Origin of the sequence: Salinispora mooreana, from assembly GCF_000379065.1 — a bacterium.
GTDB classification, from domain to species: Bacteria; Actinomycetota; Actinomycetes; order Mycobacteriales; family Micromonosporaceae; genus Micromonospora; species Micromonospora mooreana.
Genome location: NZ_KB900614.1, coordinates 4,490,586 through 4,605,928 on the forward strand (window position 1 = coordinate 4,490,586; position 115,343 = coordinate 4,605,928).

Here is a 115,343-nt window from a genome sequence, read left to right on the forward strand (position 1 = left end):
CGGCGGACAGCAGACCGACAACGGTGTCGCCGCCCATCCGGGACGGGCCCGGCGCGGGCTCACTGGCCGGAACCCCAGGTGCGGGGCGGGCGTCGACAGAGTTGTACGGGGATCGCGGCCCCCAGGATTGGTCTGGTCGGGGCCGTCGCCTGCCGCCGTGCCCGTCCGGCCTCGGTCCGACCGCCGGCCACTGTGGTGTCGCATGGCCGGCATGATCGGGAAACGGACCCGGTGGACCCGGGGCGGCCACCGGTGGAACCAGCGGCTGCGCCCGCCGAACGTCCGAGGGCTGCGCCGCGACCGTCCCGGCCCCCGGGCGCCCCGGACTGTGCTGCGTGGGAAGCGGAGGGCTCGGCGTGCCGGACGAGCCGTCAGCCAGGCCGGCCTCGTTGAGGTAGGCCCGCGCCGCGCGGACCGACGCATGGTCGGCCCCGAGCGCGCCCGGACCGGCGGTCAGGATCCGGTTGAAGTTGCGTCGGGCCTCGTGTCGGTTGCCAAGTTCGTCCGCCACGGTCGCCAGCTCGAAGACGAGCGCCAGCAACAGGGGGTCGGCATCCGACCGGAGGCGTTCACCCGCCGCGAGCGCCTCCTCCAACACCCGGCGGGCGGCGCTCGGGTCGCCCGCCTCCCGGTGCAGTCGCGCCAGGAGGTGCGCGGTGTCCAGCACGTCGGGATGATCCAGGCCGTACGGTGGCGGATGGGCCGACTCCACGCTGTCGGTGAGTAGTCGACGCGCGCCGGCCAGGTCACCGACGTGACGCAGAGCGAGAGCCCGCTGTTGCACCGCGGCCAAGGGGGAGGACGAGGGATACGACACGTGGTCATGCTGCCGGCCCGACGTGCCCCGACGCTACTGCAACAGCCCTCCTGTCCGGTATTGCCGCCCGCCGAGTGCCGATGTGCATGATCCATCCGGGCGGTGTACAGTAACTGCTCGTGCGGCCCGCTGGGTAGCCGACAGGTGAGAAGATCACTTCGGTCATCGCGGTAGGCTGGACAACGCAAGTCCGGGTGGCGGAATGGCAGACGCGCTAGCTTGAGGTGCTAGTGCCCGTATAGGGCGTGGGGGTTCAAGTCCCCCCTCGGACACAAACCATTTCCCCACGGTGCGCGCTGAGATTCACTTCAGCGCGCACCGTTTGCGTTTCGGGCTGGTAGTTCAGCCGGAGGCCGAGTTGCCGGTAGACCTTGGCCTTGTCGGCTGGGTCGGCGTCGCGGAGCACGGCGGCGATATCCCCGAGTGCGGTCACCAGGGCGGTGATTTCTGCTCGGGTCAGCCGGTGTGGGGTGGTGCCCGCGAGTGCGTGTAGTTCTGCTTCGGCGCGGGCGCGGTCGGCCTGGGTCTGGGTGATCCAGGCGGTAACTACCGTCGGGTCTGCGCCAGCGTCGAGGGCGGCTCGGTAGCGCTCTAGCTTGTGGCGTGGGAGTGTGGCGTTTTCCGGTACACACAACGCTGCTCAGCTCAGGACGTGCTGGAGGTAGCGTGCTGTCTTGGTGTCGGCAGTGACCAGATCTGCTGGTGTGCCGGTGGCGGCCACTCGGCCACCGGCAGGGCCGGCTCCCGGGCCCAGGTCGATGATCCAATCGGCGCGTGCAGCGAGGTGGAGGTCGTGCTCCGCCACAACCACGGTGTTGCCGGCGTCGATGAGGACGTCGAGGGCTTCGACGAGGCGCTGGACGTCGGCGGGGTGCAGGCCCGTCACCGGCTCGTCCAGGACGACCAAGCCGCGTTTGCGGCCCCGGTTGCCTCGTTGGATCGTGGTAGCTAGTTTGAGGCGCTGTGCTTCGCCGCCGGAGAGGTCGGTCGCGCTCTGGCCGAGGGTGACGTAGCCGAGGCCCACCTGGCGCAGGGCGTGGAGTGTGGCGACCAGGGAGTCGGGGTCGGTGAAGAACTCCGCGGCTTCGTCGACGGTCAGGTCGAGTACCGCGTCGATGGAGAGGCCTTGGTATTCGACGTCCAGGACCTGCTGGGTGAAGCGGCGGCCCGCGCAGGTGGTGCAGGTGACCCAGACGTCTGGCAGGAAGTGCATGTCGACGAGTTTGCGGCCGTGGCCGGAGCAGTCCACGCAGCGGCCACCGGCGGTGTTGAAGGAGAACGTGGAAGCATTCAGCTCGGCTTTGTGGGCGTGGTCTGTGGAGGCGAACAGGGTGCGGATCGCGTCGAAGGCCTTGCTGTAGGTGGCGGGGTTCGACCTCGGGGTGCGGCCGATGGGGTCCTGGTCAACGACGGCCACCCAGGCGACGGGTGCTGTGTCGTCGGCTTCGACGGCGGAGGCGAACGCGTGCAGCAGGCTGCTCTTGCCGCTGCCGCTCGGGCCTGTCAGGCAGGTGAGTCTGCCCTGGGGCACCCGTACTTCCGCGACGTCGACGTTGTGGTTGCTGATGTCGCGGACGGTGAGCCAACGGGCTGGATCGGCGTCTCGGGTCTTGCGTTCGACGCGTTGTTTGCGGCCGGAGAGGTAGGCCGCGGTCGGTGAGGTCTCGTGGTGGGCCGCTTCGGCCGGTGGTGCGGAGATGAGGAGGTGACCACCGTCGCGGCCGGCTCCCGGTCCGATGTCGACGACCCAGTCGCAGGCCTTGACGATTTCCGGGTCGTGTTCGACGAGCAGCACGCTATTGCCGTTGTCCCGCAGCGCCTTCAGCATGTCGAGGACATCTGCCTTGTCTGCGGGGTGCAGGCCGGAGGTGGGTTCGTCCAGGACGAACGTGATGCCTTCAAGCGGAGTGCTGAGCTGGGCTGCGAGGCGTGCGCGTTGCAGCTCGCCGCCGGAGAGGGTCGAGGCCTCGCGGCTCAGTTGCAGGTGGGACAGGCCGGTGCGGTGCAGGACGATCAGGCGGGCGCCCAGTTCGCGCAGCAGCGGGAGGCCGACCGCGCGATCCTGGTCGCCGAGTTCGGCTTCGGCCTGGTGCACCCAGTCGATGAGGTCTGTGCCGGTGAGTGTGATCAGTTCCGGATAGGTGCGACCGCCGACGGTGACGGTGCGGGCCGCCTCGCCGAACCCACTGCCAGCGCATTCCTGGCAGGGCGTCATGCGCATGTACCGCTGGTAGCGCTGCTTGCTCGTTTCGCTGCCCGCGTTGGCGAACACGCGCTCCACCTCGGCGAGGGCGCCGCGTATCGGCTGGCTGCTGCTGTAGGTCCACTCGGTGCCGGTGGCCCGGCTCGGAATGGTGACGCTGGCGTCGATGACCTGCTCACCGGTGCCGTGCAGGACCGCGTGCTGGAAAGTCGCTGGCAGGTCGCGCCAAGGCACGGACAGATCGACGCGGTGCAACTCGGCGAGGGCGGGAATGAACGAGTGCTCGCTGGAGCGCCACTTCGCGAACCAATGCGAACCCCCTGAGAACAGGGGAAGTTCAGGATTGTCGATGATCAGCTCCGCGTCGGCGCGCACGGTACCGCCCGCTCCATGGCACACCGGGCAGGCTCCCTCGGGGCTGAACCTGTCGAAGCTGGTCGAAGCGAGCTCGGCGCCGGTGCGGAGCGCGGGCAGGCGTGAGTAGACCAGGCCCAGGTACGCGTCCATGCCGGTGACGGTGGCCATGGTGGAACGAGGATTGTTGTTGAGTCGGCGCTGGTCCACCGCGAGCGTCGCGCCGAGGCCGGTGATGCGGTCGACCTCGGGCCGGTCGCGCTGGCCGAGGTAGCGCCGCACGAACGGCGAGATGCCCTCGAGGTAGCGCAGTTGTGCCTCGGCGTGCACTGTGTCGACCGCCAGCGAGGTCTTCCCGCTGCCGCTGACGCCGGTGAACGCCACCAGCTTTCCGCGCGGGATTCGCACGCTAATATCGCGCAGGTTGTGGGTCCGGGCACCGGTGACTTCGATCCAGCCGTGGTCGTCGTGACGCCGCACGTCGTTCGCTCCGTTCACTTCGCTACCAAGAACGGGTTGAGCAGGAACGCGACATCGCGCCGCACCCACTCCGAGAGCTCGCCGTCACCGAGGATCGCCCACATGATCAGCGCGCCGTTGTACGTCGTCTGCACCGCCCTGGCAAGACCGTCCACATCGCACTCGACGAGCTCACCCTGCTCAACGGCCCGCTCCAGCAGCGACGCGATGCCCGTACGCATCGACTGGGCGAACCTCACGGCGTGGTAGTGCAGTGCGTCGTCGCTGAGGTCGAGATGCAGGAACGCCACGTGGTTGGCCATCTCCGCGGGGCTGTCCACGTCGCTGCTGAGCGCCGCGATGAATGCGTAGAGGGCTTCGAGCGGCGACTCGTACTTGGCGACGATCTCGGTGAAGCACTCGTCGACCTTGGACGCCTCGTACTCGTTGATCGCGACCAGCAGGTCGTGCTTGGACCCGAACCGCTTGACCAGCGTGGCCGCCGAGATTCCGAGGTCGGATGCCACGTCGTTGAGCGTGACGCGGAGCGGGCCGATGCGGGCCAGCGTGCGGGACGCGCTGACGAAGATCTGCTTGTTGGTGACGGACATCGGTCGTGGGCTCATGGCACGGATAGTACCCGATAAGTGAATTGGCATTTACTAACGCCGCGTCGCGTGATCATCTGACCTCCCGCCGCAGCACTGAGATGACAGAAGCTTCCTCATGGCCGCGCCTCTCCGCTGCCAGAGCCGGCTTGACGGCAGTCGGCCGTTCGAGGAGCCGACGCAACAGCAGTTGCATGCCGGTAGTCGCCCGGATGCGGTTCATCGCGCGGACGCCAGGAGCGAGTACCATCGTGTGAAGAAGTTGTCGTGCGCGACGACCTCCGGCATCGCGAGCGCCTCGCGCCAGATGTCGGCGAGGGTGCGTTCCACCTCGGTGCGCGGCGAAGTGCTGCTCCGGCTCGCCGCGGTGACGCGGGCGGGCAGCTCGTTGCGATCGATCTTGCCGTTGACTGCGTGTGGCAAGTGGTCGAGGAACACGAGAAACCACGGCACGAGCTGCCTGGGCAACGATGCCGACAGATGGGCCCGGATCTCCTCCTCGGCGAGCACCGGGTTCACGTGGGCCCCGAGGTCCTTGCCGCACAACGTCACCGCCGCTTCGGCCACCTCGTCGTGGCTGAGCGGCATGGTGCGGACTTCGCCGGGTTCAATGCAGTGTCCGCCTTTGGTGGCGTGGGGGAGGGTGCGGCTGGCGGTGAGTGCTCCCATTCGAGCGCCGCAACCTGCAGCACCGGGCTGCCGACGTTGTCCAGCACCGGTCCGCGGAAGAGCTCTTCTCCTTCTCTTTCGGCCAGCGGATCACTTTGACCTCGTTGGCATCCATGTTCAGAAGCCTCCCAGGCTGGATGTTCGTCTTGTATCTCTCTCCGGTTCGTTCGATACGCACAGGAGTAGTGATCGTTTGGCGTTACAAGGCTGTGTTCAGTTTTTCGGCACTCGCCGCAAGGGGTGCCGGAGCCGATCCGATGTAGCTGCGCCGCGGTACGAGGAACGTGGCAAGGCCTGCCAGCACGTACATGACCACCGCGGCGACGAAGGCGACGTGGTAGTGGTCGAGCAGCCGCACGGGTGTGTCGTCGGCGGTCACCGGAACGATCGCCGCCGCCATGGTGACCGCCACCGTGAGACCCAGCACCGGGCCCACCTGTTCGGAGGTATTGATCAGGCCGGCCGCGAGCCCCTGCTTTCGTTCCGGCAGCCCGCGCGTCGCCACGATGATCGCGGGAGCCTCGATGAACGCCGCGCCGACGCCGATCAGCAGCAGGGGTGGGAAGATCCACGCCAGGTAGGAGCCGTCGCCGGGCGCGAACACGAACCACAGCGAACCGGCCGCGCCACCTGCTGTGCCCATCAGAAGCAGTGCTCGCGCACCCACCTTCTCCATCAACCACGCCACCCTGGTCGCGATCACCGCCATCACCAGCGTGATCGGCAGGTAGGCCAGGCCGGCGTCCGTGGCTGAGTAGCCGAGCACACGCATCATGTAGAAGGTCACGTAGAACATGACGCCGAGGTTGGCGGCGGTGGACAGCAGGTTGATCACATTGCCCGCCCGAACCCCAGGTTCGGCGAACACCGCCAACGGCACGAGCGGGTCGCTGTGCCTGCGCTCCACGGCCACGAAGGCTGCCAGCAACACCACCGTCGCGGCCGCGCTCATCGTCATCACCAGGGCGCTTGACCCGTGCTCGACCCTCGTCAGCGTGAACACGAGCATCCCGAGCCAGCCGGTGAGCGTGAGCGCACCGAGCACGTCCGGCGACACCCGCTGCTCCGGCCGGGTGCGCGGCAAAAGCGATGCCACGGCGAGTCCGGCCACGAGCCCGATCGGCAGGTTGAGCAAGAAGATCCAGCGCCACCCGAATGCATCGGTCACGAGTCCGCCCACGACCTGGCCGAGCGTCGCCCCCGCGAGACCGGTGAAGCTCCACCACGCGACAGCCCGGTTGCGCCCGGAGCCGGTGGTGCTGACGAGGTTGAGCAGGGCCAGGGCGGTGGGGGAGACCATCGCCGCGCCTACGCCCTGAACAGCCCTGGCCGCGAACAACTCGGTACCGCTCGTCGCAAAGCCGCACCACACCGACGCGGCCACGAACACCCCGAGGCCGACCAGCAGCAACCGCCGCGGTCCGAACAGGTCGCCGAGTCGCCCGGACAGGGCGAGCAGACTGCCGAATGTCAGCATGTAGGCGCTGGCCACCCACTGCGTGTCCGCAGCGTCCATCTTCAGGTCCACCTGGATGACGGGCACTGCGACGCCGAGCACCGTCATATCGAGGATTAGCAGCATCTGGACCAGGCACAGCGTTGCGATGGCAGCGAAAGGTGGCTGGCTTGTCGCCTCTGGCTTCTGGTTCAGTTCGGTCACGTTCGGTCTACCTCCATGGGGTGTGTCGCAGTCCCTACTGAGGGTAAATGAACATGCATTTACTTATCAACTCGGGGCCCCGGAACTGGTCACGACATCTCCGCCAGCCTCGCTCGCAATCGCCCGCACCACAGCCATCCCGCTGGGCAATCGAGCCGTGGACGTGATGTGCAGACCAGCCGTCACCAACAGCCGCTCCACGTGCTCGACAGTCCGCTCCCTTCCGCCGGACCCACCGAACAGCGACATCATGTAGAGATCCATCGAAGCCGCAGCCCGAGCCACGGGTCCGGTCTCACCGGGTGCGGGTGCGGCGAGGTCGAGCACTGCCAGTTCGGCCCCGCCCGCCAGTGCACGTCGGCCCGCCCGCAGGATCGCCACCGCCTGGTCGTCACTCCAGTCGTGCAGCACATGGCACAACACGTACAACGTTCCGCCGACAGGCCACTCCGCGAAGAAGTCGCCCGCGACGACCTCTCCGCCTGGTCGGCGACGCCCGCCTTCTCCAGGTTGGCCAGTGCCCGATCCGCGGTGGCGGGCACGTCGAGCAGCACGCCGCGCCGCCCAGGTTGACGGGTGAGGAACTCCGCCAGAAGCGAGCCGTCGCCGCCGCCGATGGGGTCTGCTGCACCGATTGGTGACAGTTTCAGTCAGGCGGCCTGACTGGCCGGTGGGGTCATGATGGTCTCGTACTCGATAGGGGTTAACCGGGACAGAGAGTGTCGTCGGCGGCGGTGGTAGGTCCGCTCGATCCAGGTCACGATCGCGGTCCTGAGCTGCTGGCGGGTGGTCCAGGTCCGCCGGTCGAGGACGTTGTTCTGCAGCAACCCGAAGAACGATTCCATGGCGGCGTTGTCGCCGGCTTATCCGGCTAATGATCTTGGTCTTGGGTGTTTGGCCGGTTAACGCTTTCAGGTCGGTTCTCGGGTGTTGATTCGGCGGAGTTGTTCTTCGTGGCGTCGTACTCGGGCGGCGATGGCGCCGACGGCGGCGCGTAGGGTGGCCAACTCGTCGGTGATGGCGGTGAGGGTGCCGGTGTTGGTGGCCTGGTGTCGGTGGTGGTCGATGACGGCTCGCAGCGGGGGGTTGCGGTAGAGGGTGGTGCGGGCCAGGCCGGTGTGCGCGGCGACGGCGGTGAAGGTGACCGGCTGCCCGTCGCGGCGCAGGTCGGCGCAGGCCCGCTCGACGCGGTTGAGGTCCTCGGTGTTGCTCATCCGGCTTGCGCCTGGCTGATCAGGGTGTCGAGTCGGGCGATGAGTTTGCGGTGCCGTTCGGCTTCGCTGATCCAGCCGCGCTGTTCGGCGTCGGTGGCCAGCGCCGCGGCGTCGACGCGTTGGGCGGCGAGGATGGGCAGCGAGCTGGTTTCGGTGTGGAAGCTGGGGCAGTGTTCGCAGATGTTGGCGTAGGTGCAGGCGCCCTGGGCCGGAGCTCGCAGGCAGAAGCCGCTAGCCAGGCGGGACTTGACCAGCGGGGTGGTCTTCCAGTTGGCGCCGCTGGTGATATCGGCCAGCGGCAGGCTGGTGCGGCTGGTGGCGGGGGTGCGGGCCTGCTGCTTGGCGAGGGTGAGCGCGCGTTCGTATTCGTCGCGGACGGTGGCGTCGAATAGCCGGCCGTAGCGCAGGCTCATCTCGGCGGAGACGTGACCGAGCAGGGCCATCAGCGCCTGCAGGGACACTCCGGCGTTGACCAGGGCAGTGGCGTAGGTGTGCCGCAGTTGGTGGGAGGTGATGTGCCCGAGACCGGCGGTCTGGGTGGCCCGGTCGAGTTCGGTGCGGAGGGCTTGCTGGCCGAGGCGCCGCCCGTGGTGGGTGAACAGGAACTGCGCCAGGCGGCGGTAGCGGGGGTGCGGCAGTGGCCGGCCTGGCGACCGAATCTCGGTGATGTGGTCGATGAGGTCGAGGATCTCCTCATCGAGCGGGACCATGCGTTCGGTCTCGAGTTTGCCGAGTGGGACTTTGAGCCAGCTGCCCTGGCCGGGGACTTCGTGCACGCAGTTCAGCTCGAGGTCGAGTAGTTCCCCGATGCGTAGTCCGCAGGCCCGTTGCAGCCGCAGGGCGTAGGCGGCAAGTTCGTTGCCGGGGTGCTCGCGCAGCGCGTCGGTGAGCCGCCGGTCGGCGTCGATGGGCAGGTAGCGGGGCAGGGGCTGCGGCAGCTTGGGAATGTCGTCGCGGAACACCAGTTTGCGAGGCGGCGCTTCGGGCCAGCCCCATTCGGTGATGTCGGTCAGGAAGGTCGTCAGGGCCAGCACCCGTCGGGCCCGGTCGGCGACCGTGATGACCTCGCCGGTTTTGGTGTTGCGGGCATCAACGAGGAAGGTCAGGTAAGGCTCGATGTGCTGGCACCGCTGCAGCGACGCGATGCTGGGCAGGTCCGGGTCGATGCCGGTGACGAAGACACCGAAGTGCTTGAGCCGGGTGGCCAGGGCCGACACCGTCTTGGCGACGCAGGTTGCGCGTTTGCGTTCCAGGTAGGCGATCAGCGTCGCCCGGATCGGCGCCGCCACCTCGGACAGCCGTTTGGTCAACGGTATCGGCCCGCCGCAGCGGGGCAGGTCGGCCGCGATGCCCATGTGGAACAGGACTCGCTGGGTGTTGCTCAGCGCGGCGAGGTAGTGCTTGTGGTCGGTGCCGGTGCGGGCCTGGCGATCGCGGCATGCGGTGGCGAACTTGGCCAGATCGTCCACGGTGAGTTGGTTCAGTCTCCGGCCGGTCTGGATCAGCAGGCGGGCCGGCACCTGCGAGCCGGTGGCGAACCGGACCCGTTCGGTGAACCCCAACTCGGCGGCGGCGGTCAGGAACCGGTCCAGGTCGACGCCGATCGGTGACTCCTTGATCTCCCGCCAGATGCTGGACAGCTTGCGCTCCAGCAGATAGTCGTAGCCGGGCCGCAGCCCGCGGTGCAGCATCAGGAACGTGATCAGCGGCCGGGTCGACGAGTTCGCCGACAGCCGAACCTCCAGCGGCTCGCCTGCCCAGTCCTGCGGCCAGGGCCACCGCCGAAAGAACGCCCGGGCCGCACGGTAGTACGCAGCATTCCCGCGGCTTGTGGCTTCCAGATACTCCAGGTAGGCGGCGTTCGCATTGCCATCGCGGTGGCGATGCGCGTTGCCGTCAGCGTCACGGGCGGGCGCGCATGCGGTCACGGGCGGCATCGAATTCGGCTTTCACGTGGGCGGGAGCCAGATGGATATACCGGGCAGTGGTATCGACATGGGCGTGACCGAGTAGGGCCTGCATCACCGCGAGGTCGACGCCAGCCTCGGCCAACGCGGTGCCGAAGGTGTGCCGCAGCGCATGCGGATGACCGCCGGTGATCTCGGAGATGCCGCGGTGGTAGCGGAAGATCGTGCGCAGTCCCGCCGCGGTCAGCGCCCGGCCCCGGTTGGGGCCCTTGGCCACGATGAACAGCCTGCCGCTGGCGGTCTCCGGCCGCTCCGCGAGGAGGTAGACCTGGATCACCGAGGCGACGTCGGTATCCAGCGGCACCCGCCGTTCCCGCTCGCCCTTGCCGACGACCTGCAGCCACCGGCCGCCGATGTCCACATCGACAATGCCCAACGCGAGAACCTCGGCAGAGCGCAGCCCGCAGTAGAGCATCAGTCCGGCGATCGCCCGGTCCCGCCACGTGTGGAAGCTCGCCAGCAGTTCGGCGGCCTGTCCCTGGTCCAGCGGCCGGGGCAGCCGGCGCGGTTGGCGAAGCCGCAGCACCGAGCGGCGCGTCGGCCGGCGCACGGTGTGCGCGAGCATCCCCGTGCGTTCCCCGGACGCCACCCACCGCGCCTCACGTCCTTTCGGCACCGGGTTCGCCGCATCGGGGTTGCGCATGGCCCGGAACGCGAACAGCCCGGAGACCGCCGCCAGCCGGCGGTTGATCGTCGCCGGCGCATACCTGTCCAGCCTGCGCCCGCTCAACGCCACGACGTTCGGACCTGGCCGCCCCGGCACCCGGGCATCGCGACAGGCCCGCAGGAACTTCAACAGCACGTCCGTGTCCACCGCAGTCAACGTCATGTCCTCGCCGGCCAACCAGCGGCAAAACGCCAACAGGTCGTACCCGTAGGCTCGGACCGTCTTCGGTGAATAGTTCCGGTCGCCCAGATACGCCAGATACTCGTCCACCAACGCGAACGCCGCGGCGCCCGACCCCGCCAGCACCCAGCCGTCATCTCGTTCCTCGAGCCGCAGCCCGCCCTCGCTCATGAGACACAGATGTACCGGCAATGACCGCAACCTGCCGGAATCCCCAGAACGTCGGCGTGTCTCTGACCAGGGGAAACTCGAAGATTAGCCGGTTAAGAGGGAGGCGCCGACTCTGCCCATCGATCCGGTCATGTGATGCTGGTGCAGGGCGTGGACGAATTTTCGGCTGCGAAACTGCCTGCGACCCACGGTCGGTGTGCAGCACGCAGCCGGCCACCCGGCCGCGTCGGGCTACGGCGTTGTGCAACGCCCCGGTGGCTCGAGTCCGGCGACGGCGTCGAGGGTTACAACGGTAGTAGCGCTGGCGTGTGGGACGCGTCGATCTGGTGGTCGGTTGCCGTCGTGCTGGTCGTGTTGGCCAGTGTTCTGTGGCTGGGGTTGAACAGCGGTCGACAGCGGAAAGGTCGCTCGCCAGCGCTCGGCCTCGTGCCCCTCTTGGTGGCTCTGTGTGGCACGGCCCTGACAGTCGGGTATTGGTGGTCGATCCCGGTCCTCAACATTCAGGGCGGGGGTTGGGTGTCAGGCGAATCATCGGGTGGTGAGATCGGCAACATCGTCCGTGACGAGCTTTATGACGTACGAGTCCGTCGGGCTGAGCATGAGTGTGGGCTGGGGTCTGTACATCGGGCTCGGGGCGATGGGTCTTCTGTGCCTCGCGTTGCTCTGGGCTTCAACGTTGGGAAGACCTGATGCCGGCCAGGTCTTCCGTTAGTTCCGAGGAGGGGCCGCTGTCGCTCGATTCGTAGTGTCGGTGGCGGCTACGAGCCGGGCCACATCCGGAGCAGGTAGTGCTCAAGGCTAGGGCGGGCGCCTGGTTCGTCGAGTCGTGTCGTGTCCTGGAGGAGCTTCTGTCGAGCGTCGTCGGCTTCCTGTCGACCACGGTGGTGAACGTCTATGGCGTAGGTGCCAGGCCCTGATGGTGGGTCGATGCCGTCGAAAGCGTCGCCGGTGGGAGCACTGAGTACGAGCTGTCCGGTGGGGCTCTGTAGCCGGAACACCGACGTCGGCGACCAGTTGGCACTCGGGTTCGTCGGACCTGGGCTCGTGTCCCAGATCTCGACGGTGACCGTCACCGGTAGCAGGTCTTGGACGACCTTGACGTACAGCTCGTAGCCGGTGCACGCGGCGATGTCGCGAATGGCGCTTGCGATCGCCTCGCCGGCCCCGACCCCTGCGTCGCTGTCGATGTCTCGTAGCGTGAACAGTTGGTAATCTGGCCGGAAGGTCACCGCGCGGACGAGCGCTCTGAAGGGCATCGTTTCCGTCTACTCTGGTCGTGGGAGCACCGGTCCCGGAAGCGAACTTGCCGGGACCGGCGGTAGTTTCGGTCGGATCTTAGCCCGTCAGACTAGTGTCCTGCGCCGGGAATTCGTTGATTAATTGTAGGATTGGTGGGTGGCGCGTAGAGGTCGGCCGGTGGTTGTGGTGACGTTGACCGATGAGGAACGCGCGACGTTGGTGCGTTGGTCACGGCGGGCCAAGTCGTCGCAAGCCCTGGCTCAGCGGTGTCGGATCGTGTTGGGCTGCGCGGAAGGCAAGTCCAATCAGGATGTTGCTGCGGAGTGGGGGATCTGGCCGTAGACGGTGGGCAAGTGGCGTAACCGGTTCGTGGCCCGCCGGTTGGAGGGTCTGGTTGACCAGCCCCGGCCGGGCGCACCACGCACGATCGGTGATGAGCAGGTCGAGCAGGTCGTGGTTGCTACCTGGAGCGCACGCCGACCGACGCCACGCACTGGTCGCGGGCGTCGATGGCGGCCGAGTCTGGGCTGTCGCGCTCGACGGTGGGCCGGATCTGGAAGGCCTTCGGCCTTCAGCCCCACCGGGTAGAGACGTTCAAGCTGTCAAACGACCCGCAGTTCAAGGTCCGCGACGTGGTCGGGTTGTACCTGGACCCGCCGGAGCGTGCGCTGGTGCTGTGCGTGGACGAGAGGTCCCAGATTCAGGCCCTCGACAGATCGGCGCCGGTGCTGCCGATGATGCCCGGCCTACCTGAGCGGCGCACCCACGACCACGTCCGGCACGGCATCACCACCCTGTTCGCCGCGCTCGACGTGGCCACCGGCCAGGTGATCACCTCAGTGCATCGCCGAGACCGGGCTGTGGAATTCAAGAAGTTCCTGGCCAAGCTGGACAACGAAGTCCCCGCCGACCTCGACGTACATCTGGTCTGCGACAACTACAGCACCCACAAACACCCCACTGTGAAGCGTTGGCTCGCCGCGCATCCCCGGTTCCACATGCACGTCACCCCCACCTACTCGTCCTGGCTCAATCGGGTCGAACGGTGGTTCGGGCTGCTGACCGACACGCGACTGCGCCGCGCCACGCACACCTGCCTACGGGCCCTGGAGAACGACCTACGCGCCTGGACCGCAGCATGGAACGACGACCCCAAACCGTTCATCTGGACCAAGACCGCCGACGAGATCCTCGACCGGCTCGCCTTACATCTTCAACGAATTCCCGGCGCAGGACACTAGCGGCTGACCTCGTCCAGACGGCGTCGAAGGAACACTCGTTCGGCTGCGTTGTCGGTCAGCTCCAGCGCCTGCCGGTACTCTGCCGCCGCCTCGGTGTGCCGGCCCAGCCGCCGCAGCAGGTCGGCCCGAGTCGCCGGCAGGTACCGGTAACCGGCGAGCCGGCCGTCGGTGTCCAGCGCCTCGATGGTTGCCAGGGCGGCGGTCGGTCCGTCCGCCATGGACACAGCGACCGCCCGGTTCAGGGCCACCACCGGTGACGTCCAGACCGTCAGCAGCACGTCGTACAGGCCGACGATCTGGCGCCAGTCGGTGTCTTCGTAGGTGGGTGCCTCGGCGTGCAGCGCCGCGATGGCCGCCTGCAGCGCGAAACGGCCGGCCCCGCCGCGCAGTGCGCCCGGGACCAGCGCCGCGCCCTCGGCGATCACGGTCCGGTCCCACCGGCCGCGGTCTTGCTCGGCGAGGAGAAGCAGCCGCCCGTCGGTAGCCGTTCGGGTCGCCCGGCGGGCGTCGGTGAGCAGCAGCAGGGCCAGCAGCCCGCGTACCTCCCGCTCATCAGGCATGAGCGTCCGCAGCATCCGGGCCAGGTCGAACGCCTTCTCCACCAGGTCCACCCGCACCAGCCGGTCGCCGGCCGGGGCGGTGTGCCCGGTGGTGTAGAGCAGGTGCACCACGGTCAGTACCGCGTCCAGCCGGTCCGGCAGCTCCTCGGGAGCCGGCGCGCGGTAGGCGATCCGGGCCGCGGCGATCTTCTTCTTGGCCCGGGTGACCCGGGCCGCCATCGTCGCCTCGGAGATCAAAAACGCATGAGCAATCTCGGCTGTGGTGAGCCCGCAGACCAGCCGGAGCGTGAGCGCGACCTGTGCCTCCCGGGCGAGGGCCGGGTGGCAGCAGGTGAAGAGCAGGCGCAGCCGGTCATCGGTGATGTCCTCCACCGTGGACTCCTCGGGTTCGACCAGCAGCGGCAGCTTGGCGCGCAGGGTGCGCTCGCGGCGGCGGCCGTCGAGGGCCCGCCGCCGTGCGGTCGTCGTCAGCCAAGCGCCGGGGTTGTCCGGGACGCCGTCGTGCAGCCAGGCGTCGAGCGCGATCACGTACGCGTCCTGCACGCACTCCTCGGCGAGGTCGAGGTCGCCGGTGACGCGCACCGTCGCGGCGAGCACGAAAGCCCACTCGCGACGGTGCGTATCGGCGACAGCTCGCGCGATATCCGTCTTGTTCAGCCGTCTACCTCCATGATCGGGCGGAGTTCCACGCCGCCGGTGCCGGCGGGGCAGAGCTTGGCCAACGCGATGGCGTGGTCGAGGTCACGGGCCTCGACCACGTAGTAGGCGCCGAGGGCCTCTTTTGTCTCGACGAACGGGCCGTCGGTGACGACGTCGCCACGGACCGTCGTGGCAGTGCTGGTCGGCTGGAGCGCCTCCCCACCGAGGATCTTGCCCCCTTGTTCAGGCACCTGCCGGGTGAACCGCTCGTGCTCGACCATCGTGGCCTGCCACTGCTCCTCGCTGGCGTTCTCCCACACCTGCTCGGACTCGTAGATCAAGATTAGGTACTTGGCCATGAAATCCTCCTCTAGCTGCTGATTCTGGTCCGACAACCTTCCGACGAATGGCAGGACGCGGTTTTCGACAGCGGCCCGGATCTTTTCCGGACCTGTTCTTACGTCCGTCAGCTGGCGAGGGCGCGGTTCGGCGAAGTGCTGGACACCCCCTGTCACGCCGTGTGCCGTGGCGGTGGTCGCTCACGCCGGACAACCCTATCCGCGGTGTCGCTGGCCGCGCTGCCACAGCTCGGCCAGCCCGCGATGGTACCGGCGGCCGATGCTGCACCGGCGGCCCGACCGGTCCTCGCCATCGCTCGCTGCTGGTGCTCCAGTCCCCGAACTAGTGTGCTGAGTCGTTAATTCGTGGGCGGTATGCGGCGATGGTTTCGAGGATGTCGTCAGCTGTCTTGGTCCAGACGAAGGGCTTGGGGTCGGCGTTCCATGCCTCGATCCAGGCGGTTACGTCGGCTTCCAGGTCGGCGACGCTGCGGTGGGCTGACCGACGGAGTTTGGGGTTGGTCAGTTCGGCGAACCAGCGTTCGACGAGGTTGAGCCACGACGAGTAGGTCGAGGTGAAGTGCAGGTGGAAGCGGGGGTGTGTGAGTAGCCACTGCTGGATGGTGGGCGTCTTGTGGGTGGCGTAGTTGTCCAGGGCGAGATGGAGCGCCAACTCGGGCGGGGTCGCCCGGTCGATGGTGCGCAGGAAACGCAGGAACTCCTGGTGGCGGTGTTTACGCTGCGTCTGGCCGATGACCTTGTCAGTGGCCACGTCGAGCGCGGCCAACAGGCTGGTGGTGCCGTGGCGGACGTAGTCGTGGGTCACCCGGCCCGGCACGGCAGGCATCATCGGCAGCATCGGCGCGGTCCGGTCGAGAGCCTGCATCTGTGACTTTTCGTCCACGGCGAAGACCATGGCGGCCTCCGGCGGGTTCAGACACAACCCGACGATGTCGTGGACCTTGTCCACGAACAGCGGGCCTGGTCGACAGTTTCCCACTGTCGACCAGGTGCGGCTTGAGCCCGAACGCCCGCCAGATCCGTGAGACCGTAGTCTGATTCAGCCCGACCGCCTTGGCCATCGACCGGGTCGACCAGCGGCTGTCCTGATGAGACGGCCTCTTCGAGCGTCTTCGTGATCACCGCCTCGATTTGGGCGTCATTGACCTTCCGCGGCGCACCCGGACACGGTTCGTCGCGTAGCCCGTCCATCCGATCAGCCACGAACCGCTTGCGCCACTTGCCGACCGTCGGCAGCGACACCCCAACCTGACGAGACACCTCGCTGTTGGACAGTCCTTCCGCACACGCCACCACGATCCGCGCCCGCGACGCCAACGCCTGCGCCGTCTTCGGCCGCCGCGCCAGCTCCTGCAACGCCTCTCCTGGGGGTTCACCTGAGGGGGCAGGGACTGGCTCACGTTGACCCACGTCGCCCGGACTCCTGTTGTCGCAGCCCAGGACCACACGTACCCCATTTTCCGACCGGGCGGTAGCCCGTGGTGCCTGTGTTGGCACCGGTTGACCCCGGCGCGGCATCCGCTGGAGGAGGAGCCTCGACGCCGCCTCTGGCAACTGTTGACTATTCCAGCCACCGATCCTGATGTGACGTGCTCGGTGAAGAACGACCGCACCTGCTGTTCGTCCGCGACATCGCCGTCGTGTCAGTTGTCAGTAAAGGCCCTGGTCGTCGCGCGGGCAGCCTGCGGGCACATGAATATTGTTTCCGGCGTTCCTGGTTGCGCTGGGCTAAACCCTGGGTGACCCTATGGGTGCGATGTTCATGTTGTTCGATGTTTCGCTCGCGAGGAGCTGAAAGGCGGCGCCATGAGCCAGACCCCGCGGACGCTTCAGCCAGCACTGTCCGAGCGCCACTTCTTTGAAGCTGAACTGCGTCGGCGGCCCGAACGCGCGAACCTCTCGCGGGTGCGGCTGAGCGTCATGATCCGGTTCGGTGCGGACCTGGTGTGTCGCGTGGAAACGGTCGACCGGCTCCCCTCCTGTGAGTTCGCCGAGGCCTGCGACAAGGCGTTGGCGACCGGGTGCCCCGATGCGTCTGCTACCGCTGCTCGAATATCAACACCTGACGGACGGACATTCGCATCTTCGCCGAGGAGGGGTTGACCCCGTGGTGGACGTGGCAGTGGTGCAGACCAGCGAGCTCGGTGACCGCAGCTACATCGCCCACGACGGGCACGTCGCGATCGTGGTTGATCCGCAGCGTGACCTGGACCGCTTGCAGGCGGTTCTCAACGAGCGCGGGCTGCGCTGCGCGATGGTGCTGGAGACGCACATCCACAACGACTACGTCTCCGGCGGCCTGCAACTGGCGCATCAGCACAACGCGCCGTACGCGGTCAATGCCGCCGACGAGGTGGCGTTCGAGCGGCACGGCGTCGCTGACGGTGACGAACTGTCGGTGGGAGGCATGCGAGTGCGGGTGGTTGCGACCCCGGGACACACCGATACTCACCTGGCCTTCGTGATTAGCGGTGGCCCCGGGCCGGCGGCAGTATTCACCGGCGGCTGCCTGCTCTACGGCAGCGTTGGGCGCACCGACCTGGTCGACCCGGCCCGCACGGAGGAACTGACCCGGGCCCAGTATCGCTCGGCACACCGCCTCGTCGACCTGCTCGACGACGACGCCCGGATCTTTCCGACCCACGGATTCGGCAGCTTCTGCTCCGCCGGATCCAGATCCGGCGGCGAGGACAGCACCGTCGGGCAGGAGAAAACCCGCAACGACGCGTTCACCGCCGCGAACGAGGACACATTCGTGGCGCAGCTGGTCGCCGGTCTCACCGCCTACCCGGCCTACTACGCGTACATGGGTACCCGTAACCGTGCTGGCGCCGGACCTGTCGACCTGTCCGCACCGCAGCAGGTCAGTCCGACCGAACTGCGGGAACGGATCAGCGCCGGGGAGTGGGTGGTCGATCTGCGCGACCGTACCGCGTACGCCGCCGAGCACCTCGTCGGCACCATCAGTATCGCCCTGAGCCAGCAGTTCGCCACGTACCTCGGCTGGCTCATTCCCTGGGGCACGCCGCTCACCCTGATCGGTGAGACCCCGCAGCAGATCACCGACGCGCAACGCCAACTCGTGCGCATCGGCATCGACCGGCCGGACGGCGCTGCCACGGGCAAGCCGCGCGACCTGGCCGACGGCGTGGCCACCCGCAGCTACCGGCGGATCACCTTCGCTGGACTCGCCGCAGCCCAGCAGGCCGGGGAGGCCCTGACCCTGCTGGACGTGCGGCGCGCCGACGAACGCGCCCTTGGCGCGATTCCCGGCTCGGTGCACATCCCGCTGCACTGCCTGCTGGATCGGCTCGGTGACGTTCCACCCGGCCCGCTTGCGGTGCACTGCGTCAGCGGGTTCCGGGCCGGCATCGCCGCCAGCCTGCTCGACCGTGCCGGCCACGACGTCGTCCACATCGACGACGAGTACGCCGTCGCTGTCACCTCCGGTCAGGCCACCGGCTGAACATTCTGACCGACCCATGCCGCCGAGGGAGCGCCACCCCGCCGACGGCCTCACCCACACGGAGGCACCGTCATGACCGCACCGGCCGTTCACCATCGCATCCTCATCGTCGGCGGCGGCAGCGCCGGCATCGATGTCGCCGCCCGGCTCCGCCGGGCGAGAGTCCCCGACATCGGCCTCATCGATCCCGCAGAAACCCACTACTACCAGCCGCTGTGGACCTTGGTCGGTGGCGGATGCGCCAAGGCTAAGGAGAGCGCCCGCCCGCAGGCGTCGGTCATGCCGAAGGGCATCGCCTGGATCAAGGACGCCGCGCACACCATCGACCCGGACCAGCAGACGGTCACCACCGCCGGTGGGATCCGGGTCCGCTACGACCATCTCGTCGTGTGCCCCGGCATCCAACTCGACTGGGACAAGATCCCCGGTATGGCGGCGGCCATGGACACTCCGATGGTATCCAGCAACTACACGTATGCCACGGCGCCGAAGACGTGGGAACTGATCCGAAACCTGCGCTCCGGGACCGCGGTGTTTACCATGCCCGTCGGGCCGATCAAATGTGCCGGCGCCCCACAGAAGATCGCTTACCTGGCCGCGGACCACTGGCGTCGACAAGGCGTTCTCAAGGATATCCGGGTCGTGCTCGTGCTGCCCACCCCAACCATGTTCGGCGTCCAGGTCTTCGCCGATGAACTCGAGCGCGTCGCCGCCCGGTACGGCATCGAGGTCCACAAGAACAGCGAGCTCGTCGAAGTCGACGCCGACAGTCGCCAGGCGGTGATCGCCGATCACAACAACCGCAGTGGACAAACCATCGGCTACGACCTCATGCATGTTGTACCACCGCAGTCAGCCCCCGACTGGCTCAAGCAGACCGCCCTGGCAGACCCCGAAAGCCCAGCCGGCTACGCCCACGTCGACCGGAACACCCTGCAGCACACCCGATATCCGAACGTGTTCGCCCTCGGCGACGCCGGGTCCACTCCGAATTCCAAGACCGGTGCCGCGATCCGCAAACAGGCACCGGTGGTGGCCCGCAATCTCATCGCCACGACCAGGGGCGAGCCGCTGCCGGCGGCATATGACGGGTACGCATCCTGCCCGCTGACCACGGCCCGCAACAAGATGCTGCTCGCCGAGTTCGACTACACCATGCATCCCGCACCCAGCATTCCGTTCCTCGACACCACCCACGAACGCACCGACATGTGGTATCTCAAGCGCTACGGACTGCCGGCCCTCTACTGGAATCTCATGCTTCGCGGCCGTGCCTGAGGCCCACGGGTGGGTGGCTACCCACTGGATGGCCGTCCGGTCAGATCTGCGCCTGTCCCGCTGATGGCAGGACCACCCTGACGATCGCGCCACCGCCCGGGACGTTCTCCGCCCGTACCCGCCCACCGTGGGGGCTGACCACGGCCCGCACGATGGCGAGCCCGATCCCCGCGCCGTCGTTGTCCCGGTCCCGGGCCCTGTCGACCCGGTAGAAGCGTTCGAAGACGTGCGGGAGGTGCTGCGCCGGGATGCCGGGACCGGTGTCGGCCACCGCCAGCTCGACACTTCTGGTACCGCTGATCACCTGCACCGTGACGGTCCCGCCCTCGGGTGTGTGCCGTAGCGCGCTGTCCAGGATGTTGCCGAGCACCTGCCCCATCCGCTGCGGATCGACGTTGACCTGCGGGGAAGGGTGAAGGTCACTGCGCAGCGTCCCGCCCTTGCCGGCGAAGCGGGGCCGCACTGCGGCCACGGCGTCCCGGACCAGGTCCGCCGGGGCCGTCTTGACCGGGTGCAGGTCGAGCTGATGTGTCTCGGCGCGGGAGACCGCGGCGATGTCGTCGGCGAGGCGGTGCAGCCAGGCGGTCTGGGCCCGCAGCACCGACTGAAGGTCCTCGTCGTCGACGGCGACACCGTCCTCAGCCGCTTCGAGGTAGGCCTCGATGGTGGCGAGCGGGGTGCGCAGTTCGTGACCGAGGTCGGCGAGTAGCCGTCGCCGGGTCGTTTCGACGGTCTCCAGGCCTTCCGCCATGGTGTTGAACGAGTCGGTGAGGGTCTTGAGTTCGTTGCCGAGGCCGGGGTCGGCCATGCGGACGTCGTAGTGTCCGTAGGCGAGGCTGGCCGAGGCGTGCGCGAAGTGAGTGACCGGGTTGGCACTCCGCCGTGTCGCGTATGCGCTGGCCGCCAGCGCCGCGACCAGCGCGGCGAGGAGACCGACACCGAGCGCGAGAGCGTTCGCCGAGGCGTACGCCCGCTCAACGTGCCAGCGCGCCTCGGCGCTGACCTCGCCGCCGACCTGCCCGAGGTGCTCGTGGAAGATCCGTGGTCCGGTTCGGCTGACCGACGCCTGCGTCGGCCTGCTGGCTGGGGCTCTCGCGAACCAGACTGCGGAACCGGCGGAGCTGTTCGTCCGGTACGGCGAGGGCCACGCCCAGCGGGTACCTCCGCCGTTGCTGGTCACCACCGGCAAGGGGATGGCACGAAGACTGTGCCTTGCCGACCTCGTGGCCACCGTAGCGTCAACGAAGGTGCGGTGGAGTGGCCGCCGTCCCCATGGCGGCTCATGCGTGCCCTGGTCGCGACCTGGTACACACGCTGGCCGGACCTACCGGCTCCGGTACTGGACGGGCTGCTCGAAGCCCTCGCTGACCCTCCGTCGTACTGGACGCCACCCACGCGCGCTGCACACACCCGCCACTACCTGCCTGACCTTGACCACAAGAAGGGGGAGACAGGCGGGACGGACCTGACACTCGATCCGTACTTGTCGGTGTCGCCAGACGAGGATCTGCTGGTGCACTGGGATACGGACCTGACCGGCGAGCGGCGCCAGGTGCTGGCCAAGCTGGCCGAACTGCTGCCATACCTCGGCCGGGCCGACTCGGTTTGCGAGGCCCGGCTGCTCGAAAGCGCCCCGACGCCAGACGACACGTGGTGGCGCCCGACAGCCAACGGCCTGCAACAGATACGCCTGCTCGCCCCCGCTCGTCCGATCCGCCGGCCGATCCTCGAACTGACCACCGTAGGCATCCGCAAGCAGCGGCGTACCATGCCACCGGAGACGACGTGGCTGAGCTACGCCCGTACCTCCACCCACACGGCAACGGCCCCACCACGACAGCCGATCGGCGGCGTGCACGCGCTTCGGTTCGCCGTACTGCCACGGGCGCCGTTCAAGGCCACCCGCGCAGTGTTGCTCGCCGACGAAGTGCACCGTCAGGTCACACGCAGACTGGACGGTGGCCGTGAGGCCGTGCTCGGCCACGGCGGAGCCGCCACCGATCACCAGCACGCCCACTGGCTGCCGATCCCTGATGGCCATCACCGGGGTGCCACCGTCGGCGCCCTGCTCGTGTGGGTACCCGCGGGGCTGACACCGACCGAGGTAGCGACGATCCTCGGGGTGCGCAGCGTCTCCGGGCGGCGCAGCCGCCGCACCGAGAACGAGTACGAGGTCAAGGGCTTCCCCACCACAGATCTGCTGCTGCAAGCCGCCGGACCGGTAGCACAGGTCGCGCCAGAGCTGTGCGGGCCGGCGCGACGGTGGCGCAGCCTCACCCCATACCTGCCAGTGCGGTACCGCAAACGGGAGGCACTCGACGCGTACCTCACCACCGATGTGCATCGTGAGCTGGGCTACCGAGGACTCGGCGCGGCCGAGGTCACCCAGACCAACCCGGACGAGGGACTGTTCAACCGATGGGCGCTGGAGTTCCGCCGCTACCGCATGACCGAGAATCTCGGCAAAGCGCGCCGGGGGCTCGGCCTGCGGCTGGAGTTCCCCGACGAGGTCGCCGGGCCGCTGCTGCTCGGACAACTCAGCCACTTCGGATACGGAATCTTCGTCCCCGACGACCGCGACGACCAACCATGACAGTCCGCCCTGCCGCGTTCCGTGCCAGCGCACATCCGCAACGGCTACGGCGACTGCCCGCAGCTACTCGTCCCCTGAACCACTGAGCCGGTTGGTGGTCGCCACGACCGCCGCCGCCGATCTGGTCAACACCCTCGCCGTCATCGGCGCCGAGCTGCTGATCCGTTGCAGGACCGGCCGCCGCCTACCGGCCATCACCCGCTACCACGACGGCTCCTGGCTCTCCACGATCGGCACCGCACGGGTACGGGCTATCGACGCCCGGATCGCCCGCAAGACCAGCACCGGCACGCGCACCGGCGACTACCGGTTGATCACCACACTGCTCGACCCCCCACCAGGCCGGAGACCTGATCACGCCGTATCACCAGAGGTGGGAGATCGAGACCGCCTACCACCGACACCGTCACCGACCGGCGCAGCTACCAAGCAACCATCGCCATCAACATCGTCACCGACGAACCTTGACGAGCCGCCTACCTGCCTGACTGAACGGCGTAGCGATTAGTGCACATCGGCACACCAACGGCTCGGCAGCGGTCCAGGTCGTCGGTCCACGGCGCCGACAGATACACCCGCCGGTCGATCAGGGCGGGCCCACCAACGCCGGTGTGACACGTTCGGCTCGACGGCTCGTCCTCGAATGCGATCTCATCGGACCCGCAGCAGCCCGCGTTCGGCCAGGTAGGCGCGTAGCGTCTCGGCGTCCTCGGCAGACAGCAACCGACGGGGGATTACGGTCGCCGGCATCTGACCGACGTACAGGATCCAGAACTCGGGGGTGTCCTTCACCTGATCGACCCCGTCCCAGGCGATGCCGCTGGACTGCGAGCCGCTGCGCATCAGAATGTTGTCGTCAGTGATCTCATAGGAGCCCTCGACAGCGTAGTCACTGGACCGACGCCGGGCGCGCAGCCGGACCCATGGCCAGTACAGCATCGCCAGCAGGCCACCCATGAGCATCGTCAGCCACAGCGGCTGGATCTGGTCGCCCCACCCGAGGCCCCGCGATACGGCGAGGCCGGCCGTCCCCGCCGCTGCCAGCGCCGCGCCGAGGTATAGGTACCTGCGTAGCTGATCAATGGTGAGCGCAGCGGCCACGCGGCTCGGGTAGGCGGGATCGGCCGGGACGTCAAAACGGATGTGCACGCCAGAACGATAGTGCCCCCACAGGCCCGACGGGCAGCTGCGTGTCAGATGCCGTCCCGCATGCCGCTGCCGATGACATCAGCACCGCCTAGACGAGTAGTTCCGATGTCAGGGGTCGATGTCTGGGCATGAAGAGAGGGCATCCATGATCGTGTTGTGACGCAGGACCTGGATACCCTCTTGACCACACTGTACGTCAAAATCGACGACACCATCCGCACGCCCAGATGGCGCGGCAGACCACCACTGCTGACCGACTCCGAGTTGGTCTGCCTGGCCGTGGCGCAGGTCCTGCTCGGCGCCCGCTCAGAAGCGCACTGGATCCGCTACGCCCGCATCCACCTGGCCGGCATGTTCCCGTACCTGTCACAGCGACCGGGCTACAACAAGCGGCTACGCGCCGCGCTGCCGTTGATCAAGAAGGTGATCCGGGACGTGGCCCGGGACAGTGACTTCTGGTTCGACAACCACTGGATCGTCGACTCCACCCCCATCCCGTGCGGCATGTCCCGCCCCACCGTGCAACGCTCGGACCTGGCCGGCTGGGCCGGATACGGCTACTGCGCCTCCCACTCCCGGTTCTTCTGGGGACTACGGCTGTACCTGGTGTGCACCCCGACCGGCATGCCGATCCTGTGGGCCCTGGCCAACCCGAAGATCAGCGAACGCGAGGTCCTCACCGCGATGCTGCAGGTCGAGGCGGGCGTGGTGGCCGAACACGACGGGACCCTGCTGATCAGCGACAAAGGCTTCGCCTCCACGCCGTTCGAGCGGCAGTTGGCCGAACAGGGCATCGCCCTACTCCGACCATCGCGCAAGAAGGAGAAGGCCCGCCACGGCGAGGCGATACTCACGAAGGTCCGCCAGCTCATCGAGTCGGTCAACGACACCCTCAAAGGCCAGCTTGACCTCGAACAACACGGCGGACGGACCTTCGCCGGCGTCGCCGTCCGGGTCGCTCAACGTCTCCTGGCCATGGCCGCCGCGATCTGGCACAACAACACAACCGGCGCACCCGTCACCCGATCACTGATCGCCTACGACCACTGACCGACATTCGGAACAACTCGTCTAGCACGTCAGCGCTAGGCGCATGCGCACCGGCAGGGAGCCCGGCCGTGCCGGTGCGCGTGGCTCTCCGCGGGCTGGTGTCATCGTGGGACCGGGGAATCGGTCTACCGGTCAGCCGCGGCGAGTTGCTGGTTCGGCCGGCCCTACCAGTCGCTGATCGACATGTCCAGCGGTGCCGGTGCGCCCTCGCCGGCCCGACCAGCAGCGCAAGGGCGGTGCGGCGCTGCGTGGTGGGCGTGAGGCCCGCGACCCGAAGCTGTGCCTCCGCAACGATGGGCGTGGTCATCGGGCAGTCAGGGCCATACGCCGAGGTGGATGCTCCGGGCGGAGCCGGAACGTGGGTAAGCGTCTGATACCAGGCCCGGTCCTTGGTCTTCGACATGGTCCCAGCGCTCCTCGGGCAGGCTGACCAGCGAGTGCCCGAGGGATCCCATGGCCAGGCCGCCGCCGGCGAATTCCCAGGCGATGACGGTGGCTTGGCTGGCCAACCAGAGGTGACCGCGGGAGCCGGGGACCTCGGGCGCAGGGTGCAGGAGACGCAGCCGTGCCGCAGTTCGACCCGCTCGTCCTCGACGATGCCGGTGCCGATCACCCGCCGCACGACGCCGTCCCGGATCCCGGCCAGGTCGTGCCGGATCAGCAGCAGCGAGGTGTCCGCGGCGAGCAGCGCGCGGGCGGCAGCGAGCGTCGGCCGCCGGCCAGAACCCGGACAGCACGGTCAACGACGGGCGGGTATCGGCGTCGGCTGTCACGGCATGCGTCGGGGGCCTGTGGTGACGACGACATGGAATTCCTCTCGACTTACCGAAAACGACCGAGGTCTGCACCGGGTCACCGGCGGGCAGTGGAGGGTATTCATGGTCCTGATCGGCTGTGAGCGTGGTACCGGCCTGGGCGGCGGCGTACGGTGCCATTGCCGCCACGCACGGTGCCGGGTGTGCTCGTGGCGCAACGCTATCGACAACGTCGGGCGGCCGCCGAGTGAGTCCGAACGTGGCCAACTCCTGCAGGCCCTGGCCAGCGACGCCATTTTCGTCCGCGCCGGCCAGCGGCATGCTCGTACGGTGTTCAGGACGCGGACCCGGCGGGTGGCGTGGTCGATGACCGCAGGACGCACATTCTGGCGCCGGTCAGCGCAGGGGTGTCGAAGAAGGGGGCCTGGCGGAGTATGGCGAGGTCAGGTGAGGTGGCTCCGGTCGGACGAGATGTGGCACAGTCCGGTGGTGTCCGTGCCCACGATCCTCCTCGCCGAGGACGATCCCGCCATCCGCCGCGCTGTCGAGCAGTCCCTGCTGCTCGAGGGCTACCACGTCGTCGCCACGGGTGACGGCCTTGAGGCGATTGCCGCGATCCGCCGGGACAGCCCGGACTTACTCGTCCTGGATGTGATGATGCCCGGCCTGGACGGCCTCACGGTCTGCCGGGTCCTGCGGGCGCAGGGCGACTGGACCCCGATCCTCGTGCTCACCGCACGAACCCAGGTCTCCGACCGTGTTGCTGGGCTCGACGCCGGCGCGGACGACTACCTCGTCAAGCCCTTCGAGCCGGAGGAACTCCTGGCCAGGCTGCGTGCCCTGCTGCGCCGGGCGGCCCCGAGCATCGGCCCGGACAGCCCTGCCAGCGACGAACTGGCAGCAGCCGGGGTACGGCTCGACCTGGCAGCGCGCCGAGCATGGCGGGGTGGCGAGGAGATCATCCTGTCGCGGACGGAGTTCGACCTGCTCGAACTACTGATACGCAACTGCGGGGTGGTGCTGGACCGCACCACGATTCACGACCGCATCTGGGGCTACGACTTCGGCACTGGTTCGAAGAACCTGAGCGTCTTCATCGGCTACCTGCGGCGCAAGCTGGCCCGCCCGGGCGCACCCGAGATCATTCACACGGTCCGGGGAGTCGGGTACACGCTTCGCGAATCATGAATTTGCATGACATGACCCGACCCAGCTTGCGGCTGACCTTCTCCCTGCTGTTCGCCACGGTCGCGGCGCTGGTCGCCGTCGGTGTCGGCGCGCTGAGCTATGGTCAGGCGTCTGGGTTGATCTGGCAGGAGACCGACGACGACTTCGACCGGGCGGTGGAGGCCGTGGCGGAGCTGACGATCGATGCCGGTGACCTGACGCCGGAGGACCTGGCCGAGCTGGACGACGACTTCGGCGTTGATCTTGGTGACCTCCTCGCTGGATCCGACACGCTCATCGGCCAGATCCTCGGACCCGGAGGGCAGGTCGTTGACGAGGGTTACCCTGAGCCGCTTCCGGTGTCGGACGCGGACCGGGCGGTGGCCGCGGCCGGGGATCCGGGGCACACCCGGAGCAGCGAAGCACAGCTGGATTACACCCGGGTACGAATTATCACGGTCGCGCTCGGCGGAGGGCGTGGAGCTATTCAGGTGGCACAACAGCTCAGCGAGGTGGACGCGCTACTCACGAGCCTCAGGACCAGAATCACGGCGGTCGGCGTCGCGATCTCGCTGGCGGCCGGGGTGTGTGGCTGGTTCGTGACGACTCGGGTGACCCGTGGCCTTGTTCGACTGACCAGGGTGGCGGAGGAGGTAGCCGTCACCGGACGGCTGGATCTTCCCGTGCCTGCGGGCGGGCGAGACGAGGTCGGCCGTCTCGGCACGGCCTTCGACCGGATGCTGGGTCAGCTCGCCCAGTCCAGGGACGCCCAGCAACGACTGGTGCAGGAGGCAGGCCATGAGCTACGCACTCCACTGACCAGCATGCGGACCAACATCGCCCTGCTGCACCGGTTCGACGAACTGCCCCTGGCCGCCCGCGGTCCACTGCTGACCGACCTCACGATGGAGTCCAGGGAGTTGATCAAGCTGGTCAACGAGCTGGTGGAGCTTGCGACGGACACCCGAGAACTGGAGGCGACCGAGCCCGTTGAGCTCGCGGAGATCGCGGGAAGGGTTGCCCAGCGCTTCCGTACCCGATCCAGCCGGGAGATCACGACGCAGGCCGACGCTACCGTCGTCACCGGCCGGCCACAGGCCCTGGAACGAGCACTTACCAACCTTGTCGAGAACGCCACCAAGTTCGATTCCTCCGGGGCCCCGGTGGAGATCGTGATCCACCGGGGCCGGGTCGAGGTGAGAGACCGCGGACCGGGGATACCCGACCTACCCGAAGGGCGGCTCTTCGACCGGTTCTACCGGGCTCCCGAGGCCCAGGGCATGCGAGGCTCAGGGCTGGGCCTGGCGATCGTCCGGGATGTGGTGACCGCTCACGGCGGGACGGTGTTCGCACACAACCGCGACGGTGGGGGCTCCACGATCGGCTTCGAGCTGCCGGAGCGCTGAACCGATCACCTGCGCTCACAAGCCCAACCTCGGCCCTGACGATGCGTGGCCGGTACGTGGCCCCTTTGTGTCGTGGGCCTGCGGACTTTCACGCAGGCGCCGGGGACCGCTTCCTGCCCCCGCCCAGCAGCGAGGGACGTCTGCGGGCAGCAAGGTCCTCGACCCAACCGAACACACACGCCGCGACCAGGACCAGCGAGAACTCCACGCAGATCATGGCCACCAACTCCGGCATGGGCCATCCAGCGAACACGCCGTCCTCACTCAGCCACCACACCAGAGGCAGCAACGGGTAGTGCCAGAGGTAGATGGTCACCGCCCGGGAGTTTATCCGTTCGGCCAGCACACGGAGCGGGGCGACCCGGTCGATCAGCCCGGCGCCCGGCCGGAAGCGCAGCAACACCAAGGCGAACGCGAGTGACAGCAGCGTATTTAGCACCAGGCTGTCATAGAGGCTGAGAGAGCTGAATTCGATCTCTTGCTCGGCCCGGTAGGTCCACCACAAACCTACGGCTGTCAGCCCGGCGGCCAAGAGCATGGTGGCCCAGCCGCTGATGCGGGACAACAGATCGTCGTGGTGAGCGAATCCCAAAAGCCAGCAGGCCAGGTAGACGACGAAGCTGCTCAACAGCCCTTCCGAGCCGGTCAGCATCGAGCTCAGGATCCCCTCACCCCCGATGGCTGACAGGTCGAGGGTAACCACTCCGCACACCGCCACAGCCAGCACCGCCCAGGGACTCTGGCGGAAGATGCGCAGCAGCAGGGGCGAGAGCAGCACAAACCACAGGTACGCGCGCAGGTACCACAGCACGCCGGTGAAACCGCCACCCAGTTCGGACTCGCCGGCGGGTGGGTCACCCACCGGCAGGAGCCAGAAGAGATACCGCCACGTTGGGCGGAACGGCTCATCCGACCCGTGTAGCTCCCACCACATCAACGGCAGGGCGACCGCCGCCACCATCCACAGAGGGGGTAGTAGCCGACGCATCCTGCCCCGAATGACGGTCGTGATTCCCTTCTGGCGGTCGAGGGACGCAGCCATCATCGCTCCACCGAGCGTGAACATGATGCCCATGGATGGAAAGGCCAGCGTCATCCAGGGTGCCCCGGCGGTGTGTAGCACCACCACGCGAAGGATGGCGACGGACCGCAGGAGGTCAAGGTAGCGGTCTCGTCCCACCGCTGGCAGGGTCGAGGAGGCGGCACCGTTTGCCCCCTCATCGCCGGTCGACGGAACGGCGTTTCTCCTGGTATTGAGCAACAGACGTCTTCCTCACACAGTGAATCCACAAAGGTGGTGACGCACCGCCGGACACGGTGAGTGGGAGGTGCGCGGCTTCGGCAGACCTCACGATGGCAGCGCAAGGTGAAGGCACGTCTGGAAAAGGGCAAGAAGCAGTCAAGAACCTGCCAGCGAAACAGCATGGCGTGCGACATCACTACCGGCCCGTCCACCTGCCTGCCACGTGAGGTGGTCGCGTTCGGGAACGCTGGGCTCTGATCGAGCAGTTTCGGCATAGGGCCGCGCTGCAGGCACGGGACCACTGTCACGTTCGTGCAGGTGTGCCGCCACGGCGGTGTGGCGGGGCGGGGCGGAGTCGATGTGCCCCCAGTCGGTCTCTTCGACCGGCCGGGCGTCGGTGTGGAGCGCGGCGATGGCGGCTTGAGCCTGAAACTCGCCCAACCGGTCTCGGGCGAGGGCTGCCTGGAGAACCGGGACACCCTCGGCAATCAGGTGGCTCTACCACCGGCCGCGGTCCTGCTCGGCAAGGGGGACAAGCCTGCCGTCGTGGCCGGTCGTGCCGGGCGCGCTTCGGCCTGCCTGTTCACACGGGCCGGGCGGCGCTGGTACCGCTGCTGCACCCCAGGAACCTGGTCGCGGAAGGTGTGGCGGCAGCCGCGTGTGCGGGTACACCAGACGCCGCACCCGCACCCGCACCACCACCCGGCGCCCGTCGACCGGAACATCGGCCACCGTCCGCCAGTGATAGCCATGCACCCGACCCGATCAGGCCCCGCACCTCGAGCAGACCGCGGCGTCCCGCCTCGTCCGGGCCCGCACCACGATTCGTTCACCCTCCTCGGCCACGTCCTCGATAGCCAGCGGAGATAGCCCCGAGAACACCGCCTGTACAAGCTTGTTGGCGTCCTCCTCATAGGAGTAGACGACGCCGCGGCACCCCTCCGTCACTACCGAATGTGAGACAGAGCCGAATGTGAGACAGGGTAGTTCTGTTTACAGCCCCGCGCAAAACCTCCTTCACCTGGCGGGTCATGCCGAGTCGTGCAGCGGGCGGATCGTCGGTGTGGCAAAGACGAGGTCGTCCCGCTGGACCCGACGGTGGCGGATCAGTAGCTGTCCGTCCTGGCGGACGAGCTCGTCCTCGCAGGTGCACAGAAACTCGACGGCCGTCGGCCCGCCGGGTGGTGTGCGGACGATGATCGCGTAGCTGCTGGCGAGGATGGTCCCGTCGGGTTGGGGCCGGATATCGAGCGTGGTCAGGCAGTGGCGGCGAAGAACGTTGTCAGACAGGAGATTCGCGGCGGCGACACCGGCGCCGGCGGTGATGGCGGCGCGCCCGATCTGCGGGGCGGGTCCGGCATTGGTGATGAAGACGCCGTCGTCGGTGAAGTCGCCGGTCCAGTCCTCGACGCGTCCTTCGTCCATGGCGCGCATGTGCCGGGCGTAGAAGGAGGCGATCTCGGCGTGCAGTTCGGGCGACACCTGCAGGGCACTGGTCACGGCAGCGGCCTCCGCGCTGTGAACAGGGCGACACTGCCCCGGATCTCGACGGCATGGCTTGCGAAGTGTGCGTCGAGTGCGTCGTGCAGCATATCGACGGTGTCGGTCTGGTTGTGGAAGGCACCCATGCGCTGGTAGAGGGCGTTGAAGGCGGAGGACAGCAGGGTGGTGGGGGCACCACCGGTGACAACGGTGCTGCCGAACACCACGCCGCCAGGATTGAGCAGCGGCTTCAGCCTGGCGAAGACCTCCTGCTTGCCGGCTGGCGGCTCGGGCAGGCAGTGCAGCACGTAGTTGATGCCGATCGAGTCGAACGGCGCCTGTGGAATCGACGGTAAGTCCTCGAGCAGATCAGCCTGCACGGTAGCCGGGTTGTAGCGGGCGATGCGCTTAGCGGCGAAGACGAGCGGATCGGGATTGAGGTCGAGGAGCGTAATCGTCGGTTGGGACAGCGGAAAGCGGCACCGGTCGAGGTAGTGCCCGGTGCCGGGACCGATGTCGAGATGCCGTCCGGAGACATGGCGGTTGTAGTGTTCCACCAGCCGTTCCGGGGGGCAACGCCACAACAGTCTGTTGGCGGCCTGGACGGTGACGAGATCGTAGCCGTTGAGACGGCTGGTGCGGTAGAACGCCTGGTTGGCGCCGGGTTCCACGTGAGCGGTCATCAGATGACTCTTCTGGTCGCAGGGCTGTTGACGGTCAAAGAAATCAGTAGCTGCCGAGGCCGCCGCAGACATTGAGTGCCTGCGCGGTTACCGAGGCGGCGGCAGGGCCCGCCAGGTAGGCCACCATGGCGGCAACCTCGTCGGGGGTGCTGTAACGGCCGAGCGGAATCTTGGCTTTGAAGTTTGCCAATACCTCGTCCTCGGAAATGCCTTGCAGTTGTGAATAGGACTGCTGGATCGATAGCGCCATCGGCGTGTCGACGTAGCCGGGGCACACCGCGTTGACGGTGGCACCAGTGGGCGCAAGCTCCTTGGCCAAGGCCTTGGTGAACCCGATGACACCAGCTTTGGCCGCCGAATACGGGGTGCCGAACGGGACCCCCTGCTTTCCTCCGGTAGAGGCGATGTTGATGATGCGACCTGTGGTGCTGCGGATACCCGGACATACGGCCAGCACAGCACGGGTCACCCAGAACACGCTGTTGAGGTTGGTGTCGATGACGTCAAGCCACAGTTCGTCGCTGATAGCCGCGACGGGTCCGCCGCCGCTGCGGCCGGCATTGTTCACCAGCACCTCGATCGGACCTTGCTCAGATGCCACGGTGGCCACGAGGGCGCGGACGGCGGAGCGGTCACGCACATCGTTGACGTACCCGACCAAGCCCGGCTCGTCGCCGAGAGCCCTGTCGAGCCTGGCTTGGTCACGGCCGGTGACGACCACCCTAAACCCGGCAGCGTGCAGTTGTCTCGCGCAGGCGAATCCTATGCCGCTCGTTCCGCCGGTGATCAGTGCCACGCCACCCATGAGTCCTCCGCGCATCGCGACCTTCGTGTGCCGTCACAGTGCCCGGGCCGCTTTGACATTCGATCGAGAGAGGTTCGCGCGGCATCGCGAAGCGGTCTGGACGGGAGCTCGAAGCCCGTTGCCCAGAGTGGCCTGGTGCATCGACGAGTCGTAGTGACGGGCATGTCGGTCCTGGCACCAGGATCGCTGGACACCGACGGGTTCTGGGGGATGATCAGCGAAGGGCGGACCGCGATCCGACGGATAAGCGCGTTCGACCCGTCGCAGTTCCGGTCCCAGGTCGCCGGGGAAATCGACTTCGATCCGGCGGCCATGGGCCTCAGCCATCGCGAGGCGCGACGGCTCGACCGAGCGTCGATGCTGGCTGTCGTGTGCGCCCGCCGGGCCGTTGAGCAAGCCGGCTTGGACCACAGCCTCGACCCTGCTCGGCTGGGCGTGTCCGTCGGTAACGCTGTCGGCTCGGCGACCAGCATCGAGCAGGAGTACGTCGTGCTGTCCGACGGGGGCGCGGAATGGTTCGTCGACCAGACCTATCAGTCGCCGCATCTGTTCGACTACTTCACTCCCGGGTCCATTGCCCGAGAGGTCGCACAGACGGTCGGTGCCGAAGGCCCGGTAGGGGTTGTCTCGGCCGGCTGTACCTCCGGGATCGACTCGCTCGGCCACGCGGCGACCCTCATCGCGGAGGGAAGCGCCGATGTCATGTTGGCTGGTGCCACCGACGCTCCGGTCACCCCCATCGCGGTTGCGTGCTTTGACGCGATCCGCGCTACCACGCCCAACAACGACGATCCGGCGGGTGCGGCACGCCCGTTCGATCGGCGCCGCAACGGATTCGCCATCGCCGAGGGGGCGGCCATGCTGGTGCTCGAAGATCTCGAACACGCGCGCGAACGCGGCATCCCTGTTCTGGGCGAGATCGCGGGCTACGGCACGACCTGCAATGCATACCACATGACTGGACTCACCGCCGAAGGCGACGAGATGACCCGTGCCATCGACCAGGCACTAGCCGAGGCGCGGGTCTCGGCGGAGTCGATCGACTACGTCAATGCCCACGGTTCTGGCACCAGACAGAACGACCTACACGAAACCTCGGCCATCAAACGTAGTCTGGGCCAGTACGCCTACCAAGTCCCGATCAGCTCGATCAAATCCATGGTTGGCCATTCTCTTGGCGCGATCGGATCAATCGAGGTGGCTGCCTGTCTCCTGGCCCTGCAACACTCGCTCATTCCACCTACCGCCAACCTGAAAGAGCCGGATCCGAAGTGCGATCTGGACTATGTCCCGCTGGCCGCCCGGGAAGCGGCCCTGCGCACGGTACTGACCATCGGCAGCGGTTTCGGTGGATTCCAGAGCGCCATGGTGCTGCGAAAGGTTGATCTATGAGCCCCACTGGCTGCGCCGTAACTGGCATCGATGTCATCGCTCCGACCGGACTCACTCTCGATGAGTACTGGGGCCGAACGTGTCGCGGTGAATCAGGGATCCGGGTCATCGACGACTTCGACGGCCGCTACCACAACGCGCTGGCCGGTGTGATTCCTGATTTCGTCGCTCAAAAGCACCTTCCGGGACGGCTGATCACACAGACCGACCGGGTCACCCAGCTCGCCCTCGTCGCTGCGGACCGCGCCCTGATCGACTCTGGTGTCGACCTCGATCAGCGGGACCCGTACGACTGCGCGGTGGTGACCTCGAACGCCACCGGTGGCTTTGAGTTCTCCCATCGGGAAATGCAGCGACTGTGGACCCAGGGCCGGGAGAGTGTAAGCGTCTACCAGTGTTTCGCCTGGTTCTACGCAGTGAACACCGGTCAGATCTCGATCCGACACCGCCTACGGGGCCCGGGTTCCGTGCTGGTGGCCGAGCAGGCAGGTGGCTTGGATGCCCTCGGGCACGCCCGCCGGAACATCCGCCGTGGTCGCTGCTCGATGGTGGTCGCCGGCGGGATGGAATCCTCTTTCGACCCTTGGGGTTGGGTGTCGCATCAAGCCTCGGGCAATCTCACTCCAGCTCGTGATCCCGTCGAGGGCTACCTGCCGTTCTCCCCCGCCGCCAATGGATACGTGCCTGGTGAAGGAGGCGCGATGCTCATCCTGGAGGCCGATGATGCCGTCGAACCGGGGCGCGGCTACGGTCATATCGTCGGCTACGCCTCCGGGTTCAACCCTCGCAACGATCCGGCGTACACCCGACCGCTGCGGCGCGTGATCGAGGCGGCGTTGGCCGAGGCAGAGCTGTCCGCAACCGATGTCGACGTCGTGTTCGCCGACGCTGCCGGCACTCGCGCCGACGACGCGGGCGAGGCACTCGCCCTCGCCGAGACCTTCGGTCCGTACGGGATTCCAGTCGCCGCGCCGAAGAGTGGCACCGGGCGACTGATGGCCGGGGCGGGGGCTGTCGACATCGTGTGTGCACTGCTGGCACTACGCGACAACGTGATTCCACCGGCCGTGCACGTTCAGTCCACTGATCTGCCGATTGATCTGGTGTGTGAAACGGCCCGGAAGACCCCGTTGAACACGGCACTCGTGCTCGCCCGTGGAGCGGGGGGTTTCGTCTCGGCCCTGGTGCTTCGCAAGTGATCCGTGAACTTCATGAGAGAGGCAAGAACATGCTGACGAACGACCAACTCCGGGAGACCATGATCGCCAGCGCCGGGGAGGACGAGTCCATCAACCTCGACGACGAGTTCGCGACCAGGCCCTTCACCGAGCTTGGATTCGATTCGCTGGCATTGCTGGAGACCTGCGCCAACCTGAAGCGCAGTTATGGCATCGAAGTTCCTGACGAACTGCTGTGGGAGTTTTCCACCCCCGAAGAGCTCGTGCGATGGGTCAACGGTACAGAATCGTGAGCGGTGAGTCACCTGTCGTATTCCTGCTACCCGGACAGGGCGCACAACATCCGCGGATGGCCGCCGACCTCTACGGTAGTAGCGAGATCTTCACCGCCACTATGGACGAGGCTTTCACCATCCTCGACGACACGGTGCTTCGCGAGATCTGGCTGCGAGCGGACCCGGGGCCGATGTTCCACGACATCACCCACGCCCAACCCCTGCTGTTGTCGGTGGACTACGCTCTCGCCCGAACAGTCATCGCCGCAGGCGTGCGGCCTGACGCCGTGCTCGGGCACTCCGTCGGTGAGATCGCTGCCGCAGTCGTCGCCGGGGTGTTCGACTTTGCCGACGCCCTCTTGCTGCTGGCCACTTTCGTCCGTACCTACCGCCACGCCCCTGCGGGAGGCATGCTCGCGGTGGCCAGCTCCCCGGAAGTGGTTGATGAACGGCTGACCGGAATCCCCGACGTCGTCATCGGTGCGATCAACGGACCACGGCAGGTGCTGGTCTGTGGTGGTCGAAGTGGCCTGACGGCCGCGCGGCGACGGCTGCTTGCCGATGGTGTCACATGTGCGGAAGTCGCCGCACGGCAACCGTTTCATAGCCCGCTGATGAACGACGTCCCAGCGCAGCTCGACGGCGCGTCGCCCGACCCGTACTCGACCATTCGGCCGCGCGCACCTCGAACGCGCATGTACTCGGGGTACCTTGGTGGACCGTTGGACGCGGCGCACGCGACCGACCTTCAATTCTGGCTGTCGCAACCGTCCAGTCCGGTCTACTTCGGGTCGGCACTACGGGCGGTCCTCGCCGGCGGTCCCTGCACTCTGGTCGAGACCGGACCCGGCCAGTCGCTGTCGACGCTGGCCCGTCGTACACCTGCCGTCGCCCGTGGGGAGAGCCGGTGCCTGGCGGCACTGCCTCCCCGGCGGCTTGCGCCCGGAGCCGACACCACCGCCATGGCGGCCATGCTCGATCAGCTCAGCCACCTGACCACTGATGTGCCGACCCGGAAGGACTGACCGATGAACCCCAACGCCGATCTGAACGAGTTGGCGGCCCGGCTGGCCGGGCCGCTCATCCGGCCCGGTGATCCCGGATACGACCGGGCCCGACGTATCTGGAACGGGACGATCGACCGACGTCCGCTCGCCATCGCGAGACCCACCGGGCCCGCCGATGTCCAGACTGCCGTGAACTGGGTCCGGACCAACGACGTTCCGGTTGCTGTTCGCTGCGGTGGCCACTCCATGGCCGGTCACTCGACCTGCGATGGCGGATTGGTCATCGACCTGCGGCTCATGTCGGCAGTCGTCGTCGACCCCGATGCTGAAACCGCCCGTGCTGAGGGCGGCTGTCTGCTGGGCGCATTCGACACCGCGACCCAGGCGTACATGCTGGCCACTCCCGCTGGTGTGGTCTCCCATACCGGGCTTGGTGGGCTCGTGCTCGGCGGCGGCTTCGGCTGGCTCAGCCGAAAGTACGGTTTGTCGATCGACAATCTCACCTCCGCGCAGCTCATCCTGCCCAACGGTGAGCAGGTCACGGCGAGTTCGACCGAACACCCCGACCTGTTCTGGGGACTGCGTGGTGGCGGCGGCAACTTCGGAGTCGTCACCGAATTCCAGTTCGGGTTGCACAAGGTCGGACCGATCCGCTTCTTCTGCGGCTACTTCACCCTCGACAACGCACGCGATGTGCTACGGGCCTGGCGAGAGCGAATGCCGACAGCGCCGGATGAGCTCACCTGGGTGTTCTATCTTCGGCTGGCGCCGCGACTGCCGGAGATCCCGAAGGAACTGTGGGGCACTCCGGTCCTGTGTGCGATGGCTTGCTGGGTCGGGGACCCCAACGACGGCGAGGCCGCCATCGACGAGATCGTGGCACTGGCACCGTGCCACGGCATCACCAGAGCCACCATGCCCTATCGCGGCGTTCAAGCCTACGCCTTCCCGGGTGCCGTCGTTCCCGAAAGGATCTGTACGAAGAGCGGCTACGCCGCAGCTCTGCCCGATGAGTTGATCGACAAACTCCTCCACTACGGGTCGCGGATCACCTCGCCGTTCAGCCAGCTCGAACTGCTGTACCTCGGCGGCGCTGTCGCCCGGGTCTCCGCGGACGAGACTGCCTATCACAACCGCGACCTACCGTACGTGATCAGCTTCGCAGCGGCCTGGAACGACCCGGCCCGCGACGACACCAACACCACCTGGGCCCGCACCGGCTACGCTGACATCAGCGGATATCTATCCGGCGGCTACGTCAACTTCATGAACCCTGAGGAGGGTGGACGGACCGCCGATGCCTACGGCAAGGCCAAGTACGAACGGCTACGGGAAATCAAGGCCCGCTATGACCCGGACAATCTCTTCCGCCTCAACCCCAACATTCTCCCCGCCGCCACCACCAGCTCGGCAGCGGTAAGGTGACGATTCCCGCCGGACATTCGGCAGCAGTGTGCGACTTCCCCGTCGTGCAGCCGGACCGGCTTGCGGTGGAACCGCTCTTCGCCGACCTACGATCCCGCACACCGATCGTCCGGGTCCGGTTGCCGTTCGGTGGAACGGCGTGGCTACTTACCCGCTATCGTGACATCAGGGCCGTGCTCGCCTCAGCACAGTGCTGTCGCGCCGCCACGACCGACCCGGACACCCCGCGCATTCTGCCCCGTGCTGGCGGCGAGGGGCTGCTGATGTCGCTGGACGCGCCCGAACACACCCGCCTGCGAGGGCTGGTGACCGCGTGGTTCACCACGCGACGGGTCGAATCCCTGCGGCCGGCCACCGAACAGGCGGCGCGTCAGCTGATTGCCGACATGCGCGGTACTGGTCGTGCCGACCTTGTCGAACAGTTCTCCCAGAAGCTGTCGGCGACAGTAATCGGCGACCTACTCGGTGTGCCACGCAGCGATCGAGAGACCTTCCAGAGGTGGAGCGAAGCCCTGCTCTCCTCCACCTCATATACACAGACCCAGGTACAGCAAGCCACCGCCGAACTCAACAACTATTTCGGCTACCTCATCGATCAGCGCGACAGTCACCCCTCAGACGATCTCGTCGGGACTCTGGTCCGGAACATGCAGGCCGGGAAACTCTCCCGCCGTGAAGTCCTCGCGCTCGTCACCGATCTACTCGTCGCCGGATTCGAAACCACTGCCGGGCAGCTCACGAACTCCGTGTACACGCTGTCCACCATCCCCGGTGCCTGGGCATGGCTTGCCGCCGATCGCACCCGCATCCCCGCCGCGGTCGAGGAACTGCTGCGTGCCCTCCCACTGGGTGCCGGGGGATTTCGCGCCCGGGTCACCACCGCACCGATCACTCTGGGCGGTGACACCGACCGCCCGACCACCATCCCCGCCGGTCACGTGATTATCGCCCCGACCATCGCAGCCAACACCGACCCCGAAGCATTCGACGAACCGCTCACGATCCGCCTTGACCGGCCGCGTAACCAACATCTCGCCTTCGGCCACGGTGCTCACCGCTGCCTCGGTGCTCCGCTGGCCCGGATGGAACTCACCACCGCGCTCGATGAACTGATTGAGGCATTCCCCTCCCTGACTCTTGCCGCTCCCGAAACAGATCTGCAGTGGAAGTCAGGCCTGCAAATCCGTGGCCCCCGTGCCCTTCCTGTCACCTGGTGACACTCTCCCGCAACACAGACCGCTCGCAGAAAGGCACGTAACCATATGGGATTGACGATCAGACTTCGTGACCGTGTCAGCCTTGGCGAGGTCGCCCGGGCGGCCCTCAATCGGCTACCGGTCGAGCTCGATGAACACTGCTGGCACCGGGTGGCCAAGTCGCGCGCGCTACTGGACAAGTTCGTCGCCGACGGCCGCATCATCTATGGGGTGACCACCAGTGTCGGCGGTTTTGCCCACCGCCTGGTGTCCGCCGAGGACGCCCAGCAACTGCAGGAAAACTTGATCAACGCTGTGGCGACCAACGTGGGGACCTATCTTGACGAGGACACCACCCGGGCGATCATGATCGCCCGGGTGGTGTCGCTGTCCTTGGGTAACTCGGCTATCCAGCCCGAAAACCTCCAGACCTACCTCGCCATGATCAACGCCGATGTGCTGCCCTGCATCCCGGAGAAGGGCTCGCTCGGTACCAGCGGCGACCTCGGCCCATTAGCCTGCATCGCGTTGGTCAGCATCGGCCAGTGGAAGGCGTACTACCGCGGTGAAGTCCTCGACGGCGCTACAGCTCTGCAGCGGGCTGGGATTGCCCCGGCACGGCTGAGCTACAAGGAGGGGCTTGCCATGATCAACGGCACTGCCGGGATGGTGGGGATCGCGCTACTCACCCACCAGTCCGCCTGCCGTCTGGTGGAGCTTTACCACGTGATATCTGCTCTGTCGATCGAGGGGCTGGCCGGCATCGTCGACCCATTCCACCCCCAGGTGCACACGGTCAAACCTCATCGCGGGCAGGCTCGCGCCGCCGACCGCATCCACCGCGCCTTGCGCGACTCCACCCTGGCGCGGTCCGAACGAAGCGTCGAGGCCGCCCTGGCCGCACGACGCGACAACGGCCCGACGGGTACCCACGACACGATGGCGATCGAAGATGCGTACTCGATCCGCTGTACACCCCAGATCCTCGGCCCGATCGCCGACAGTCTGGATTGGATCGGTAACACCATCGAGAATGAGCTCAACGCCACCAGCGACAATCCGATCGTGCTTCCCGATGTAGCGGACATATTTCACAACGGTCATTTCCATGGTCAGTACATCGCAATGGCCATGGACCACCTTGCCATCGCGATGACGACTCTGGTAAATCTGGCCAACCGTCGCGTCGACCGGTTTCTCGACCAGTCCAACAGTAACGGCCTTCCACCTTTTCTGTGTCGGGAGAATCCTGGGCTACGACTGGGGCTGATGGGCGGGCAGTTCATGACCGCCTCGGTGACCGCCGAGACGCGTACCCTCGCCGTGCCGGTCTCCACCCAATCCCTGACCACTACCGCCGATTTTCAGGACATCGTCTCCTTCGGTTTCGTGGCGGCTCGTCGTGCGCGAGAAGTTCTGCGTAACACCGCCTACGTCATAGCGTTTGAGTTGTTGTGTGCCTGTCAGGCCGCGGATATCCGTGGTGCCGAGGGCCTGAGCTCCTGGACACGGCCGCTGTACGAGCGAGTGCGGACGGTGACCCCTTACCTGGATCGCGATCTGCCCCTCACCGAGCATGTCGAGGCACTGGCCGACTTCCTGCTCAGCGAAGAAGCCGCAGATTTCGTCGGCCCGCCCAGCAGCCCCGAGGCGTCTTCCCAAGCCCTCATCACCGACCGTGTCTGACCGGCAGGACGTGCTCGACATTGTGGAGCAATGGCGGCACGCCGAACTGGCCGGAGACTCCGCCGAACTGGCGAAGTTACTGGCTGACAACTTCGTCGGTATCGGCCCCCTAGGGTGGGTGCGCACCAAAGCGCAGTGGCTGAGCAAGTATCGCAGCGGTACGGTTCGGAACGACGCGTTCGAGTTGTTCGACGTCCGGACCTTGGCGCTGGGATCAAGCACTCTGGTGGTTGCTCGTCAGACGCAGCGTGGCGTCAACGGCACCACGGACACCTCCGGCGAGTACCGGTTCTCGCTGACGGTGTCCGAGGGCCGAATCTGCTCGATCCATGTTACCCGCATCATCCCAGCGCCATAGTGGCTTCCCGGCCACGTAACGCGAACCGCTGCACCTTGCCGTTCGGTGCCTTCGGCAGTGACTCGGTCATCTCGAAGTAGTGTGGAACGTGGTCGGGTTGCAACCGCTGTGCGCACCAGCGTCGCAGCTCGTTGACAAGCTCACCGGTGCCGGGTTCCGGGCGAGTAGGTACGACAAATGCCTTGATCCGGTTCATGGTGCCCGTCGCCATTGCGACGACGGCGACCTCGCTGACCGTCGGGTGCGCCACCAACTCGGACTCGATCACATGGGCCGACACCCACATGCCACCGATCTTCATTAGATCATCTAGCCGTCCGAGGTACCGGTATCGGCCGTCAGTGACAGTGAAGCAGTCACCGGTGCGGAACCACTGACCGTGGAACGCCTTCCGGGTCGCATCCTGGTTTCTCCAGTAGCGGTCGAACGTGCTCGGGCCGCGCACCCACAGTTCCCCAGCATCCTCGGGTGCCCCAGGATGCGATCGCAGATCTAGCTCGTAGCCGGGGACCGCGTGTCCCACCGAGCCGGCGACCACGTCTCCCGGCCTGTTGCTGCAGTAGACGTGCAGCATCTCGGTCGACCCGATCCCGTCAAGGATCTCGACTCCGAAGCTTTCGCGCCACCGGTGCCAAATCGGTGCCGCCAGTGGCTCGGCCGCTGACACGCACAGCCGTAACGAACCGAGATCTGCCGTTGGGCCGGCATGCCGGAGCACCGCGTTATACAGCGCCGGCACCGAGAACAGGACTGTCGGATGAAACCGCTCGATGGTACGCAGGATGCCGTCCGGTCCCGGCCTACCGCGCAGGTAGACCACCGATGCGCCGTGCCACAGTGGGAACAGCAGGCCGCCGCCCAGCCCGTAGGCGTGGAACAGCTTCGCGGTGGAGAAGAACACGTCATCTGCCGTCGTACCCAGCACCTGCCTGGCATACCCGTCACAACTACCGGCGACGTCACGGTGTAGATGCACCACTGCCTTGGGCTGTCCGGTGGAGCCGGAACTGTAGAGCCAGAACGCCGTGTCTTCGCCGTCAATCTCTGCCGGTGTGATCTGGCTCGCGAGCCCATCAGGCAGGTCGGCTACAAGTTCGGCACCCGAGACCACCGGGCAGTCGGCGGTCGCACCGTCGCGGTCGGTAACCCAGGCGCGGGCGCGACTGTGGGCAAGCGCGTAGTCGGCCATGTCAGCCCAGGGGTTGAGCATGACCGGAACGACACCGATCCGTACAGCCCCCAGTACTGCGGCAACGCATTCGGCAGAATCGTCCAACTCAACGATGACGCGGTCCTCCCGCCTCAAGTCGAGCGACCGCAGCCGCGCCGCCGCTGTCTGGATCATCCGTAGCAAGCTGCTGTAGCTGACCGGTCCGCCATCGGCATAGATCGCGATGCGGCTGCCTCGCCCGGCATCGACAACCCGATCGACGACAGTTACCAACGGCGCGACGTTCTCTAGAGTCGAATCCACCTCACTAGTAGCCGATAGGCGCTTCGAGACGGGTTCGAAGATCCGTCGAGGCGCCTTTGCTGACTACAAACTCAGCCGGAGGGTCATGCCCAGATGCAGCATGCGCACGGTGGCAACGAACCCGGCCCGGACTCCGGTGCCGAACAGCGTCCGAAGGCCGGCGATGTCATGGCGGATGGTCTTGACGCTGAGGTTGGTGAACGCCGCCAATTCCTCGTCGAGATTCCGGCGACGAGCCCGTGCAGTACACGCAGGCGCCGCGACGGTGACGAGGTACGCACGACGTCGCGCCGCCACGCTGTCGGAGCTGGTACGCGCCGAGACACCTCCGATACCGGCTTCGACACCATGGCGCCGCCGCGGTCGGTGTAGATGGTGTACGGCTCGAACCCGTTACGGCTGATCGCCTCGGCCAGGGCATCGCGGGCTACGACCGCGTCTTCCCCGCCGCGACGAGCCAGCCGGGGACGAAGCGCTCTGCCGGCGCCACTCGCTGCCCTACCAGAACGGAACGGATGGTATCCACGACGCCAACGTCCTGCTGTGGAGGAGCCGGGGTAGTCACCATGCGCACTTTTTGAGTACCGAATGAGCGAACCCCGGCTCGACCAACCAAGGTCACCTACAACATCTAAAGTATGCCTGAGCAGGATTGGCGCCGGCGTCGACAGCAGCGACGCCCCCGGCGCGTCCGGTGCATCCCAGACAGGCCAGACCGTCACTCACCGCACAGAACTCGTTGCGCGGAATGGCTCATTTCCGGTCGCGTTGGGCGGGTAGCACCAGCACGACCACCGCCACGGCAATCATGATCACGGCGATCACGGAGAACGCGCGGCTATTCGCGTCGATCTGAGCAGCCGGGCCGGTGCGGTCCGTGGTCGCGACAGTGACCAGAGCCGCCAGTCCCAGCGCACCGCCCACCTGTTTGGTGGTGTTCATGAGCCCTGACGCCGCGCCTGCGTCCGACGTCGGCACACCGGAGGTGACCGCGGTGGTGAGCGGAGTGTTCAGCAGTCCACTGCCGATGCTGAACACGACGGCTGGGCCGAGGATCCCCGCGAGGTAGCTGCTCTGCACCGTCAGTTGGGACTGCCACCAGAACCCCAAAGCCGCCAGCAACGCCCCCACCATAATGAGGATCCGCCCGTCAACGTGACGCATCAGCCACGGTGTCGCGAGGGCACCTACCACGACCGTCACCACCGTGTGCGGTAAGAACGCCAGCCCGGTCTGCACGGGGCTGTAGGCGAGCGCGTTCTGCATGGACAGCGTGAGGAAGAACCACATCGGGTTGAGACAGGCTCCCGCCAGTAGCATGGCCACGTTGCCCACCGACAGCGACCGAATAGTGAACAGCCGCAGCGGGATCAACGGCGATGCCGCCCAGCGCGCCTCGATCGCGACGAACACCGCCAACAGCACCGAGCCAATCACAAGGCCCGCAACCGCCGACCGCGAGGACCACCCAGCGTCTGCCGCCTCGGCCATTCCGAACGCCAGCCCTCCCAACCCGGCTGTGGCCAGCACCGCCCCGGCCACATCCGGTCGTGGACCTGCCGCCTCGGTACGGTCGGCAACCACATGACGCACCGTGAGGATCGCCACCACCACCCCGATCGGCACGTTGATCAACAACGTCGACCGCCACGACAGGTACTCCGTTAGCACGCCGCCTGCCAGATTGCCTGCCGTGCCTCCGGCGACACCGACGGCGGTCCAGGTCGCCAACGCCCGCGTCCGCACCCGCCCTTCCGGGAAGGTCGCGGTCAGAATCGTCAGCGTCGCCGGTGCCAGCACCGCAGCCCCCAGCCCCTGCACGGCCCGCGCGGCAACCAGCGCCGTCGCTGAATTGGCTAGGCCTCCGACGAGACTCGCGCCGGCGAACAGCGCCAACCCGATCAGAAAGATCCGGCGGCGGCCACACCAGTCGGCCAGCCGTCCGCCAAGCAGGAGAAACCCGGCGAAGGTCAACGCGTAGGCGTTTACCACCCACTGCTGACTGGTTTCGTCGAACCCCAGCGCATCGCGGATCGACGGTAGCGCGACGTTCACCACCGAAATGTCGAGTACCACCATGAACTGTGCGCAGCACGCCACTGCCAGCACGATCTTCGCTGATACCCCACTGAGACCGGCATCGACGTCACCGGGAACCTTATGCTGCGCCATGCCCACTCCGTAATGATACAGATGTATCATGGAGAAGGCTACCACAGCGAAATCGATAGCGGACGCAACGAAAGGGGCCCCAGTGCCCAAAACCGCCGACTACACGCTGCGACGAACACAAATCGCCGATGCCCTCGTCCGCCTGGCCGGCCGAGAGGGACTGCACGCCGTGACGATGCGGTCAGTAGCCGCGGAGGCGGGCGTGTCACTCCGGCTGGTGCAGTACTACTTCCAGAACAAGGAACACCTGCTGATCGGTGCGCTGCGGCACCTGGAACGGCAGAGTCACCATCGTTGGGAGCAACGCCTGTCCGGGCTGCCCGACCCGCCACCGCCGCGAGCGGTCGTCGAAGCATTTCTGCTCGAAGCCCTGCCCACCGACGACCCCAGCCGCGTCTTCCATCTGGTCGGCACGTCGTACGCCGTCCTGGCGATGACTGACCCCCAGGTCGCTGAGCAGCCCTTCATCCGTGGTGTTGACCGCCTGGAACAACAACTCACCGACACCCTGACCCGCGCGCGCACCGCCGGTACCCTGGCCCCCGATGCGGACCCAGCCCTCGAAGCGACCCGGCTGATCGCCCTGACCAATGGTCTCGGCACCAGCCTCCTGGTCGGCCAACGCACATCGGAAGAAGCCACCGCGGTGCTGCGATATCACCTCAACCGCCTCTTCGTCGAAGAAACAGATATTGAAGGGATATGACAAACGCCAAGCATGGTAATGTGAAATTGCACACAGGGATACTCGCCGGGCTCGGACCGGCAGCGGACCCGCCGTCGCAGCAGTCCTGCGCAACACCGTGATGGATTTCACCATGGCAATGGTGTGACCAGCATTGGCGGGGCAACCCGCCCCGCCAACCACTGCCCAAGCCGCGACCTCATCACCACCGCGATCAGCAGCTAACTCGCTGCGCACTGGCCCTGGGCGAGCATCAGGGCATGCCATTCTAGCGCGCACCCGGAGACGGCGTCCGGAACTGGCCGTCATGCCGCGAACAGGGTTGCGGAAAAGTAGTCGAAGCAGGACAGTCAGTGAGGGCGCTAGAAGCGATCTTTCGGGCCGTAGGGGGTTCGGGCAATGTTGTACGATGAGGGTCTGGCGGCGCAGCCAGGGAGGCTGACCGTCCAGTTGCTGGGACCTGTGCGACTCGGAGCGCGGCAGGCAGATATCATACTTCCACCCAAAGTTCGCCAGGTATTGGCCGTGCTCGCCCTGCGGTCGGGGTCAGTGGTCACTCACAACACCTTAATCACCGAACTGTGGGGGGAGAACCCGCCACGCAGTGCGACAACCACAATGCAGACCTATATCTACCAACTTCGCCAAGCTGTCAACCAACTTGGTGACGACGGCCAGGAATTCGATGCACTGAGAACCGTTTCCCCCGGATATGCGCTAAAGGGCGAATCTATTGAAATAGATATAGATCGTTTTCGTGCATTGATAAAGAGGGCGAGGGTGCACCTGCATGACAGCCCTGAACTCACGATCTCACTGACCCGGCAGGCCTTACAGCTGGTTAGAGGTGATCCCCTGATGGACATCACCCTTGGACAGGCCCTTATCGGCAGCGCCGTGCGGCTGCGCGAAGAAATCATGAACACGCGGCAGCTGGTGATCGATGCTGAGATTCGGCTTGAGAGATACAGTGAGGTAATCGGCGAGCTTTACGAGCTGTGCACTCGGTACCCATTGCGGGAATGGTTCTACTATCACCTGATAGATGTGTTGACTCGGACGGGGCGGCGGGCTGAGGCGCTGGCGATCTACGCGGACCTAAGCCGCCGCCTGCGCAGCGAGCTGGGGGTCGATCCGTCGCAGCCGCTCAAGAGGCTCTACCTACAGATTCTCAACGGCGACGAGAGATCAGAACTCACCGTCTTCCGGTAGACACGGTCTCACGGCGAGTGGATCACCGCAGGGTCCTCGCCACGGATGACGAGGTCAACCAGTTCCGGGCGCTGAGCCCGGACCCGGGCCTGGTTGATGTACCCCTTGTCGGTGATCTCCCCGGAGGCCAGTTCCGGGGGCGTTGGTGCGATCACGACCCGGGCGATCCGTTGTGAGTTCCCACAATCTGCTGCGGCTGCGGAGAGCGCTGCCCTTAGTTTGTCCTTGGTGGATGATGTTAGCGAACAATCGCCTTCGAGCCAGAGTATCGCCGAGACCGCGTCGGTGTCATGGCCACACAGCACGACATGACGGATCAGACCGTCACCGGCCGCGAGCAGCTTTGACCGCACTCTGGCCGTGTTGACGAAGGTGCCCGAGGACAGCTTGAAGTTTTCGGCGAGCCGGCCGTCGAAATGTAGTCCGGCACCGGCGTCGTGAGCATCAACCAGGGTGGCGGCATCCCCGGTGCGCAGCCACCCAGCGTCGTCCACTGCCGGTATCTCGCCGTTGAGGGTGAGGTACCGGTCGGCCACGTTCGGGCCGCGCACGTACATTTCGGTTGTGGGGGCAGCGGTGTCAGGTCGGCGTAGAGCCACCTCGATTCCGGGAAGTGGTACACCAATGTTTCCCGGGTCGTTGGTTGGGAAGTACGCGGAAGTGCAGGCGGGACTCGTCTCGGTCATTCCCCATGAGGAGGTGAAAAAGGTCGTCGAGTCATAGCGGCCGGCCATCTCCTGTAACCGCTTCCACACCCCCGGGTCCATCGCGGCACCCGCACAACAAAGCAATCGGACGTGACCGAAGAACCGTCGCGCCGCCGCTGGATCGCGTTCCAGGTGGTCAGCCAGACGGGAGTAACCCAGGGGTACGTTTAAATATAGGTTAGGGCGAGCGTCATTGAGATTTCGGACGGTTTGGCCGATTGTGTCCGGAGTGCCGCTGTCCAGCCAATAGGTACCACCATTGGCTAGGACGAGATTCAGATTATGATTCGCGCCGAAAGTGTGGCTCCACGGTAGCCAGTCGAGCATGATCGGAGGCTCGAGGGTGAGGAACGGCCAGACCTGGCGAAGCTGCTGCTGATTGGCTGACAACATGGCGTGCGTGTTGACAACCCCCTTCGGCGTTCCCGTTGAACCGGAGGTGAAGAGAATCTTCGAGATCATTTCTCCACGCAGGTTGCGCCGTGCCTCGTCCACCGCAGGTGTAGGCGGAGCGGCGAATTGCGGGAGGGGGGTCATACCTTCGACCTGAGTGACGGTAAGACATATGCGGGCGCCGATCGCCTGTACGGCGGGTAGATATTCTGCGGAATCAGCGAACACGACCTCGGGGCGAACGATCGAGGCCAAGGTCAGCAACTGGGACAGGTTGGCGGCCTTGATCGAATATGCAGGGCTGATCGGCACCACCGGCAGTCCGATCGACTGGGCCGCCAGGCTTACGACCAGATGACCCACGCTCGGGCCCGACACAATAGCTACTGCGCCGGTGACCCCGCTGTCCAACAGACCTTGCGCGAGCCCGTCCACCATATCGCCTATCTCGCCCCACGTGTACCGCCGCCAGCCGGTTCCATTCGGCACCACAAGGAGCGGCCGGTTCGGATGACTTCGGCGGCCGTCATTGAAGGAGTGCACGATGCTGACCGGGTGCGAGGCCAGGGGCTGCTCCGAACGCAGGACAAGCACATCTCCATCGTCAGTTGACAAGGAACGGATACATGGCGACGGCAGAAGGGCTTGGTAGTCCATTTCACAAGCGTTCCCCGCTCTGATCGAGAAAGTTTCCAAATATCTTCGAGTGAGCGTGGAGTTGGTCGGTGCAGCAGACCCCGGTCGATCATGCCCGCTCGCTGCTCAGTTCGGCGGCTATTGCCGTGGCTCTCGGTAGCCTGTGGGCGGTCATCTACTGGTGCAGCACGATCCCGTCGCGTCTGACGTATAGCTGGCGACGGCGTACCGCGTTGCCCGCGTCGTTCAGCTCGTAGCCCTCCAGCCACACCCAGCCGTCGTAGGGTCGGCCGATCAAGGCCCCGGATCACCCGAACCGTGATCGGGCGAACGAACTGTGGAGAGGCACGTCGGTCCAGGCGGATCGCGTCCCCCGCCCCCGGCCTGTGACCGGGCGCCGCCGGACTAGTAGTGCTTTGTCAGGTTGGGGTGAGGGTGACGTGGCGGTGCCAGCCGGTCCAGGAGCGGCCTTCGAAGTGGTCGAGGCCGAGGGCGGTGTTGAGCTCGCGGTAGTCGTGTTCGATGCGCCAGCGGCTTTTGGCGAGGCGGACCAGTTCGGCAAGCGGTGTGTCGGCGGGGAGGTCGGACAGCCAGTAGTCGCTGGGTTCGTCCTGGCCGGGGGGCCATTGCACGAGTAGCCAGCATTCGGGCAGGACCCCGTCGTCGCCGCGGTGGGGTCCGCGTCGGACGGCCCGGCCGGCGGGACGCACCCGCAGGGCGAAGAAGTGCCCGGATAGTTCACCGGCGGGCTGGTCCGGGTCGCGGTCGGGTGTGGGTAGCCGGGCGCGCCAGCGCACTAGCGTCGTGGCGTCGGCGCCGTGGGTGAGGGCGAGGTGTTTCAGGCTGCGGGCCGGGTGGGGGTAGCGCGGTGTGGGGTGTGGGCCGACACCGGCGTAGGGGACCTGCACCGGTTGGGCGTCGCCGGGTTGCGCGGTGGTCGACGACGTGGTGGCCACGATGTAGGCGATGCCGCGTTCGGTCAGGCCCTGGCGGAACTCGGCGACCTGGCCGTAGCCGGCCAGCCGCCAGTTCAGCACCGCCGACGCCGTGTCGGTCGCCGCGTGAACCGTGACGGCGATCTGGCAGTTGGCGACCTTTCCCAGGGTGCCGGAGTACTGCCGAGCCACGCATGCCGACGCCTTGCCGTCCTTTGGGATCCCACTGTCGTCGACCATTCACCTGCGGCGTTACCACGTCGACCGCAGCCGTCGCCGCACACCAGCGACGTACCACGTGGACGAGGAGACTCTCCGGGCTGAAGTCACCTGGCAGATGTATCAGGCGCCGCGCACCGAACCGTCCGGTCCAGGAACTGTCGGATCTGACTATTCTTCCATTGGGCGATCCCGATACCGGACGCGTCGCCGAGTTGTCCCAACCATCGCAGAATTGGTAGTACGACCGTAGCGTCATGGAAGTCCAGGTGCTTTGCCCCGGGTGCTGTCAATTCGTGGAACTCGGCCTGTGCGGTGTCCCGTGCGACATCGTTGCTGCCAGAGTTCAACTCACTGTAGATCATCAGGTACGGAACGCTGAGTGGGTCGTGAGGGCGTTCACCGTAGAGTCCTCCGTCGATGTTGATGGCTACGGTGCACCGGTCGTCGATCTTGCTGAGCTCGCTGGCGACCGCCCCACCCAGAGATAGCCCCATCGTGGCGATCGGCCGTCCTGACCCCAGTTCGCCGGTGGGATACCCGGGAATAGTGGCCAGGATGGTGGGAAGCCGGTCAAGCACATGCTGTGAGTCTTCGGTACGTCGGGCAACGACGGTAGCCGTGCCGGTGCTCAACCGGTAGAGCTCCGCAGAGATTCGGGCGCGCTCGGATCGGGTCAGCTTACCCCGCAGCTCGCGGTTGATCTCCTGGGCCCGTCTGGCTGTGGCCGGGGCGACAGCCGCGTCTGCCTCCTCCAGCTCGGCACGCTGATCGATGTGCCTGACACTCACCACGACATAGCCGTGGCTTGCCAACGATTCCATCAGGAGCGAGTTCTCCGCGGTGATGGACACGAGCCCGGGCTGGTAGAGGACTACCGGTGCGGTAGTAGCGTGTCGATCGGCCTGGGCGCCACGAATCGCATGCGTCCGTACCTGCTTCAGGTAGCCGGCGAGGCGCCGTAGCCCGGAGGGAATCCCGGGAGCTTCGTGGAATTCGGACCACAGGGCTTCACCTTCCGAATGTCGTTGAGCCAGGTTTGCCTCCGCCGGGTACCACATGGTGACGAAGAGTCGCCTGCGTCCCATGCGTGGTGCCGTCCTGACGTCACGTTCCTCCGTTGTCGTGATCACGCCGACCCCGAACGGGCCGTCGGGCAGCGGGAGGCGTGGAATGGGAAAGCCAACTACCAACGCGGCAGACGTTATCGACAACAACAGGGCGACCAGCCCGCCACCGATGTGTACGCCAACGGGTAGTTCTGTGACGACAGCGACGCAAAGCCAGGCGACGGCGAGGTAGGCCGGCGCCATCTGCCACCGGGCGCGGTTGTTGACCAGGCGGAGGATGCTGAGTGCGGTCACCGCGACGATCGCCGGCAGCGTCACGCTCGTCGGAGCGGCAAAGAGGATCAGCGTTGTGGTGAGGGCGGTAGCAGTCAGAATGGCGCGTTCGACAAAGGTCCACATCATCGATTCCCCCTGTACGACAAGCCCGAGACGCGGGCGACACCGAGGTAGCCACATACGAAGTCGGCGAGTTCCTCGGCGAACTCGTCGGCATCGGTGGGAAGGTCCCAGCCGGACATCCCCTCTGGGTGAAGCAGACGTCCCAGAAACATCATGTTGAAGAAGTACGCAGCCATGCTGGCCGCTCGGGTCAAGTCCGAGTGGCGTATCTCGTCGGCGTGACTCTGTAGCAGTGAGCGAATGCCGGACACGGCAGCTTCCTCCTGGCGCCGCCAGTGCTCGTCGAGCAGGTCCGGGTGCAAACGAGACTGGAGGTAGGCAGGTCGCATGACATGGCGCAGGTCGTCGGATTGACGCCACGCCGCGCGGCCGACGTGGACGAGTGCCTCGCGCAGCGAGGTGCGGCTGCTCGGCTCGGGGTTGTCCCGGGAGAAGTCGTCCCACCATTGTGTCACTCGGCGCAGGTACAGGGCGACGAGGATGGCGACCGCGGCGTTCTGATTGTCGAAACGCTGGTAGATCGACGCCACGGACACGCCGGCCCGGTTGGCGATCTGCGCGACGCTGATCTCGTCGAAGTTCTCTTCATGAAGCAGTTCGTCCAGCGCGGCGATGAGCCTGTCCCGGGTCTCGCGGGAGCGCCGCTGCGTGGCGGGTTTGGTGCCGGGCGGCGCACCGTCCACAGAACTAAACATGACTCAGGTTTACCTTATCTCTGGACGAATCTCAACCGACTCGCCTAGCCAGTAGTTCGAGGTTGCGGTGGAAGCCGGGTGCTCGGCGTGTACCACCCGAAGCCGGCTCGCGAGAGCGAGATCCGCGGCCTCTCGTGCCGCCCCGGCCGCCGCAGTAGGCCGCCAGTAGTAGTAGCTCGACCGGGGCGCCCCGACTACTTGACACAACCCCTTCACGCCGTGGCGCTGCTGATGGTTGGCGACGAACCGGGGAGCGGTGCGCCCGCGCGTGCTTCGACGTCGAGATCCGCAAGGTCGTCTGCTCGACGAACGCGATCGAGAGCGGGATCGCCCGAACCCGCCGGGCCGTGCGGGCCCGCGGGCGCGCCGTCACCCTCGTCGCTGGTGTGGCAGCCGCATCAGATGGTCGCCTCGACGCACCGACTCCCTGCGAAGTCAACCAATTGCCGTAGCGCGGCGAGGTTCGTCAGCCAGACCCACCACCAGAGGCGCCACCGCATCGTCGGTCATCTCGCAGGGCCGTGGCTCGTCCTGTGTGAACGCGTTGAGGTCGGAGTGACCACTGAGATTGAACGACGCTCCGCAATCGGTGGCGGGCCGAAGCGGCCGGCTTGGCCGCCAGTTTGGTCTGGCGGGCGAGGCCGTGAGGCGGCGGTGGCACGTGCCGCGCTGTGGCATGCCGTATGGCGCTTCCGCTATATCGAACATCGCACATGCTCAGCTAGTATCTATCTATATCAATGGATGGCGGTGTCGCCACAACCCAGGAGTGTGAGATGGTCAGAAGACAACTGTTGCGCGCGTTCGGCGCCCTGCTGGCGGCGATGCTGGCAGCGGCCGGGGTGCAGATCGCCACCGGTGCGCCGGCTGCCGCGGCCCAGACGGTCGACTACGACGCGAGCCGGGCCGGCGAGTTCCGTACGAACTTCGACCAAGCGGCCCAGGCTGATGCCGATGTCACGCCGTTCGTGGTTGGCGGCCGGCCGGCGACCGAGAACTATTCGTGGCTGGTCTACACCTCTGGCTGTACCGGCACGTTGGTCAAGTCGGACTGGGTCGTCACGGCGCGGCACTGCCCGACACCGTCCTCGGTCCGTGTGGGTAGCGTCAACCGCACCAGCGGTGGCACGGTCGTCGGGGTCCGTCGCGCCGTCAACAATCCCACGATCGACGTCAAGCTGTTGCAACTGTCCAGTGCGGTCTCGTATGCCCCGGCCCCGATCCCGACGACGTCTGGGGAGGTCGGTACCGCTACCCGGATCATCGGCTGGGGTCTGACCTGTCCGTTCCGGGGCTGTGGTTCGACGCCGACGGTCGCGCACGAGCTGGACACGTCGATCCTGTCGGACAACCGGTGCATCGGCATCAACGGCCCGTACGAGATCTGCACCAACAACACGAACGGTGACTCGGGCGCCTGCTATGGCGACTCGGGTGGCCCGCAGGTTCGTCAGATCGACGGGGTGTGGCACGTGGTCGGTGCCACCAGTCGGTCGGGCAACAACCACCCGATCTGTGCCACCGGCCCATCGATCTACGGTGACCTGTCGTCGATCCGTTCCTGGATCGACACCCAGGTCGGCGGCCTTCCCGCCTGAGCTCTCCCTGAAGGGCCCCGGTCAACACCCAGCGTTGACCGGGGTGCCCCGGCCGTCAGCTATGGCGGGATGAGGCGCTCACCTCGGTTCGAAGACGCCCGCGCGAAGGGCTGCGGTGGTCGCGGCGGCAGTACGTCGGGCAAACTCCTCATCTATGGGTTCGTCGACAACGAGCAGCCGCAGGAAGAGGGGCGCGCCAAGGGCCTCGATCGCGGCCCCGGCATCGGTGCCCCGAGGCAGTTCGCCGCGGGCGATGGCGTGATCGACGACGGCCTCGGCCAGGCGGAACCGTTCGGTGAGGAAGCCGCGGACGACCTGCGCGGCGCGCGGGTTGCGGGGTGCGGACGTGGCAAGGGCTGTGATCAGCTCGCCCGGTTCGCCGGTCATGCCGCGCCGGATCAGCAACGCCAGTTCTTCGAGGTCCGTGCCGAGGTCGCCGGTGTCCGGGATCGGGACGACCTCACTGGCGTACTGGCTTAGCAGGTCACCGAGGACGCCTTCCAGGTCGGTCCATCGGCGGTAGACCGATGTCTTGTTGACGCCGGCTGCCTGGGCGATCCGTTCGACGGTCAGTTCGGCGTACCCGTCGGCGAGGAGGCCGCGGGCGGCCGTGAGGACTGCGGCCCGGACGCGGGTGCTGCGTCCGCCCGGGCGCTGGCCGACAGGCATCGGACACCTCCTTTAACGCAACGACTGTTGCGTTGCAGCTTGCCATTATGGCAGACTCAAAAAGCAACACTAGTTGCAATTAGGGGAGGACCCATGAAGACCACCGTTTGCGTCGTCGGCGGCGGACCCGCAGGGCTCGTCCTGGGGTTGCTGCTCGCCCGGCAGGGAGTGGCGGTCACCGTGCTGGAGAAGCACGCCGACTTCCTCCGGGACTTCCGGGGCGACACCGTGCACCCCTCCACACTGAACATGCTCGACGAGATCGGGCTTGGCGAACGGATGGCGGCGCTGCGCGGGCGCAAGGCCGGCGCGTTGCGCGCCACCTTCGACGACGGCACGTACGCCATCGTGGACTTCACGCGCCTGCCGGCGCCCCACAACTACCTGTACTTCGTCCCCCAGTGGGACTTCCTGGAAATGCTCGCGACCGAGGCGGCGAGACTCCCGACCTTCACGCTGCTCCGCTCCACCACCGTGACGGGCCTGCTCCGCGACGCGTCCGGCGCCGTCGCCGGCGTCCGGGCCGTGGGTCCGGAGGGCGAACTGGAGATCCAGGCGTCGCTCACCGTCGCCTGCGACGGCCGCGATTCGGCGGTACGCCGGGAACTCGGCCTGAAGCCCGTCGAGTACGGCGCACCCATGGACGTACTGTGGTTCCGGATCTCGCGCTACGCAGACGACGGCGACGGCCTGGCGATGCGGATCGGCGCCGGAGGGCTGATGCTCGCCGTCGACCGCGGCGACTACTACCAGTGCGCTTACGTCATCGCCAAGGGCGGCTACGACAAGATCCGCGCAGCCGGGCTGGAGGCGCTGCGGGAGCAGGTGACCCGGCGACACCCGACCCTCGCCGACCGGGTCGGCGAGCTCGCCACCTGGGACGACGTCAAACTGCTGACGGTGAAGGTCAACCGGCTGGAGCGGTGGCACGCCCCCGGCGCGCTGCTCATCGGCGACGCCGCGCACGCCATGTCCCCGATCGGCGGCGTCGGCATCAACCTGGCCGTACAGGACGCGGCGGCCGCCGCCCGGATGCTGGGTCCACAGCTCGCCACCGGACAGCCAGTGACCGAAGCGGACCTCGCCGCGGTGCAGAAGCGCCGGCGCTGGCCGGCGGTGGTGACGCAGAACATCCAGCGCGCCGCGCAGCGGCGCGTCGTCGACCCTCTGCTGCACACCACCGGCCGGATCGAGGCCCCGGCGCCGATCCGCCTGCTGCAGCGGATCCCGGCGCTGCAAGCCCTTCCCGCCCGGCTCGTCGGCATCGGCCTACGCCCCGAGCACCTACGCTGCCTCCCCACCGCAGCCAGCTGAAGCCGTGAACCGCCACGACGGGCACGGAAGCCCGGGCGGCGACCTCCACCGGCAGGATGCCACCGCGGCCCAGGTCACCCATGACCGCCGAGTCGTAGGCGAGCGCCACCACGTCGGCCCACCACGGCTCGTGGCGCGGCGCGGCCGCCGCCGCGCGGTGACGGTGGCCAACCGCAAGCGCACCCGCCGGCTGTGCCTCGACGAAGGGTGGAGACACCCGCTACGGGTACGCCCGCCCCGGCGGGCCGGCGATGTGGGACTTCGAGCCTTGTGACCCAGGATGCCTATGCGCTGGTCAGCCCATCAATTGATAGTCCTTTCAGGTGCTGGTCGCCGATGATGCGGTCCGAAGCGCTGTTCCTCGCTACGTAGGCCGTATCGTCGAGAGGAGGTGATCGATGGTCACTGTGGCAACCCGCTCGACGCCCGGGCGGTAGCAACTCTGATCGCAGCGCGCACGGTGCCGCCCTGCACCACCTCGACCGACCGCTCACCGTTGGTCGTGCCTGGCCGGGCCACGAGGTGCACCGGAGCGTCCAGTTCGACAAACGTGTCGAACGTGCCGGCAAGCCCGGTCATCACCGCCGCGTGTGGCTCGGGACTGAGCGCGGTGCCGAGCTGACGGGCCGCCTCGACGAGCAGGGTCCCCGGGACGTGGTCCAGCCGGTGGTCGAACAAGCCCAAGTGATCGAAGGGCAGCAGCACCCGCGCGCTGGTCTCACTCGCATCAGTGCGAACCTCGGCCAGCAGCACGTCGGCGGGTACCAGGCGGCCCACGGTCGAGGGGGGAGCCGCCCCGTCCAGGTACGGGCACAGTTGGTCGGACCAAGGTGGCGGCGACCCGCCCCGAGCCCGGCGGCGCAGCAGCGTGTAGGCGGCCGGGGTCACGACCGACGAGGTGATGACTGTTGATCCGATCCGCACACCACCGAGTGACAGCTCGCACCGGGACGTGAACGCGCGGAGCCGGCTGCCGACCCGGACCGCCGTTACGGTGACGTGCATCGTCAGCTTGGTCGAGCCGCCGTCGGGTCGTTGCACATACGCGTCGGCCGGCACGGACATCTCGCAGGAGTCCATCAGGAACTGGGTGTCGTCGGCCAGGCCGAGGCCGTTGTGGCCGATGTAGATGACGACCTGTCGGCAGGCCTCCAGTAGCAGCATCGGATCGAGACGGCGATTCGCCTCCGCGACGTGTGCTGCGTAGTACGCGTGTCTCTCGGGCAGCAACGCCGTCGCCACATATCCGCTCGTGCCGTTCGGATGGATATCGGCGAGGAAGGCGGTGTCAGCATGACGACGATGGACAGCCGCCGGTTCGACGGTCGTGTGAGGTTGGGTCAGTAGCCGGGTGTCGGTCATCGGTGGGGCCCTTCCATGTTCTCGTCGAGGAGTCCCGTGTGGGCGATCGCGGTGAGCGCTTCGAGGTGTTCGCTGAGCGACGTGAACCCGGCGCCGAGCGTGCTCACGGCCAGGTGTGTGGCGCGGGCTTCACGCCACCGCCGGGCCGCTGCGGCGACACCGACCGCGCCGCCGTCGATGTAGCGGACCCGGCCGTGCATGCCGATCGCCTCGGGGGGTCGACCGGCTTCCTCCGCCGCCTTCGTCACGATCATCCGGGCCGCTGTGAGCTCCGGCCCGGGCTGGAGGCGGGGCATCCAGCCGTCGCCGGTACGGCCCGCTCGGCGGTAGGCAGCTGCGCTGGTGCCGCCTATCCAGATGGGAATCGGTCGCTTCGGTCGTGGGTTGATCCCGGCCGCGACGATTCGTTCCCCGGAGTGCTCGAAGCTGACCGACCGGTGTGTCCATAGGGCCCGCAACAGGTCGATCTGCTGGTCGAGCCGCTCACCCCGAGACCGCATGGGCCGGCCCAGAGCCTCGTACTCCACCGCGTTCCAGCCGATGCCAACCCCCAGCCGCAGCCGGCCGTTGGAGAGCAGGTCGATCTCGGCCGCCTGCTTGGCGACCAGCGCGGTTTGCCGTTGCGGCAGGACCAGAACACTGGTCACCAGGTCGAGTTCGCACACCGCCGCGAGGTAGCCGAAGAGCACCAGCGGCTCGTGGAACGGATCATCCGCGTCATACACACCCTGCCAGTTCGGATGCCCGGCTGGGTCGGCACCGAGCACGTGGTCATACGCGAGAAGGTGTCGGAATCCCAGCTCCTGCGCCGCGCTCGCATACTCGCGTAGAGCTCGTGGCCCGCCGTGCAGCTCGCCTTGGGGCAGGACCACGCCGATCTCCATCATCCGAGCCACCCACTGGTGACGAGCGCCGCGTCGAGGACGATCAGATAGAGCATGGCGAGCGACGTGGGCCACTTCTGCTCCCTGCCGCCGAGGTAGGAGAAGGCGCCCGCAACCGGGAAGACGAGAGCCACGTAGGGCAGGTGTGCCGCGACCGACATCTGCCACGGCTCGGTGATCGCGGCCAGCAGGGCGCACGCGAGTAGGGCCCAACCGAGCGTGAGTACACCGCTGCCGGTGACCCCGAGTGCGGTGGCCGAGTATGTCCGGGCCCCCGGGTCGGGATCGCGTACTGTCTTGCGGGCGAATTCGAAGTGCAGGAACGCGGCGGCGAACACAATGATCAGCAGGGCTGGGCGGATTCCCGGCTGTACCGTCTCCGCGCCGGTTACGGACGTGTACAGGTAGACGCCGATCAGCAGCTGCACCGGGTACGCCACGACGATGTAGAGCAGCGCCCGGTCACGCAGTCTCGGCGAGTGCAGCGTGAGCCGAGTGATGAGCGCGGTGTAGCCCACGAGGAGCGCCACGGCCACCGCCGACCAGGGGGCGAGCGGAACGTTGATGACGATCGCCAGGGCGGCCGTCGCCCAACCGGCGCGGCGCAGCTCGAGCACGCTGACCAGACCGGTGATCAGCGGACGGTCCGGGTTGTGGATCCGGTCGTACGACTCGTCCATGCGCTCGTCGGCGAGCCGTAGGTGAAGCAGGACCACGATGATCGTCATGGCCCGGACCAGTGACCCGACCGACGGCCGCCAGACGCCACCCGCTGCCATGACCGCGGCGGCCTCGTATGCGCATGCCCACAGCAGTCCGTAGGTGACGTGCACTCCCGGCGCGAAGACAGCGCCCAGGAACGCGCGGTAGCGCAGCAGTGCCGGGGCCTGCCCGACGGCGCTGCTCATGACGCTGCCACGGTGGCCAGAGACCGCCACCGGCCGGGATCGGCTCCGGCCAGTAGCTGTCCGTACCGTGGGCGGGAAAGCGATACCGCGTGGCTGCCCACCACGATGAAGTCCCAACCGGTCAGCGGCAGGTCCGCCGACCAGATCACGGTTACCAGCGGCGCCCAGCTCGCCGGTTCGCTGGTCGTCGAGGCCAGTGTGTGACACAGGGCCCGGCGTACCTCGTCCGGCAGGGTCGTTGTGGCGAGTAGGTCCCGCACAGTCCTGGTCAGGCGGCGGGTCGAGGCAACGAAGTCCAGGTCATGCGGGGGATGTGCGGCGTACAGCTCGCGGGCTATCGCGGTCGTCTGATCATGCTGGTCCGTGTTCGCCAGTGCCTGGCCGATCAGTACGCGACGCTCCCGGTGGTCCAGCAGGATGCCAAGCTCCCGAACGAGGTCGGCCGGCTCGTCCGAGGCGTGCACCAGGTTGAGGAGGAAGCCGAAGTCGCCGAGCCGGGCACGCAGCTGGCCCGGACGGCGCCGCGCCGGATCGGCCGGTCCCTTGTTGACGCTGAGCGCGACCGTGGCCGGCACATCGACGGGTTCGGTGAGGCGGGCCAGGACCACCAACGAGTCGGACTGCTCACACAGCGCGTCAGCAAGGAGACAGCGCTGGGGTGTCGCCCGGTTTAGCTGGTAGTGCCAGATCGCCCGGACCGACTCACGGTGCATCCGCAGTCGCCGCACTGCCACGATCCGGAAGTTCGCATCGCGCAGCCATTCGGTGACACGTTCGATCGAACGCGACGCCACCGCGTCCGGCTTCATCAACAGCATGGCGTGCTCGTACGCGAATCGCACCGGGTCGGGTGTCAGCGTGGACAGCTGCTCGTACGCCTCCAGGAAGTAGCTGTCGGTGCCGTGATAGCGCTGCTTGTCCGGATCGTGGGTCAGGCCTTCGGGGAATGGCGGTCCGTAGGCCGCGATACTGCTCACCGCTGGTTAGCCCGGCTCAGGGCCTCCGCCACACTCGGCAGGGGCGAGCCCAGGTAGCCCGCCCTGACCGCGTAGTCGATGATCCGCCGCAGGTGGTTCGGTCCGCCGGGTAGGCGCTTGTGCCCCCGGAACCCGGCCGCGACGGTGTCATCGAAGTGCTGCTGGCGGCGGAAGTAGCTCTCGTACAGCGACATGACCCGGTGCCAGTAGGCGCGTTCGAGGTCCGACAGCATGGCAGGGTCGAAGGTGGCCGGGGCGATGTAGCGGGGAACGTGGAACGATGGGTACTCGGCGAGCACATCGGAGATGTGGCGCATCCGCACCGACGATCCCACCGCGTGCAGCGTGCGGTCGCGGGCCCGGTCGACGTCGTCGGCCACGGCGGTGATCAACGCCGCCACATGGTCGACCGGCACAAGGTCGACGCAGGCGTCGAAGTAGCCCGGGATCGAGCCGATCCGACCCTCGGACAGGAGCTTCAGCACGACGTACAGGTTCTTGAAGTCACGGACCGCGCCGGTGCGGGCGGCACCGACGACGACACTGGGCCGGATCACCACGGTCGGCAGGCTCTCCGCGGCGGCCTTTCGCACCAGTTGCTCCGCGGCGAGTTTGCTCTCCTCGTACGGGTTGCCGAACCGCTGCCCGACATCGAGTTGGGACTCCAGGATCATGCCGTCCCGCTCGCCGCACACGTAGGCGGTGCTGACGTGCACCAGCGGGGTGGATCGCTCGCGGGCCAACTCCAGCACGTGTGCCGTACCGGTCGTGTTGATCGCCTGGTAGACCGCCCGGGGGTGACCGAAGTCGGTGATCGCGGCAGAGTGCACGATCAGGTCGAGCCCGTTCGCCAGGTCCGTCCAGGTGTCGTCGTCGAGGCCCAGCCGCGGAGCGGTGACGTCACCGGTGACCAGCCGTACGGCGCCCGCCCTGTCGTCCGTCGACGACGCAACGCCTCGGCCGCTGTTGGCGATCAGCACTCGGGTGTGGTGCACCAGGCCGGACACTCGGTGCCCGGCCTTCAGCAGGCGGGCGCAGACCTCGGCGCCGACCAGGCCGGCCGCCCCGGTGACCAGGATCCGCTTCGGCTTGCTCATGCCCTTCCTCCGGTCTTCAGTTGCCGCCGAACCAGGTTCAGGACGTCTCCAGCGGTCGTCAGGTCCGCCGACTCGTTCAGGTCGAGCGCGGGCAGCCGGAACTGCCGTTCCAGGGCCATCGCCAGCTCGATCAGCCGGATCGAGTCGAACATCAGGTCGTCGCGCAGGTGGGTCTCCGCCCCGACGCGGGGGAGTGGGTGCGGTGCCATTGCGGCGATGATCGCGTAGCCGGTCGATTCGTCGAACGCGTTGTCCATCACGTCTCCTGTGCTGCGGCGCCGGCCCGTGCGTGCGGCTGCACACCGCCGCTGGAGAGCAGGTCCTGCGCCTCGTCGAGGGGGAGTTGCTGGTCCAGATATGCGCCGAGGCGCAGCAGGTCGTAGCCGATGTCGAGGGTGCGCTGCCAGCCGTCCGCGGAGTCGAACGACGACGGGAACGCCTCACCGCCCGAGGCCTTCCGGATATTGGTCACGTACTCGTGCAGGAGGGTGAGCAGAAGCCGGGCGTCCTCCTCGCTGGTGGCCACGGTCGTGTACAGCCGTTCGGCGAGGACACGGATGTGCGAGTGCCCGTCGGGCAGCAGATCGAGTCGGTGTAGGAGCTCGGGATCCGGCGGCAACGGACTCACACCGTGCGCGCTGAGCAGGGCACGCAGCCCGCCGTTGACCGCGCGCACCGTGGTCAGTGCAGCGACCCTCCACTGTTCGCGGTCGAGTGCACCCCGCAGGTCCTCCAGAGCGTTTTCGATCATGAAGTTGCCCCACATCAGCGCCATCGCGGCGGCGGCGAAGCGCGGCGCCGGCAGCGGTAGCAACGCGATCGCGCGGGGATGCGGTGGCTCGGCGCCGGCGATACCCAGGATCGGGCTGCCGGTCGCCGGGGCGGGGGTGATGGGGCCGAGCGGTGCGGCCATCGGAATCCGTGGCGAGATCGGGGCACCCTGCCAGGTGATCCGGATCAGGCCGTACCGGAGGTAGGCGGCGATCAGCTCACCCGGGTCGGCGACGCCCGTCCGCTCGGCGTCGGCCATCAGCGCCGCGAGTGGTCGTCCCCAGACGATGCGTCGCCACACCCGCGTGGCGGCGTCGCCGAGAACGAAGACATCACGTCGGTCACGTACCAGATGCACCTGGTCGTCGATCTGCCAGGTGGTCACTGCCGGCACTCGGGCAACGACCAGCCGTTGCGGATCTTCGGTGCAGCCCGGCACGCCGAGGTCCGCGACCAGGCGTATGCAGTCGCGCGTGTGCTCGATCTCCCCGCCGGCACCGGGCTCCGCGTTGATGGTCTGCCAGTAGCGTTCCACCAGCTGGTCCCCGACGAGCCGGTCGAGCTGCAGCGAGAGCCACTTCGGCTCGATGTACGTCTCACCGTGGCGGGCCAGGTAGCTCTTGGCTGCCTGCTGGAGTCCCGCCCGTGCCCACACCACGGCCGACTCCACCTGGCCCAGGGCGAGCAGCGCGATCGAGTGTCGGATGGACTGCCGTGCGTGTTCCGCCCACCACGTGGTCATGACGACGGCGAAGTCGTCGTATGCGAGGTGGTCACGGATCCTCTCGACCAGGTCCGGGCGGAACACGACATGCGCTCGGAGCAGCCGTTGGCACCGGTTGAGCAGGTGCTCGTCCAGTGTGGCGACACGGCGCGCGGTGCGTCCGACGTACCCGTTGACCTCCTGGAGGTGGTCCACGATCTGGCCGATGGACCGGGTGCGGATCTCCACCCGACGTCCCGCGATGAAGAAGATCGTGGGCATCGTCGGCAGGTCAGCCTCCTGATCGGCGATCAGAAGGAAGTCGATGTCGGAGCGAGAGTTGCCGAAGCCCTCGGCGATGGAGCCTTCCAGGATCAGCGCGACACTCCTGGGGTGACCGATACGCTCCAGCGTCTCGGCCGCGAGTGAATTGATCTCGGCTTCGTCGAGGATCATGCGGGGACCTCCGGCTCGACCATCGACGCTTTCAGCGTTCCCTCCTGTAGGCGCTGCCACATTCCACGACGGCGTGGCTTACCGCTGGTGGTGCGTTGGATCAGGCCGTGGTTACCGACCGCGAACCGGATTCGCGGCTCGATACCCAGTCGGGAGCGCAGGGTGCGGTAGGCGTTCCCCTCCCAGCCGCGGCGCCCGCCCTCGACGAGCAGCAGAACGCCGGGACGCTCGGTTTCCGGAGCGCTGATCACCACGCAGCGACTGGGGGACAGGCCGGTCGCCTCAACGACCGCCGCCTCGAGGTCCTCGACGTAGACGTTGCGTCCCCGGACCTTGAGGCTGTCGCCCATCCGGCCCAGTACGAACAGCTGGCCGGCGTGGAGGAACCCGGCGTCGCCGGTGTGCAGGCCGTCCGGGGTAAAGCGGGTGCCGCCGGAGTCGGCGTCGTTGGTGTAGCCCGTGGTGACCGTTTCCCCGCTGACCCTGATCTCACCGAGATGGCCCGGCGGCAACTCGACGCCACCCTGGTCGACGATGCTGATCCGGGTGCCGAGGCGCGGGCCGCCGCAGCCGGTGAGCCAATCGTTGCGTGTCGGCACCGGCTCCTCACCGAGGCGGAACTGCCGGGTCAGCTCGACCCGCTGGCCGAATCGCAGAGTGTCCGGCCTCACCTGCACCACCAGCGGCGGGACACCGTGGTCCGTGCCGGTCACCCCGAGCGTCGTTTCCGCCATCCCGTACGCAGGGGTGAGCGTGCCGCGGTGGAAGCCCGCGGCGGCGGTAGCCTCGACAAACCTGTCGAGCACCGCGGGGTTGATGGTCTGCGCGCCGACGAACGCGGTCCGCCATCCGGAGAGATCCCAGCTGGCGATGCGCTCGGCGGAGATTCGTTCCACCGCGTACTCGTACGCGAACGGCGGCGCGGCCGTGATCGTGGCGCGGGTCATGCACTCCAACCATCTGCCCGGGTCGCGCAGGAACTGCGCGGGCCGCATCAGCCACAGGTCGGCCTGACTACACACGGCGGCGAGTAGGGTGCCGACGAGCCCCATGTCGTGATAGAGCGGCAGCCAGGAGGCCACCGAGTCGTCCTCGCTCCAGTCGCTCCACGCCCGGGTGCAGGAGACGTTGACGGCGAGGTTCTGCCAGGTGACCGGCACGCCTCGGGGGACGCCGGTGGAGCCGGAGGTGAACTGGAGGATCGCCAGGTCGTCGGGGCCCGCTTTGGGAACCTCGACCGGTTCCTCGGCCTCCCGGTGCAGGAAGGCGCGGCCGGGCAGGTCCGCCGCGGCCAGAGCCGAGTCGGCGATGTCCTGGTAGCGCTCGGTGGTGATCATCAGTACCGGTTGCGCCCGACGCAGAACGCTCGAGACGAGCTCGACGTACTCGGTGCTGCTGGTGAGGCTGGGTGGGGTGATCATGCAGGGGGTGAGGCCCGCGGCCCAGGCCCCGAAGTACGCGCAGAGCGTCGGGTAGCTCGTCGGCATGAGCAGGCAGACCACCTCCCCGGGCCGGGCGCCGGTAGCGGTCATCGCCGCCGCGCTGCGTCGTGCCGCGAGAGACAGGTCCGCGTACGAGTGGTAGTCCCAATCGCCCCCGTCGCCGAGGAACCGGATCCCCCTGTCGGTCCGGGGGTCGATCAGCCAGTTGCGCACATCGGTGAAGTCCAGGCTGGTGGTCACGCGGACGTCCCATCCGTGTCGTCGAGGATCGTGATCGTGCCGGTCCCGCCGTCCATCCGGACGGTCATGCCGGTTTCCAGTTCCTGGGTGGCGCCCTTGGCCTTGACGATCGTCGGCACGCCCAACTCGCGCGCCACGATCGCGACGTGGGTCAGCGGGCTTCCCCGCTCGATGATCAGTCCGGTCGCTGACGGTAGTGCGGCGACCCAGCCCGGGTCGGTGCTGTAGGCCACGATGATGCCGCCGTTGACGTCCTGAGGTCGCGCGGTGACGACGACTCGTCCGGTCGTGACGCCCGGGGACGATGGTGTCCCGCGCAGCTCACCGACGCCGGTGCGGGTGGCCCGGCCGACGCTCCAACCGGCGGCCTCGAGATTGCCCTCCCAGTAGGGCGCGCCGTAGGTCCGGAAGCGCGGCGGCGCGGACATCGTTGCCTGTCGTTCCTGCGTACGCCGACGCGCCGCCACGATGTCGCGTAGCTCGTCGTGAGCGATCTTGCCCTCGTATGCCCCGGCAAGCTCGTCAAGGCGCAGCAGGAACACGTCCTCGAACCGCTCGATCGCCCCGACCTGCCGCAGGTGCCGGCCGAGTGCGCGAAGCATCCGCTTGGCCGAGCCGAACGCCTTCGTCCGGCAGAACCGCAGCCGCTCGCGCGCCGCCAGTGACCGTGACACCTTGCGGCGGGTCAGTTCGTAGATCCAGCGTCGTGGCCCCCGTAGGTGCTGGTCGAGATATTCCTGGGCGCTGTCGCCGCTCGCTGTCTCCGGCGGAGCCTGTAGCGCGTCGCGCAGCATCAGATACAGACTCGACGGATCCTCGTGTAGGTCCGGCACCTCCAGCTTGAGCTCGTCGGGGCTGCGGTAGCCGTGCGCCTCCACGTAGGCGTCGACGGCCGTGAGTATGGTGTTGTGCCCGGCAGCCGCGAGCGCGTCGGGTATCGCCGCCGGGTCGGTCTCCGTCACCAGGCGGCGCAACTCGTCGTCGGCCTTGACGGTGGCCGCCAGCGCGGCCAACTCGCGGGCCGGCTCGGCGGACTCCACGTCGGCGCCGGGCCGAGCGGCGGCCCACGCCAGCCACTCGGGGGCGTGCGGCAGCCAACGCCGGCCGAGCATCGTGAGGATGCCCATCGACAGCAGAATCGTGGAGTCGAGCATCTGCATCGGACCCCACCGCCTGTTCAGGCTGTGGATCAGGTCCTGGAACGCCCGGTACACCTCGTCGGCGGGCATCGCGGCGTAGTCGCGTTTGTCGAAGATCGCGTACTGTTCGTAGAAGTAGGCGACGAACCGCTCGACGTCACGGTCCATGCGCAGGTACTTCCAGAAGAAGGTCGTGCAGGTGACCACTCGTGCGCGTCGGCGTTGCCAGGCCGAGTCGAACTCGTACGGGTACAGCCCTTCGGCGATCTCGTCCGGCAGCGCCTCGTCCACGCCCATGGCGACCTCGAGCAGCTTGCGGTTGACATCGTAGAAGGGCGCGATCCGCTGTAGGCGGTACCAGTTGACGAGGTTGTAGTAGACGCGGCCGTGGAAGCTGCCGAGTAACGTGGGTAACCACTCCTGCATCTGCGCGAGCTGCCTTTCGGGCACGCGTAGGGATCGCGCGTAGCTCTCGTACACCGCGCCATAGACCTTCGAGGCAAACGTGAAGGTCAGCGGGGACGTGATCCCCCGGAAGCTCTCCACGATGTTCGAATTGTCCCAGATCCGTAGCTCACCCACGGGCCTGTTCGTGGTCGGCACGGTGGTGATCGGTCGGCTCTGCAGGATCCACAGCTGGCCGTCCGCGACCGCCCACTCGATGTCCTGCGGTGCGCCGAAGGCGTCGCTGATGGCGCGTCCGGCCTCCCACAACGTGCCAAGGTCGACCCGGTCGAGCGACAGCTCCGCACGGTCGGCGTCCGGTACCTCGATGGCTTCGACGCCACCGCCGGGCGCGGACTCGAAGCGCTCAGACTTGTCGCCGAGCTCGGTCTCCAGAACCACACCGGTGGCCGCCTCGAGGGTCACGGTGTCCGCATCCACAGCGCCGGAGACGATGCCCTCGCCGAGACCGTAGACAGCACTGACCACGTACCGGTCGCCGACACCGGTCGCCGGATCGGCGGTGAACATCACGCCGCTAACCTCCGCGTGCACCATCTGTTGGATGAGTACGCCCATGCCGGTTGTGTGCAGTGACAGGCCGTTGCGCAGCCGGTAGGTCAGCGAGCGTGCTGAGAAGGCCGACGCCCAGCAGTCCTTGACCCGGTCCAGGACCTCGTCGGCCTCGCTGACGTTGAGGAAGGTGTCGAACTGGCCGGCAAAGGAGTACGTGTCGCCGTCCTCCTCCAGGCCCGACGAGCGCACCGCGACACTGCCGCCGCCGGCGGCCTGGTACGCCGCCTGGATTGGGCCGGCGAGGTGGTCCGGGATCACGGTCGCCCGCATCCGTCGGGTGATCTCGGCCGCGACGCGCTCCGGTTCGTCGGCACTCCGGGTCAGCAATACGTCGATGCCCTCGACGTGTTCCAGAAAGGCGGTGAAGATATCGCTGGAAATCACGCTCCAGCGCGGAACTCGAACGTCAAGACTCCTCATCGCCGCCAGTTTGGACGCCTTCGCCCCCATAGCTCGCCATTCCGTAACGTCGGTTTCAATGGCGACAGTTGACATCCTTCCTCCTCGGATAGTCTGTTGATCGGCATCCGTTGTCCCCCTGGGTGCTGCGTCTACGGCAGCCCTTGCGACACCCTCCCGTACGAAGCAGTAGTCAAGCGGCTCGCGGTCGAAAGGCGAGCACATTAATTCGTGGCACGGATTCGTTTTCCCGTCGCACGGGAATTCGGTTCGCGGGTCGGCCGGTGTGCTGGATTGGCTGGATCAGTGCGCGTCGCCGGCGGTTATTCGGCTGATCTAACTCAGAATCTTGACGTCGGCGGCAGGCGCTGCCGGACCTATCTTTTGATCGTCTTTGGCTCTATCTGAGTACGCATGAGGGATGCACCGAGTTCCGCGGGTGCCTGATTCACGTGGTGGAAGACCAGACCTGGGGCGGAGAGGCGGGCGTGAACCTTGATTCCAAGGGTGTTCGTCACTCTTGCCGAACTCGACAGGAGGGCGGGGTGTGGGCAACGCGGTGGGCCCTCCCGGTGTCGCCCTCGCGGCGTGCCTGGCAGGAGCAAGGTTTGGTACCAACCGTGGATGTCTGCGTGTCCCACAGGTGTACCACTGTGGCGTATGTCATTGAGGCGGCGAGGTTCCCGCACATGCCAGCTCACATATTGCTTTCCTTTGTTCTTGGTCCAGTTCGGGAGGGAGGTCGGGATTGATTTACCATGGCGGTCAAAATGGCTAGCATCGACGGAGTGAATGATTGTGGATTCCGCCATTCGATGCTCAACCCCCCTGTGGCATGAATCACTTTCTACGGCGGCATGATGTGTGTTGATATCGCGTCGAGTGCGGTACGGGCAATGGTGCCTGTGATGAAGCAATATTACAGCGAACCCGCTCTGGTTTCTAATCGCTGCTAGATGCTGACGGAGCGCTCTCAGTTTCGACCTAACATTGCAGAAACATCGGCTTCACAAAGTTTCACTCTCTGTGACTCTGCGGAGGGTTTACGGAGATCGGGGGTAATGGCCTGACACGAACGGTAACTATTTGAAGTCGGGTGACCTGTGTCACCGTGGCGTCGCGGTCGCTCGTGTGGGTCCGGGGAAACCAGGCCCCTTCGCGGGAAATATGACTTACGCTTCCGGCTTTACCGCAGCACCGGTAACTGCTCGCGGCGTGCCGCAGTCCTTCCCCCCCTCATCAATAAGCGAAATTGGTCGATGGATTTGCCCGACAAGCTCGGCGGACGTTTGCGGCGTACCGATCGCTGTGCACTGGCGGACCGGCCTTGCCGCCCTTACCCCGCCGCGGCGGGAACGCCACCGGTGGTAGGTCTGCCCGCCCGTCACTCCCGCCTCGCGGCCACGAGCGACACGCACGACGTCATCACGGAACGCTCGGGGGTAAGGCTTGGGCGCAGGGGCATCCTTCCAGCCCGCCCACGGGGCAGGCCATCTCAGCTGTCACCTGCCGGTACAGCAGCCCCAACCCGGGGGGCATCACCATGTCCGAGATGCCGAGGGAACCTTGGGCAGCCGACAGTCGTTGCCGCTGGGCCTGGACATCACGAGTACGAGCTGTCCCGCCTTCCCTGTCGAACCGTCACACCCAACACGGCCTCCGTAGCAGGTGTTACGGTAACAACTGCTACGGTAACGCTTGTTACGAACAAGGAAGGACCGGATGGACGTGCTCGTTACCCCTGAGCCATGGAAAGCGCCGGACGCCGCCAGGCTGCGCGCCGCGCAACGTGCGGAACTCGACTCCCGGTACGGGAACGACGACCACGAACCGGGTGTCGCGCCCAGCGCGGACGACATGGCCGTCTTTGTCGTCGCCCGGCAGCCGGACGGGGCTGCCGTCGGCTGTGGCGGACTGCGGATGCTCGCACCGGACAAGGCGGAGATCAAACGCATGTACGTGACCCCCGCACACCGCGGCACCGGCGTTGCCACGGCGATCCTGCGCGACCTCGAAGCACGCGCGTACCACGTCGGCATCCGCCAGCTTGTGCTCGAGACCGGAACCTTACAGCCCGAGGCTGTGCGGTTCTACGAGCGTGAAGGCTACGACCCAATCCCCAACTTCGGCCCCTACGTGGGCGCCACTCAGTCGGTGTGCTTCGCACGCACCCTCGGCCCGCCGACCCACTCGTGACCGCCCCGAGCCGCTCACGTCCGGCGTCCAGGCCGTGGGGTGCGGTCGTCCACAGCTCCGCTACGACGCTGCGACCAGCCGACCCAGTCGCTGCGGCACTGACCACATCAGCCATGGCCTCCTCGTTCAGCAACGGCGTGTTCTACACAGTCAGCGCCCTGTTCTTCACCAGGGTGGTCGGCCTGGGCGTCGGCCAGGTCGGCCTCGGGCTGACCATTGCTGGCGCGATCGCGATCGCCGCCTCGTTCGTCGCCGGTCGCGCCGCAGATCGAATCGGCGCACCGGCTGTCTTGGTTACCACGACCGCCAGCCAGGGGCTGGCCCTACTGGCCTACCCCACCACTACCACCCTCACCACATTCACCCTGGTCGCCGGAGTCGCCGTCGCCAGCAAAGCCGCTCAGGGCGCCGCCCGGGCCACCGTGTTGGCACATGCGTTCACCGGCGCCGAGCGCGTCCTCGTCCGAGCTCGCCTCGGCGTGGTCATCAATGTCTTCATGGGCGTCGGCACGGTCTGCGGTGGACTGGCCCTGCTCGCCGACACCACGGTCGGCTACATCATGGCGATCCTGGGCTCCGGGACCTTTGTCCTGGTCTCCGTCTGGCCTCTGCTGGCCATCCGCAGCCAACTCGCCGCACGTGCGCGCGACGACGAGGCGTGTGCCGCCGTGCCCGCGAGCCGCTCAGGATCATCACCGTTGCGGGACCGCTGCTATCTGGCCGTTAGCGGGCTGAATGCGCTCTTGGCCATGCATGCCGGCCTCCTCACCGTCGGCGTCCCACTGTGGATCACCGAACACACCTCAGCGCCCCCCGTCACCGTCACGTTGGTGCTACTTCTCAACACCGCCCTCGTCGTCGCTATCCAAACCCCCCTGGCGAGGCGCATTCATGGCATTCGCCGTAGCGCCCGAGCCGTTCACATAGCGGGACTCACTCTCGCGCTGGCCTGCCTCGTCTACTCGGCGTCCGCCACCGCATCGACAGTCATCGCAATCTGCTTGCTGCTCAGTGCCGCCGTTGTGCACACCATCGGCGAGGTCACCGCCGAGATCGGCAGTTGGGGCTTGGCCTTCGACTTCGCACCAAGAAGCTCTGCCGGTGCATATCAGGGAGTCAACCAAGCCAGCGTCGCCGCGGGTGCCATGCTCGCTCCCCTTGTCATCACCACCACCGCACTCACCCATGGTGCGATCGGCTGGCTTGTGCTGGCCGCCGTCTTCACCTCGGCGGGGGCAGGCACACTCCTGGCCGTCAGGGGCCGTCAGCGCACCCAAGGGAGAATTGCGGGAATTCGGTAGCCCCCGGTCAAGGAGGGCGCTCATTGCCGGGATCCTGGCCGCCGTTATCGCGGGGTCTGCACGTCCCCGCTCCATGGCAGCGCGCGACGTTGGCCGACGCCGCGTCACAGCACGTCTTCGCGAGCCAGGTCCGGATCCCTGGCGGCAGTCCGGACCTGCTCCTGCGTCACCTACTCGGTCAACGACAGACTCAGCCTAAATCCGTGGACAGGGGATGCTTCTCTGGAGCCGAGACGGCGTGGAACAGCCGCCCCCTCAGCCATCCAAGATCGACTCAATCCAGCTAAGGGATCCAACCCGAGGACTGTCCACGGACCCAGGCTAAACTCGCCCTGTGGTAGTGCCGGGCCAGATAACGGCTTGCGCGGCGATCACTCGTACTCCGTCGAAGGTCACCGCTGGGCTGCCGTGGAGGCGATACCCGAGATTGAGGACCTCGCTTACTCTGTGGCAGAACTTCTCATCGTCCGGGCCAGTCAGCAGGCGGTAGCTCGGCAGGCCATTCGGCGGCTGGTCAGTCATAGCAGTAAGCATGCCAGAGGCGAAACGTGACCCGTGGGGGTGCAGCCGACCCGTGTCAAGCGCCCGATGTGCACGTACGTGGCGAGGCCGGCGCAATTGACCCGGTTCCTTTCATGGCCGCGCAGGGTGTCCCGCTTGGAGAGATATCGTTGGGTGTTGGCGCGTCTCGGCTGAGCGAGCGCCATGACCGATCGGTGTCTGCCGGCGCTTCGGCGGCGCCGGTGAGAAGCCGGTACAGTACGGCGGCTGCCGTTGGGCTCAGGTCCACCTCGGGTAGGTCCCTGACTGACACGAGCCGCGCTGGACGGCCCTCGCCGAGCATGATCGTCGTCTCCTCGGTGGTGCCGGTGAAGGCGTGTAGTTCGGCGGCTGAGGCTGCGCCGGTCAGGTTCGGGCGTAGGTCCTGCCACAGTGGGCGGAGGCTCGCGGTCAGGCCGGTTTCCTCGGCCAATTCCCGGGTGGCGGCCTGCGCCGGAGTCTCGCCGGCCTCGACGTGCCCGCCAGGGAGCGTCCACTGGCCGGGCTCGGCCGCCGCGTGCGGGTCGCGGAGTTGAAGCAGCACCGCACCGGTCGGGTCAGTCAGCGCGACCACGGCGATGCGGATCGGCGGTTCGTCTGGCCGGATGGGCACGGCATCGTTGGGGGCGTCGCTGCGTGCCTGGCCTGCCAGATCGGGACGGTCGACACTCAGTCTCGGGTGCTTGTCGGCCAGTGTGCTGAGCACCCGGTGTCGGAGCAGCTCGTACTGGCCGCGGCAGCGCTTGAACGGTGTTCCAGGTGGGCGGGGGAGGACCGTGCCGCCGGTGACGATCTCACCGGGTTGGAACTGCCCGATGGTCAGGTCGAGGTCTGTGCCGTCCGGGAGCCTGTTCCACCAGTGGTAGCCGGTCCTCAGGCCATCAACGTGGACCTCGCCGAGGATCAGCTCGCCGCCCAGCAGCTCCTGGGCTACCAGTGCGGTTGTTCCGCACTGGCCCCGGGCTGGGTTCCCGGGCCGCCAGTCAGCCAGGTCGACTGGATCGCATGTGTCGGGTCCCCACGCCGCCTGGATCACGGGTCGCAGCAGCTCTACGTTTACCATGCCCGGGACCCTGACGCAGCGGTACGACAGTTCGCACACGACCAATTGACCGAGGTCGCAATCGAGCAGCCTGAACACGTCACCAACCTCCGGCAGCGGGCGCAACCCTGGTCGAATGCTGGTTCGCCGGACCAACCGCAAGCTCCGCCGCTCCGCACAGCGCAGCGCCCACGAGAAGTGTCGACGATCAGTGCAGGGCCTGGTCGAGTCCACAGCGGCGCAGGGCCTTGAGGAAGCGCCCGGATCTCGTGCCGACTTCTGCGGTCGTGGATGCGGTAGCGCAGCTTACCGGTGGCCAGGTCGAGGGCGGCGATTATGGATCGAACGCCCGCGTCGTTTCGAAAGCCGGACGCTGCTGTCGGCGAGAGGACTCACCAATCTTCGCGAATTTCGATAGTGTCCGGTGTGACTTCTCTCCGGGCGCACAGCCCTGGTCCTGCCGGCAGTCAGTGGCATTCTCTCGGCGATCATCTGGTGCCGGCTCAGTGGCGGGATCTGCTGGTCGGGGAGATGGCGCTGCGATTGTGCTACAGCGCGTTGGTCGACGCGGACAGCCTGGACACCAGCGCGCACTTTCAGGGATTGTCCGGCCCACGGGTGCGTCCGGGTGCCGACTTCGAGCACCTCTACACGGTGTTCGAGCAACGGCGGCGCGACGAACTCGCGGGCCGTGGTGGTACTCCGGTCGGGAGTCTGCGGGAGCGGGTCTACGCCGACTGCCTGGAGGCGGCGGAGCGAGAGCGTGGTGTATTCCGCCTCGGTGCGCCGACCGGGGCCGGGAAGACGCTCGCGAGCGGCGGGTTCGCACTGCGACATGCGGAGAAGCACGGCCTGCGTCGGGTGATCGTCGCGGTTCCGTTCCCCACCATCACCGAGCAGAACGCGGCTGTCTACCGTCGGCTGCTCGACCAGGACGGCGCCGATCAGGTCGTTCTCGAACACCACAGCCAGGTCGACTTCGACGACCCGGGAGCCGGCCGGTGGGCGCGGCTGGCGGCCGAGAACTGGGATGCGCCGTTCGTCGTCACGACCTTCGTTCGGCTCTTCGAGTCGTTGTTTGCCCGCAAGCCGTCAGCGATGCGTTGAGTGCACCGGCTGGCCCACTCGGTGATCGTGCTGGACGAGGTGCAGGCACTACCGCACGCGATGCTCGCCCCGATCCTCGACGGAATCCGGCTGCTCGTGTTCCACTTCGGCGTGACTGTGCTGCTCTCCTCGGCGACTCAGCCGAGCTTCTGGGCGCTGAACGAGTTCAAGGACCTGCCCTGCACGGACCTGATCCACGACACGCCGAAGCTGGTCAGTGATCTGCGGAGAGTGCGGTACGAGTGGCAGCTCGACCCGAAGCCCGCACTGGGCCAGTATCGGCGACCAGGCTGCGTCTGAGCAGGCTGCGCTGGTCGTGGTCAACACGACCGCGGACGCGAAGACGGTGTACGACCGGTGGCGTGAGACCGGTGCGGACGATGTGGCGTGGCATCTGTCCACCCGGATGTGCCCGGACCACCGGCGGCGAGTGCTGGAAGCCGTACGGGAACGCCTGTGTCGGGGCGAGCATGTGCTGCTTGTGGCCACCCAACTGATCGAGGCCGGGGTAGACGTCGACTTCCCGGTGGTGTTTCGTGCGTTGGCGCCGGCGGACTCGCTGCTTCAGGCAGCCGGGCGGGCCAACCGCGAGGGGCGGATGACCGATGGCGGACGGGTGGTCGTGTTCGCTCCGCAGGACGGCGGGCAGCCGCGCACATACCAGACACTGGTCGGCTGCACCGGACGCCAGTTCGGACCAGACAAGGCCGACCCGGACGACCTGATGGCGCTGGGACGCTACTACCGCAACGTGTACGAACTGCTCAATCTTCAGGACGATCAGCACCTCGGGCAGCGCATCCAGCAGGCCCGGCGGCGGTGGGAGTTCGAGACAGTTGCCGACGGGCCGATTGACGCGAGCGACAAGCGGCGGGATCGGACGCTGGCGTTCCGGATGATCAGCGACGACGGGATCAGTGTGGTGACGCCACAAGGGGCCGAAACACCGGAACTGCGGCGTGAGCTGCAGCAACTGATCGAGGAACTGCGCCAGGCGCCGGTCCCGGACCTGACGAAGCTTCGCCGGTTGCAGGCGTACACGACGAACCTGCACCCCAGCGCCCTACGCCAGCCGCGCACTATTAACGCGATGCCGCGGTTCCGGCGGAGGGGCCGGCTTGAGGGTGGGCCGGAGGAAAATCACTCGTTACCTTCTGTGCGTGGACGTTGACGACCTGTACGCCAGCAGTGGCGGTCTCGCTTCTCTCCTTTCGCCGACCGACTGGGTGGCGATGTGCTCGCTCGGTTCCCGGTGCCTCATGGCTGCCGACTACCCGCTATTCCGACAGGGCGACGAGGGGGTGCACGTCTACGTGATCCTCAGCGGTGCGGTCAAGGTAGTTCGTGGCGAAGCAGCGGGAAAGAGCGCGATCCTGACGATTCGCGGGGCTGGCGACGTCGTGGGCGATCTGGCGGTGATGGACGGTGGCCGCCGCTCGGGCACGGTGTCGACGTTGACCCCGATGGTGGTCCGGGTGGTCCCAGGGGCGAGTTTCAAACGGTTCATCGAACGCCCCTCCGTCACCGCTACCTACGCCCGGTATACCGTCAACCGTCTCCGACAGTCTGACGTCCAGCGGACCGAGATCGCTGTTCTTCCGGTACGGCAGCGCCTGGCCCGGGCACTGCTCCGGCTCTATGTGACGGCTGACACCGCCGGTGGCCAACGCGCCTTCGAGCTGCCACAACAGGATCTGGCAGAGCTCATCGGCGCGTCCCGGAACGCCGTCGTTCTCGCGCTCGGGGTTCTCCGCGCCGAAGGCGTGCTGGACACCCACCGCATGCGGGTATCGATCCTCGACGTCGATGCACTGCACCGGCTGGCCGGATAGCGCAGTGGTTGATAGCCACGTCACCTCCGCTGTGCACAGTGGTGGGCAGCGCTACCCGAGCGGGCCGGACACGATTGCCTTCGTCCGGCCGCCTGCGAAGGGAACGCGACATGGAGCAGTCACCCCCGTTCGAGCAGTCCCGCCCACTACCGCCCTACCGCGCGGTGCTGGCGGTCGACGCGAAGGGCTTCACAGACCTGCCCGGCTGTACGCACGAGAACGTCTCCCGCACCATTCACCGGCTCGTTGGGGACGCGATGCGGGATGCCGGGCTGGACGCGGAGTGGTCGAGTCCCGACTTCTACGGACCGACCGGGGACGGCCTGGCCGTGGGCTTACCCACCCGGATACTCCCGCATCTCGTACATCCCTTTCCGGCCATGCTGCAGAGTCGTCTGGACGACCACCGGCGCCAACACCGGGGCGAGGAGCCGCTACGGTTGCGGGTGAGCCTGCATGTGGGTCCCCTGCCGACCGACCCGGCGGCAGTGGGGCAGGGGGGTAATGGGGCGGCACGTAACGAGACGCACCGACTCCTGGACTCCGGGGTGGTCAAGAGTGCGCTCACGGGTGCCAAACCGCGCATCACCCTGGTTGCCATGATCGTCTCGGACCGGGTCTTCCACGACGTGATCAGTGCTGGTTACTCCGGTCTGCACCCGGACCACTTCGTTGACGTGGAGGCCCGGGTGGAGGGCAAGGCATTCGCGCAGCGTGCGTGGCTGCACCTACCCACCCCGTCGGGCGCCTGGCCGGTGGGCCGGACGAGCGAAGCGGAACCTGCATCGGAGTCTCCGTCCCCACCAGGGCTCGCCCACCAGCCGTCGCAGCAGCCGGTGGGCACCAACTATGGGCAGGTGGTCGGGGGTGGGACCGTGCACGGCGGAGTGCACCAGTCCTTCGGCGGCAATCCCCTCGGGAGCCAATCGTGAGCCCCGAGGAGACCGTCGCTCTCGCCGAGGACGAGCGGCTCGAGGAGGACCTCTACCCGGAGGCTGTCAGCGGCATCAACGTCGGGCAGGTGGTCACCGGCGGCACCGTGCACGGGGGAGTGCACCAGACCTTCGTCGAGAACAAGCTGATCAACGAAGCCATTCGCCGGCACCACCTGCTACGGGCCTATGTCGAGCAGGTCGTGCAGTCACTCGCGCCACGCAGCTATCGACTGGCCAGCCAGGAACAGGATCTCACTCTCGACCGGGCCGCCGCAGCCCGCTTCGTCGGCGATCAGCCATGGGTGGTGATGCTGGGCCCGGCGAACTCCGGGCTGCGGACCGCTGCGGTCGCGCTGCTGTACGAGTCGAGCCAGACGGGGCGGCGATTGGAGGAAATTCTGATCGACGAGGAGCGGGGGCGCCCGTTCGCGGCGGCGGAGCTTCCGGCGGAACGGGGGGTGACGTACCTGCTATGTCTGCCGTACCAGCGGGAACGGGTGAGCCCCGACCTGGGCCGCCGGTTGCAGGCCCACGCCGCGCACCTGGCGACCCTGGACGCGAATCTGGTGGTTACGGCGACCACAGCCGTCTGGGCCGCCGCCGGCAGCGTCGGGGCCGCCCCCATCGTTCAGGTCCCGCCCCCAGACCTTGCGGAGGTTATCCGTCGCGAGTGTGCGATGCACGCTGTCGACGCTTCCTTCCTCATCGGGAATCCCACCATCGGCGACTTGCTGACCCGAGCCACGGTGATGGACGCTATGCGGCTTACCGGGATCATCGTGACCGCCCTCCGTAACCACCCCGAGTATGCGGTGACGAAGCTCGTCGAGGAAGTGTGCGGGGCCTACGGTGACTGGGACGACGTCCTGGCCAACTGGTTCAGCGTAGCCAGGAGTGTCCGGCATCGGCTGTTTCTCGTCGCAGCCGCCCTGCTCGAGGGAGAGCCACCGGCAGAGGTGCTGGATGCGGTCAACTCGCTCGGGCGGACGCTCGGTGACCTGCCCTCCGCCCGCTCAGACGGGCTCGCCGAAACCGGACTTCGGGCGCTGATGAGCGAGATCAAAGCTGAGGTGGTGGACGGTGGGCTCCGATTCGAGCGAGCGAATTACGGCGCGGCAGTGCTGACCTTTGTGCACGGTGACCGCTCAGCCTGGTTCCACAAGAAGCTGTGGGAGTGGGCCATGGACCTGCCGCTACGACGGAACGACCATCGGCAGACCCGGCTGGCGGAACGGATTGTCGGGAATCTGGTCGTCATCGTGTTACGGACCCGGGACACCCGCCCACTGGTGTGGCTGAATCGCTGGACCGGCCGGCCGAATCTGCGGCCCCACGTGGTGCAGGCCCTGACGGCCACTGCCATGAGCGATGAGGTGGGAGCTGACGTGCGGAGCCTGCTCTACCGCTGGTCGCGCCTGGAGCGTGCGAGTGACCAGTCCCTCTGCACCATCGCCGAAGTCTGCTCAGGTGAACTCGCCCGGCTCTATCCCCGGGTATCGCTGACCCGTCTGAGCCACATTGCCCACCGTGACTCTCCGGTCGTCCGGGATGCCATCGTGACGGCGGTGAGTCGGCTCTGGGAGGTACCCCGGCTACGCCGTCGGATCGTCGAGGTGCTTACCACCTGGTCTGAAGGGGAACCTGGTGGTCGCACGGAAACAGCGTGGGCGGTGTTCGCGGCGCTCGCCCATAGTGAGGCTCATCCCGTGTTGGTGACCTGGCATGACGAGTCGTTGCGCAGCGGGCTCGTCGGGGCCGTGGCCCGACTCTTCGATCAGTCCGAGGTCGATAGGGCCCGTACGGAGTTCGGCGAGAGCCTACTCGACGCGGCGCTCCGTTCCGAGGCTGGTCGGATCCGGATTGTCGAGTTCCTCGGGGACGTGGTGCGTCGTGGGGACGGCGGGACCCGCCGGCTCGTGCGCCTCTCGAAGCTGACGTTCGCGTGGCAGCCGGTCGATTGCGACGTGACCAACCCAGGTCGGCGTGACGTGCGTGACCACGTCGTCGAGAGCCTGCACCAGGTCGATCCACTCACCGTAGGAGCATGAGATGCGTAATTTCTTGCGGGGCATCTTCCAGGAGCGGCCGTCCGGGTATGAAATGCACTATCCGTTCCCGTTCCCGTTCCCGTTCCCGTCCCCGTCACACACGTTTCAGGCCACGCTCGCTAGCGCGCTGCCCGGCGCGGACTTTCAGGCGGAGGTGACCGTTGAGTGGCGGGGACGTGAACCGGAGGCCGAGGCCAAGGTTCGTGCCTTTGTTTGGGACCACCTCGCCCGGTGGGCCGCCCCCCGGCGCGTCACGGTAGCGAGTCACCTGGCTGATCTCATCAATGCTAGGGGCGTTACCGAGGTTGCCGTGCCGCAGACCAGTCTGGTCCTCACCCATCTGCGTGTCCAGATCACGGTGCCTGCCGAGGCGCTTGCCGTGACCAACGCCTGGGAGGAGGCCGAACGACGCCAGACTCTGGAAGAACAGCGTCGTGGAGACGAACTGCGTCAGCTTCGGTGGCTGCGTGACGAGATCTTCGGCAGGCCGGACCTAGCTCGGATGTACTGGCATCTCCACCACCCAGCCGATCTTCGATCCATGACAGATCCGCTCTTCGATACGATCGCCGCTCAACTTGGCAGTAGTGGGCATGTGACTGCGTCCGCACAGGTTGAGGAGGACACGGTCAGTGTGCTCATCGGAAAGTTCGTCGCCGGGCTCAGTGCAGACGAGCGTCGGCACCTAATCGGCCAGCTCGATCGGGTGTTCCGTAGCTTCGACCGCGCGGACCTCGCCAGCCAGCTGGGGGACCCGAGTGACCGGGTCGCGTCGTGACAGGGGCGCTCCGCTCCTGCGGTTCGCAGAGCGAAGCGGGATGGAACGCCCTCCAGCAATTACACGAGACCATTCGGTTCGCCGACGTAAAGGCGGCCGCGGTCCTTGCCGCCGCTGGGCTCCTGGGTGGCAGCCTGTGGTCCGGCCAGGACTCCCTGACCGTGACGGGTCCGGCCTGGTCGCCAATGCTCCCGGTATTTTCCGCTGTAGCGGCCGCGACGAGTGCGCTCCTCGCGTTGCACACGCTGATGCCGCGACGACAGGCGGCTGCGCCGGAGCCGCTGCACCACTTCGCGTACGTAGCCGAGCGTTACGGACGCAACAGCCAGGGATTCGTCGACGCGTGGTTGGCAACCACAGTCGATGACAACGCCACCGCCCGGATGCTGGCGGGACACGTCTGGGCGGCGCATATGGTGGCGAGTCGCAAGTTCTCCTATGTCACGTGGTCGATCCGACTTTTGGTGCTCGGGGTATTGGCCTGGCTCATGGCCGGGCTGGTCTGACGAGTCGGCAGTGTCGTTGAACATGGGGGCGGAATGCATTGCGTCCCCGAGGTACCGGGGGAACCTCAGGTACCCGTTCGTGCCGCAGGGTGAGCGGGTTACGGGACATCACGTACAGGTCCGGCGCTGCTGGGTCGTCGTGCATCATCCTGGTCGGTCGTCGTCGACCTGCTGGACCTGATCGTGGTCATGGCATCAGATGGACGCGGATCCGTCTGGCCGCCACCGCCGCATCCGCCAGGACGGCCAGACGGGGCTCGGCGGATTCGAGCAGGTGTGGATGACGCAGCAGCGCCAGTGGCGACAGACGCCGGTCTGTCAGTATCGCCTCGATCATCGATCGGTCGCCGCCACAGACCAGGGACCTGACTGCATCGTGAGGGTCGGCGACAACACCGGGTGCATGGGGCAGCATGATCCGCGCGGCGATGTCCGCAGCCCGCTGAGTAGCAGCCTGGGCCTGGTTGGCGCGGCGACGTGCGTAGCGCTGCTGCGAGGAACCGCCGGCCGCGGTGCGACCCTGTACGTAGAAGCGCTCGACCTTGGAGACGGTGATGGTCGTTCCGTCCGCGACGCCGGCGGCGACTGCGCCCTTACGGGCCAGCAGTACGGCGATCCGGGGCGGTCGGATGATGCCGGCCAGCAGCGTGTCGACATCCTTCGCCTCGGCAAGCCCCGGCGGCGGGTACAGCGTGGCGGTATCACCGTTGCTCGTGCCGGTCAGCACGAGACCCTGCTCGGTGGCGCCGTCGTGGCGGCTGTAGAAGCCGTCGAGCCAACCACGAATCCGCTCCGGTGAGATCTCCACCCACCGCCCGCCGCCCGCGGCTGGTCGCGCCTTGACCATGTGAACACCACCTATCGGGAACGGCCGGCCTGCACCCACATTGTGAAGGCGATGGGTTTCGGTTGAGGGGTGTGCCGCTCGGGTGGCTGACCGGGCGCCACCACGCTGGTGACCCTGGATGTTCCGCGGCCGTCCGGGGTCTCAATCGTCCACGAACCGCAATCCTCACTGGGCTGGTCAAGTCGTTCGTCACGAGCCGGTACCTGCTGCCAAACCGTACGGCCGATACCTGCTGGGCGGCGCGGCACCGGAGCGGACGCGGCACCAGCGGGACGCAGGCGCATACGACGAAGTTCAGGCCGGCCAGCCGCCGCAGCTCCCGGTGCGCACCAGAACGGAGACGCCGGTAGCGATCGCCTTACGGACCGGCTCCGTTGGCTTCCCGGGGTCACGGGTTCCTGGAGTGGCCGGCGGATTCCGCACAGGACGGCGGTTCCGACCAGGGAAGTGGTCTCCTGCCAGTCAGGCGCGGTGGCGGCGGGCTCGCTCGATGACGTCGCGGCCGTCGGCGTTCTGCCGGCGCGGCGCGTAGCCGGCTCTGCGTAGGGCGGCCATCGTGTCGGCCGTGGTGGCGTGGCTGGCCAGCACGGTCGGGGCGAGCAGACGTAGGTTGAGCTTGTCCAGCCGTTTGTCGGCGCAGATCTGCGCCAGCAGTGCGGTGTCTTCGCTGACCAGGGTGCTGGCGACCGGCGCCACGCGTACTGACCCGTGTTGGCGGGCGACGTCAGTCAGCAGGTAGATCAGTGGTTGCGGCAGTCCGCCTTCGGTGATCTTCGTCAGGTCCTTGATCAAGCGCTGCTGGGTCCAGCCTGCGTCGTACGCGCCGCGTACCGTCGCTGGGCTGAAGCGCCAGGTCGTGGCTGTGCCGCGGGACTCGACAACGGCGGTCGCACCGAGGAGCTCTGCCAGCTCCGGGCTGGGTGTGCCTACCACGACCGCGGTCAGGTCGGCCTGCAGCTTGGCGGTGCGAGCGACCTCGCCCAGGTCGCCGATGGCCCTGGCGATGTCCGTGTCGGCCAGCAGCGCCCGCCCGGCGGGGCTGACAGCGCCCGCGCCGAGGACCCCCAAGGTGGCGGCCTCGTCCAGCAGGCCGCGCACGGTCTTGGCGCCGCCGAAGGCCAGCGGCTGCCGCCACCACATCCACTGCGCTGCCTGATCGAGGTTCGTCGTCCCCCGGTCGCCCAACACCTGCAGCGCGGTCATCCGGGCGTGCGCAGACCAGCTCTGGCGGTGCTCCGGAACCCACGGCCCAGTCTGCGACGACGGCAGATAGGCCAGGTCGCGCCATGCCTTGAGCATCACCGCGAGCCGCCGGTCCAGACCGAGCTTGAGCCAGTGGTCGTACGCGGCCGTCGGGATCACGCGTCCGCCGAGGTCGGCCAGCCCAGCCTCCGTTGCGACGGCCAGTAGCAGTCGCACGGTCGGCACCGTCACTCCCAGCATCTTTGCCGTCCGGGCCAGCTCGCGCACACCCACGCCGCCGGCCTTGACCGTGGCGAGGGGTTCACGCCCGGTCCCGTCCAGCAGCGCCGACAACAGGCCGACCACGGCAATGCCCTGGGCCTGTGCGTCGCGCTGCACCGTTGGAGGATCCGGCGTATGCCAGGCGACCGGTGGCTCCTGTGGCTGGAACGGAGCCCGGTAGTCCGCTGCTCGCAAGGCGAGCGCGACCTGCCCCGCCAGCTGATAGTCCTCCCAGGTCACACGGTAGACCAGTCCGTGTTCCTCCGCCCAGTCCAGCGGATGCACCTGCCGGTGGCGGTGCTGATATGTACTCCGGTGTGCGATGCCGCTGCCGCCGTAGCGACGGATCTGTCCACCCTCGCGGTCGGCCTTTTCCAACACTGTCCGCGTCGCGGCCGGCATCCGCTTGACCAGTGCGTGCACGTTGTCCGGGTCGAGGAAGAATCCCGCCACCGTCTCCAGCAGATCCGCCTTGCGGCCCTTCGTCGGCAGCCCCAGGTTGCGCGCCACCACCTTCAGATCATCGGCGCTCAACACGGCGGCGAGTTGCTCAGCAGCCGGGCCGACACCCAACGGACGGGCGAAGACCTCCCGCAGCACGCCGTGCACCAGGAGCCGGCCCCGCAGCTGCGCGACAAGCCCCACGTCGGCGGCACGCCGCAGGTACGGAGTCGCGTCGGCACCCACCAACGCCGACACCTCCGCCTCGGTGACAAGGCCCCCCAGCGCCATCGCCGCCTCCAGCACGTGCAGGGTCGGCAGGTCAAGGCCAGCAAGCTGCTCATACGGATCCACGGCGGCGCTCCCCAGGACACACGGCGACGCCCTAAATCCAACCCTACGAAACCGTCTCCGTGTGACGCGACCCGCCGGCCAACCTGAGCCCGGGAACCTGGATCGCCGCCGGTGGCGCCAAGCCAGCGGAGGGCTCTGGTGTTCCGGATCAACCCCTGACCGGAGTGGTGGCGCGGCTCGGAAAATGACCAGTCGTCAACATGCAACCACTCTCAGTTGCAAGGGTCAATGCGGCTGGCGCCGCTACTCAGCTACCTCCAGAACGTGGAAGTCGCACATTTCCTGAAATGCCTACGAAACCTCTCGCCAGCGGCGACACCCCTGTTCCAGCGACCTCGCCAGTACGTCTACCACAACTGCAGTGGCACCCGAACATCCTGCCGATCATGACGAGACGCCAACAAGTGGACCTCGAAGAAGAGGCCGATCATGCCCAGCACGGGACGGATCACCGACTATTCGCACGGCGGCGATGGCGCCGAAACAACACGCTCACCTGGTGCCGGTTCGACCTGCCGAAATCACTGCGCCGTGCTACCTGTTCATGGACAACCTGGCCGAGTCTCGCCGCGCATTGACCCTGATGTCGGCGGCGCTCACTTCCGATCCAGGACGTACTCAGCCCAACTGCTGGGCGTCTCCGAAACTCGGACAGCCGTCAGTCGACCCCCTACCGAATCCGTCAGGTGATTTTCCAGCCAATGCGCCAGATGACGCGCCAACTGCTCACTGGTTGGTGGTACATCTTCACCCAGCACATCGTTAAGGTATCGATGATCGAAATTGCTTTTGATGTACTGTTTGAAAGGATCCAGGTCGCCGAAGTCAGTAACAAAACCGGGCTCGGCAAGCGAGTCGCCCTCAAGTATGATCTCAACGGTGTAGGTGTGCCCGTGCAGGCGACCGCACTTGTGACCTTCGGGTAGCCCCGGCAGGCAGTGCGCAGCGCTGAACGTGAACTGTTTCCCGATTCGCCACATATCGCTCACCGTCTCTCTGGTTCAGTCGGCATCGACTGGGGGTACTCTCGGCCTAGGCGTGTCGCAACCCGGTAAGCGACCGTTTCCCAACGCGGCGGGGCAACATGCCGTTGGCGTTGAGAGAGGCCACCGCTGCTCGTCAGTCCAGCTGCCAAGCAATTCGGCCAACCGCGGCTGGTCGTCACGCTCCCGTTCTCGCGGCAGACCTCACAGCTCGCGAGCGAGTTCCCGTTCAACGCCGCCTCAATCGCGACCACCGTGATCCGGGCGGCTCCCGTACGAGTCGTAACACCTGATCTTGTTAGGTTGGTTGATGGGACGTCTCTGGCGGTGAGTGACCCCGCTGATCGCGACAGGCGCAGGTCAGGGAATCGGGACGGTCTTGCCGGGCAGCTTGCCGGCGACCTGCTCGTCATGCACGCACGTAGCTCGGCCAACTGCCGGCGCCGGGCGGCGTGGATCTTCAACTCGCCGGCGTCCACGCGCCAGACCAACTCGGCAAGCTGCTCGACGTTGCTGTACGCGAAGGCCTGGATCGGCCTACCCCACGCTCGGCGGTCAACGGTCACCGTCGCGCCGGTCCATACCGCGAGCTGGCCGCCTACGCCACCGCCCGCGCCGTTGATCAGAAGCGTCTGGCCGGCCTTCAGGCCGGCGTTCTCGAACAACGCCTGCCAGGTGGGGTCGGTGATGCTGCGGTGGATCAGCAGCCAGTGGCCGTAGCCGTCACCGCTGGCGGGCAGGCTGGCCACGGCTCAGTCGTCACCGTATCGATCGGGTTCGGGCTGTGCGGCAGTTGTCGCACAGCTACATGCCGCCCGACAATCTGGAGTGGCTGGCCATGTCCCCTTCGACTTTCGGTGGGAGAAGGGCCCCGAACCACGTGCCGCCGTGGCCACAGTCGCGACCCGCTTCAGCACCGTACTTTCGCTTGCACAGCCCGAAACCCGGCCCGGCGACTAGCGCTAACGGGATCGGAACAGATCAGTGCACAGGGTCATGAGGCCGCCGATTGCGGCGAGGCCGACGGCTTGGCCTTCTGCGGGTAGATCGTCTCGTGGCGGGCCAGCATGGCGACGAACTCGCCGATCCTGCGCTCGCGGGTCTGCGTCCGTTTGGCGGCAGCCAGGCGTTGAATAAGAGCGAACCGGTTGGTCCTGGTGAGCACGTCGAACATGGCCTGGGCGGCGGGGTTGACGGCGATGGCGGCGAGTAGGTCGTCCGGCACCTCGGCCTCCGACGGCGGGGCATAGGCGGCCGCCCACCGCCCGTCCGCCTTGGCGGCTTCCACCGCAGCCCGGCCGGCGGGCATCATTCGCCCCTGCGCCTCGAGTCGGGCCACATGGCCGACATTGCGTTGCGACCAGGAACTGCGGGGCCGGCGCGGAGTAAACCGGATCCAGGATGTCTCCTGATCCCGCTTCCGACCCTGCCCATCGATCCAGCCGAAACACAGGGCCTCATCAACAGCCTGCTGCCACGTCAGCGTGGTGGCGGTGCCGCCTTTCTTGGTCAGTACGAGCCAGACGCCGGGCGATGTGGCATGGTTGGCCGCCAACCACGTGCGCAGTGCCTCGGCATCCTCGACGATCAACTCGTCCAGTTCAGTGCTCGCCATGACCGCAGGCTAACCCAACTCCCGGCCATCCCTCGATGGCAGCTCCCGATTCTGCACTCAGTCTTCGTACCCTTTGGAGGCAAGAGATTTGGTCTTGCTCGGCCACCTGCTGAGGCTGTTGGGTCCGTCACACGTGAACACCCAACGCGGGTAGCTGTCGACGGACCGTCCGCCCCCGGTAAGACCACCCTCGCCGACGAGCTGGCCGTCGTCTTGCGTGACCAGGGCCGAGATGTCATCCGCGCCATGATCGATGACTTCGTCTTTCCTCGGGCGCAGCGCCATCCACGGGGCGAATGCTCGGCCGAAGGCTGCTACCTCGATGCCACGACCACGGCGCACTGATCCGGGTCCTGCTCGATCCGCATGGCCGGGCGGGGATCGACGCTTCCAGCCCGCGGTCTACGACCGTATCGCGGATTCCGTGCTGTCCCCACCGGTCATGACCGCCCCCGTCAACGCCGTGCTGGACTTCGACGGCGTCTTCCTCCTGCGCCCAGAATCGATCGATCGGTGGGACCTGCGCATCCTCGTGTCGACCTGACCATGTCGATGTGTACAACGGCGAGCCTCGGCTGCCGGCCTGGGAGACTCAAGCACGCTGACCGTACTCGATCCGGCTATGCGCACGACCCGTGCTGGCCCAACTCGCCATCGGCGATGAGCCCCACTGGGTACGCGAGCGGGCGGTCACAGCACGTCACATCAGGGCTGGGCCGGTGGCGAGGCTCTATGGTGACGATGAGTATCGGTGGCATGCTGACTACAGCCAGTACGGTGCGATGGGCCCATATGGATGGGTGGAGGTCCAAGTGGTCAAGAGCGTGGTGACATCGGTAGCCGGTGTGCTCGTGTGCCTGGTAGCCACCGGGCTGGTTGTCGTTGCCTTCCAGGACCGGCCGGCAGCGCCAACGACGGCGTGGGGGCCTCGGCTGCCGACTCCGGCGGCAGAGCACACCGTGTTCGGGGCTCGGTCGCTGATGCGGGCCGGCCGGTGTGCGGGCGGGCAACTGGTCGCCGAGGAGCGGGGTGTCCACGAGGTGGGGATGTGCAGTATCGACGGACATCAGCTCACGGTCGCCGTCTTCGCGACCAATACTCAGCGAGACGAGTGGGCCAGCCACATGACCTCTACCGGCGTCGTCGTCACTGGTGACCGGTGGGCAGCCGTCGGTGACGAGGCAGCTGGACCGTCGGCGTTTGCTGCGGCCCTGGTGCGCTGATCCCGCCACCGAGCAGGAGGTCGCCTTCACCGATCGGCGGTGCTTGTCGGGTGCGGGCAGACGCCGGACGGCCGCGCTGTTCGCGTACACCACCACCCTCCCGATAGATGCGGCAGGTGAGCTTCCGCAATCACTGACATCATGGGAAGCGTGTTGGAGACCTCGGCCCGCCTGCTCGAACTACTGTCACTGCTTCAGCTCAAGCGCGACTGGACGAGCGTCGAGCTCGCCGGCCGGTTGGAGGTGAGCACGAGGACGGTCCGCGCCGATGTCGCCAAACTGCGGTCGCTCGGCTATCCCGTGGACGCCCGTCCGGGCATCGCGGGTGGGTACCGGTTGGCCGCCGGTACGGCGATGCCTCCACTGCTGCTTGACGACGATGAGGCGGTGGCGGTCGCGGTCGGACTGGGGGCGGTCGCGACCCAACGGCTCGGTGTCGAAGAGACATCACTCACCGCGCTCGCGAAGCTGGAACAGGTGCTGCCCGCGCGTCTCCGTCGGCGCGTTGCGGCGGTACGGGAGGCGACGAGCGTTGTTCCGGGGGCGAGCCCGCCGCTGGATCTGTCGATTCTCGGCGCGGTCGCTGCCGCGATCCGCGGCCATGAACGGCTCCGTTTCGGCTACACCAAGCCTGGGGGCAGCGAAAGTGTTCGCCATGCCGAGCCGCAACGGCTGGTGAGCTGGGGGTCGCTCTGGTATCTACTCGCCTGGGATCTCGACCGGGACGACTGGCGGATCTTTCGGGTCGACCGCATGGTGGTGCACGCACCGACGGGGGTGCGGTTTCAGCCGCGTGCGATTCCGGCGGACAACGTCGTCGAGTACGTCGTCGGACGGGTCAGCAAGGCGGCTTGGACGTACCGTGCCCGGGTGCTCGTACACGCTCCCGCCGCCAAGGTCGCCGCGAAGATCCGTATCCCGGTCGACATAGCGGTGGTTGACGAGTTCACCTGCCAGGTCGAGCTGGGCTCAGACCACCCCGACCGGCTCGCGCTGTGGATGACACAGCTTGACTTCGACATCGAGGTGATCGACGGAGACGAACTCGCGGCGGCGTTCGATCGCCTCGCGACGAGGTTCCGCCGCGCGGCGGTCGGCGCATCCACCAGTCGACCGGGGATGACCGACGACGAACGTGGGCTGCTTGAGTAAGTCGACTTCAGCGAGTTGGAGTCGGGTCGTCTGCGGCCCGGAGCCGGCCGCAGGTGTCAGGCCTCGTCGGGAGGCGCAGGGCCAGCAGGCCGACGGCGCTGCCGCTCAGGGCGACGCCGATCCTCGCGGCGGAGGTGCCCTGCTCGCGCGGGCTGACGGCGACCACGAGGCCGCGGTCAGATGCTCTGACATCCACGTTGGTCAACCTTGAGCCCTGCCAGCGTCTGCCAGGCGGGGCGTAGCTTACCTCGCGGCACGCTCCCAGGGGCGCCAAACGGTAGGCGTCCCTCGATCCGGTGAACCTGCGCCACTGACAGTGTGTCGGCCACCCGTCCGGGGAACGTGCTCCGTGCTTCACCTTTCTCTGGGTAAGTCCTATGGTAGGGGGTCACGTGCGAAAAGTTGTCTCATACCTCCTTTTTTCACTCGATGGTGTGACGGAGGAGCCCGACGAGTGGATGTTCAACCACGCGCTCGACGACGAGTCGGAGTCGTCATCGACGTGTGGTACCTATTTTGACACCGAGTTGGCGGACCACCTGCAGTACCTCGTCGATACGCAGGACGCCGTACTCCTGGGACGTATGACCTATGAATACTGGGCGCCGTACTGGCCGAACTCAGATGTCGAGCCGTTCGCGACGTTCATCAACAGCTCACCGAAGTACGTCGCGGCCAGCACGCTCGGCGAGCACGAATGGGAGAACAGCACCCGTATCGAGGGCAGTATCGCCGACCAGGTCGAGTCCCTCAAGGCGCAACCAGGGAAGAACATCGGCGTGCACGGAAGTCCGACCCTCGTACGATCGCTGCTAGCCCAGGGCCTGGTTGACGAATTGCGGCTCGCCGTGCCGCCGGTCATCGCGGGCAAGGGACGCCGACTCCTGGATGAATACCCGATGACACATCACATGCAGCTACTGGACTCGAAGCGGACGAGCAGTGGGTCGCTACTGTTGACCTACCAGCCAGGTGCCGTGTAGCCATATCCCGGCGGTGCTGGAGCCGGTCAGCAAGGCGGGGGTTCGTGCAGGGTGGCGCTGGTGTGGCGAACGCCAGACCAGCGCCACGTTGCTCGAGCTAGTGGCACCCGTTTCCGCCGCGCTTGCCCGGCAGCCGGTAGGCGACGATCTCCGCACGCTCATCGGCGCTCTGCGGCCAGCCACTCGCCGCCAGGAGAGTATCACCGCTGATCACTACCGGGGAATTGGTGGATCCGGGTAGCTGCGCCTGCCAGACGGGGCGGCCGTTCCTGGTATTGATGGCGTGAATCTTGCCGTCGAAAGTGGTGGTGAAGACAAGGTCGTTCGATATCGTCGTTCCACCGTAGGGCGACTGGTCGAGCGCAAATGTCCACCGTGCTCTCCCCGTGGCCAGGTCCAGCGCCACGACGGCACCACTGCCGTCGCTGAACGCGGGAAAGATGGGCGGTGGGAGTTGGGAAGTCCAGGTCGCGGCCAAGTCATTAACCGCCACGTATACTGTGTCACGGTCGATAGCGCCCGGCGCGGGGACGCCGCCGAGTACACCCGGATACACCTTCACCGGGAAGTCCGGCAGCTCGTCGAACCGACCGGCCATGGCGAGCAGGTTGTCGTCGTCGTGACCGTTGTGCCGTCCGACCGGAGTCTTCCAGAGTCGCTTCCCCGTCTTCCGGTCGTACAGGTAGACAAAGCCAGCCTTGCCGGACGTGAGCACGACGCGCCGCCCACCCACGGTGGTGAGAATCGGGGAATTCTGCAAGTCCCAGTCATAGATGTCGTGCGGGAGCTCCTGGCGGTACCAGATCAGCCGCCCTGTTCGTCCATCGAGTTTGACGATGGAGTTGGTGTAGAGGTTGGCACCCGGCCGGCTCGAGCCCCACGGGTACTCCTCAGTCCCGAGGAACGGACCGGGATTTGCTATGGCGAGGTAGAGGTCTCCGCGTTCGTCGAAGCTCGGTGGATACCAGGCACCGCCACCAGAGTTGATCTCGGGATGCCCCCAGAGATCACGGGGCACGCTGTCCCAGGTCCAGCGCGGGGCGCCGGTACGAGCGTTGATGGCCCAGATCACGCCCACCGCGCCAGCACCATACCCGCCACGAAGGAGACTCGGCACGGTAGCGATGTACACAGTGTCGTTGTTGACGCCCGGCGCCATGTCGATGCCCTCATTGGCGTTGCGGGTAATCTTACGCCGCCACAGCTCACGACCGGTGCGGGCATCGAGCGCGAAGACCTCGGTCAGGGTGGCCCCGAACACCCGGCCGTCGGCCACGGCCACGCCGTTGGGCCCGTTGGTGTAGGAGCCCATCATTACTGTCCATATTTCCTGACCGGTACGTACGTCGATCGCATACACGTTGGAGTCGAGGTCCTGGCTGTACATAACTCCGTCAACCACGACCGGATTCGTCGCGTAGCTGCCCGGCCAACGGTCCGTCGGTGCCTTGATCGGTACGGTCCAGGCGACCTCCAGGTCGGCCACGTTGGAAGAATCGATCGGGCCGCGTACTCGCCGGGTGTTGTGCTTGTCGGCATTGGGGTGCTTCCAGTCAGCACGTGAGCCGCACCGGTGGTCGCCGTATGTGGTGTGCCCTGATTCGGGTTGGGCGGCCGACGGCCCAGCGCCGGCGAGCACGATCGCCGCCACCGCGGCGTAGGCCGTCAGGCGTGCAGCCGTCCTGCGGGAGGACGTTGTCAGCCGCATGGGCATCCCCTTGTCATTGTCGTATGCCAATTGACAGTGCGTTGCACGGAGGCTACCGCTGTCATGGATGCCGGGTTGTTCTGCAATGCTAATGTCGGCAAATCAGGCCATAGGGATGCATTCTGTCATGCGTTGTCTGCATGTCCGCCGGCCGCCGGCGAACAGGTCATCCGGCGGCGTATGACCAGGGGTGACGTCAACGGCGAGACCAATGCGGTATGCCGTGCGGCGCTTTTGCCCTGTCCCTGGTTGAGTGTGGCGGATCTCAGGATTATCAAGGGTCCGCACCTCACGTGTAGCGACGACCCCACTCGGATCGTAATTTCCCTGCAACGGTCCAGCCTACTCAGGCTCAGTGCTGGCCTTGCCCGCAATGAGGTCTGACAAAAATCCTGCCACTACCTGCGGGACGACCTTGCAGTCGAGTAGCAACGTTCCCGGGCGTCCTTTGGCCAGCCAACTGCGCACGCTCCACAGGTCAGAGACCCGCCGTACGGTGACCGCGGTGGCACCCAACGATCGCGCGATCCCAGCGAAGTCGGTGTCGCTGAAGGCGGCGGTACGAAGATCGGCGCCCTGGGGACCGTACATGTGGACTTCGAAACCGTAGGCCGCGTCGTCATACACGACGACGAGCGCTGACCGCCCGGTGCGGATGAGCGTTTCGAGCTCGGGTAGGCCCATCAGGGCACCTCCGTCGCCAAGCGCGGCGACGACTAGTCGGTCGGGGCGGCCCACGGCGGCACCAACCGCCCCCGCAAACCCCAGCCCGATGGTTTGGAATGCGGCGCCCATGAACACCATCGCGGAAGGCTCAGGAACCGGCAGGTATCGTGACGGCCATTCGATGAACTGCCCTCCGTCCAGGACGACGGTGCGGTCCTGCGGCAATATCTCGGCGAGCGCCGCGGTCAAGGTCCGGGGGTCGATCCGATCGTCGGTTCCCGCATCGTCGTAGCTCTCGTGCTCCCATCCGGCCGTCGCGATGTCGTCGGTGACCTCGTCACGCCAGCTCGAGGGGGGTAGGCCACGCGCGTTCACCGCGGTGAGCAGTGCGTCCGCGGCGGCGGAAGCGTCGCCCGTGACAGTCAGCGTGACCCTGTCGTTGGCGCGTTCGCCTGCTATGCCGATCTGGACGAGAACGGCGTCCGGGTGCAGCAGCTTGCCGTGGTGCAGGGTAAAGGGGTCCAGGCTGGCACCGAACGCGATCACGAGGTCAGCGGCACCGATGATTGCTGCCGCGCGCGGTGCCGCAAACCCGCCGAAGACACCGAGCGACCAGCGATTGCTGCTGAACATGCCACTGGCCATAGTGGTTGTCGCGTAGAGCGCTCCGATTCGTTCACCCAGTTCGATGAGGATCTTGTCGGCGCCGCTGCGCCATGCTCCCACACCGGCGAGTAGCAGGGGGCTACGCGCCCTGGTGAGGGCCGCAAGGACGGCGTCGAGGCCAGCGGGGGCCAGCGGTACTACGTTGGTTGCCGAGGGGCGGAGGGCCGGCGTGTGTTCAGATACCTCTACCGAGATCATGTCATTGGGTACGCATAGCACGACAGGCTGGGACGCCGATCGGGCGAGCTCGAGTGCGTCCACGGCCGTCCGGAGTGCGGTCTGGTGATCAGCGATCCGTAGTACTGGCGCCGGAACCGACCCCACAAATGCAGTCTGGTCGATGTCGTGTGGGCGAAGGCCGTGCGACGGCGCGTCACCGCAGATCACCAAAGCGCCGCTGCCGTGCTTGGCCGCCTCGGCGAGAGCGGTGGCGATGTTGGTCAACCCGGGGCCGTGTGACGTGGTGCATATCGCTACGTGTCCGGTGGCGCGGTGGTAGGCGTCGGCCATCGCCATCGCTCCTCCTTCATGCCGGGCCGGCACGTACGAGATGCCCGCACCGGTGAGCCCTGCGGTGAGCAGGATGTTTCCACCGCCGACCACGCCGAAGGCATGACGGACACCGAGGTCCGCCAGTATCCGGCCGAGGGCCGTCGCCACCACCGCCATGCCGTCCTCCGATCCGTCCCTGCGCTGTCTGCTGCCGCTGTCAGGCCAGCTCGAAGATGACCTCGCCGACGGTCATCTCGATGCGGTTGGTGCGGACCAGGCTCCAGCCTCCTTCTTCGAAGACCCCTTCCCAGTCGGCGATGGTGGGCAGCGTGATATCCATCAGGTCGTGGCCCAGTTCGAACCCGAGAACGAAGATTGGCAGATCGGTGTCAGCGACCCCCTCCACCCGGGTAGCGTCGCCGAGAAGTAGACGGCGTGTCGAGGGGAAGCACTCTCGCAGCCGGCGCAGTGTGGCAACACACTGTTCTTTCGGCCAGAAGTCGTGTCCCATCATGAAGCATGTCACGAGATCTACGTCGGCGAATTCGGGTCGTCGCTGCAAGTTGAGTACGTCCGCCTCGAAGAACGAGGTCTGGTTCGCTAGTCCAGCCGCGGCGGCGTCGCGCCGGGCGTCGTCGAGGGCCGGCCGAGCGAGGTCGATGCCGATACCGCGGGCCGCCGGGTGTCGGTTGAGTACGTCGATCAGCCGGCCACCGCTGCCACATCCTAGATCGGCCACGACCCTGATGTCGTATCCCAACCGCTCGACGGCAGCCCAGAACGTGCTGTCATAGCACAGCTCGTTGATTTCACGGCACGCGTAGGCAATGGCCGCGGAGTCACGCTGGTAGTAGGCACCAACTCGGTTGCGCTTCACCAGGGAGTGTGGCATCTGCCGGAAGAGTTCCGCGCTGCCCCGGGTCAACCAGTGGAAGAAGGACTTGGTCCGGTAGGTCTCGTTGAAATTCGCGGACACTCGTATTGTCGTGCCCTCGCGCTTGACCACTTCGACGGCTGCCAAGGCCCGGGATAAGCCCACCATGGATGTCGCATCGAGTCCGTGCGTGGCTGCGAACTCGACGGCGTTTATCTCTTTGGCGGCCCTTAGTTCATCGAGTAGGCCGATCTCCCACGCGGCGGCGATCGCCCAAGCGCCGACGGCGGAATTGAAGATGGAGGTCACCCGCCGGACGGCGCCGTCGACCGTGCCGCCGTTCGCGGCAGTGTCTCCCTCCTGCGCCCTGGCCGAGTGTTCCATGGTCATCCTCCTCTTTCGGTGATCAGTCCTGCACCTCATCCTGAAGAGGGAAACCAGCGGAGAGCACCTTCACAAGTGCGGTCACCAGCGGCGATGTCGGCAAGCACTTCATAGCAGCTCGGGCACCGAAATCAGATGCGCATTCTTCGAGAAGGCGGTGCGGCAGCTGGCTCGACAATGATCCAGTACCCACCTTCGGTGCCACCGCCACGAAATCCCGGAGAACACGGCATCGGGTCGTGTCCGGACGGCTGGCATCGGAGCTGAGTACGTCCAAGAGTGGCATGGGTTGTGGAGTGGGGGATGGCCTTATGGCAACAGGTGTCTGGCTGATCGGCGCACGTGGTTCTGTCGCGGTGACGAGCATCGTCGGAGCCGCGGCGATTAGATCCGGTCTCGCCGAGCCGATCGGATGTGTGCTGGAGCTGCCGCTGCTGCGCACGAACGTCGCACCCGGGATCGAGGATCTCACCTTCGGGGGCCACGACATAGCCACCACCCCACTGGCGAAGAGAGCTGAGGCGCTTGCGGCCGCCGGTGTACTGCCGGGGCCGATCGTCTCGGCGGTCATGGCGGACGTCGCCGCCGCCGAGCAGGAACTGTGCCCTACCCCGTCGGCGTCGACCCAAGGTCAGGCTGCCGAGGCCATCGCGCGGGATATCCGAGGCTTTCGGGAACGGCACGGGCTGGAACGCGTGGTGGTGGTGAACGTGTCATCGACGGAGGCGGCACCCCCACCACACCCCGCCCACGCGACATTCGATGCGCTGCGGCTCGCCATGGCCACGGCACACCCCGTGCTGCCGCCCAGTTCGCTGTACGCGTACGCAGCATTTCAGGCCGGATGTTCCTATGTTGACTTCACGCCATCGACGGGTGCGCGGTTGCCCGCGTTGGCGGAACTGGCCCGGCGCAGCGCGTTGCCCTACGCCGGACACGACGGAAAGACCGGTGAGACCCTGGTCAAGTCGGTGTTGGCACCGATGTTCGCGATGCGTCATCTGCCGGTCCGCACCTGGTCCGGGACGAACCTGCTCGGCGGCGGCGACGGCGCGAACCTCGCCAGGGCCGGGGCAAACGCCGCGAAGGCAGGCAGTAAGCAGCGGGTGCTGGCCGAGACCCTGGGGTACGAACCACAGGGCACCACCCGGATCGAGTACGTCGACGACATGGGTGACCACAAGACTGCATGGGACCTGGTCACCTTCAACGGCTTCCTCGGCGCGGCCATGCGGATGGAGTTCACCTGGCACGGCTGTGACTCGGCGCTCGCCGCACCACTGGTTCTCGATCTCGCGCGGTTGATGGCAGCCGCGCATGCCGCTGGGCGTACGGGTCCGCTGGCCGAGCTGGGGTTCTTCTTCAAGGACCCGCTCGGCGATGGGCCGCACGCACTCGGCGAGCAGTGGGCCGCCCTGGTCGCACTTGTGCGGGGACTCGGCGATGCCTAGCCCAGGTGCCCTCGCCGAACTCGTACGAGCCCCAGCCGCGCTGACCGTGCCGGGCGATGTGGTGACCGGCGCGACGGCCGCCGGAGTCCTGGGGTGGCGCACCGCCGGTCTGGCGACTTCGTCCATCCTCCTCTACTGGGCCGGGATGGCCGGCAACGACTGGGCCGATCGGGAAATCGATGCGCGCGAAAGACCCGAGCGGCCGATTCCGTCGGGTCGTGTCTCGGCGCGATACGCCCTGGGCGCTGCGGCTACGCTGACCGGTGCCGGTGTTCTGGCCGCCATGGTAGCGGGAGGAAAGAGCGCCTTGCGCGTCGCGGTGCCGCTCGCGGGGGCGATCTGGACATATAACCTGCGTGCCAAGAACGGTCCCGTGAGCCCAGCAGCGATGGCCACCTGCCGAGGGCTCGACGTGTTGCTCGGGGCAGCCAACGGGCGCATCTGGCCCGCGGTGCCGGCGGCCCTGACGGTCGCCGCGCATACCTACACCGTCACCATGCTGTCTCGCTGTGAGGTCAGCGGCGCCCGATCGCAGTTGCCGGCGACAACCCTCGCCGGCACGGCCATGGTCGCGGTGCTCGCCGCTGGCCGTCGCCGAGTGGTACCCGTCCGCCGCCGAGCGGTACCCGCCGCACTTGCTGCCTGGTATGCGGCTCGATACGGGTTGGCTCAGGGGCGGGCCGTGGCGGATCCCACCGCCACGCGGATCCGGGCCGCTGTCGGCACGGGTGTCGTCGCGCTGCCAACCCTGCAGGGGGCGCTGACCGCCCGCTATGGGCGGGCTGCCGTGGGCTTTGCCGTTGCCGCAGGTGCGCCGTTGGCGAGCCGGCTCGCGAAAAGAGTGGCGTTGACATGAGTAACTCACGCCCGAGCACATCGAACAGCTTTGCCCCCACATCAGGGGGTACGGGGCTGAGATTTGGTTACGGGACCAACGGACTGACCAACCACCGGTTGGCAGATGCCCTGCGCATCCTGGCCGACCTCGGCTATGCCGGCGTCGCGCTCACCCTCGACCATGCCCACCTTGACCCGTTCGCCCACGACGTGGCCAGGCGCGTTGCCACCGTCGCCCGACTGCTTGACCGACTGGGCCTCTCGCTGGTGGTAGAGACCGGTGCCCGCTATCTGCTTGACCCGTGGCACAAGCATGTGCCCACACTCCTCGACGACGATCCTGCGCGACGGCTGGGGTACCTCCGCCGCGCGGTGGCAATCGGGTCGGACCTCGGCGCGGAGGCGGTGTCGTTCTGGGCCGGGGCGCGCCCACGGGGGGTCGCGCCGTCGGCTGCCTGGAACCGCCTGACCGCCGGCTGTGCTCAGGTGGTTGAGTGGGCGCAGACGGCGGGGGTGACGCTGGGCTTCGAACCGGAACCCGGCATGCTGGTGGCGGACATCGCCGGCTGGCGACGCCTGCACGACGCGCTCGACTGTCCGCCAGGATTCGGAATCACGCTGGATATCGGGCACTGTCGGTGTCTTGAGACCAGTTCCGTGCCGGAATGTGTCGCCGCTGTCGCGGGACATCTGGTGAACGTGCAGATCGATGACATGCGACGCGGAGTGCACGATCACTTGCCGTTCGGTACCGGCGAGATCGACTTCCCGCCCGTGCTGCGGGCCCTGGTCGAGGCCGACTATCAGGGGTTGGTGGCGGTGGAACTGCCACGGCACTCACATGCGGCGCCGACCTTGACCGCCGAGTCGATCGCATTCTTGCGCGCTGCGGAAGAGGCCGCGAGAAAGGAGTCTGATGATCAGATTGGATGAACTCCGCACCGCACTGTCCGCCGTGACCGATCAGGCTTGGCTGGCGGACGCGGTCGCATCGGTCGCGGTGGACCCAGCCGCGGTTGAGCTTCGGTTCGCCGAAGCGGCCCGGCGTGGCGGAAGAGCGGAGCTTTCCGTCGCCCCACGCTGGAGCGCTGACGAAGCCGTACGGACGCTACTGTTAGCTGCGCTCCCCGTGGCTGAGACGAGCACTTGGGCGCAGAATCTGTACTGGCATGGTGATGCTGGGGAAAAGCGGGCCGTGTTGAAAGCGCTGGCGTTGTTGCCGGTCGGCGATGAATGCCTCGTGTTGTTGCACGACGCGATCCGCAGCAACGACCCACGACTGCTAACCGCTGCCCTTGGTCCATTCGCACGGCGGTTGGACCAAGCGATGTGGCGGCAGGCAGTGCTCAAATGCGTGTTCATGGCAGTCCCGCTAAACCAGGTGGAGGACCTGGCGCGCCGGGCTGACTCCGAGCTCGGAAGAATGCTGAGCGATGTGGCCGAGGAACGTGCGGCTGCTGATCGGAAAATGCCCGACGATGCGCTGGAACTGCTTGCGTCGATTGAATCGTCCATCAATTTGGAGGCGTGTGATGCGCATTTTTGACCCCCATATTCACATGACCTCACGGACCACGGACGACTATGTGCGGATGGCGGATGCGGGAGTGCGTGCCGTGGTCGAGCCGGCGTTCTGGCTAGGACAGCCGCGCACCAACGTCGGATCTTTTGTCGACTATTTCGACTCGTTGGTCGGTTGGGAGCCGTACCGGGCGAGCCAGTTCGGTGTTCGTCACCACGCGACGATCGCGCTGAATCCGAAGGAGGCCAACGATCCGCGCTGTCGCGACGTGCTTGACGTGCTACCACGTTATCTGGACAAGGATGGGGTCGTCGCTGTCGGCGAGATCGGCTACGACTCGATGACCTCCGAGGAAGATTCAGCATTCGAGGCACAGTTGAACCTGGCGATCACCCACGGCCTGCCCGCGTTGGTGCACACGCCGCACCGGGACAAGGTGCGCGGTATTCGGCGCAGCCTCGCGGTCATCGGCGCGTCCGGAATCGACTCCGGCCGCGTGGTTATCGATCACCTCAATGAGGTTACGGTCGAACTGGTCCGAAATTCTGGCTGTTGGCTCGGATTTTCCATCTACCCGGAAACCAAGATGTCGCCGGCGCGAATGGTGGAACTGATGAGACGGTACGGCACCGATCGTGTATTGATCAACTCAGCGGCGGATTGGGGTCATTCCGATCCGCTGCTCACCAGGGCCACCGGTGAGGCGATGCTTACCTCCGGCTTCGGGGACGACGATGTTGACCGGGTGTTGTGGCGAAACCCGATGGAGTTCTACGGCCAGTCCGGCCGGCTCGACCTGACCGGGGCTGGCGGGACCGGGCTGCCCTTTGCGGGCAACTCGATTCGGCGTGGTGGCAGCCGATGAGGCTGCGTGATGCCGAGGGGCGGCTTGCGCACCTGAGCTACTGCACCAACGTGCATCCGGCCGAGGATCTGGACGGCATCATCGCTCAATGCGATACGTACGCTCTTGCTGTTCGTGAGCGACTCGGTACTGATGTGCTCGCCCTGGGGCTTTGGCTGGCTGCACCGGTCGCTGCTGAACTCGCCGCCAACCAGGCCAAGCGTAGGCGACTACGCCGGGAACTGGACCTGCGGGGACTGGAAGTCGTGACCCTGAACGGCTTTCCGTATCAGGCCTTCCATGCGCCGGTGGTCAAGCACGCCGTCTACCAGCCGGACTGGACAACCCCTGATCGACTCACGTACACGGTGCACCTCGCGACGATTCTCGCCGACCTGCTACCGGAGGACGCGGCGCGTGGCTCGGTCTCCACGCTGCCGCTGGCCTGGCGGGCGCCGTGGAACGCCATCCGGGCGCAGCGGTGCCGGCAAGGGTTGGATCAACTCGCGGCCGAACTAGCGGCCCTGCACAAACGGACCGGCCGTGTGATCCGGGTCGGGTTCGAACCAGAGCCGGGCTGCGTCGTGGAGACCACCGCTCAGGCAGTTGAACTGCTGTCCGGCGTCGACACCCGGTGGCTGGGTCTCTGCCTGGACCTCGCGCACCTCGCCTGCTCCTGGGAAGACCCGAGTACCGCACTGGCCGCGCTGCGTACTGCCGAATTGCCCATAGTGAAGGTGCAGATCTCCGTCGCCCTCGCCACGGACACACCCGCCGCTGACGCCGAGTCGATTCGTCGTTATGTCGAGCCACGCTTCCTACACCAGACGCGAAACTGTTTCGGAGAGGGTGCCGACGATGTGGACGAGGCAATCCGGGACGGCCTGCGCGGGCCGTGGCGAATCCACTACCACGTGCCGCTGCACGCCGCGCCCGCCGCGCCCCTCAGGACGACGGTGCCGGTGCTCCTTGATGCGCTGCGCTCCCTGCTGACAGAAGGCGACGGCTGTGACCACTTCGACGTCGAAACATACACGTGGAATGTACTGCCGAGAGATCATCGACCGGAAACGCCGGCACAACTCGCCGCTGGTATAGCGGCAGAACTGGCCTTCGCTCGGGCCGAACTCACCGCTCTTGGCCTCGGTGAGGTGCAGTGACGATGAACCGTCTGCTCGTCCTGGACGTGGTTGGCCTGACCCCGCGGATGCTCGCCCACATGCCACGACTGGCCAGCGTCGGCGCCGGCGGCTTCCGCGCGGAGTTGGGAACGGTACTTCCCGCTGTGACGTGTACAGTGCAGTCCACCTTTCTCACTGGCGATGTGCCCGCAGGGCACGGGATTGTGGGAAACGGGTGGTACTTCCGCGAGTTGGGTGAAGTGCTGTTGTGGCGGCAACACAACGCCCTTGTTGGTGGGGAAAAGGTCTGGCAGGCAGCACGGAGACGGTGGCCTGGCTACACGGTCGCGAACATCTGCTGGTGGTACGCGATGGGCGCGGATGTGGACTGGACCGTCACGCCCCGGCCGGTCTACCACGCCGATGGGCGCAAGGATCCAGACTGCTACACCGACCCACCGTGGCTGCGTGACACGCTCACCGCCCGGCTGGGGACGTTTCCGCTCTTCAGCTACTGGGGGCCGGGCGCTGCCATCGAGTCATCGCGGTGGATAGCGCGAGCCGCCGAGCAGGTGATCGTCACTCACAGTCCGGACCTCAGCCTGGTCTACCTGCCACACCTCGACTACGACGTGCAGCGGTACGGCCCAGCAGATCCTCGTGCCACGCTGGCCGCCGCTGCACTCGATCGGGTACTCGCGCCACTGCTGGACCTCGCGCAGGACCGTGGCATGACCGTGGTTGCCCTCTCCGAATATGGCATTACCGATGTGTCCCATCCAGTCGACATTAACCGGGCACTACGTGCCGAAGGGCTGCTGCGGGTGTACCGGCAGGCGGGGATGGAGTACCTCGATCCGTGGACGTCGCGGGCTTTCGCAGTGGCGGATCATCAGGTCGCCCACGTGTATGTCCGGGATCCCGCCGACATCCCCGCCGTAGCCAAGCTCTGTGCCGCCGTGCCCGGTGTCGAGGCTGTACTCGACGATGTGGGAAAGGCGGCGCACGGACTTGATCACCCTCGTTCCGGGGAACTGGTGGTGGTCGCCGAGCCCGAAGCATGGTTTACCTACTACTACTGGTTGGACGACTCAATGGCGCCAGACTTCGCCAGGGCTGTCGAAATCCATCGCAAGCCCGGCTACGATCCAGCCGAGTTGTTCTTCGACCCAGCCGCTCCCATGGCGGCGAAACGCCGTGGGGCCACTGCGCTGCTGCGTAAGAAGGCTGGGCTACGTTATGTAATGAACGTTGTGGGGCTCGACGCTGGAGCTTGCGCGGTACGTGGCTCGCACGGGCGCCTGCCGATCGACTCGCGCGACGCGCCCGTGCTGCTGTGTTCGGATTCATCGCTCGCGCGGGACAGATATGCCGCCACCGATGTGAAGGAGCTGCTACTGCGGCTTGCGCAAGGCACCTCAGACTCCAACAGCGGGTCCTGATCATGGCCTGATCAGGACCCGTCCGCGCCCTCGGCATGTCCGCCTACTCACGGTGGCTGCCATAGTAAAGTGTGCCGCGGCGCACGACGTTTCAAGCGCCGATTCCATTGGCCATGATCCACTTTCTATGTCGAGGAGACCGCGGTGAGAAATGTCGTCCTGTACATGCAGTCCACACTCAACGGAATGGCTGTCGGTCCTGACGAGGAGATGGATTGGCTTACGGTCAATGACCAAACCTGGGAGATCGTCGGGAACCTGCAGGAGCAGTGCGACACGGCCCTGATCGGGCGAAACACCTACGGTGAGTTTGTTGGCTTTTGGCCGGCCGCAGCGGACGATCCGGGCAACCCTCCGGGCATGGTGAGTCACGCCCGCTGGCTCGCGGACACCGAAAAGCTTGTCGCATCCCGGACGCTCGAATCGGTTGACTGGCAAAACTCCAGGCTACTCGGGGACGACTTCATGGGTGAGATCGCCAGGATGAAGAAGGGCGCCGGCAAGGACATGCTGTTGCTCGGCGGCGTGGGACTGGTGCGTTCGATGTCCGAGCACGACCTTATCGACGAGTACTGGCTACTGGTCAATCCCGCAACGATCAGTAGCGGACAGTCTGCCCTGGCCTCCCGCCGGAACATGCGTTTGCTTGAGGCAAAGCCGTTCGAATCCGGCGTGGTTGCGCTGCACTACGCGCGCGGGTGACGCACGGCCGCAGGGCGTGCCAGCCGGTCAGGCTGGCCCGCTGCGGCCGTGCCGTACCGGCTGAATACTGGGCCCTGTCTTGATCGCCAGCCTCCCTCCTGCCTGCAGATCGTCATACGTGAGTGCTGAAGCGCTTCGGGGCGCAATCGCGAAGACGTAGGCATTTCGGAAGATCTATAGGCTCCTCCGTTGAGGTGCTGCCGGAACGGCCGGCTGCCGTGCGTCTTGGGGGTTGCCATGTCCGATGCCGTGATCCTGGCCGACGAGCTTGACTTCCCGACCAGCATCGCCTTCGACGATCGAGGAAGGGTTTACGTCGCTGAGTCTGGTTTGCCCTTCGGAGGTGCCGCCCCAGGCGGCCGGATTAGCCGCATCGACCCATCTGCCGAATCACCGTCAATAGCAGTCGTGGCAACCGGTCTCGCTGCTCCAGTCACCGGGCTTAGCTGGCATGAGAATATTCTTTACGTTTCGGAGGGTGGCGCTGGTCGAATCAGCCGGGTTGACACCGAGGCTGTAGGGGCGGTGGATCCGGATCGCGCCGCTCGCCCACTGATTGAGGGGATGCCGGGACCCGGCAACTATCACACAAACATGGCCGTGGTCGGACCGGACCAGAAGCTCTACTTCAGCCAGGGCGCGATGACGAACCTTGGCGTCATCGGCCTCGACGCCTATGAGCTGGGTTGGTTGCGGCGTCTGCCTCATTCACACGACGTTCCAGGCATCGACATCACCCTCGCTGGACGTGACGTCACGACACCCGACCCGTTCTCCACCACACCGGGCGCCACCCGGGTGACGGGTGGCTTTGTTCCTTTTGGCACCTCTACCGCGCACGGGCAGCGGGTTCCGGCCGGCCTGCCGTGCACAGCCGCTGTCATGCGATGCGACCTCGACGGCTCGAATCTGGAATTGGTTGCCTGGGGCCTGCGTAACGCCTTCGGGCTGGGCTTCCTGCCCGACGGCCGGCTCCTCGCTGTGGACCAAGGGCCCGATGACCGGGGTAGCCGTCCGATCGGTGCCGCGCCGGACCTGCTCTTCGAGGTAGGAACCGGTCGCTGGTATGGGTGGCCGGACTACGTCGGCGGTGTGCCGGTCGCCGATCCACGCTTCGCGCCGGTGCGCGGCCCACAGCCGACGTTTCTGCTGACCGGGCACGATTCGCTTCCCGAGCCCGAACAGCCACTGTTCGCCTTCACCCCGCACGCCGCCGCGACGAAGTTCGCCGCAGTCCCGGTAGTGGCCGGCCCCGCCCGCCCGCTGGCCGGGCGCTTGGTGGTTGCCCTCTTCGGTGACGAGACCCCGATGACGGCTCCGCCTGGTCATCCGCAGGTGGGCCGCGGCCTACTACTCATTGATCCGGCTGACTGGTCTGCTGGCGGCTTCAAGGGTGGGCCAGAGCTAGCCAGGCCCATTGACGTTGGCTTCGCGCCGGGCAGCGGAGACATGTTCCTGCTCGACTTCGGTCGGTTCGAAATGTCCGACGAAGGGGTACAGGCGCAGAAAGGAACTGGCCAGTTGTGGCGGTGGGCCGACTGGTCCGACTTCGTCGCTGCCTCCTAGTGACGTAGTCTTCCCGGGCTACCCCGAAGGACCGGCGTAGCCCGGGAAGGCATCTTCAGCTGGTGGATGACTTGGCGACCGGTTCTGCCGACGGCTCGTCGTCCGGTGTCGAACCGTCGGTCTCCTCCCCGGCGCCCTCCTCGCTTCCCGTGGGGGGTATGTGTCGTAGCTGGATCATGATGAACAGCGCAGCGATCACCAAGACGACCGCACTGACGGCGGAGAACACGTTCAGACCGTCCGCGAACGCCTGCCGGGCGGCTGCCACCAGCGCCGTACCGACGTCAACCGGTAGTTCCGCGGCGACAGCGACCGCGGTGGCCGCGTTCTCCTCCGCTGCCTGGGCGGTGGCCGCCGGCACCTCGGCCGGTATCTGTCCGGCCAGTTCCTGTCGGTAGATCACCGCACCGACGCTGCCCAAGACCGCGACGCCCAGGGCGGCCCCGGCCTCGTTGGACGTCTGTACGAGTGATCCCGCGGAACCAGCTTTCTCCGGGGGTGCCGAACCGAGGACAAGATTGGTCCCCAGCGCCAGCAACGGCCCGTCGCAGGCCCCAATCACGGCGAACCCGATGATGAGTGCGACCGGACTCGATGTCGCGCTGATCTGGGTGAACCAGGCGAAGGTGGCGACCACCCCGAAGAGCCCGATTCCGATCAGGTACGCCGGGCGGAACCGGCGGCCGAGCATCGGCGAGACCATGGCGCTGATCGTTGCCGCCGCCATGCCGGGCAGGAGCGCCAACGCCGACTCCAGTGCGGTCATACCGGCCACCGACTGGAAGAACTGGGTGATGTACAGCATGGATGTGGCGCCAACCATGCCGTAGAGCAACAGTCCGACGAGCATCGTGCTGAAAGACCTGCTGCGGAACATCGTCAGGTCCATCAGCGGGTCGGAGAGCGACCGCTGCCGACGGACGAAGATGATGCCCAGCACGATGCCGAGCACCCCGACGGTGACGGGTACGACTTCGAAGCCGTTACGCGCGACCTCCTTCAAGCCGTAGATGAAGGCGAGTACCGCGGCCAGCGACAAGCCCACGCTGGTGAAGTCGAGTCGCCCTGCCTCCGGCGCCTTGAACTCGGGCACGAGTATCGGAGCGAGAATCAACAACAGCACCATGACCGGCACGCCGATGAGAAATACCGAGCCCCACCAGAAGTATTGCAGTGCCAATCCGCCGGCGAGCGGGCCAAGGATAGCACCGAGGGTGAACGATCCGGCCCACATGCCAATCGCTGTGCCCATCTGCTTGGGATCGGTGAACATATTGCTGATCAGGGCCAGCGTGGACGGCGCGAGCGTCGCCCCGGCGATTCCCAGGAGCGCCCGGGACGCGATAAGCATTTCGGGACTGGTCGACCAAGCCGACACCAGCGAGGCGACTGCGAAGAAGGCGGCGCCAATCAACAGCAGCTTCCGGCGGCCGATTCGGTCGCCCAGGGAGCCCATGGTGATGAGGAATCCGCCGACCAGGAAGCCGTAGATGTCGAGGATCCACAGCTGCTCAACGCTCGTTGGGCGAAGGTCGGCGCTGAGGTGCGGCAAGGCCAGCAGCAACACGAACATGTCAAACGTGATCATGAGGGTTGCCAGGGAGAGGACGGCGAGGCCGGCCCACTCCCTACGCCCGGCCCGTGGTGGTGTTGCGGTGTCCGTCATCGTCGTACGGTCCCTCTCGTCGATCTTCAGTGTGTGTGCGCCTACCAACACGACGAACGGCGTCGCCGAAATTCGACAGCTGCCGCACGACCTGCGGCTGGGATGTCCGGGCCACCCCACGTGCCGCCGCGACCGCGCATCTTCGGAGTAGGCCCACACCCAATGTGCCTGGCATCATGAGCCTGCTGTGCCGACGATCACTGGGAGGCAGGATGACAACGGAGGATGTGCCCACGATTGCGGGTGTCGAGCGATTCTACGATGTCGCGGATCTGATCCTGACCACCATTTGGGGCCGAAATTGGCATGTCGGATATTGGGACTCGTCGGACAGCGAGGCTTCCAACGCCGACGCCGTACAGCGGCTTAACGATGTGCTTGGGGCGAAGTTGCGGGTGGGGCCCGGTGAGCGGGTGCTGGACGTTGGCTGTGGTATCGGTGAGCCCGCGCTACGTCTGGCAGAGGCGACCGGTGCCGAGGTTGTTGGGGTTACCATCGCCGAACCGCAGGTGGTAGCGGCTAACCGACGGGCGGTTGAGCTTGGCCTCGCTGGTCGTGCGACGTTCCAACTGGGCGACGGTCTGAACCTGCCGTTTCACGATGGGTCTTTCGACGCGGCATGGGAGATTGAGGCTGGTATTCACATGGACCGGTCGCGGATGATCGCAGAAATGGCCCGGGTCGTCCGGCCCGGCGGGCGAGTCCTCGTCGCTGATCTAGCTATGCCGGAAGGTCCGGCCCAGGACACCCAGGAGGAACACGACGCGATGTTGGAGAGCATGGCGCTCGTGCAGGTTCCCACCTTTGACGAGTACCGCACAATGATCAACGAGGCGGGCCTGCGGCTCGTCGAGTTGTCGGACTTCACGCCGCACACCCGCAAGACGAATGAGCGGATTGCCGAGGCAGCGCGCCAGCACTACGACGCGCTGGTCGCCGAGCGCGGCCAGGCAGCGGGTGACATTCTCGACATGATGATGACATCTATCGATGTACGTTATGTCGTCATCGTCGCGGACCGGCCGGTCGGCTCCTGAGCGGCCCGAGCGACGGCGGCGTCGCCCACCCGGGAGGCCGGGGTGGGCGACGTCCCGCTACAGCCGGTGCGATGTCGCGAGGTAGGTCGCAGCGGATTCGTGGTTGTCGAGATTCTTGTAGTAGCCCGGCCGGGCACGGAAGACGTAGGAAACCGGTTCCTGCTTCGGGCCAGAAGTGCAGGTCTGGGGCCAGTTCGCTAGTGCGGCTGGAACGTCGAACTCGAAGGTGACCGGTGTGCTTTGATAGGACGGCGTGCCGTCCAGGTCCACCTCGTGCCAACCGTCGGGAAGATCACCGTCGGGCACCACATATACCTGCCGCGACCAGCGTTCATACTCAAAGACAGAGGTGATGAAGGGCTGCCACTGCGGCGGGACGACTGGGACGATCTCGTGCGTCCACCACTGGTGCACCAATGCCTGCAACTCGGGGCTGCTGTGTAGGCTGCGCAATGCCTCCGCGATCGCTGGTGATTCGGCCAGCACCGGGATGCGATCACACAGTGTCACGGCGGCCGGATCAGTCGAGGCCTCGAAGAATGTTTTAAAACTCGTGATAACTGTTGATTGGCTCATGTTTGCCAGGTCGAGTAACGGGCGCCAGGCGTGGCGCAGATACTGTTGCTCGCCGAGTACGCGAGCCCAGAAGACGAACCGTTGCATCTGTAGATTCTCTTGTAATGTGGAGGAGCGGTTCGCCAAGACATATTCGAAGTCATCGGTTTCGCCCCGGATCGTGACTAAACCATGCAGCTCCCGGTTCTGTGCGTAGGCGGTGTTGGGTAGAATTAGCATGGGATACACCGCAATTCGGGAAACCTTCCGTGCCAGTCGGTCGTAACCCTCGAGGAACGATTCGACTGTCTCGCCGGGCGCCCCCCAGATGAGCTCGCCATAGCATTCAAGCCCTTCCTCGGCGAGCCATTCGACCAGGCTTTCCCACTGGTTGACCTTCATGTTCTTGCGTAGCATGTCAGTCAACGCGGCGTCGTCGAGGGTCTGCAGTGCCAACGTGAAGAGGCTGTGCATGTCATGCTTCTTCAACTCGCGCACGATATTGTAGAAGCGTTGCGACTTGTTTTTGGCCCAGCTCGTGATCAAATCTCCTGGGTAGCCGTACTTTTCCTTGGTTTTGATCAATGCCTCAACGAACTCCTCGTCGGCCGCTAACAGCCCGAAGTTGGAGTCGCACAGCACCAGCGAGGGAGCTTTGTAGTAGCCGAAGACGTCCAGCTCGGCGGTGAGGCGGTCGATGGAGAATGATCGCATCTTTTGTCCGACCGCACCGCCCCAATAGCAGAATGCGCACTTGTACGGACAGCCTCGGTTGGTTTCAAGGAGTGCCACGTCATAGCGAAATTGTCCGCTGGCATCCGTCATGGGGATCGCGCCGCTGAGCAGCGGCGACGGGATTACGTCCAGGTGTGCGATGCGGTCACGATCAGGTGTGCTGTGCAGAGTACCGTCCGCCCGCCGGAACGACAGACCGGCCACGTGCGTCGGGTCGAAGACATTCGATCCGTCCGGCCGCTCCAGCAGGTAGGTCAGCAGCTCGCCAAAGGTGTGCTCTCCCTCGCCGTTGACGACGACATCGACCCACGGAAGCTCCCGGAAGACCCGCTCGGCTTGATAGGCGACGTGGTTTCCCCCAAATACCACCAGACCGTTCGGGTTGACCTGTTTGAACGTTTCAGACAGAACACCGAAGTTGCGGTAGTTCCAACCCAGCACCGAGAAGGCCAGGACGTCGGGAATTCCGCCGGAGAACAGTGCCTTGGTCATCTCCTGCATTCGCTGGCCACCCCGGAAGTTGCAAATCTCTGCAGTAGCCTCGCCAGCAAAAGACGGTGTCTCGTCGACCACCGCCTTTAGATATCCGACCGCGAGTGGCATCGAGTCGACCGGCATGTCCCAGGCTCCTTGCTGGACCAACCGGACAGTGAGCATGACGAACCAACCCCTTTCAGGGGCCTATTCAGTGTGTTTTCTCGGCAGTGATGAACACCGCAAGCCCGATTTCGAACTGTTCCCGGACGGTGAAACCCGCCTGGTTCAGCCAACGTGTGAAGGTGCCAATGTCGTACATGCGCAACCCGTGCTCATGCTGAGGAAAGTGGTGTGAGTGCACGAAGTGCCGGTAGATCGGATCGGTGGCATCCCGGAAGGTGTACGTCGTGAACGTACCGCCCGGGCGCACGCACCGGCCGATCTCCCTAATCGCGGCCTCAGTGTCATCGAAGAAGGCGTGGGGGCCGTTCCAGCACATGGCGGCGCCGAGTGTGCCGGTGCCGAACGGCAACGTGGCGGCGCTGGCCACCACGGCCGGTACTGACGGCAGTCGGTCGCGCAACGCAGCGAGCATCACCGGCATGAGATCCAGGGCGATCACCCGTTCGGCGCCGACGGCCTCGGCGAGCGCGATGGTCCAGCCTCCAGGGCCGGCGGCGACATCGAGTACCGGGCCCTCGACCGGTCGGACGAGGTCAGCTATGTACTTCTCCTCTACCGCGGAGCTGACCGGGCCGTCCCAGGCGAAACCACACAGCCGCTTGAAGTGGGGTCGGGCGTGTGCCTCCACGAAGTGACCCATCGTGGAGATCTTGGAGAGCTGGAACAGTAGTCCCTCGTCGCGGCCCGCACCCGCCTGCTGGCCAGCCCCGGTGAGGTCGATCATGCCCCGCCTGATCGGGAACCGGGCGGAGCAGGACGTACACGTCGCCTCGTCGGCCTCGAAAGTGAGCCCACTGGAACACAGCGGGCAGCGGTAGGCAGCCGCGTGCCGTTGCCACAGCTCCACATCTGCGTCTTTCGGTTGCGGATGCCGAGGCGCGAGTGAGTCCGGAACAGCCGGTACCGGCTGCCCGTTGCGAAGCGCCCAGTAGGCCTTGGCCCCGGTGAACCCAAAGATCGTCTGTGTGTCGTTGTGCCACTGGTCGGCGACCTGTGCGGGAGCCAATGACCTGACCCAGGCCCGGTCGAACTCGAGTTCCGCCTCATCCATGTTCCACGCCGTGGGGTGGGGGAAGACTCGGCCTACTGTCGGGGCCGGGTCAGCGGGATCGAAGGCACGCAGCGATCGGTCCAGCCGGGACAGATCATCGGCGCCGGCTCCCACCGCACGGGCAGTGGCGAGGATCCGGGAACGCTCGGTCGGGAAGTGTGACATCAGGTACAGCAGCGCCTGCCACAAGCCCTTTTCGTGCTCAGCATCCCGCCAGAGATCAAGTAGGTGGTCAAGGTGGGGGTGAATTGCGGTGCCGACTGGACCATCTGTCCGCGGATACTCTGTCTCCACGAGTAGGCCGAGCAGAATGACGAGGTCGCCCTTCTGGCGCTCCTCGCCGTGCTGCATCGCCGACAGTAGTAGCGGAACGGCATCGATCGCCGAGTCAGTTGCCTGTCCACCTTGCCACAGCGCGGCGACCAGCTGCTGATAGGCCGCCTCGACCCGGTGCGCCGGTGCGTTCTCGAACGAACGCAGTAGCGCTGCGGCCGGGTGGTCTACGCCGAAATTGGTCATGCGCGTTCCCCTTCTGAAGGGCCATGGGACAGGTACCGCCGAAAGAGCCGCTCTGCCGCCGGGTATTCGGCGTCACGATCAGTATGGATCTTCCCAGCGCATCAATTGTGTCTGTTGAATATGATCTCGGCGTCTTCGAGAATGCGCTACGGAGATAGGTGATCCGGCTGCCCCGACCCTTCGTTAGCTAACGAATGTCGCCCCCCGGGAGGCGAACGGCGCCAGCGCCTGCCGGTTCCGATGTCTTCCGTGATCTGGCCTCCGGGAGTAGGTAGTCACACCATGGTGGGGTGCTCGCAGTACGCCGGTTCCCGGCGGGCGGCGTGATGGTGCCGGCCGGAGAGCCGCGGACAGCCGGGTCCAGGACTCTTGGGCATGTCGACTCTTTGTCGCCTGGTGCCCCTTGCCCGGCTCACGTCGTGATCGTGCCCCCCAACGCCGCTGACCGTCGACTCCGAGTGTGCCAACCCGTGGCAGACGCACCAGTACTTTCGGCAACGTGGAGGAAGACCACCTCCTGTCTTCTGCTGAGACTGATTCGGGCGGAGTGCCCCACGGCGTAGTGGTGCGGAGACCACGAGGCGCTCACGTGCAGCACCGTGTCTACCCCGCGCAGCCGTACCGAAAGGAGCCTCGCGATGGAGCCGTCGTCGTCGATCCAGGAACGTTTCGCTGCGGTAGTGCGGCGCTTCCCCGACGGACCTGCGATCACCGGTGGCGGAACCACGTTGTCGTACCGTGAGCTCGATGTGGCTGCGGAGCAGTTCGCCGGTCGGCTCCGTCTCCTTGGAGTACGTTCGGGCGACACGGTGGCGGTGCTGACCGGGCGGACCGCTGACGTGGCGATCGTCCTACTCGGAGTGCTGCGCGCCGGCGCGTGCTACGTCCCCTTGCACGATGGCTATCCGACCGAGCGGCTCGGCTTCATCGTCGAGGAGTGCCGGGCGCGGGTCCTGGTCACCGACCAGGCGACATCTCGGGGGAAGGTGCTGCCCAGCACCGAGCAGGTACTCGTCGTCGATGGCGCCAGCATCGCCAGTGAGGCGGCACCATCGCGGTTGGCGTCCACGGTTGGCCCAGACGAAACGGCCTACATCATGTACACGTCGGGATCGACCGGGAGGCCGAAGGGCGTCGCGGTGCCACACCGCGCGGTAGTCAGCTTGGCCGAGGACTCGCTGTGGGACTCGGGTCGGCACGACACGATCCTTTCCGTCGCACCATTTGGTTTCGGCGTGGCCGCGTACGAGCTGTGGGTGCCGTTGCTACGCGGCGGCCACGTGGTCGTGGCACCGACAACAACCTTTGACCTGCCCTCCCTACGTCTATGGATCGAGCAGTACAGTATTTCTGCGCTGCACGTGACGGCCGGACTCTTCCGCGTTCTTGCGCACGAGGATCCCACCGTGCTGTCCACCGTTCGTGAGGTGTTGACCGGTGGCGATGTCATTTCCCCGGCCGCGGTTCGTGCCGTGCTTGAGGCGAATCAGGGCCTGGTGGTGCGCGCGATGTACGGTGCGACGGAAACTTCGTCGTTCGTCCTGAGCGCAGCCGTCACCGTACCGGACGAGGTCGGCACACCCGTCCCGGTCGGCGTGCCGCTACGGGACGTGCATGCCTACCTGCTCGACGAGCGGCTCACACCAGTTCCACCAGGTCAGGAAGGTGAGCTCTATCTCGCCGGACCGCGGCTGGCCCAGGGGTACATCGGACGGCCGGACCTGACCGCGGATCGCTTTGTCGCGGACCCGTTCGGCACCGGAACGCAGATGTATCGGACCGGGGACGTCATGTATCGCAAGCCCGACGGGCAGTACGAGTTCGTCTTCCGTATCGGTGAGCAGATAAAGATCCGCGGCTTCCGGGTCGAACCACGGGAGATCGAGGCCGCGTTGACCCGCTGCGTCGGAGTCGCCGATGCCGCCGTCTCGGCCCGAGCGGGCCCGGCGGGGGAGAAGCGGCTGGTCGCCTACCTCGTCGGTCCACCCGACCTGGATCTCAACGCCGTCCGCGTGCAGGTTGCGCGATCACTACCGGAATACATGATCCCGACAGCTCTCGTCGTCCTTGACGCGCTACCGCTTACCAAAAACGGCAAGCTCGATCGCACCGCGTTGCCCGAGCCTGAGCCATCCGGTCCACCATACAGGGCTCCCCGCACTGACCGGCAACGAATCCTGTGCGAGCTGTTCGCTGAGGTCCTGGAGGTTGACACCGTTGGCATTGAACACAGCTTTTTCGACCTCAATGGCCAATCACTGAGCGCCATCAAACTGGTTGGTCGGATTCGAGCGGCGTTGACGGTCGACGTCTCGGTAGGTGACCTGTTTGACGCACCAACCGTCGCCGAACTCGACGCGGTCATCGACGGGCTCGGCACCGCGGAGCCGGAAGGTTCGGACAATGCTATTTCTGCGATCCGGGGCGGTGCGTCATGATTGATCCCTTCGAGGTGCCCGACGCCACCTTTGTTGTCCTCACGAACGAGGCTGCCCAACACTCGCTCTGGCCTTCCGCTCTTTCCCCACCCCCGGGATGGGACCGGATGTACGGGCCGGCAAGCAAACTACGGTGCCAGCGCTACATCGACGCCTACGGCAGGACCAAGGGGCCGGTGGTTACGGCCGGGCTGTCGGCCAATCAGGAGTTCCTCCTCGGATTCGACCGTGGCGACACTGACGGTGCCTTCGGCGAGCGGCATACCCTGGCCGGTGCGTGGTGGATCAGGGGGGAAGTCGACACAGTCGCACTGCGTGCCGCGCTCGACGCCGTCGTGGCGCGACACGAGATACTGCGTACCCTGCTGGTGGCCGACGATGGCGGCCACCGCCAGGTGATTCACCCGGCACAGCCGGTCCGCCTCGTGCTGCGCGACCTTTCGGGCATCGCCCTCGCCGACCGGCCGGCCCGGGCCGAGCAACTGCTCAACGAGGTGGACGCGGAGCCGTTTCCGGTGCGAGAACTTCCGCACCTACGCGCGGTGCTCGGTCGATTCGATCCGGGGGAGGCGGTGCTCGTGCTCGCGACGCATCACACCGCAACCGATGCCTGGTCGATGGAGGTACTGATGCGTGACGTGTCCGCCGCGTACACCGCGGCGGAGCCACTGCCTCCAGCGACGCAGTATCGGGAGTTCGCGGCGTGGGAATCCACCTCGGAAGCGACTTCTGGTAACGAACGGGCGCGTGGCTACTGGCGGCAGGCACTGGCCGATGCCACCGTGACCGGGCTGCCCACCGACCGTCCGCTCCGCCCCGGCCATCCTGACGCCTATGCGGTGCAGCGTTTCGTTCTCGACCCCGAGCTGTCGAGTGGGGTGACGGCACACGCGCGTGCCATGCGCAGCTCTCCGTTCATGGTGCTGCTAGCGGCGTATCACACCTATCTCTGGCAGCGTCTGGGCCGCTGTGATCTGGTGACACCCACCTTCGCGGCGGGCCGACAGAACGACCGTTTCGGGGCCACGGTGGGCCCGATCTTCAACATGGTGCCGCTACGCACCGACCTCAACGGCTGCCGGACCTTCAATGACGTGCTGCGGCGGACTCGCCGCACCTGTGTCGAGGCGTACGCCAACGAACTCTCCTTCGCCGAGGTCGCGCAGCTCGTCCCGAAAATCACCGAGACCTTCACGGATTCGACCGTGGCTGTCGCCGCCTTCGAGGTCCTGCAATATCCCCCAACCGGCCGGACGGTCCGCCTGGGCGCGGCCGTGGTCACGCCGTTGCGCGATCGGCGAGTGTCCCAGGACGTCAGTTCGGCCATCCCCGACGGTGCCCTGTGGGCGCTGGACATCACCCCTGCTGGGGAAATCGTCGGAAGCCTCAAGTACAACCGCGTCACCTTCGACGACGACACTATCGCCGACATCGTCGCCGGCTTCCAGGCCGTGCTGCGTGCCGCCTGCGCGGCCCCCGACGCTCCACTGCCGCCGATGTGAGCCGCTCACCGGAGAGGAATGAGGCGATGGCGATCAATGACCGTGACAGTGGCTCTCGGGAATCGGCATTGGTAGGGGTCGGCCTGGCACCGGGCGCGAGCGCGGTGGTGGCCCGTGCCGAGGCCATGACGGCGTATCTCGTCGCCCGCCAGGGCGAAACGGAACAGCGCACGTACTACGGGGAGGACGTGCACGAGAGATTTGTCGAGGCGGGCTTCTACAAGATCCTGGTTCCCCGCCGTTACGGCGGGCTCGAACTCGGCGTCGAAACCTTCGCGCAGGTCGGCATGGCGCTGGCGCGTGGCTGTCCGTCAACGGGCTGGATGTATGTCTTTGGCGCTGCGCATGCGCTGGCGGTCGCCACCCTGTTCGAGGGGCCAGTCCAGGCAGAACTCTTCGGCGACGGGCACTTCATCTGCCCCATGACCGTCGCACCCAGCGGCGTTGCCCGCCGATCCGGAGACGGCTGGATCGTTACGGGTAACTTCCGATACTGCTCCGGCGTGCCGTATGCCACCCACTTCATGGGCCACGCGCTTGTTGACGAGGGGAATGGTTCCCCGCCATCGCCGTCGCTGTTCGTCCTCCCCCGGTCGCAGTGGCACCAGGAAGATGACTGGGGCGCGCAGCTCGGCCTGCGTGGCAGCGGGTCACACAGTATTACGGTGCGCGACGCGTACGTACCCGCGGAGCATGTGCTCCACGGTCACTTCAGCCAGTTCGACGTCAGTCATGGTACGCCGGGCCGCGGCCTGCACGACAATCCGGAGTACGGCGGCGGCCCGCTCAGCTTCATGCTGCTCGAGATCGGGCTGCTCGGTGTGGGCATGGCGGCCGGTGCCGTCGATGCGTACGAAGACCTGATGCGGAGCCGAACCACGATCTTCGGCACGCCGGTCATTCGTACCGCGGATCCGGACTATCAACAGCACTACGGCATGGCGGTGGGCATGGTGGCCACCGCCGAAACGGCTGTACTTGGTGCGATGCGGCATTGGCGTGAGTTGAGTGCCCGTGGCGCTGCAGCCGTCACCCGCGAGCAGGAACTGCGTCTCGCCGGCATCGGGCGAGAGGCGTTTCGGCTGAGCTGGCGAGCCGTGGCGGAGCACCTGTTCCCGAGTGCCGGGTCGAGCGCAGCGCTCGCTGGGGAACGCATGGAACGAGTCTGGCGTGATATGTCAACCGTGCACAGTCATGCCGGGCTCGGAGTTTTCCTGTCCACGATTGCCAACCGTGAGCTGGCAAAAGAGCACTTTGGCGGTGGCTGATCGCATGCCGCCGACTGATACCCGGAGAGAGGAGCTCGCAATGCACGAGACATGCCCTGTCCTCGACACCGCCGGTCGCGATATACACGGTGAGTCCGACCGGCTGCGGCAGCGCGGTGCCGCGGTCAAGGTCAAGCTGCCTGGCGGTGTACTCGCGTGGGCGGTTACCGGCCACTCTGCAATCAAGAAGGTGCTGCTGGACCCGAACGTTACCAAGAATGCCCGTGCCCACTGGCCAGCGTTCATCAACGGCGAGATCCCGATGGACTGGGAGCTGATCAGCTGGGTCGCGATGGACAACATGGTCACGGCGTACGGCGCTCACCTGCTCCAGCTCCGCAAGCTGTCTGCCAAAGCATTTACTCCGCATCGGGTGGAGATGATGCGTCCACGGGTCGTCGCGTTGGTCAACCAGCTACTGGACGACCTGACCGCGGGCGGGGATGAGGTCGTAGACCTGCGGGAGCGCTTCTGCTACCCGTTGCCGGCGCTCACCGTAGCCGACCTCATTGGCATGTCAGAAGAGCACCGTCAGCAGACCGCGAAGGCCATGGACATGATGGTCGACACCACGGTCACCCCGGCGCAGGCGCAGGAGACCCTCGCCGGTTGGCGGGGGGCGATGGCGGAGCTTATCGCCGAGAAGCGCCGCAATCCCGGTGAGGACATTGCCAGTGATCTTATCGCCGCGCGCGATGACGAGAACGGTGCCAAGCTCACCGACACCGAATTGACGGACACCATTTTCGCGATCCTGGGCGCCGGCTCGGAGACCACGATCAATTTTATCGACAATGCGGTAACGGCGCTGCTGAGCCATCCAGACCAGCTGGCGATGGTCCGCTCTGGCCAGATCAGTTGGGCCGAGGTGATCGAGGAGACGCTGCGGGTCGAATGCCCCCTGGGAAGCCTGCCGTTACGTTACGCCGTAACCGACATCGAGCTCGAGGGAGTGACTATCCCGAAGGGGGATCCGATCCTCGTCAACTACGCCGCTGCCGGCCGGGACCCCGCCCTACACGGGGAGACCGCAGGGCAGTTCGATGTCACTCGTCCGGACAAGGAGCACATCTCCTTCGGTCGTGGGCCGCACTACTGTCTCGGCGCCGGCATAGCTCGGATGGTTGCTACCGTCGGTCTCTCGACGCTCTTTGAGCGGTTCCCGGACCTGGCGCTCGCCGTGCCGAAGGGGGAACTGCAACCACTGCCAACATTCATCATGAACGGTCACCGTGCGCTGCCGGTGCGGCTCGGGGTGCACCGGCGGGCCGCAGTAGCCGGTTAGCCCTCAGCCATCGCGACGATCGCCCGTTGAAGCCGCAGGTGATGTGGCTTCAACGGGCTGACACATGTGCGCAGCTTTTGCGCTTGTCGGGTAGACCGCCACTGCGGTGTGCCACCGGCACTGTCAGTCCGGTGAGTACGCCTGCAAGGCGGTGCCGGACGGGAGGGAAGCGGTGGGTGCGGTGCACAGGACAGCAGCAGCTACGGCGCCCCGCAATGGAGCATGGCGACGCCGTGAGCTGCCGACGGAGGCGAGGCCGCACCGACCCGGGGTGTGGAGGTAGGCGGTGCGGCCACCTCGTGGCGGGCGTGCCTACCGGAGTACCCGGAGCAGCATCGTCGGTCGCATCATCGACTGTGGCGAGTCGACCAGGCCCAACACGCGCATGAGTCCAGTCAGCACCTTTGGATCTCGGGTCGCCGCCGCCTGGGCCCTGCTCATATATGCGTTACCGATCCGGACCTTTGCCGGGCGCTCGCCGGGCACCTCGGCGAACGCCAGGTCACCACCGGCCGAGATGTCCCAGGGCACGTCGATGACATTGGCGAGGTCCCGTGCGAAGCGTAGCGGCTCCGGCACCCCCGTTCGTAGCTGATCACGGAGAACCAACGCCTCGATTGCGGCGACCGTCATCCCCTGACCGTAGACGGGGTTGAAGCTGCAGGCAGCATCGCCCAGGACAAGGAGGCCAGCGGGAAAGCGGCTGAGTTGCTCGTACCGGACCCGGACGCTGGCCGGGTAGCGGAATGCCACCGGGTCATCGAGGGGCTCCGCCTCGCGGACCGCCTCGTAGATGCCGGGCACCGGTAGTGACCGCACGTACTCGAG

At 66.6% G+C, this 115,343-nt stretch carries 96 protein-coding genes, 1 tRNA gene and 11 pseudogenes (1 of these 108 only partly in view); 50 read left to right on the top strand and 58 right to left on the bottom strand.

Annotated features, from left to right (window positions below; genetic code table 11):
* On the bottom strand, window positions 1–793 hold a 793-nt coding region (locus SALPAC6_RS26500), incomplete at its 3' end, for a tetratricopeptide repeat protein (protein WP_162562073.1).
* 212 nt (window positions 794–1,005) lie between these two features.
* On the opposite strand from SALPAC6_RS26500, the gene SALPAC6_RS0121530 reads away from it, so the two are divergent.
* Window positions 1,006–1,089: transfer RNA gene (locus SALPAC6_RS0121530), tRNA-Leu, on the top strand.
* Here the strand turns inward: SALPAC6_RS0121530 and SALPAC6_RS28350 are convergent.
* The 11 genes and pseudogenes from SALPAC6_RS28350 to SALPAC6_RS26515 all read right to left on the bottom strand — a co-directional run bounded on the left by SALPAC6_RS28350 (window position 1,071) and on the right by SALPAC6_RS26515 (window position 12,225).
* The gene (locus SALPAC6_RS28350; RefSeq protein WP_026189944.1) at window positions 1,071–1,451 is read right to left on the bottom strand and encodes a hypothetical protein; all 381 of its coding nucleotides are present in this window, start codon (window positions 1,449–1,451) and stop codon (window positions 1,071–1,073) included. The genes SALPAC6_RS0121530 and SALPAC6_RS28350 overlap by 19 nt on opposite strands.
* Before the next feature lie 6 nt (window positions 1,452–1,457).
* Window positions 1,458–3,872 (bottom strand): excinuclease ABC subunit UvrA, encoded by a 2,415-nt coding sequence (locus SALPAC6_RS0121540; protein WP_018255391.1) that lies wholly within the window; start codon window positions 3,870–3,872, stop codon window positions 1,458–1,460.
* Window positions 3,869–4,444 carry a TetR/AcrR family transcriptional regulator gene (locus SALPAC6_RS0121545; RefSeq protein ID WP_018255392.1) on the bottom strand — a complete coding sequence of 192 codons (576 nt, stop codon included), beginning with the start codon at window positions 4,442–4,444 and terminating at the stop codon, window positions 3,869–3,871. Before SALPAC6_RS0121545 ends, SALPAC6_RS0121540 begins: the two co-directional genes overlap by 4 nt.
* Window positions 4,445–4,660: 216 nt before the next feature.
* Complete coding sequence (locus SALPAC6_RS29200) at window positions 4,661–5,110, bottom strand: hypothetical protein (RefSeq protein ID WP_026189943.1); 450 nt, start codon at window positions 5,108–5,110, stop codon at window positions 4,661–4,663.
* Between the two features lie 199 nt (window positions 5,111–5,309).
* Window positions 5,310–6,770: an MFS transporter gene (locus SALPAC6_RS0121555; protein ID WP_018255394.1), complete on the bottom strand. Its 1,461-nt coding sequence runs from the start codon at window positions 6,768–6,770 to the stop codon at window positions 5,310–5,312.
* A 66-nt stretch (window positions 6,771–6,836) separates the two neighbouring features.
* Complete coding sequence (locus SALPAC6_RS30510; RefSeq protein ID WP_223874339.1) at window positions 6,837–7,424, bottom strand: methyltransferase; 588 nt, start codon at window positions 7,422–7,424, stop codon at window positions 6,837–6,839.
* Window positions 7,421–7,630, bottom strand: a pseudogene (locus tag SALPAC6_RS26510) (IS3 family transposase); the annotation flags it as partial. The pseudogene SALPAC6_RS26510 and the gene SALPAC6_RS30510, both read right to left, overlap by 4 nt.
* A gap of 51 nt (window positions 7,631–7,681) precedes the next feature.
* The gene (locus SALPAC6_RS0121570; protein ID WP_018251584.1) at window positions 7,682–7,984 is read right to left on the bottom strand and encodes a DUF6262 family protein; all 303 of its coding nucleotides are present in this window, start codon (window positions 7,982–7,984) and stop codon (window positions 7,682–7,684) included.
* Complete coding sequence (locus tag SALPAC6_RS30880; protein ID WP_018255396.1) at window positions 7,981–9,921, bottom strand: tyrosine-type recombinase/integrase; 1,941 nt, start codon at window positions 9,919–9,921, stop codon at window positions 7,981–7,983. The genes SALPAC6_RS0121570 and SALPAC6_RS30880 overlap by 4 nt, the downstream gene beginning before the upstream one ends.
* Entirely contained in the window at window positions 9,887–10,969 is a 1,083-nt protein-coding gene (locus tag SALPAC6_RS0121580) for a tyrosine-type recombinase/integrase (protein ID WP_018251582.1), read from the bottom strand. The genes SALPAC6_RS30880 and SALPAC6_RS0121580 overlap by 35 nt, the downstream gene beginning before the upstream one ends.
* Before the next feature lie 758 nt (window positions 10,970–11,727).
* Window positions 11,728–12,225: a hypothetical protein gene (locus SALPAC6_RS26515; RefSeq protein ID WP_018255398.1), complete on the bottom strand. Its 498-nt coding sequence runs from the start codon at window positions 12,223–12,225 to the stop codon at window positions 11,728–11,730.
* Between the two features lie 139 nt (window positions 12,226–12,364).
* Here SALPAC6_RS26515 and SALPAC6_RS26520 point away from each other — a divergent pair.
* Window positions 12,365–13,449: pseudogene (locus SALPAC6_RS26520) on the top strand (IS630 family transposase).
* Here the strand turns inward: SALPAC6_RS26520 and SALPAC6_RS0121600 are convergent.
* The 3 genes and pseudogenes from SALPAC6_RS0121600 to SALPAC6_RS26525 form a co-directional block, all read right to left on the bottom strand.
* The gene (locus tag SALPAC6_RS0121600) at window positions 13,446–14,606 is read right to left on the bottom strand and encodes an RNA polymerase sigma factor (protein WP_018255400.1); all 1,161 of its coding nucleotides are present in this window, start codon (window positions 14,604–14,606) and stop codon (window positions 13,446–13,448) included. The pseudogene SALPAC6_RS26520 and the gene SALPAC6_RS0121600 overlap by 4 nt on opposite strands.
* A gap of 56 nt (window positions 14,607–14,662) precedes the next feature.
* The gene (locus SALPAC6_RS0121605) at window positions 14,663–15,007 is read right to left on the bottom strand and encodes a YciI family protein (protein ID WP_018255401.1); all 345 of its coding nucleotides are present in this window, start codon (window positions 15,005–15,007) and stop codon (window positions 14,663–14,665) included.
* A gap of 322 nt (window positions 15,008–15,329) precedes the next feature.
* Window positions 15,330–16,417 (bottom strand): annotated as a pseudogene (locus SALPAC6_RS26525) (IS630 family transposase).
* A 396-nt stretch (window positions 16,418–16,813) separates the two neighbouring features.
* On the opposite strand from SALPAC6_RS26525, the pseudogene SALPAC6_RS31080 reads away from it, so the two are divergent.
* The 3 genes and pseudogenes from SALPAC6_RS31080 to SALPAC6_RS0121620 all read left to right on the top strand — a co-directional run.
* Window positions 16,814–17,061, top strand: a pseudogene (locus tag SALPAC6_RS31080) (helix-turn-helix domain-containing protein); the annotation flags it as partial.
* 53 nt (window positions 17,062–17,114) lie between these two features.
* Window positions 17,115–18,473 carry an MBL fold metallo-hydrolase gene (locus SALPAC6_RS0121615; protein WP_018255403.1) on the top strand — a complete coding sequence of 453 codons (1,359 nt, stop codon included), beginning with the start codon at window positions 17,115–17,117 and terminating at the stop codon, window positions 18,471–18,473.
* Window positions 18,474–18,545: 72 nt separating this feature from the next.
* A complete protein-coding gene (locus SALPAC6_RS0121620; RefSeq protein ID WP_018255404.1) occupies window positions 18,546–19,751 on the top strand; it encodes an NAD(P)/FAD-dependent oxidoreductase in 1,206 nt (401 codons plus the stop codon).
* Window positions 19,752–19,791: 40 nt separating this feature from the next.
* On the opposite strand, the gene SALPAC6_RS0121625 is transcribed toward SALPAC6_RS0121620, so the two are convergent.
* Entirely contained in the window at window positions 19,792–20,934 is a 1,143-nt protein-coding gene (locus tag SALPAC6_RS0121625) for a HAMP domain-containing sensor histidine kinase (protein ID WP_020493615.1), read from the bottom strand.
* 99 nt (window positions 20,935–21,033) lie between these two features.
* Here SALPAC6_RS0121625 and csb2 point away from each other — a divergent pair, with 99 nt between their 5' ends.
* Together csb2 and SALPAC6_RS0121635 are read left to right on the top strand one after the other, a co-directional pair.
* Window positions 21,034–22,344 carry a type I-G CRISPR-associated protein Csb2 gene (gene csb2 / locus SALPAC6_RS0121630; protein WP_018255406.1) on the top strand — a complete coding sequence of 437 codons (1,311 nt, stop codon included), beginning with the start codon at window positions 21,034–21,036 and terminating at the stop codon, window positions 22,342–22,344.
* Between the two features lie 94 nt (window positions 22,345–22,438).
* Window positions 22,439–22,852 carry a hypothetical protein gene (locus tag SALPAC6_RS0121635; protein ID WP_026189946.1) on the top strand — a complete coding sequence of 138 codons (414 nt, stop codon included), beginning with the start codon at window positions 22,439–22,441 and terminating at the stop codon, window positions 22,850–22,852.
* Between the two features lie 143 nt (window positions 22,853–22,995).
* On the opposite strand, the gene SALPAC6_RS0121640 is transcribed toward SALPAC6_RS0121635, so the two are convergent.
* Window positions 22,996–23,493 (bottom strand): YcxB family protein, encoded by a 498-nt coding sequence (locus tag SALPAC6_RS0121640; protein WP_018255407.1) that lies wholly within the window; start codon window positions 23,491–23,493, stop codon window positions 22,996–22,998.
* Window positions 23,494–23,649: 156 nt separating this feature from the next.
* On the opposite strand from SALPAC6_RS0121640, the gene SALPAC6_RS0121645 reads away from it, so the two are divergent.
* Window positions 23,650–24,543, top strand: a complete 894-nt coding sequence (locus SALPAC6_RS0121645) for an IS982 family transposase (protein WP_018255408.1) — start codon at window positions 23,650–23,652, stop codon at window positions 24,541–24,543.
* Between the two features lie 541 nt (window positions 24,544–25,084).
* Here SALPAC6_RS0121645 and SALPAC6_RS31350 read toward each other — a convergent pair.
* Window positions 25,085–25,350: pseudogene (locus SALPAC6_RS31350) on the bottom strand (cobalamin biosynthesis protein CobW); the annotation flags it as partial.
* 419 nt (window positions 25,351–25,769) lie between these two features.
* Here SALPAC6_RS31350 and SALPAC6_RS0121650 point away from each other — a divergent pair.
* On the top strand, window positions 25,770–26,486 hold the full coding sequence (locus SALPAC6_RS0121650; RefSeq protein ID WP_018255409.1) for a response regulator transcription factor: 717 nt from the start codon (window positions 25,770–25,772) through the stop codon (window positions 26,484–26,486).
* Between the two features lie 11 nt (window positions 26,487–26,497).
* The gene (locus tag SALPAC6_RS0121655; RefSeq protein ID WP_018255410.1) at window positions 26,498–27,871 is read left to right on the top strand and encodes a HAMP domain-containing histidine kinase; all 1,374 of its coding nucleotides are present in this window, start codon (window positions 26,498–26,500) and stop codon (window positions 27,869–27,871) included.
* A gap of 88 nt (window positions 27,872–27,959) precedes the next feature.
* Here SALPAC6_RS0121655 and SALPAC6_RS0121660 read toward each other — a convergent pair whose 3' ends face one another.
* The 6 genes and pseudogenes from SALPAC6_RS0121660 to SALPAC6_RS0121680 all read right to left on the bottom strand — a co-directional run bounded on the left by SALPAC6_RS0121660 (window position 27,960) and on the right by SALPAC6_RS0121680 (window position 32,084).
* Entirely contained in the window at window positions 27,960–29,132 is a 1,173-nt protein-coding gene (locus SALPAC6_RS0121660; RefSeq protein WP_026189947.1) for an acyltransferase family protein, read from the bottom strand.
* A 138-nt stretch (window positions 29,133–29,270) separates the two neighbouring features.
* Window positions 29,271–29,678 (bottom strand): annotated as a pseudogene (locus SALPAC6_RS28385) (hypothetical protein); the annotation flags it as partial.
* A pseudogene (locus tag SALPAC6_RS29220) lies at window positions 29,618–30,062 on the bottom strand (transposase family protein); the annotation flags it as partial. The pseudogenes SALPAC6_RS29220 and SALPAC6_RS28385, both read right to left, overlap by 61 nt.
* Window positions 30,063–30,143: 81 nt before the next feature.
* The gene (locus tag SALPAC6_RS0121670) at window positions 30,144–30,614 is read right to left on the bottom strand and encodes a nuclear transport factor 2 family protein (RefSeq protein ID WP_018255413.1); all 471 of its coding nucleotides are present in this window, start codon (window positions 30,612–30,614) and stop codon (window positions 30,144–30,146) included.
* Entirely contained in the window at window positions 30,611–31,279 is a 669-nt protein-coding gene (locus SALPAC6_RS0121675; RefSeq protein WP_018255414.1) for a class I SAM-dependent methyltransferase, read from the bottom strand. Before SALPAC6_RS0121675 ends, SALPAC6_RS0121670 begins: the two co-directional genes overlap by 4 nt.
* Window positions 31,280–31,322: 43 nt before the next feature.
* Window positions 31,323–32,084: an SDR family NAD(P)-dependent oxidoreductase gene (locus tag SALPAC6_RS0121680; RefSeq protein WP_026189948.1), complete on the bottom strand. Its 762-nt coding sequence runs from the start codon at window positions 32,082–32,084 to the stop codon at window positions 31,323–31,325.
* 135 nt (window positions 32,085–32,219) lie between these two features.
* Between SALPAC6_RS0121680 and SALPAC6_RS0121685 the strand changes: the two genes are divergently transcribed.
* Genes SALPAC6_RS0121685 through SALPAC6_RS0121720 form a run of 8 tightly spaced genes read left to right on the top strand, consistent with a single transcriptional unit; the run spans window position 32,220 to window position 40,601 of the window.
* Complete coding sequence (locus tag SALPAC6_RS0121685; protein ID WP_026189949.1) at window positions 32,220–33,476, top strand: beta-ketoacyl-[acyl-carrier-protein] synthase family protein; 1,257 nt, start codon at window positions 32,220–32,222, stop codon at window positions 33,474–33,476.
* A complete protein-coding gene (locus SALPAC6_RS0121690; RefSeq protein WP_018255417.1) occupies window positions 33,473–34,675 on the top strand; it encodes a beta-ketoacyl synthase N-terminal-like domain-containing protein in 1,203 nt (400 codons plus the stop codon). The genes SALPAC6_RS0121685 and SALPAC6_RS0121690 overlap by 4 nt, the downstream gene beginning before the upstream one ends.
* Window positions 34,676–34,704: 29 nt before the next feature.
* On the top strand, window positions 34,705–34,947 hold the full coding sequence (locus tag SALPAC6_RS0121695) for an acyl carrier protein (RefSeq protein ID WP_018255418.1): 243 nt from the start codon (window positions 34,705–34,707) through the stop codon (window positions 34,945–34,947).
* Entirely contained in the window at window positions 34,923–35,954 is a 1,032-nt protein-coding gene (locus tag SALPAC6_RS0121700; RefSeq protein ID WP_223874318.1) for an acyltransferase domain-containing protein, read from the top strand. The genes SALPAC6_RS0121695 and SALPAC6_RS0121700 overlap by 25 nt, the downstream gene beginning before the upstream one ends.
* A 3-nt stretch (window positions 35,955–35,957) precedes the next feature.
* The gene (locus SALPAC6_RS0121705; protein ID WP_018255420.1) at window positions 35,958–37,361 is read left to right on the top strand and encodes an FAD-binding oxidoreductase; all 1,404 of its coding nucleotides are present in this window, start codon (window positions 35,958–35,960) and stop codon (window positions 37,359–37,361) included.
* Window positions 37,358–38,578 carry a cytochrome P450 gene (locus tag SALPAC6_RS0121710; RefSeq protein ID WP_223874450.1) on the top strand — a complete coding sequence of 407 codons (1,221 nt, stop codon included), beginning with the start codon at window positions 37,358–37,360 and terminating at the stop codon, window positions 38,576–38,578. The genes SALPAC6_RS0121705 and SALPAC6_RS0121710 overlap by 4 nt, the downstream gene beginning before the upstream one ends.
* A gap of 45 nt (window positions 38,579–38,623) precedes the next feature.
* Window positions 38,624–40,243 carry a phenylalanine aminomutase (D-beta-phenylalanine forming) gene (locus tag SALPAC6_RS0121715; RefSeq protein WP_018255422.1) on the top strand — a complete coding sequence of 540 codons (1,620 nt, stop codon included), beginning with the start codon at window positions 38,624–38,626 and terminating at the stop codon, window positions 40,241–40,243.
* Entirely contained in the window at window positions 40,236–40,601 is a 366-nt protein-coding gene (locus tag SALPAC6_RS0121720) for a nuclear transport factor 2 family protein (protein WP_018255423.1), read from the top strand. The genes SALPAC6_RS0121715 and SALPAC6_RS0121720 overlap by 8 nt, the downstream gene beginning before the upstream one ends.
* Here the strand turns inward: SALPAC6_RS0121720 and SALPAC6_RS0121725 are convergent.
* The 3 genes from SALPAC6_RS0121725 to SALPAC6_RS0121735 all read right to left on the bottom strand — a co-directional run bounded on the left by SALPAC6_RS0121725 (window position 40,585) and on the right by SALPAC6_RS0121735 (window position 44,247).
* A complete protein-coding gene (locus SALPAC6_RS0121725; protein WP_026189951.1) occupies window positions 40,585–42,075 on the bottom strand; it encodes a benzoate-CoA ligase family protein in 1,491 nt (496 codons plus the stop codon). The genes SALPAC6_RS0121720 and SALPAC6_RS0121725 overlap by 17 nt on opposite strands.
* A gap of 63 nt (window positions 42,076–42,138) precedes the next feature.
* The gene (locus tag SALPAC6_RS29515; RefSeq protein ID WP_162561507.1) at window positions 42,139–42,372 is read right to left on the bottom strand and encodes a hypothetical protein; all 234 of its coding nucleotides are present in this window, start codon (window positions 42,370–42,372) and stop codon (window positions 42,139–42,141) included.
* A gap of 456 nt (window positions 42,373–42,828) precedes the next feature.
* Window positions 42,829–44,247 (bottom strand): MFS transporter, encoded by a 1,419-nt coding sequence (locus SALPAC6_RS0121735; RefSeq protein WP_018255426.1) that lies wholly within the window; start codon window positions 44,245–44,247, stop codon window positions 42,829–42,831.
* 82 nt (window positions 44,248–44,329) lie between these two features.
* Here SALPAC6_RS0121735 and SALPAC6_RS0121740 point away from each other — a divergent pair, with 82 nt between their 5' ends.
* Together SALPAC6_RS0121740 and SALPAC6_RS28390 are read left to right on the top strand one after the other, a co-directional pair.
* On the top strand, window positions 44,330–44,953 hold the full coding sequence (locus tag SALPAC6_RS0121740; protein WP_018255427.1) for a TetR/AcrR family transcriptional regulator: 624 nt from the start codon (window positions 44,330–44,332) through the stop codon (window positions 44,951–44,953).
* A gap of 378 nt (window positions 44,954–45,331) precedes the next feature.
* Window positions 45,332–46,144, top strand: a complete 813-nt coding sequence (locus tag SALPAC6_RS28390; RefSeq protein ID WP_080636108.1) for an AfsR/SARP family transcriptional regulator — start codon at window positions 45,332–45,334, stop codon at window positions 46,142–46,144.
* Window positions 46,145–46,152: 8 nt separating this feature from the next.
* Here SALPAC6_RS28390 and SALPAC6_RS26530 read toward each other — a convergent pair whose 3' ends face one another.
* From SALPAC6_RS26530 to SALPAC6_RS0121770, 5 genes and pseudogenes are all read right to left on the bottom strand, one after another.
* Complete coding sequence (locus tag SALPAC6_RS26530) at window positions 46,153–47,838, bottom strand: AMP-binding protein (protein ID WP_018255429.1); 1,686 nt, start codon at window positions 47,836–47,838, stop codon at window positions 46,153–46,155.
* Window positions 47,839–48,055: 217 nt separating this feature from the next.
* On the bottom strand, window positions 48,056–48,178 hold the full coding sequence (locus SALPAC6_RS30885) for a hypothetical protein (protein ID WP_018255430.1): 123 nt from the start codon (window positions 48,176–48,178) through the stop codon (window positions 48,056–48,058).
* Window positions 48,179–48,299: 121 nt separating this feature from the next.
* Window positions 48,300–49,127: pseudogene (locus SALPAC6_RS26535) on the bottom strand (IS701 family transposase); the annotation flags it as partial.
* 14 nt (window positions 49,128–49,141) lie between these two features.
* Complete coding sequence (locus tag SALPAC6_RS0121765; RefSeq protein WP_018255432.1) at window positions 49,142–50,503, bottom strand: alpha/beta hydrolase; 1,362 nt, start codon at window positions 50,501–50,503, stop codon at window positions 49,142–49,144.
* Complete coding sequence (locus SALPAC6_RS0121770) at window positions 50,503–51,198, bottom strand: TetR/AcrR family transcriptional regulator (RefSeq protein WP_033666423.1); 696 nt, start codon at window positions 51,196–51,198, stop codon at window positions 50,503–50,505. The genes SALPAC6_RS0121765 and SALPAC6_RS0121770 overlap by 1 nt, the downstream gene beginning before the upstream one ends.
* Before the next feature lie 776 nt (window positions 51,199–51,974).
* On the opposite strand from SALPAC6_RS0121770, the gene SALPAC6_RS0121775 reads away from it, so the two are divergent.
* Window positions 51,975–52,796 (top strand): S1 family peptidase, encoded by an 822-nt coding sequence (locus SALPAC6_RS0121775; protein ID WP_018255434.1) that lies wholly within the window; start codon window positions 51,975–51,977, stop codon window positions 52,794–52,796.
* Between the two features lie 78 nt (window positions 52,797–52,874).
* Here the strand turns inward: SALPAC6_RS0121775 and SALPAC6_RS0121780 are convergent, their stop codons facing one another.
* Complete coding sequence (locus tag SALPAC6_RS0121780; protein ID WP_018255435.1) at window positions 52,875–53,465, bottom strand: TetR/AcrR family transcriptional regulator; 591 nt, start codon at window positions 53,463–53,465, stop codon at window positions 52,875–52,877.
* Window positions 53,466–53,558: 93 nt separating this feature from the next.
* On the opposite strand from SALPAC6_RS0121780, the gene SALPAC6_RS0121785 reads away from it, so the two are divergent.
* Window positions 53,559–54,779 (top strand): FAD-dependent oxidoreductase, encoded by a 1,221-nt coding sequence (locus tag SALPAC6_RS0121785; protein ID WP_018255436.1) that lies wholly within the window; start codon window positions 53,559–53,561, stop codon window positions 54,777–54,779.
* Between the two features lies 1 nt (window position 54,780).
* Here SALPAC6_RS0121785 and SALPAC6_RS29225 read toward each other — a convergent pair.
* From SALPAC6_RS29225 to SALPAC6_RS31085, 11 genes and pseudogenes are all read right to left on the bottom strand, one after another.
* Window positions 54,781–54,930 (bottom strand): annotated as a pseudogene (locus tag SALPAC6_RS29225) (alpha/beta fold hydrolase); the annotation flags it as partial.
* Window positions 54,931–55,181: 251 nt separating this feature from the next.
* Window positions 55,182–56,141 (bottom strand): AfsA-related hotdog domain-containing protein, encoded by a 960-nt coding sequence (locus tag SALPAC6_RS0121790; protein ID WP_018255437.1) that lies wholly within the window; start codon window positions 56,139–56,141, stop codon window positions 55,182–55,184.
* Complete coding sequence (locus SALPAC6_RS0121795) at window positions 56,138–57,025, bottom strand: LLM class F420-dependent oxidoreductase (RefSeq protein WP_018255438.1); 888 nt, start codon at window positions 57,023–57,025, stop codon at window positions 56,138–56,140. Before SALPAC6_RS0121795 ends, SALPAC6_RS0121790 begins: the two co-directional genes overlap by 4 nt.
* Window positions 57,025–57,963 carry a UbiA prenyltransferase family protein gene (locus tag SALPAC6_RS0121800; RefSeq protein ID WP_026189953.1) on the bottom strand — a complete coding sequence of 313 codons (939 nt, stop codon included), beginning with the start codon at window positions 57,961–57,963 and terminating at the stop codon, window positions 57,025–57,027. Before SALPAC6_RS0121800 ends, SALPAC6_RS0121795 begins: the two co-directional genes overlap by 1 nt.
* On the bottom strand, window positions 57,930–58,910 hold the full coding sequence (locus SALPAC6_RS0121805) for a nucleoside-diphosphate kinase (protein WP_018255440.1): 981 nt from the start codon (window positions 58,908–58,910) through the stop codon (window positions 57,930–57,932). The genes SALPAC6_RS0121800 and SALPAC6_RS0121805 overlap by 34 nt, the downstream gene beginning before the upstream one ends.
* A complete protein-coding gene (locus SALPAC6_RS0121810; RefSeq protein WP_018255441.1) occupies window positions 58,907–60,007 on the bottom strand; it encodes an SDR family oxidoreductase in 1,101 nt (366 codons plus the stop codon). The genes SALPAC6_RS0121805 and SALPAC6_RS0121810 overlap by 4 nt, the downstream gene beginning before the upstream one ends.
* Window positions 60,004–60,264, bottom strand: a complete 261-nt coding sequence (locus tag SALPAC6_RS0121815) for an acyl carrier protein (RefSeq protein WP_018223718.1) — start codon at window positions 60,262–60,264, stop codon at window positions 60,004–60,006. The genes SALPAC6_RS0121810 and SALPAC6_RS0121815 overlap by 4 nt, the downstream gene beginning before the upstream one ends.
* The gene (locus tag SALPAC6_RS0121820; RefSeq protein WP_018255442.1) at window positions 60,264–61,937 is read right to left on the bottom strand and encodes a hypothetical protein; all 1,674 of its coding nucleotides are present in this window, start codon (window positions 61,935–61,937) and stop codon (window positions 60,264–60,266) included. Before SALPAC6_RS0121820 ends, SALPAC6_RS0121815 begins: the two co-directional genes overlap by 1 nt.
* Window positions 61,934–63,619 carry an AMP-binding protein gene (locus SALPAC6_RS0121825; RefSeq protein ID WP_018255443.1) on the bottom strand — a complete coding sequence of 562 codons (1,686 nt, stop codon included), beginning with the start codon at window positions 63,617–63,619 and terminating at the stop codon, window positions 61,934–61,936. Before SALPAC6_RS0121825 ends, SALPAC6_RS0121820 begins: the two co-directional genes overlap by 4 nt.
* Window positions 63,616–66,273: a phosphoenolpyruvate synthase gene (locus tag SALPAC6_RS0121830; protein ID WP_026189954.1), complete on the bottom strand. Its 2,658-nt coding sequence runs from the start codon at window positions 66,271–66,273 to the stop codon at window positions 63,616–63,618. The genes SALPAC6_RS0121825 and SALPAC6_RS0121830 overlap by 4 nt, the downstream gene beginning before the upstream one ends.
* A gap of 1,469 nt (window positions 66,274–67,742) precedes the next feature.
* A pseudogene (locus SALPAC6_RS31085) lies at window positions 67,743–67,831 on the bottom strand (TetR/AcrR family transcriptional regulator); the annotation flags it as partial.
* A 68-nt stretch (window positions 67,832–67,899) separates the two neighbouring features.
* On the opposite strand from SALPAC6_RS31085, the gene SALPAC6_RS0121835 reads away from it, so the two are divergent.
* Together SALPAC6_RS0121835 and SALPAC6_RS0121840 are read left to right on the top strand one after the other, a co-directional pair.
* The gene (locus tag SALPAC6_RS0121835) at window positions 67,900–68,373 is read left to right on the top strand and encodes a GNAT family N-acetyltransferase (RefSeq protein WP_018255445.1); all 474 of its coding nucleotides are present in this window, start codon (window positions 67,900–67,902) and stop codon (window positions 68,371–68,373) included.
* The gene (locus tag SALPAC6_RS0121840; RefSeq protein WP_026189955.1) at window positions 68,370–69,674 is read left to right on the top strand and encodes an MFS transporter; all 1,305 of its coding nucleotides are present in this window, start codon (window positions 68,370–68,372) and stop codon (window positions 69,672–69,674) included. Before SALPAC6_RS0121835 ends, SALPAC6_RS0121840 begins: the two co-directional genes overlap by 4 nt.
* A 321-nt stretch (window positions 69,675–69,995) precedes the next feature.
* On the opposite strand, the gene SALPAC6_RS28400 is transcribed toward SALPAC6_RS0121840, so the two are convergent.
* Together SALPAC6_RS28400 and SALPAC6_RS26540 are read right to left on the bottom strand one after the other, a co-directional pair.
* On the bottom strand, window positions 69,996–70,208 hold the full coding sequence (locus tag SALPAC6_RS28400) for a DUF1737 domain-containing protein (protein WP_397540898.1): 213 nt from the start codon (window positions 70,206–70,208) through the stop codon (window positions 69,996–69,998).
* Between the two features lie 43 nt (window positions 70,209–70,251).
* Complete coding sequence (locus SALPAC6_RS26540) at window positions 70,252–71,277, bottom strand: YunG family protein (protein ID WP_080636173.1); 1,026 nt, start codon at window positions 71,275–71,277, stop codon at window positions 70,252–70,254.
* A 405-nt stretch (window positions 71,278–71,682) separates the two neighbouring features.
* On the opposite strand from SALPAC6_RS26540, the gene SALPAC6_RS30525 reads away from it, so the two are divergent.
* The 8 genes from SALPAC6_RS30525 (at window position 71,683) to SALPAC6_RS0121875 (ending at window position 78,462) form a co-directional block, all read left to right on the top strand.
* Window positions 71,683–72,363 (top strand): DEAD/DEAH box helicase family protein, encoded by a 681-nt coding sequence (locus SALPAC6_RS30525; protein WP_223874451.1) that lies wholly within the window; start codon window positions 71,683–71,685, stop codon window positions 72,361–72,363.
* Complete coding sequence (locus SALPAC6_RS30530) at window positions 72,364–72,663, top strand: hypothetical protein (RefSeq protein WP_018255449.1); 300 nt, start codon at window positions 72,364–72,366, stop codon at window positions 72,661–72,663. It abuts the gene before it with no gap.
* A 16-nt stretch (window positions 72,664–72,679) separates the two neighbouring features.
* Window positions 72,680–73,534: a hypothetical protein gene (locus tag SALPAC6_RS30535; RefSeq protein ID WP_018255450.1), complete on the top strand. Its 855-nt coding sequence runs from the start codon at window positions 72,680–72,682 to the stop codon at window positions 73,532–73,534.
* The gene (locus tag SALPAC6_RS0121855) at window positions 73,524–74,195 is read left to right on the top strand and encodes a Crp/Fnr family transcriptional regulator (protein ID WP_018255451.1); all 672 of its coding nucleotides are present in this window, start codon (window positions 73,524–73,526) and stop codon (window positions 74,193–74,195) included. Before SALPAC6_RS30535 ends, SALPAC6_RS0121855 begins: the two co-directional genes overlap by 11 nt.
* A gap of 110 nt (window positions 74,196–74,305) precedes the next feature.
* On the top strand, window positions 74,306–75,127 hold the full coding sequence (locus tag SALPAC6_RS0121860) for a hypothetical protein (RefSeq protein WP_018255452.1): 822 nt from the start codon (window positions 74,306–74,308) through the stop codon (window positions 75,125–75,127).
* Window positions 75,124–77,178 carry a hypothetical protein gene (locus tag SALPAC6_RS0121865; RefSeq protein ID WP_018255453.1) on the top strand — a complete coding sequence of 685 codons (2,055 nt, stop codon included), beginning with the start codon at window positions 75,124–75,126 and terminating at the stop codon, window positions 77,176–77,178. Before SALPAC6_RS0121860 ends, SALPAC6_RS0121865 begins: the two co-directional genes overlap by 4 nt.
* Window position 77,179: 1 nt before the next feature.
* The gene (locus SALPAC6_RS0121870) at window positions 77,180–77,956 is read left to right on the top strand and encodes a hypothetical protein (protein ID WP_018255454.1); all 777 of its coding nucleotides are present in this window, start codon (window positions 77,180–77,182) and stop codon (window positions 77,954–77,956) included.
* Window positions 77,953–78,462 carry a Pycsar system effector family protein gene (locus tag SALPAC6_RS0121875; RefSeq protein WP_018255455.1) on the top strand — a complete coding sequence of 170 codons (510 nt, stop codon included), beginning with the start codon at window positions 77,953–77,955 and terminating at the stop codon, window positions 78,460–78,462. Before SALPAC6_RS0121870 ends, SALPAC6_RS0121875 begins: the two co-directional genes overlap by 4 nt.
* 187 nt (window positions 78,463–78,649) lie before the next feature.
* On the opposite strand, the gene SALPAC6_RS0121880 is transcribed toward SALPAC6_RS0121875, so the two are convergent.
* The 4 genes from SALPAC6_RS0121880 to SALPAC6_RS0121905 all read right to left on the bottom strand — a co-directional run bounded on the left by SALPAC6_RS0121880 (window position 78,650) and on the right by SALPAC6_RS0121905 (window position 84,166).
* Window positions 78,650–79,309: an acVLRF1 family peptidyl-tRNA hydrolase gene (locus tag SALPAC6_RS0121880; RefSeq protein ID WP_018255456.1), complete on the bottom strand. Its 660-nt coding sequence runs from the start codon at window positions 79,307–79,309 to the stop codon at window positions 78,650–78,652.
* Between the two features lie 462 nt (window positions 79,310–79,771).
* Window positions 79,772–81,568 (bottom strand): helicase-associated domain-containing protein, encoded by a 1,797-nt coding sequence (locus SALPAC6_RS0121885; RefSeq protein WP_018255457.1) that lies wholly within the window; start codon window positions 81,566–81,568, stop codon window positions 79,772–79,774.
* Between the two features lie 596 nt (window positions 81,569–82,164).
* Window positions 82,165–82,548: a 6-carboxytetrahydropterin synthase QueD gene (gene queD, locus SALPAC6_RS28410; RefSeq protein ID WP_080636112.1), complete on the bottom strand. Its 384-nt coding sequence runs from the start codon at window positions 82,546–82,548 to the stop codon at window positions 82,165–82,167.
* A gap of 997 nt (window positions 82,549–83,545) precedes the next feature.
* Window positions 83,546–84,166, bottom strand: coding sequence for a YdeI/OmpD-associated family protein (locus SALPAC6_RS0121905; RefSeq protein WP_018255461.1), 621 nt, complete (start codon window positions 84,164–84,166; stop codon window positions 83,546–83,548).
* Between the two features lie 51 nt (window positions 84,167–84,217).
* Between SALPAC6_RS0121905 and SALPAC6_RS26550 the strand changes: the two are divergent.
* From SALPAC6_RS26550 to SALPAC6_RS0121925, 3 genes and pseudogenes are all read left to right on the top strand, one after another.
* Window positions 84,218–84,707: pseudogene (locus SALPAC6_RS26550) on the top strand (uridylate kinase); the annotation flags it as partial.
* A gap of 259 nt (window positions 84,708–84,966) precedes the next feature.
* On the top strand, window positions 84,967–85,389 hold the full coding sequence (locus tag SALPAC6_RS0121920) for a hypothetical protein (RefSeq protein ID WP_026189957.1): 423 nt from the start codon (window positions 84,967–84,969) through the stop codon (window positions 85,387–85,389).
* Between the two features lie 150 nt (window positions 85,390–85,539).
* Window positions 85,540–86,541 (top strand): helix-turn-helix transcriptional regulator, encoded by a 1,002-nt coding sequence (locus tag SALPAC6_RS0121925; RefSeq protein WP_018255465.1) that lies wholly within the window; start codon window positions 85,540–85,542, stop codon window positions 86,539–86,541.
* Between the two features lie 7 nt (window positions 86,542–86,548).
* Here the strand turns inward: SALPAC6_RS0121925 and SALPAC6_RS26555 are convergent, their stop codons facing one another.
* Complete coding sequence (locus tag SALPAC6_RS26555; RefSeq protein ID WP_018255466.1) at window positions 86,549–86,737, bottom strand: hypothetical protein; 189 nt, start codon at window positions 86,735–86,737, stop codon at window positions 86,549–86,551.
* 181 nt (window positions 86,738–86,918) lie between these two features.
* Between SALPAC6_RS26555 and SALPAC6_RS0121935 the strand changes: the two genes are divergently transcribed.
* Entirely contained in the window at window positions 86,919–87,524 is a 606-nt protein-coding gene (locus tag SALPAC6_RS0121935) for a dihydrofolate reductase family protein (protein WP_223874242.1), read from the top strand.
* Between the two features lie 97 nt (window positions 87,525–87,621).
* Here SALPAC6_RS0121935 and SALPAC6_RS0121940 read toward each other — a convergent pair whose 3' ends face one another.
* The 3 genes from SALPAC6_RS0121940 to SALPAC6_RS0121950 form a co-directional block, all read right to left on the bottom strand.
* Complete coding sequence (locus tag SALPAC6_RS0121940) at window positions 87,622–89,232, bottom strand: outer membrane protein assembly factor BamB family protein (protein ID WP_026189959.1); 1,611 nt, start codon at window positions 89,230–89,232, stop codon at window positions 87,622–87,624.
* Between the two features lie 342 nt (window positions 89,233–89,574).
* Window positions 89,575–91,233 carry a thiamine pyrophosphate-binding protein gene (locus SALPAC6_RS0121945; RefSeq protein WP_018255469.1) on the bottom strand — a complete coding sequence of 553 codons (1,659 nt, stop codon included), beginning with the start codon at window positions 91,231–91,233 and terminating at the stop codon, window positions 89,575–89,577.
* 40 nt (window positions 91,234–91,273) lie between these two features.
* On the bottom strand, window positions 91,274–92,314 hold the full coding sequence (locus SALPAC6_RS0121950) for a class I SAM-dependent methyltransferase (RefSeq protein ID WP_018255470.1): 1,041 nt from the start codon (window positions 92,312–92,314) through the stop codon (window positions 91,274–91,276).
* Window positions 92,315–92,625: 311 nt separating this feature from the next.
* Here SALPAC6_RS0121950 and SALPAC6_RS0121955 point away from each other — a divergent pair, with 311 nt between their 5' ends.
* From SALPAC6_RS0121955 to SALPAC6_RS0121995, 9 genes are all read left to right on the top strand, one after another.
* Window positions 92,626–93,765 carry an inositol-3-phosphate synthase gene (locus tag SALPAC6_RS0121955; protein WP_018255471.1) on the top strand — a complete coding sequence of 380 codons (1,140 nt, stop codon included), beginning with the start codon at window positions 92,626–92,628 and terminating at the stop codon, window positions 93,763–93,765.
* A complete protein-coding gene (locus SALPAC6_RS0121960; RefSeq protein ID WP_018255472.1) occupies window positions 93,758–94,621 on the top strand; it encodes an SCO3242 family prenyltransferase in 864 nt (287 codons plus the stop codon). The genes SALPAC6_RS0121955 and SALPAC6_RS0121960 overlap by 8 nt, the downstream gene beginning before the upstream one ends.
* A gap of 98 nt (window positions 94,622–94,719) precedes the next feature.
* Window positions 94,720–95,535: a sugar phosphate isomerase/epimerase family protein gene (locus SALPAC6_RS0121965; protein WP_018255473.1), complete on the top strand. Its 816-nt coding sequence runs from the start codon at window positions 94,720–94,722 to the stop codon at window positions 95,533–95,535.
* On the top strand, window positions 95,519–96,148 hold the full coding sequence (locus SALPAC6_RS0121970) for an EboA domain-containing protein (RefSeq protein WP_026189961.1): 630 nt from the start codon (window positions 95,519–95,521) through the stop codon (window positions 96,146–96,148). The genes SALPAC6_RS0121965 and SALPAC6_RS0121970 overlap by 17 nt, the downstream gene beginning before the upstream one ends.
* A complete protein-coding gene (locus SALPAC6_RS0121975) occupies window positions 96,135–96,989 on the top strand; it encodes a TatD family hydrolase (protein ID WP_026189962.1) in 855 nt (284 codons plus the stop codon). The genes SALPAC6_RS0121970 and SALPAC6_RS0121975 overlap by 14 nt, the downstream gene beginning before the upstream one ends.
* A complete protein-coding gene (eboE, locus tag SALPAC6_RS0121980; protein ID WP_018255476.1) occupies window positions 96,986–98,128 on the top strand; it encodes a metabolite traffic protein EboE in 1,143 nt (380 codons plus the stop codon). The genes SALPAC6_RS0121975 and eboE overlap by 4 nt, the downstream gene beginning before the upstream one ends.
* Before the next feature lie 2 nt (window positions 98,129–98,130).
* The gene (locus SALPAC6_RS0121985; RefSeq protein WP_026189963.1) at window positions 98,131–99,531 is read left to right on the top strand and encodes an alkaline phosphatase family protein; all 1,401 of its coding nucleotides are present in this window, start codon (window positions 98,131–98,133) and stop codon (window positions 99,529–99,531) included.
* A gap of 144 nt (window positions 99,532–99,675) precedes the next feature.
* A complete protein-coding gene (locus tag SALPAC6_RS0121990; protein ID WP_018255478.1) occupies window positions 99,676–100,233 on the top strand; it encodes a dihydrofolate reductase family protein in 558 nt (185 codons plus the stop codon).
* Window positions 100,234–100,827: 594 nt separating this feature from the next.
* Entirely contained in the window at window positions 100,828–101,799 is a 972-nt protein-coding gene (locus SALPAC6_RS0121995; RefSeq protein WP_223874241.1) for a PQQ-dependent sugar dehydrogenase, read from the top strand.
* Between the two features lie 55 nt (window positions 101,800–101,854).
* Here SALPAC6_RS0121995 and SALPAC6_RS0122000 read toward each other — a convergent pair whose 3' ends face one another.
* On the bottom strand, window positions 101,855–103,465 hold the full coding sequence (locus SALPAC6_RS0122000) for an MFS transporter (protein ID WP_018255480.1): 1,611 nt from the start codon (window positions 103,463–103,465) through the stop codon (window positions 101,855–101,857).
* 176 nt (window positions 103,466–103,641) lie between these two features.
* Between SALPAC6_RS0122000 and SALPAC6_RS0122005 the strand changes: the two genes are divergently transcribed.
* The gene (locus SALPAC6_RS0122005) at window positions 103,642–104,502 is read left to right on the top strand and encodes a methyltransferase domain-containing protein (RefSeq protein WP_080636115.1); all 861 of its coding nucleotides are present in this window, start codon (window positions 103,642–103,644) and stop codon (window positions 104,500–104,502) included.
* A 57-nt stretch (window positions 104,503–104,559) separates the two neighbouring features.
* Here SALPAC6_RS0122005 and SALPAC6_RS0122010 read toward each other — a convergent pair whose 3' ends face one another.
* The gene (locus SALPAC6_RS0122010) at window positions 104,560–106,449 is read right to left on the bottom strand and encodes a KedN5 family methylcobalamin-dependent radical SAM C-methyltransferase (protein ID WP_026189966.1); all 1,890 of its coding nucleotides are present in this window, start codon (window positions 106,447–106,449) and stop codon (window positions 104,560–104,562) included.
* A gap of 28 nt (window positions 106,450–106,477) precedes the next feature.
* Window positions 106,478–108,022, bottom strand: a complete 1,545-nt coding sequence (locus SALPAC6_RS0122015; protein ID WP_018255483.1) for a class I SAM-dependent methyltransferase — start codon at window positions 108,020–108,022, stop codon at window positions 106,478–106,480.
* Between the two features lie 638 nt (window positions 108,023–108,660).
* Here SALPAC6_RS0122015 and SALPAC6_RS0122020 point away from each other — a divergent pair.
* Genes SALPAC6_RS0122020 through SALPAC6_RS0122035 form a run of 4 tightly spaced genes read left to right on the top strand, consistent with a single transcriptional unit; the run spans window position 108,661 to window position 114,515 of the window.
* Window positions 108,661–110,460 (top strand): non-ribosomal peptide synthetase, encoded by a 1,800-nt coding sequence (locus tag SALPAC6_RS0122020; protein ID WP_018255484.1) that lies wholly within the window; start codon window positions 108,661–108,663, stop codon window positions 110,458–110,460.
* Window positions 110,457–111,962, top strand: a complete 1,506-nt coding sequence (locus SALPAC6_RS0122025) for a condensation domain-containing protein (RefSeq protein ID WP_080636116.1) — start codon at window positions 110,457–110,459, stop codon at window positions 111,960–111,962. The genes SALPAC6_RS0122020 and SALPAC6_RS0122025 overlap by 4 nt, the downstream gene beginning before the upstream one ends.
* Before the next feature lie 26 nt (window positions 111,963–111,988).
* A complete protein-coding gene (locus tag SALPAC6_RS0122030; protein ID WP_018255486.1) occupies window positions 111,989–113,230 on the top strand; it encodes an acyl-CoA dehydrogenase family protein in 1,242 nt (413 codons plus the stop codon).
* Window positions 113,231–113,270: 40 nt separating this feature from the next.
* The gene (locus tag SALPAC6_RS0122035; RefSeq protein ID WP_018255487.1) at window positions 113,271–114,515 is read left to right on the top strand and encodes a cytochrome P450 family protein; all 1,245 of its coding nucleotides are present in this window, start codon (window positions 113,271–113,273) and stop codon (window positions 114,513–114,515) included.
* 312 nt (window positions 114,516–114,827) lie between these two features.
* On the opposite strand, the gene SALPAC6_RS0122040 is transcribed toward SALPAC6_RS0122035, so the two are convergent.
* Window positions 114,828–115,343, bottom strand: partial view of an FAD-dependent oxidoreductase gene (locus SALPAC6_RS0122040; protein WP_018255488.1) — the final stretch only. Its footprint extends 795 nt past the window's final position; only the last 516 of its 1,311 coding nucleotides appear in the window; the start codon falls outside the window, past its right edge — the gene reads right to left on this strand; it ends in the stop codon at window positions 114,828–114,830.

Excerpts from the sequence above, each read along its gene's own strand:
- SALPAC6_RS0121545 (WP_018255392.1), bottom strand. The coding sequence starts at position 4,444 with ATGTCCGTCACCAACAAGCAGATCTTCGTCAGCGCGTCCCGCACGCTG.
- SALPAC6_RS29200 (WP_026189943.1), bottom strand. The coding sequence starts at position 5,110 with ATGGGAGCACTCACCGCCAGCCGCACCCTCCCCCACGCCACCAAAGGC.
- SALPAC6_RS0121570 (WP_018251584.1), bottom strand. The coding sequence starts at position 7,984 with ATGAGCAACACCGAGGACCTCAACCGCGTCGAGCGGGCCTGCGCCGAC.
- SALPAC6_RS30880 (WP_018255396.1), bottom strand. The coding sequence starts at position 9,921 with ATGCCGCCCGTGACCGCATGCGCGCCCGCCCGTGACGCTGACGGCAAC.
- SALPAC6_RS0121580 (WP_018251582.1), bottom strand. The coding sequence starts at position 10,969 with ATGAGCGAGGGCGGGCTGCGGCTCGAGGAACGAGATGACGGCTGGGTG.
- SALPAC6_RS26515 (WP_018255398.1), bottom strand. The coding sequence starts at position 12,225 with ATGCCCTTCAGAGCGCTCGTCCGCGCGGTGACCTTCCGGCCAGATTAC.
- SALPAC6_RS0121605 (WP_018255401.1), bottom strand. The coding sequence starts at position 15,007 with ATGGCCAAGTACCTAATCTTGATCTACGAGTCCGAGCAGGTGTGGGAG.
- SALPAC6_RS0121620 (WP_018255404.1), top strand. The coding sequence starts at position 18,546 with ATGACCGCACCGGCCGTTCACCATCGCATCCTCATCGTCGGCGGCGGC.
- csb2 (WP_018255406.1), top strand. The coding sequence starts at position 21,034 with ATGCGTGCCCTGGTCGCGACCTGGTACACACGCTGGCCGGACCTACCG.
- SALPAC6_RS0121650 (WP_018255409.1), top strand. The coding sequence starts at position 25,770 with ATGTGGCACAGTCCGGTGGTGTCCGTGCCCACGATCCTCCTCGCCGAG.
- SALPAC6_RS0121655 (WP_018255410.1), top strand. The coding sequence starts at position 26,498 with ATGACCCGACCCAGCTTGCGGCTGACCTTCTCCCTGCTGTTCGCCACG.
- SALPAC6_RS0121675 (WP_018255414.1), bottom strand. The coding sequence starts at position 31,279 with ATGACCGCTCACGTGGAACCCGGCGCCAACCAGGCGTTCTACCGCACC.
- SALPAC6_RS0121680 (WP_026189948.1), bottom strand. The coding sequence starts at position 32,084 with ATGGGTGGCGTGGCACTGATCACCGGCGGAACGAGCGGCATAGGATTC.
- SALPAC6_RS0121690 (WP_018255417.1), top strand. The coding sequence starts at position 33,473 with ATGAGCCCCACTGGCTGCGCCGTAACTGGCATCGATGTCATCGCTCCG.
- SALPAC6_RS0121695 (WP_018255418.1), top strand. The coding sequence starts at position 34,705 with ATGCTGACGAACGACCAACTCCGGGAGACCATGATCGCCAGCGCCGGG.
- SALPAC6_RS0121700 (WP_223874318.1), top strand. The coding sequence starts at position 34,923 with ATGGGTCAACGGTACAGAATCGTGAGCGGTGAGTCACCTGTCGTATTC.
- SALPAC6_RS0121705 (WP_018255420.1), top strand. The coding sequence starts at position 35,958 with ATGAACCCCAACGCCGATCTGAACGAGTTGGCGGCCCGGCTGGCCGGG.
- SALPAC6_RS0121715 (WP_018255422.1), top strand. The coding sequence starts at position 38,624 with ATGGGATTGACGATCAGACTTCGTGACCGTGTCAGCCTTGGCGAGGTC.
- SALPAC6_RS0121735 (WP_018255426.1), bottom strand. The coding sequence starts at position 44,247 with ATGGCGCAGCATAAGGTTCCCGGTGACGTCGATGCCGGTCTCAGTGGG.
- SALPAC6_RS28390 (WP_080636108.1), top strand. The coding sequence starts at position 45,332 with ATGTTGTACGATGAGGGTCTGGCGGCGCAGCCAGGGAGGCTGACCGTC.
- SALPAC6_RS0121765 (WP_018255432.1), bottom strand. The coding sequence starts at position 50,503 with ATGTGGACCTTTGTCGAACGCGCCATTCTGACTGCTACCGCCCTCACC.
- SALPAC6_RS0121770 (WP_033666423.1), bottom strand. The coding sequence starts at position 51,198 with ATGTTTAGTTCTGTGGACGGTGCGCCGCCCGGCACCAAACCCGCCACG.
- SALPAC6_RS0121775 (WP_018255434.1), top strand. The coding sequence starts at position 51,975 with ATGGTCAGAAGACAACTGTTGCGCGCGTTCGGCGCCCTGCTGGCGGCG.
- SALPAC6_RS0121780 (WP_018255435.1), bottom strand. The coding sequence starts at position 53,465 with ATGCCTGTCGGCCAGCGCCCGGGCGGACGCAGCACCCGCGTCCGGGCC.
- SALPAC6_RS0121785 (WP_018255436.1), top strand. The coding sequence starts at position 53,559 with ATGAAGACCACCGTTTGCGTCGTCGGCGGCGGACCCGCAGGGCTCGTC.
- SALPAC6_RS0121790 (WP_018255437.1), bottom strand. The coding sequence starts at position 56,141 with ATGACCGACACCCGGCTACTGACCCAACCTCACACGACCGTCGAACCG.
- SALPAC6_RS0121795 (WP_018255438.1), bottom strand. The coding sequence starts at position 57,025 with ATGGAGATCGGCGTGGTCCTGCCCCAAGGCGAGCTGCACGGCGGGCCA.
- SALPAC6_RS0121810 (WP_018255441.1), bottom strand. The coding sequence starts at position 60,007 with ATGAGCAAGCCGAAGCGGATCCTGGTCACCGGGGCGGCCGGCCTGGTC.
- SALPAC6_RS0121815 (WP_018223718.1), bottom strand. The coding sequence starts at position 60,264 with ATGGACAACGCGTTCGACGAATCGACCGGCTACGCGATCATCGCCGCA.
- SALPAC6_RS0121820 (WP_018255442.1), bottom strand. The coding sequence starts at position 61,937 with ATGATCCTCGACGAAGCCGAGATCAATTCACTCGCGGCCGAGACGCTG.
- SALPAC6_RS0121830 (WP_026189954.1), bottom strand. The coding sequence starts at position 66,273 with ATGTCAACTGTCGCCATTGAAACCGACGTTACGGAATGGCGAGCTATG.
- SALPAC6_RS0121835 (WP_018255445.1), top strand. The coding sequence starts at position 67,900 with ATGGACGTGCTCGTTACCCCTGAGCCATGGAAAGCGCCGGACGCCGCC.
- SALPAC6_RS28400 (WP_397540898.1), bottom strand. The coding sequence starts at position 70,208 with ATGCTTACTGCTATGACTGACCAGCCGCCGAATGGCCTGCCGAGCTAC.
- SALPAC6_RS26540 (WP_080636173.1), bottom strand. The coding sequence starts at position 71,277 with ATGGTAAACGTAGAGCTGCTGCGACCCGTGATCCAGGCGGCGTGGGGA.
- SALPAC6_RS0121860 (WP_018255452.1), top strand. The coding sequence starts at position 74,306 with ATGGAGCAGTCACCCCCGTTCGAGCAGTCCCGCCCACTACCGCCCTAC.
- SALPAC6_RS0121870 (WP_018255454.1), top strand. The coding sequence starts at position 77,180 with ATGCGTAATTTCTTGCGGGGCATCTTCCAGGAGCGGCCGTCCGGGTAT.
- SALPAC6_RS0121880 (WP_018255456.1), bottom strand. The coding sequence starts at position 79,309 with ATGGTCAAGGCGCGACCAGCCGCGGGCGGCGGGCGGTGGGTGGAGATC.
- queD (WP_080636112.1), bottom strand. The coding sequence starts at position 82,548 with ATGTGGCGAATCGGGAAACAGTTCACGTTCAGCGCTGCGCACTGCCTG.
- SALPAC6_RS0121905 (WP_018255461.1), bottom strand. The coding sequence starts at position 84,166 with ATGGCGAGCACTGAACTGGACGAGTTGATCGTCGAGGATGCCGAGGCA.
- SALPAC6_RS0121935 (WP_223874242.1), top strand. The coding sequence starts at position 86,919 with ATGGTAGGGGGTCACGTGCGAAAAGTTGTCTCATACCTCCTTTTTTCA.
- SALPAC6_RS0121940 (WP_026189959.1), bottom strand. The coding sequence starts at position 89,232 with ATGCGGCTGACAACGTCCTCCCGCAGGACGGCTGCACGCCTGACGGCC.
- SALPAC6_RS0121945 (WP_018255469.1), bottom strand. The coding sequence starts at position 91,233 with ATGGCGGTGGTGGCGACGGCCCTCGGCCGGATACTGGCGGACCTCGGT.
- SALPAC6_RS0121950 (WP_018255470.1), bottom strand. The coding sequence starts at position 92,314 with ATGGAACACTCGGCCAGGGCGCAGGAGGGAGACACTGCCGCGAACGGC.
- SALPAC6_RS0121955 (WP_018255471.1), top strand. The coding sequence starts at position 92,626 with ATGGCAACAGGTGTCTGGCTGATCGGCGCACGTGGTTCTGTCGCGGTG.
- SALPAC6_RS0121960 (WP_018255472.1), top strand. The coding sequence starts at position 93,758 with ATGCCTAGCCCAGGTGCCCTCGCCGAACTCGTACGAGCCCCAGCCGCG.
- SALPAC6_RS0121970 (WP_026189961.1), top strand. The coding sequence starts at position 95,519 with ATGATCAGATTGGATGAACTCCGCACCGCACTGTCCGCCGTGACCGAT.
- SALPAC6_RS0121975 (WP_026189962.1), top strand. The coding sequence starts at position 96,135 with ATGCGCATTTTTGACCCCCATATTCACATGACCTCACGGACCACGGAC.
- eboE (WP_018255476.1), top strand. The coding sequence starts at position 96,986 with ATGAGGCTGCGTGATGCCGAGGGGCGGCTTGCGCACCTGAGCTACTGC.
- SALPAC6_RS0121985 (WP_026189963.1), top strand. The coding sequence starts at position 98,131 with ATGAACCGTCTGCTCGTCCTGGACGTGGTTGGCCTGACCCCGCGGATG.
- SALPAC6_RS0121995 (WP_223874241.1), top strand. The coding sequence starts at position 100,828 with ATGGCCGTGGTCGGACCGGACCAGAAGCTCTACTTCAGCCAGGGCGCG.
- SALPAC6_RS0122000 (WP_018255480.1), bottom strand. The coding sequence starts at position 103,465 with ATGACGGACACCGCAACACCACCACGGGCCGGGCGTAGGGAGTGGGCC.
- SALPAC6_RS0122005 (WP_080636115.1), top strand. The coding sequence starts at position 103,642 with ATGAGCCTGCTGTGCCGACGATCACTGGGAGGCAGGATGACAACGGAG.
- SALPAC6_RS0122010 (WP_026189966.1), bottom strand. The coding sequence starts at position 106,449 with ATGCTCACTGTCCGGTTGGTCCAGCAAGGAGCCTGGGACATGCCGGTC.
- SALPAC6_RS0122015 (WP_018255483.1), bottom strand. The coding sequence starts at position 108,022 with ATGACCAATTTCGGCGTAGACCACCCGGCCGCAGCGCTACTGCGTTCG.
- SALPAC6_RS0122020 (WP_018255484.1), top strand. The coding sequence starts at position 108,661 with ATGGAGCCGTCGTCGTCGATCCAGGAACGTTTCGCTGCGGTAGTGCGG.
- SALPAC6_RS0122025 (WP_080636116.1), top strand. The coding sequence starts at position 110,457 with ATGATTGATCCCTTCGAGGTGCCCGACGCCACCTTTGTTGTCCTCACG.
- SALPAC6_RS0122030 (WP_018255486.1), top strand. The coding sequence starts at position 111,989 with ATGGCGATCAATGACCGTGACAGTGGCTCTCGGGAATCGGCATTGGTA.
- SALPAC6_RS0122035 (WP_018255487.1), top strand. The coding sequence starts at position 113,271 with ATGCACGAGACATGCCCTGTCCTCGACACCGCCGGTCGCGATATACAC.